Genomic DNA, 111,197 nt, shown 5'->3' with positions numbered 1-111,197 from the left:
TGTTTAAAGAGGGTACGGACAAGAATAAACTTAAACTGCTGACCACGAGAACGTTTAGTGCAGGAGTTGTGGAAGTTCATTATCAGGCCGACCGAACGGAACCATCGGCTGACCAAATCCAGTAAATATGGAAAATCCAGTAAGCCATGAATCTGCTTTTAGTCCTGATGATTTGCCAAAATTCTTCGTCCAAAGAGCAAACGAGGGTAACATTGACGGGCTTGCCGATCTGTATGAATCCAATGCGGTACTCGCTTGCGGAGACGGAAAAGTCATTATTGGAACGGAAGCAATCCGTCGTTTTTATGCTGAACTGCTCACAACCCGACCTCAGTTTACGCGAGGGATACAGGCACCTACGTTGCAAAATGGCGAGTTGGCATTGACTTCGTCACGTCTCAAAAATGGCAACGTAACGGCAGAGGTCGCCCGGCGGCAATCTGACGTAACGTGGCTCTGGGCACTAGATCAGCCTGTTATCAACGCGAAGCCGTAATAGGCTGTTTTTTTCACCCGTTGAATTTACAGACCATGTTAATCAAAACAGGACGTTTTTTAACTGTACTATTTGTCGGTCTTAGTATGGGGCCAGCCATGTGTCATTTGCTCGAAATGCCCGCAAAAATGACTTATGAGGGACCATTTTGGCTAAAACTATTACAGACGCTTTACCCGCCAGCTTTTGGCAGCGTAGGCGCAATCTTTGAGGTCGGTGCGGTTGTTACCAGCATCTTACTTGTGTTTCTTGTACGGCATCGTAAATCAGCCATTAGCTGGACAATTTTGGGTGCCATTTGTATGGTTGCAGTACATGCCTCCTTCTGGATATAGATAGCACCAGTGAACGCAAAAATGAGTGTGATGACACCTGAAACCTTACCTATAGACTGGACTTCATTGCGTAATCAGTGGGAATACACCCATGCTGCCCGTGCTTATCTTCACATTGTAGCTCTTGGTGCTTTAGTGATTTCTATTTTGGTTGAAACCCCAAATGCTATTTTAACCGACAGGAGGCTGTAGCTCGTTGGACAATCGTATGCTACTCACACAGGGTTGTACAACCCACATTACCTTGACGTTTGAGAGACAACTAAAGAAGTGTAACTATGGCGAAATCCGTGTCAGCAAAAATGGGCATTAAAGAAGGTGTTCGTGCCGTATTCATCAATGCACCCACAGAGGCAATTGACGCGATCGAACTGCCAACTATTGATCTTGAAATAAACCTCAGTGGCGATTTTGATTACATTCACCTTTTCGCCAATAGTCAGACAGAGCTTCATGAGAAATTTCCAGCATTGAAAGATCATTTAAAGCAAACGGGTATGCTGTGGGTGTCCTGGCCGAAGGCAAGACAGAACGAAACTGATCTCACGCTGACAAAAGTTATTGAGATAGGCTACGTGTACGGACTTGTTGAAAGTAAAAATCTGAGTGTAAACACCACATGGTCAGCATTGAAGTTTACTCACCCCAAGAAAGACAAAATCTATGCGAACAGTTATGGAAAACTCAAACTGTGAATTGCGCGAGGGGGACAGGCATCTCCGTTGCAAAATGGCGAGTTGGCATTGACTTAGTCTTGTCTCGAAAATGGGAACAGAAGTAAGTATGCCTATTTAATCAATTTGGTTCTGGTAATTCAGTATCAAGACCCTAAGTCAACTCAACGTATGAAAGCATTTCAGATCAACGTCCCCCAGCAAACGCTCGATGACTTGCAGGCGCGATTGGCCAACACCCGCTGGCCCGACGAGGTGGCCGGAGCCAATTGGGAACTCGGCACAAATCCAGCCTATCTCAGGGAATTGGTTCAGTACTGGCAGCACGGTTTCGACTGGCGGAAGCAGGAGTCCATGCTAAACCAGTTTGCCCATTTCCGCGCCGACGTGGACGGATTTGGGCTGCACCTTATTCACGAGCGCGGTAAGGGCGACAACCCGATGCCACTCTTGCTGAGTCACGGTTGGCCCGACTCGTTTTATCGGTTCTACAAACTGATTCCCTTGCTAACCGACCCGGCAGCGCACGGCGGACGGGCCGAGGATGCTTTTGATGTGGTCGTGCCGAGTTTGCCGGGCTACGGTTTTTCGGATAAGCTCTCAAAAACAGGGAATTATAACGACTGGACGGCTAATCTGCTGCATAAACTGATGACCCAACTGGGGTATCCGCGCTTTGCCGCGCACGGGGGCGACGTGGGCAGTGGCATCACCGAAGCCCTGGCAATGAACCACGCCGATTCGCTAACAGGTATTCACCTCCTCGACGTACCGTATTGGCACCTGTTCGCCATATCACCCGACGACCTCTCGGAAGTTGAAAAAAAGTACCTCGAAACGGGTCAGCAGTGGCAGATGCAGGAAGGAGCTTATGCCCTGATTCAGGCCACTAAACCGCAAACCCTCGCCTATGGCCTGAACGACTCGCCAACGGGACTGGCAGCCTGGATGCTGGAAAAATTCCAGTCGTGGAGCGATTGCGGGGGTAACGTAGAAAGCCGCTTCACGAAGGACGAACTGCTGACCAATATTATGCTCTATTGGGCTACGGAAACGGTTCACTCTTCATTTATGCCGTATTTCGACGAAGACGAGAAGTCACCGCCAAAACCCGGTAAAATCAATGTACCGACCGGCGTGTCCATTTTTCCCCAAGACATTGTACCGGCCCCCCGCGAATTTGCCGAGCGGTTTTATGATCTTCAACATTGGGTCGAAATGCCGAGCGGAGGCCACTTTGCCGCGCTGGAAGAACCTGAATTACTGGCCGAAGACTTACGGAATTTCTTTCGGCCTTTGCGGGAGAAGCGCTGAAACAAACCACCCCAATGAGCCAATTTCAACACCACGCTGTAGCGATTGATTACCACGTTTCGGGAAGTATACCAGTCGATCCTGAGGCGGTCACACTGCTATTTGTTCATGGGTCATATATTGACCAGACGTATTGGGCAGAGCAGGTCAGCTATTTCAGTCCAAGTTACCAGGTCGTGACGCTGGATCTGCCCGGACAAGGTCAGTCAGGACGAAACCGGACCGACTGGAGCATCGAGGGCTATGGCGATGATGTGGTGGCCCTGATAAAGCAGTTGAGCTTGACCCGCGTGCTCGATGGGTTCGCGACCGACATTGGACTGAGCTTCGACTGGTTGATTGGCAAGTGGAATGTTGTCCCCACTTCGTTTGCGCCGATGCTGAGCGCACCGGCGGGCTATCGACTGACAACGGCCTCGGCGAAGTGGCACGGTGATCGGGGCGGCACAACCACGTTGTTGCCAACTCGGTATACGCCACAGGGCTTTCATATGACGGTAGGCATTGGCGGAGGGGCTTTTCATCACCGATAAATTCAGTGTAAAGCCCGTTGGCTGATCGGACTGCGTTCATCCGGAAACTACCGAACTCCTTACGCTACCGTCCGCCAGGGGGTCAACAACAAAAGTAGTTGGCCTAATTTACCGACTTCGTAGCGGATTCGTTTTGTTTTACGTTACACCAACTGGCTTATTTTACCGGGAACGGGCATGAACGAAGCCGTTGGTGCTCACAGCCGCATAATAAGCACGGGCATCCGGGCATGATTTAAGACATCTTCCGCTACGCTGCCCAAAAGTAGATGAGGTAATCCCTTACGGCCGTGGGTAAACAGCAGGACCAGGTCAGCCTCCACATCATCAGCGTAGCGAATGATGCCCTCGGGAACGGTTTGGGCCGGACGTATGATAAAATCGAATTTGTTTATACCCTTAGCGCGGGCAAACTCATTCACCCAGTCCCGGACCCCCGCCGGGTCGCGGTTGTCGGAGGGGGTTGTCACGAACAGGAACTGGTGCAGGCCTTGTTCGCCCATCTGAAACGGGTAGCGCTGCATCTGCATCAACCGATCGTCGACATCTATAGCACAGACGATATTTTCGGGTTGGAAACGCACAAGGGGATTCTTGACGACCAACACCGGGCAGTGCGCGTAACGGACAATGGCTTCGGCAGTAGAGCCGACCAGCCACTCCTCTAGACCAGACGCCCCCTTCGAGGCCATAACAATCAGATCAGCGGACCGGTCCGTGATGGTATGAACCAGTCCCTGCCCGTTCCTGATCAGCGTCGGGGTGATAGCGACACCGGCGTAAGCCGGATTGTTGGCAAAGCGCTGCAGAATGCTATGGGCATCCTGCTCAATGTCTTCGTAAATCGATAACGTTCGCTCGGTTGTGGTGGTCAGTGCCTCAGCATAAATAGGCTCAGGAAGTGGGTATACGACCGAGTGCATCAAGAGGATTTCAGCCTGATTTTGCCGGGCCAGGCTGACAGCTACCGACAAGGCTATGTCGGTCAGCGGGCTAAGGTCGGTGGGGACCAGGATGGTTTTCATGCGCAGCATTGTTTTAATGACCCGGCAAAGTAATCGGTTCAAACCGACTGGTTGAATGACACTGGCTACCTACGGAACTGATTTCGATCAGGTGAGCAAAATCAGCCATTCGACTGACGCAACTCCGGGCATGTGAGCCGGACCACCTTTACTTTTGGCCCAACACCTAACCCTGCTATTAGCTATGCTACATGACTTATCGCCCGAAGTGACGGATTATCTACTGAGCAGTCAGCTTTATGGTCGCCTTTGCTGTGCCGCCGATGGGCAGGTACTGGTGCTGCCTGTCACCTATCTCTACGACGGGCAGGCCATTTACGGCCAAATCCGTGAGGGTACCAAAACCCGGTTGATGCGGAAGAATCCGACTGTTTGCTTTGAGGTCGATGAACTACGCAGCCCTTCCTGCTGGCAAAGCGTAGTGGTGCAGGGTGTGTATGAAGAGTTGCAGGGCGACGAGCGACTGAACGCCGAGCAGCAGCTTGGACCGGGTCGGGTGGCCCCCCTGAAACTAGTTGCGGCCGACGATACCGACGTTACGGCCCCAGAGCCTATGGTGGTATACCGAATTCGGATAGTCAGCAAAACGGGCCGCAGTGAGACAGTAGAATTGCCAGACATACATCCCGCTTATCAATCCTGAAAACGCCCGACTACTTTGCTGCCATTGCCTACGTGGTAACCTAAGGATTCTCTTTAGTGCAGGTCATTGGCAGTTACCGCTGGCCGACCGTCACCCAATTTGTGTTTTCCCTCGTTCTCGCCGTAGCGGCCATTGTCAACACCCGAGCACTGCTTGATACGCCCTGGTCCTACCAAACCTACGCGGACTACGCCATTCTTCTTTACAGCCGGTTTATTCTCGGCCCTTTCGACACGATCATTCAGCCACTTGTGCTGAGTATTGTCGTCGAGCAGGTCTTCATAGCGGTATCGATGTTCGCGAAAGAATTCTGGTTTGGGGAGGGTTGCTTCTTCGGCTTTATTTTCTGCGTGGTTATTGCCCCACCCGGGCTGGGTGCTGCTTTCCCGGCGACGTTGCTCATGGGTGGGGCTTTCTACCAGCTCTACAAACACGAGAACCGCATGATTGTGGGCGAAGTACTCGGCCAAAGCCACCATCCTCTGGCTTTAGATTGAATCAATAGAATTTACCAGCCACCCGGGATACGCTTCAGTCTCCGACCTGAATTCTATCAGCGTTCCGCCTGACGGGCGTCATGCGTCGTCTCACCCATATGGACCACTTTTGTAGTGTCATTGCACTCCCATCCTCTTATAACCATGACCTTTGAACCAACCGCCCATCTGTTAATCTTCGTATTGCCCATGTCTTTCAGAAAAGGGGAAGTGACCTTTACTGCTGCGTCAACGGGCGAGGACGTGCGGATACCCATCACCGCCAACAAACGACCCCGGCGGGTCATATCGACCGCCCAACTGAGCCGGGGGATATGGCGGGCACTGCTGCACTGGTCCGACGGGCAGCAGCAGTACCAGCAAGAGCAAGAAATTAGTGTTGTTTAAAACCTGAAACCATGAATACGCAACCGTTTTCTACCCGGCAACGACCTGACCACGATACTGGACTACCTAACCAAACACAAAGCCGACCTGATTATGCTGTTGCATAAGCCGCCTAGTCGGCTCCGCACGTTTCTGCTCTAATTAAAACGCGGGAAGCGGCCCGTTTGGCTACCCTACCCGTGCTGGCCGCTGTCTGATCCTCTCATTACCCTTTTAACTGCCCCCGATTCTGTATGAAAAAGATTCTCCTGCTGACCGACTTTTCGGAGGCTTCCCATAACGCACTCCAGTTTGCCCGCTCTTTCTTCAGCGATTCGGTTGTCGACTTTCACCTGTTTTGTGCCGAGTCATTGGAAGCTTATGACCCGGATAGCCCAGCTACCGTCGCCCCAACGACCCGCATGAGTTATGCCGATCAGCTTCACGATGCCGTAACCGGGTTGCGCCGGGAGGCAACCAACGACTGGCATACCTTCCGCTCGTCGGCCTGGCCAGGAAAAGCGCTCGATGTAGTCGGGCAGGCGGTCAACGCGGAGGTGTACGATTTTGTGATCATCGGTCCTCAACCGGACGAAACCGACGAGTTATTTGGCAACAGCGCCATCGACTTGGTTCGTCAGCTCAGGGCCAACGTGTTGGTGGTGCCGGGGTATGCCCGCCCCCGGCCGGTTCATCAGGTCGTGCTGGCGGCTGATTTCGCCCGGTTGAAGAACAGCAAATTACTTGGTCCCCTCAAAGAGTTAGTGACGCTCAAAGGGGCAACTCTCACCCTGCTGAGCATCAACACGCCCAGCAAGGACGTCATTCACCGGGAGCGGGAAGCCCACATCCTGCAATTTCTAAGACCTATTACACCGAACCTGGTTCAAATGCAGTTTCCCAACGCCAAACGGGGCATTGATGCCTACTTAGCCGCGCATCCGGTCGATCTCCTGGTGACGATCCCCAAGTACAACGACCGGACCGAAACGTTAACCAGTAGCCGGGTTACCCGCTTGCGGGCCTTCACCCCGGCCGTACCGCTGCTGACGCTCTACGATGATGGCAGCAGCGATTTGCCCCAACTAATCGAAGACCTGTCGAACGCCGATTGTGCCCTTTGATCGTACCGGCATTCCGGGTCCGGTGCCCCGGCCAATTAACCCCTGCAATCATGTATAAAATTCTGGTACTCTCTTGTCCGAAAATGATTCGGACGTTTAAATGAACGGTTGGTGAGTGGGTAGGCGTGGAGCGAAGAGCCGAGTTGATCGGTAGCACTCAACGGCACTCCAGTATAGGAGTACGGTGGCTGGGTAAACCCTGTGCCTTTTTTTAGTGGAAGACGGCTACTGGATGCCGGCATAGAACAAACGGGTCAGCGCTTATTCGCCAAGGGGCCGCTCAACCTGATCGTTCCGCCTGTAAAGTGGTATACCGACATGGGCAGAGTTGTTACCCTTGCTGAAAACATCATCAGATCCAAGATTTACTATCTGCCAGAAGTAGAACAAACTGACTGTTATTGTATACTTTTAGCAACTATTGTATACTTTTAGCAACAAGTAAGCCAATCAATACCTGTTTGGGTGAAATGTGCACATCGGTCTGAAGGCCTTGGGCTAAACTTGCATGGGCATTAAACAACCCCGAGAAGCTTCCTGACCTGGTGGTTAATGCCTCAACTCGACAACCACCCATGCGGCAGGTCTTCTTTTTTACGTTACCATTTAATTCATTTCCTTATGACGCTTTCTTTACCTTCTTTCAACCGGTTTGGACTGCGGACTCTCAGCCTGCTGTTGCTGCTGCTCTGCGCCAGCCTAGCGACCCAATATTCACTCTTTTCTTAACCCCAAGACGCTATGAAACTAACCGCTTTACTCTTTTTTCTTGGCAGCTGGCTGGGAATGGCTGCTGCCTACGCCCAAACGACGCTTCAGCAGGAGAGCTTCGAAACCAGCGGCGAGGGCAGTCGCTACACCTCTACCACCTTTGACCTGCGCGATGTGCCACAGTCGTCGCGGGCGCAGTACTTTCTGCGCGAAGACAACCCGGTTCAGAGTACCGCCGGCAATCAGACCTTTGGCACCACCGCAGCGCCGTGCAACCCGACCGGGGCGAACGGTACCTTCTTCTGGGCCAGCGAAGGAGCCCGCGGCCAAACCGTGGCAACCCCCGACCGGCCGTCGCAAACCGTGACGCTGAACCCGGTGACCGTGACGGGCTACACCGCCCTGCAAGTGAAGGTGCTGATGGCCGACACGCGCGGCCCCGGCTCGCCGCTGGCAGTTCCGAACTGGGAATCCACCGATTTTATCCGCGTAAAAGCCCGCTTCAACGGCAGCGGGGCTTTTGTCACCATTGGCCAGTTTGTGGGCGACAACGTGACCACGGGGCAGGCAATGGGCAACCTGCGGCAGGACCTCAACCTCAACGGCGCTTCGTCCGACAACACGTCGGCACCCATTGTGGGGTTTGCGATGCAGGACTTCACCTTCAACGTGACCGGTAGCGGCACGACGCTGGAGGTGATGGTGGAAGTGGACCAGATTGGCGGCACCGAGGAATTTGCGTTCGACAACATCCGCGTAGTCGGCACGGCGAGCGCGACGGCACCCCCCGTGCTGGCCGCCATCGAGCCCACCAACCTGACCTATACCGAGGGCCAGGCGTCCCCTATCATTATCAGTAGCGCGCTGACGGTTTCGGACACCGACAGCCCCAACCTGAGCGGGGCCACGGTGAGCATCTCGACCGGTTTCGTGTCGGGGCAGGACCAGTTGCTGTTCACCAATCAGAACGGCATCACCGGCTCTGGCTCCGGCACGGGTGCCATCACCCTTTCGGGCTTAGCTTCAAAGGCGGCTTACCAGGCGGCCCTGCGCTCGGTGCAGTACCAGAACATAGAACTGGTGAATGCTACCGGAGGCACCCGCCTGGTCACGTTCCTCGTTTCGGACGGCACCAACACGTCCAATACCCAGTCGCGCAGCATCGATTTCATCGCCCTGCTCAATGCGCCAGCTGCGCTGCCGTACACCGAGGATTTTGAAACCAACGGCGAAGGCACGCGCTACGCCTCCAACTCCTTTGCCCTTGCCGCCCCCTGCTTCGCCTTCGCACGGGTCACAACGAATCAGTATGCCTGCTCGCCGACTACCTTCGGCAACGTCAGCGGCACGGGGTACTGGTACGGAGAGGGTACGTCCAGTCTCTCCAACCCCAGCGCGGTTGACATTGGCACGCTGGTGCTGGCCCCGGTGAATACCAACAACTACGGCAACCTGCATTTTAACGTGCGGCTAGGCGTAGGTACCGGCGACGCTCCGCCCGTCGTCTTGCAGTGGGAAATCGACGACTACGTAAAATTCTTTTACCGCGTCAACGGGGGCAGCTGGGTGCAGTTTGGGGCTTTCTTCGGGGACGGGCCTGCTAATAATAACTCTGGAAACATACGGCGGGATGCCGACCTGAACGGCGTGGCCGACCCGACCGGCACCCTCCTGACCACGACCCTGCAAAACATTGACTTCACCCTGCCCGCCAGCGTGACCGGGGCCGCAGTGGACTTCATGATAGAAGTGAACAACGACGGGCAGGAGGAGCTGGTCTTTGACCGGATTGTGGTGACGGGGACGGCCTTTCCGACGGTCACTACCGCCGCTGCCAGCAACATCACGACCACCAGCGCGGTGCTGGGCGGCAACGTGACGGCTGACGGCGGGGGCACCCTCACGGAACGCGGCGTGGTATACGTGGTGGGCGCAGGCATCCCCACCACCGGCGATACCAAAGCGCTGGTGGCTACCAGCGGCATCGTGGTCGGCACCGCCTTTTCAGGTACGGTGTCGGGCCTCACACCCGCTACCACCTACTCCGTGCGGGCCTACGCCATCAATAGCGCTGGCACGAGCTATGGCAGTGTGGTGAGCTTCACTACACCCGCGGCGCTGAATGTCTCGGGCGTGATAACAAATGTGGCCTGCTTCGGGGGCAGCAACGGGGCCATCAACCTGACGCCCAGCGGCGGCACGGCCCCTTACAGCTTCAGCTGGGGCGGCGGCGTCACCACCGAGGACCGCACCGGCCTAACCGCCAGCACTTACTCGGTGACCATCACCGACGCCACCAGTACCAGCATCACCCGCAGCTTCACCGTGACGCAGCCATCGGGGGTGGCGGTTACGCCCGCTTCGCAGACGAACATCGCCTGTTTTGGCGGCGCTACCGGGGCGGCGAGCATCAACTTACCCACCGGCGGAGTAGGCGGCTACACCTACGACTGGACGCCGGGCACGCCTACAGGCGACGGCACCCGCAGCGTGAGCGGCTTGAGCGCGGGTACCTACACCGTGACCGTGACCGACGCCAACGGCTGCACGGCTTCGCGCAGTGCCACCATCAGCCAGCCGGCCTCGGCCCTCAACGGCACCACGGTGGTAACGAACGTGAGCTGCTTCAGCGGCAGCAACGGGGCCATTAACCTGACGCCCAGCGGCGGCACGAGTCCCTACACCTTCAGCTGGGGCAGCGGCATCACCACCGAAGACCGCACCGGCCTGGCCGCGGGCACCTACACCGTCACCATCACTGACGCGAACGGCTGCACGGCCTCGCGCACCTACACCGTGACGCAGCCCTCGGCCCTGACCGCGTCAACTTCGCAGACCAACGTCACCACCAACGGCGGGAACGACGGCTCGGCGACCATCAGCGTGAGCGGCGGCACCTCCGGCTACACCTACTCCTGGAGCCCGAACGTGAGCACCATGGCCACGGCCTCCAACCTGAACGCGGGCACCTACACCGTGACCGTGACCGACGCCAACGGCTGCACGCTCGCGCGCACCTTCACCATCACCCAGCCGGCGGCGACGGTGGCGACAGCCGCGCCGGTGGTGACCGCGCCAACCAACAACAGCCGGACCCTTGACCCGAACATCACCTTCACCGGCACGGCCCCGGCCAACAGCCAGGTGTTGCTGTACGTCGCGCAGGGGGGCACCGCCGTCAGCGGGTCACCCTTTAGCGTCACGGCCCAGGCCGACGGTTCGTTCAGCTTCGGGCCGGCGGCCTTGCCGGACGGCGTGTTTACGGTGTACGCCACGGCCCAGGCCGCGGGCTCGTCGGTGAGCGCCAACTCAAACACCAACACCTTCACGGTTGACACGACGCGCCCGACGGTGGTTCTCACCTCGTCGAGCGGGGCCAGCGGCAGCACCAACGTGGCGGCGCCCTTCGCGTTCACGGCCACCTTCTCGGAAGGCGTGTCGGGCTTCGTAGCGGGGGACCTCTCGGTGACCAACGGCACGGTGAGCGGCTTTATCGGCGCTTCCGGCAGCTCGGTCTACACCTTCAACGTGACACCGAACACGCCCGGCACGGTGACCTCGGTGTTTGTGTTCAACAACTCGAACCAGGATCTGGCCGGTAACTTCAACACGGCCTCGAATACCTATTTGCTGACCTCGGCGCCCGTTATCGCGGTGTCCCCGACTACCGTACCATCCGGCACGGCGGCGGCGGCCTACAGCCAAACCCTCACGGCTTCGGGCGGTACGGCTCCCTACACGTTTGCCGTGACGAGCGGGGCGCTGCCGGCCGGCCTCACGCTGACGTCGGGCGGCGTGCTGGCGGGCACGCCCACGGCCAGCGGCACGTTCAACTTCACGGTGACGGCTACCGACGCTTCGACCGGTGCGGGGCCCTACAGCGGGTCGCGTGCTTACTCGCTGACCATTGGCAGCCAGCCCAGCACGGCGGGCCCCGTTATCACGACCCCGGCCAACAATAGCTTCACCAACACGGACGTAACCATCAGCGGCACGGCGCCGGCCAACAGTGCGCTAGTGCTTTACTTGAGCCAGAACGGCAGCGCGCTCCCGCCTCAGTCGTTTACGGCTACGGCTGACGGCACATTCAGCGCTGGTTCGCTGCCCCTACCGGAGGGCACCTACCAGGTTTACGCCACGGCCCAGAGCTCCGGTGCGAGCGTGAGTGCAAACAGTGCCACCATCACCTTCACGGTGGACCAGACGCGCCCCTCAGTGGCCATCAGCTCGACGGCGGGTGCTACCGGTGGCTCGACGGCTACCAGCCCGATTCCTTTCATGGTCACCTTTTCGGAAGCCGTGACGGGCTTTGTGGCGGGTGATCTCACCGTTAGCAATGGCACGGTGTCTGGCCTTTCGGGTAGCGGCACCACCTACACCTTTACCGTGACCCCCATGGCTAACGGGGCGGTCACCGTGGACGTGCCTACCAACGTGGCCCAGGACGCGGCCGGTAACGCCAACACGGCCGCCCCCCAGTTCGCCATCACTTACACGCCGACGTCCACTATCATGGGATTTGGGGCCAGCCCTTCGTCGGTGTGTGTGGGTAGTCCGGTAACGTTCACCGCCACGGTGGCCAACCTCAGTGGCAGCTATAGCTTCACGGTGGGCAACGGTAGTAATGCCGTTGTGGGCACCAGCAGCAATGCGGCTTTCAGTCAAATGCTGTCGGCAGTTGGGTCGGGCCCTCAGAATTTTACCCTAACCGTGAATGCCAGTGACGGGCAGCTAACCACCGCGGTAACGAGTGTGACGGTAAATGCCTTGCCGGTGGCGGGCTTGTCTAACAACGGTCCGCTCTCCTGTACTACCACCAGCGTGACGCTAACCGCTTCGGGCGGGGGCACCTATCGTTTCAGTTCGGGGGGCACCCAGTTCGAAGACAGTAATACGGCCAGTGTGAGCACGGCGGGGTTATATTCGGTGACGGTCACTTCGGCTACTGGTTGCACGGCCACGGCCAGCACCACCGTAACGGGGGACCAGAGTGCGCCAATGGTCAGTCTGACCAACAATGGTCCACTAAGCTGCACCATGAGTACGGTGACACTAATCGCTAACGGAGGAAGTATCTATCAGTTCAGCCTTGGAGCTACTCAGGTGAACGGGGGCAATACGGCTACAGTCAACACGGAGGGGACTTACTCCGTGACTGTCACCAACGGCAACGGCTGTTCGGCCACGGCCTCCACAACAGTGGTAGGCGACCAAAGTGTACCCACGGCCAGCCTAACCAACAACGGGCCTATCTCGTGTTCGACTACAACGGTCACGCTGACCGCCAGTGGGGGAAGCACGTACCGGTTCAGTGCCGGGGCCACTCAGATTGGCAGTGGCAACACGGCTACAGTGAGCAGCGCGGGTATCTACTCGGTAACGGTCGTAGCAACTAATGGCTGTTCGGCTATGGCTTCCACGACGGTAGAGGGCGATGTGAATGTGCCCACGGCCAGCTTGACCAACAATGGACCCATCTCCTGCTCGATGCCCAGCGCAACCTTGACCGCTTCAGGGGGCAGCACGTATCAATTTAGCAGCGGGGCCAGCCAAATCGGTAATGGTTCCACGGCTACGGTGAGTACGGCGGGGGTGTATTCGGTAACGGTCACTTCAACCAACGGCTGTTCAGCGGTGGCCCAGACCACGGTGAGTCAAGATAACACCGCCCCCCTGGCCACCCTATCGGCCACGCCATCGACCACCCTGAGTTGCGCCCAGACCAGTGTCACGCTCACCGCCGGTGGGGGCCAGCGTTATGCCTTTTCGGGTCCGGGACTGGTTTCCCAGGACCCCACCTCGGGCACGGCCGTGGCCAACGCAGCCGGTGTTTACTCGGTGACGGTCACCTCAGCGGGCGGCTGCACAGCCACCCAGACCACCAGCCTGGAGACCAACAACACCCTGGCGGCCCCGGACTTTTTCACCCAATACGGCCAGCCGTACCAAGGTGGTGTGCAGCGCGTGACGGTGGGCCAGAACACAGGTACGGTCACCTTCCAGTTTAGTAACTGCATCGGGGGGACCGTCAACTGGAGCGGTCAGGACGGCAGTAGCGGCACGGGCAACATCGTGGCGATGACCAGCCAGCCGGGCACCTTGACCTACACGGGCACCTGCACACTCAACAGTTGCGTGAGCCCGGCGAGTAGCGTGAGCGTGACGACAACGGCGGCCAACACCCCTCCCGTGGCGACGGCTAACGCCAACCAGACGGCTACGGTGGGAACGGCTTTCTCCTACACAGTCAACGCCTTCACTGACAGTGAGACACCCAACGGTCTCACCTACTCGGCCAGCATTGTGCCCGCCAACGGCTTGGTCTTCGATCCGGCCACGCGCATCATCTCGGGTACGCCGTCGACCTCGGGCGTATCGAGTGTGACAGTGATGGCGACTGACCCGGGCAGTCTGTCGGCCAGTACGACCTTTACCATCACGGTGAGTCCGGCTCCGGTGGTAGTGACTCCGCTGGCACTCACCCTGACCGCTAACCCGATAATGATCTTGACAACAGGCAGCACGAGTCTGTCGGCTACAGTCTCGGGGGGTACCACACCTTACAGCTACGTCTTCAGCGGGCCGGGTACGATCACCCCCAGCGGCAACACGGCCAGTGTCTCGGGCCTGAGTGCAGGGGTGCAAACCTTTACCGTCTTGGTCACTGATGCTACTTCGCCCACCAGCCAGACGAGTACGGGTACGGTGAGTGTGACGGTGAGTGAACCCGCTCCTACCAATACCCCACCGACGACAACCGGCATCGCTAACCAGACGGCTACCGTCAATCAGGCCTTTAGCTTGAACGTGGCCTCCTCATTCAGCGACGCCGAAACGCCCAACACCCTGAGCTACTCGGCCACGGGTCTGCCCGCTGGCCTGAGCTTATCGGGCAGCACCATCAGCGGTACGCCCAGTATGTCGGGCGTGTCGAGTGTAACGGTGACGGCGACGGATCCGGGCAGTTTGTCGGTGAGCACCAGCTTTACCTTCACGGTAAGTCCAGCCTCAATGACCAGCACAGCCCCCTTCGCCATCACAGGCGTAACGACGCTGGATTGCACCCCGGTGGCTAACCGCATCAATGTCAACTTCAACCCCCGCTACGCAGGACTGAACGGGCAACCGATTAGCTTCCAGGTGGTCAATGAGTTGTCGCCCACCACGGCCCCGGGCCCCTACTCGCTGAGTCTGTATGCGGACAATCCGGTCATCCTCCTCAAAGCCACGCAAAGCGGCACGACGGGGGAGGCCACTTTCTCCTACAACTGGCTGGCGGCCTGCAACAGTCTGAGCATGGTAACGCCCAACAACACGCCCCCCACCACGACGGGCATTGCTAACCAGAGCGGGACGGTTAACCAGGGCTTCAGTCTGAACGTGGCTTCCTCGTTCAGCGACGCTGAGACGCCCAACAACCTGAGCTACTCGGCCACGGGTCTGCCAGCGGGTTTGAGTCTGTCGGGCAGCACGATCAGCGGTACGCCCAGCGCATCCGGCGTCAGCACGGTAACGGTGAGGGCCACTGATCCGGGCAGTTTGTCGGTGGCCACCAGCTTCACCTTTACGGTGAGTCCGGCGGCTTCGATGACCAGCACGGCCCCCTTCGCCATCACAGGCGTAACGACGCTGGACTGCACCCCGGTGGCCAACCGCATCAATGTCAACTTCAACCCCCGCTACGCAGGTCTGAACGGGCAGAATATCAGCTTCCAGGTGGTCAACGAGTTGTCGCCCACCACGGCCCCGGGCCCCTACTCGCTGAGTCTGTATGCGGACAACCCGGTCATCCTCCTCAAGGCCACGCAAAGCGGCACGGCGGGTGAGGCCAGTTTCTCCTACAACTGGCTGGCGGCCTGCAACAGTCTGAGCATGGTAACGCCCAACAACACGCCCCCCACCACGACGGGCATTGCTAACCAGAGCGGGACGGTTAACCAGGGCTTCAGTCTGAACGTGGCTTCCTCATTCAGCGATGCCGAAACGCCCAACAACCTGAGCTACTCGGCCACGGGTCTGCCAGCGGGTTTGAGTCTGTCGGGCAGCACGATCAGCGGTACGCCCAGCGCATCCGGCGTCAGCACGGTAACGGTGAGGGCCACTGATCCGGGCAGTTTGTCGGTGGCTACCAGCTTCAGCTTCACGGTGAGTCCGGCGGCTTCGATGACCAGCACGGCCCCCTTCGCCATCACAGGCGTAACGACGCTGAGTTGCCAACCGGTTGGTAATCAAATCAACCTGACCTTCAATCCGCAGTACGCAGGGGCGAATGGTCAGCCAATTAGTTTCTCAGTGGTCAACGAGTTGTCACCCACGACGGCCCCGGGGCCGTACACGTTACGCTTGTACACCGACAACCCGACCATCACCTTGAAGGCGACCCAACAGGGCACGGCGGGCGAGGTTAGCTTTGCCTACAACTGGCTGGCAGCCTGCACCAATGGCAGCGGGGCGCGGCTTGGGGCTGAGCCAGTGTCTGAGCTACAAGTGCGGGTGCTGGGTAACCCGGTGGTGGGCGAGATGGTGGACGTAGAAGTGCGGGGCGGAGCTGGCCAATCCTTGCGGGTGCAAGTAGTGAGCGAACAAGGCTACCGCATCGATGAGCAGGGCGTTGAGCAGGCGGGCAGTGTGGAGCGGTTTACGCTACGGGTGGGCCCATCGGCGGGTGTCTATTTACTGCGGGTCAGTAGCTCTTTGCAAAGTCAAACGCTAAAGCTGCTCAAGAAGTAGATAAAATTCAGTTCGTCAAGCAAGCCCGGCCATGTAGGTCGGGCTTGCTTGTTTATGCTAAGCGGGTGAATGCATGGGTCAATTAAGTTGAATTTAAAAGCCACGTTCAGGTTCGGCTGGCGCGGCTTTTGTTCGGATTGAATGTTTCAGTACAGTCGGTTGGAAAGGGAATAAAAAATCTTCATCCCCCTTTCATATTCGGGACAGCCCCGATTGCAATCGGAGGTCTAAATGAACGATTTTCAGCGGCAGTTGATAGTAGCACAACCCATTCATTGTCAACAGATTAATTAGTCCAGTAAATAGTACCATCTACCCTTTTAATGGGCGATTACAGCCGTTCGAGGTAGGAGGGAAGCGTTTACGAGAATAAACGTTGATGTCACATATGAAAAACGCTACGCAGCATCTACCAGAAGCTTTGTAAGGGCATTTTAATCTACTTCTTGCTTATATAAAGCTGAGCAGTACTGTACGGCGAAAAACACTTGAGTGCGATTCGTTAGTGAGAAAGGCTTTCGGGCCGGGATTCACTGCAAAACAGGTGTAAGCCCCTGTTTGACAACTTGTTTTTCGTGAGGGTGTAAGTCCCTCTCCCCCGATGCAGGGGTAACAGCATCGCCCCTACGGTAGCGACTGGCCATCAATCCGTAAAGCGGGGCGAAAAGTCGGTACAGGTCAATCTACAGACCCCACCCCGGCGAGCATGAGCGTATGGATAACGTAAGTGAAGATGTGACTGAACTGTCGTGATTATTCGACCAGCTAAAGTAGGTTATAAGGCTGGACCAAAGAGGTACAGGATAGGGCCAACCAGTTGTAAGGTTGGAATAACCCAGGGGCGAGCGTTTTCAAGTTACGACTCGATGCATTCCCTCATAAACCCGGCAGCAAGCATCATCCTAACCGCCCGACCAACGAAGAACAGGAACGAAGTAAACCTGTTATGGCTCTGGACAACCTCACCCGCTGTCCAGGAGGTGCCAGCCGGATGCCCTGACAGGAGAAGATTGTCTAAGAAGCCAATGCCCGCCAGAAAGTGGCGGGATATGCCCACGTAGACACGTTAGTTTGGATTGAAGAGCGACAAGTAGCAGTCAAGATGTCTAAAACCAGTAGTGAACATACCGATTCGTGTATCGACCCTACAAAGGTGGAATGGAAGCATACGCCCTGGCCTAAGCTGGAAGGGTATGTCTTCAAGCTGCAAAAGCGAATCTTCAAAGCCGCTCAAAGGGGTGATGACAAAACAGTACGTAATCTCCAGAAAACGCTTTTGCGCTCGCGCTCGGCCAAAACGCTGGCCGTCCGACAGGTCACCCAAGACAATCGGGGCAAGAACACGGCCGGGGTAGATGGCGTCAAATCACTGAAGCCCCCGCAACGACTGGACCTGGTCGATACCTTGCGCTTGACGGGACAGACTATGCCAACTCGCCGGGTATGGATACCCAAAGCGGGGACAACCGAGAAACGTCCATTAGGAATTCCAACCTTAACCGACCGTGCCTTGCAAGCCTTGGTCAAACAGGCGCTGGAACCCGAATGGGAAGCTCGGTTCGAGCTTAACAGTTACGGCTTCCGGCCTGGTCGCTCGGCCCATGATGCCATCCATGCCATTTGGGTGGCTATCAACAAGAAGGCTAAATACGTCTTGGATGCCGACATTGCTAAGTGCTTTGATCGGATCAACCACGACGCGCTGCTGACCAAGATGAACACGTTTCCCGTACTAAGACGACAGGTCAGAAGCTGGCTTAAAGCCGGGTTGATGGAAGGGGGGTACCTGTTTCCGACGACAGAAGGGACGCCACAGGGCGGGGTTATCTCCCCACTGCTGGCTAACATCGCTCTTCATGGCATGGAAACCGCCCTCCATCAGGTTTTTGCTCACGGAACCCTGAAGGTTGGCGACAAACGTAAATGGGTATCAAAGGTGCAACTAATTCGGTACGCCGACGACTTTGTGATTATCCACGAAGATCAAGCAATCGTTGAAGCAGCTAAAATACTCATTACGAACTGGTTGACCCCAATGGGTCTTGAACTTAAAGCCAGTAAGACCCGTCTGGCGCACACCCTCAAGGAAGTAGATGGCACTATCGGATTCGACTTTTTAGGCTTCACAATCCGACAGTTCTGGGCCGGAAAACACCGGACCGGTGTCTGGAAGAAGGGGTTTCCGTTGGGCTTCAAAACGTTTATCACGCCCAGCAAAATGGGAGTCAAACGTCATTACGCTCAGTTGGCTAAGCTTGTGGATGCCCACAAAGGCAAAACACAGGCGGAGTTGATCGAAGCCCTGAACCCGATGATCCGAGGGTGGACCAATTACTACTCACGGGTGGTGAGTAAACGTACATTTACCCGGCTTGGCCACTTACTTTATCAAAAGTTGCGAGCCTGGGCACGTCGTCGGCATCCTAATAAAGCCAACGGCTGGACGACTCACCGGTATTGGTTCATTCGTAAGGGCAAAGGCTGGTGGTTTATGAGCCGTCAGGACAAACGAATACTTCGGATGACCCGTCACGCCGATACGCCCATTGTGCGGCATGTCAAGGTACAGGACAACCGAAGTCCGTTTGATGGCGACTGGGCCTACTGGGGCACTCGTTTGGGTCGGTACTCTGATCTGGGATTGAGTAAAGCAACGCTGCTTAAACGACAGCAAGGGCGATGTACGCACTGTAAGTTATTGTTCCGGTACGGGGATAAGATTGAGACTGACCATATCACCCCACTCGTCAAAGGAGGTGGTAATGGTTACGCCAATCTTCAATTACTACACCGGCATTGTCATCACATCAAGACTGCATCCGACCAACGGGGTGTAGTTGAGCAGGCACAGGCATAACCGCCAAACGACGAGGAGCCGTGTGAGGGGAAACTCTCATGCACGGTTCTGAAGACCAGCCGCCGGGGTGACCCGGCGGCTGAGTTTAATTTTAACAGGCCACTCCTTGATTTTAAACCAACAAAATCTCTTCATATAACGGTAGAATACGAAAGAACGAGTAAAATTACTTAGCTTTAGAAATTCCATTGCCTACTGTAACTCCTTTATGTTTTACTCCTCCTTACGTGTATTCCCTCTTATCCCGTTAATGGATGGTATCATCCAGTTCAACCATTCCCAACGCAATCAAAAAACAAAATTACCTCAATACCCCGTCTGCGATCAGCTTGAGCCTCTGTCAATCAACGATGAGCTGTCTACTAACTCAGGGAACTAGTGAAATATCTAGCTTGGCCGGGTGCGTTGATGTTGCATCGGCGTATCCCCGCTCACTTGTGGCGAGCCGTATCGGCCCGCCTGTTACTTAGCCTGTTACTGGTTCAGGTGCTAACGACCACCTACTCCCAGAATCCACTGCTCGCTGTTTTTCTGCCTGACATACCAGCTGATGGGTTGCTGCTGAACGAGGGGTGGCGATTCCGATCGGGCGACAACCCGATCGGAGCCAGCCCCCAATTAGACGACCGTCAGTGGTCCAACCTCGACCCAACCAAAGACATTCGCGATCTACCGCAACTACAGCGGTCCGGTGTCGGCTGGCTCCGTCTGCACATGACAACGGGTCCAGGTCTGCCGTCTACGATGGTTCATGTGTTTCAGTCGGTCGCGTCGGAGATCTATCTCGATGGGCGATTGCTGTATCGCTTCGGCACGGTCAGCACCATTCCAGAGCGTGTGCAGGCCTACAATCCCAATGCGGCCTTCTATTTACCCCTTCAATCCTCGTCCGAACACCTATTGGCCGTACGCTTTGCCTGTCAACCGGGCCTGGACTACAACACAAAACACCTTCGCTGGGATGCGGCCACCGTTCAGTTCTGGCTGTCCCCGGCAACGGTGCTACCGGCTGTCAGACCGCTGTCCATACAGGCCGTTTACTTGGATACGTTCCGAATTGGCATCGCATTCATCCTCTTCATCCTGCATCTGAGTTTATTTTTCGCATACCGGGTGCAACAGGCCAATCTCTACGCTGCGGGTATGTATCTGCTGTTGAGCGTTACATTTTGGGCAAGGGCCGCCAACAATTTTGCTCATTCGATGAACCTGCGGATGCTTCTCCATTACGGTTCGCTCCTTGACACTTGGGTGCCCGGCATGGCAATTCTTATATTTTATAGCCTGTTCAAATTTCGTATAGGGTGGCTGTTCTGGCTGGCCATTGGCAGCATTGGTCTTCGATTTGTTCCACTACCAACTGATTACCAGTGGCTAAACACTTTTTTTAGCTATTACCTACAATTTGAGATCATCAGGCTTTCTGTCGTGGCTACCCGGCGCGGGCTGCTGGGTGCTCGCATCGTTAGGTTTGGGGCGTTCTGCAACCTGGGTTTGTGGATTACGTTTTCGGTCCTGTCGGTCTTAAGGGTTCCGGTTGGTGGCAACGAATGGCTTTACCATACGCTGTTTGTGGTTTCTTTTCTGTGTTTCCCGCTTACCCTCTCGCTTCGGCTGGCCCTGGAACACGGCTGGGTTAATCGGCAACTGATGGACCGGCTACAGGACGTAGAACATCTGTCGGCCCGGAATCTGGCGCAGCAACGGGAACGGGAGCAACTCCTGGCCCGGCAAAACGAGCAGTTGGAGCAGCAGGTAGTCGAGCGCACCCAGAAACTCAACCAGCAGGCTGACCAACTCCGGGAACTCGACCAGATCAAATCGCGCTTCGTAACCAACCTTACCCACGAATTTCGGACCCCACTCTCACTGATTGTATCGCCGGTGGAAAAGCTGCTTCAGGAAAGCCGATTCGACCGGCCTATGCTGACGATGGTCCACCGCAACGCGAATCAGCTCCTACGGCTCATCAATCAATTGCTGGATTTGTCTAAACTGGAAGGCGATTACATGACCCTCTCCTCCATGCAGGGCAATGTGACTGATTTCATCTGCCATGTTGTGGAATTATTTCAACGATCAGCTGAGCAGAAAGGCGTGATTCTAACGTGTGCACTGGAAAATCTGCCCCCGCAGGAGTTTGTATTCGACCCCGATAAGTGGGAGAAAATTCTGACTAATCTGCTATCGAACTCCCTCAAGTTTACCCCCACCGGTGGTCACGTGACGATTACGGGCACACCCATTTGGGCGAGTGGTGCAATAACTGGAGTGCAGATCCAGTTGGTCGACTCGGGTATTGGGATTACGCCGGAAGCATTGCCTCACATCTTCGACCGGTTCTATCAGGCCGATACGTCGAGTAGGCGCGCCTACGAAGGAACCGGCATTGGCTTAGCGCTGTCCAACGAATTGATCGGCTTGTTGGGCGGCACGATTACCGTGGAAAGTCAACTGAACGTGGGTACTACCTTTCGCCTAACCCTGCCCGTTCAGCCGGTGTCAGCCGCTATCGACGCCCCCACCATCAGCTGGTCGGCGATGGCGCAGCCTGCCCTTGCGCCGCTGGCTGCTCTGGCCCCTGGCCGGGTTATCAATAGGGCCGCTGACGATCAGGCGGCTCCCCGCATTTTAGTTGTGGAAGACAATGACGAGTTGCGGAACTTTCTGGTAGACGAACTGACCCCGTCGTACCACGTCCTCCAGGCAACCGATGGGGTAGCTGGCTGGGAACTAACCCAAGCCAAACTGCCCGATATGGTGTTGACCGATGTGATGATGCCCCGCATGGATGGGTATGAACTGACCCGGCTCATCAAAGGCCATGTCGACACGGATCACATTGCGGTGGTGATGCTGACGGCCAAGTCGGCCCAGCCCAGTCGCATCGAGGGGCTCCAGCAAGGGGCCGATGACTACCTCTCAAAGCCTTTCAGTGTGGAAGAGTTACAGCTACGCTTGCACAACCTGATGAGTCGGCAAGCGAAGTTAGGGGAGCATTATCGCCAGCAATTTGTTTTGCCCGGCGTGGATTCGCCTGCCAGTGACCCATCATCCAGTGTAGATGTTTCAACTGTGTTGCCCGATCCGTTTCTGCTTCGAATATATGCCTTATTAGAGCAACATCTTGACGACCCCACGATCAGTGTCGACTGGTTAGCTGATCAACTGGCCATGAACCGAAAGACGCTTTACCGCAAAGTGCAACATCTCATCCAACTGTCGCCTGCCGACCTGATCCGTCAGTATCGACTGCGGAAAGCAGCCGAGTTGCTAAAGGCGGGCTACAATGTAGCCGAAACGGCTGACCGGGTAGGATTTAATACGCCCTCTCATTTCACTCTTGTTTTCAAAGAGACCTATCAGCAAACGCCCACCGAGTTCATGGCCAGCCGGGTGAAAAACGCCTAGTTCCTCCTTCTCCCTCCTTTTTACGGGCAAAATACCCCCAATCTGACGACATCTGCCCCAAATCTGACAAGGCATTGCCTGGTCACAGGCCACCTTTGATGGATCAAAAGGGTAGCGCGTCTGCACCGCTTTTAGTTTCTATCAACCTCAGTTTGAATAAAATTTTCTTCTTTTTAATTCACCTTCGTTTCACTTGGAAATGAATCGTCGATCAAAACCTGCCCACCACGTTCGGCATTCATGGGTGATGCCCGCTAGCCGTACTCCACCTGACAGAGGCCCCAATGCTTTTCTCCAGCAAATTTATAATCTGCTGGAGCGAAACTTGGGAGATCCCTCGGTCAATGTTAACTGGCTGGCCGATCAATTGGCTATCAATCGAAAAACGCTGTACCGAAAAGTTGAACGGTTTAGTCAACTGACCCCTACTGATCTGATATGTCAGTTCCGACTTCGTAAAGCGGTAGAACTGTTACGTATAGGCTATACCGTAACACAGACGGCTATCTTCATTGGGTTTAAAAGCTCGTCTCATTTTACGACCGTTTTCAAAGAATTCTATCAGCAAACCCCCACCAAATTTATCACCAGTCAGCCTAAAAGAGTCTGAACTGGTCTACATTTCTCTATTGATGAGCGGAATGCCCCCAATCTGACGATATATGCCCCCAATCTGACAGTGACTCTAAGAGCAACGCAAGACCTTTGGCTCGTTCAAACGGGTCTACAGATAGACCTAAAGGTAAGTTTAACCATTCACAACCATAGAAAATTGAAGTTATGGATAATCCTTTAGAAGTTGAAGCCAGGGGTATTTTTGACAAAATTAAAGAAGGGGTAACGGAAGTAGTCAAAAAAGTAGGTGAAGGGGTTACGGACGTAGCCACTAAAATAGCTGGTGGAACTACGAGTGCCGCTGAAGCCGCTGCCGGTGGTCTCGTCAGTGTTGGAAATGCAGCGGCCGATGGCGTTGTGAGCACCGCTAGTACGGTGAGCAACGGGGTAGTCGGTGCTGCGAATAGAGTTAGCGACGGTACAATAATTGCCTGGAAAGCAACGTCAGAAACGGCAAATACGGTAGGCTATTCGTTTGAGGCTACCGGCCTTACCATAGGGCAGGAAATGATGGTTGGGGCGGATGCGGTCGCCAAATATGGACAAATGGGCGTTAACCAAACGTATAAAGGATTGGTCGCAGCTGGAGAATACATTTCCCATCACGCCTGCGATATTGCCTTAGGTAGTTCCCTGTCTGCTGTTTTTGTTGCTTTGTTCGCTGATGGAGAAGCAGAAGTTGCTTTTTCCCCATTAAGTTTCGCGGTAGCTCTATCCAGCAAAGTTGCCATTAAAACGGCATCTAATGGAATAGCGGTAATGATTGTTGAACCCATTTTTGCCATTCCGGGAGTTGCGAGTGCCGTTGGCCACAAGAATGAATTGGAAGCCGTATTAGCGTTTACGATCAACAAAATAGTGTCTGAAGCAGATCCTAAATTAGTTATCGGTACAGCGGGTGCGTTCGTTGCGGCATTGGTGATTGTTCTGGTTACCCAGATAGTTTGCGAAGGTAAAGTTCCGGCAGGCGGCCCTCAGCTTTGGGCGGGTGTACAAAGTCAGATACGTGGTGGTGTGCCTGTTGATGTTGTACCTGCTCCCAAACCCCGCAATTACCTGAGAAGTGGCGGATTCCTGAAAACAGACGAATACCTCGTCTCATCGAATTCAGCCTACTTTATGATCATGCAAGGCGACGGTAATCTTTGCATTTATAAAGGATCAGGTCCCAAAAATAACCACGGATTTGTTTGGGGGTCCGGGGTAACTGCCGAAGGAGGCAAGTTTTTTGTCATCATGCAAAATGACGGCAACTTGGTTGTTTATAAGGGAACAGGTCCTGGCGATAAACGGGGCCACGTGTGGGATTCACAATCGCTGGGTGATGGGAAGTTATTTTATGCCTTGCTCCAGAATGATGGTAATCTGAGCATAAACCGGGGGCTTAGCCGTAAATTAAATGGCGGTATTCTCTGGGGAGTGCCTAACGTAGTAAAGGTAAATTTCGTGACGGTGCTACCCGATGGCACCATCGCCGGCGTCGGCACTGATCAGCAAATCTACACCCGCCCTAACCTGGATAGCAACTGGACCCTGGTGCCCAATGCTTATGGGATCACCAGCCTGGCGGCACTACCCAACGGGCGGTTTGTCGCCACGGGAACAGATAATCAACTTTGGACCCGAGACGGCCTGAGCGGTAACGGAATGCTAGTGCCTAATAGCGGGTCGGTAATCTCCGTAGCAGTGCTTCACGATGGAACAATCGCTGGAGTGGGCACTGACAATCAAATTTATACCCGAGCGACTTTAAATAGCAACTGGGCATTGATACCCAATAGTGGAACCGTAAACAGAATTTCAGTGCCTTCTAACGTATCCGATAACGCCTGTTATGGTATTAGTCTGGACCAGAAAATTTTCCGTAGATCTCTACTGAATACCGCCAACTGGGGGCATCCACTACCCATTGGCGGTGGTGTTACCAGCGTAGCGGTACTGTCCAACGGTAAGGCCTTAGCCACGGGAACCGATGGGCAGCTCTACACCATACCAACCTTAAACCCTAACTGGACCCTAGTACCCAATGCTTATGGAATCACCAGCCTGGCGGCACTACCCAACGGGCGGTTTGTCGCCACGGGAACAGATAATCAACTTTGGACCCGAGACGGCCTGAGCGGTAACGGAAAATTAGTGCCTAATAGCGGGTCGGTAACCAGTGTGATTGTATTACCTGATGGCACCATCGCTGGCATCGGCCTCGATAGCCAGATCTACACCCGTGCCACCTTGAGTAGCAATTGGGTCGGAGTGCCCAATAGCGGGGCAATAACCAGCCTGGCGGTGCTGCGCGATGGCCGGTTTTTAGCCACAGGTACTGACCAACTTCTCTACATCCGCGGTACGATGAACAGTGACTGGGTGCAGGTGCCCAACAGCGGGTCGGTGACCAGCGTGATTGTATTACTCAATGGCATGATCACGGGCATTGGCACTGATAAGCAGGTCTACACGCGTGCTACCTTAACCAGCAACTGGGTATTGGTGCCCAACAGCGGGTCGGTCAATAGTGTGGCGGTGCTGCCAGATGGCCGGATTGCTGGTATCGGCACCAATAACCAGGTCTATACACGTGCCACCTTGAACAACAACTGGACGGTAGTAGCCAATAGTTAATACTGAAAATCATCTATGCCCAGCTGGAATATCCCCCCCTTGTGTCTGGGGTCATTCCAACTGCTGCCACCTTAACCAACCAATTCTTATCCTCGTTTATAAAGATGAAAACGCAAGACCCTATAAAATTTGTTCGAGACCTTGAATTTGAGGATGCTGTAGAGGCCTATCCAATTGAGCGCGGTGGGCAAGTACCCGACATGGCCGAAGGCGTCGAACAATCGTTTCTGAACGCCAAATCGCTGGTATCGTTTGTCTCCGACATCAATGGACAGCGACGGAGTGATGTGCTTAATTCAGTACTGCTGGCCCAACTGGCCGCTAATAAGAAATTCCCGGACGAAAATCAGCTCGTCGACTGGTATAAAGAGTTTGTGCGGGTGCTGAATAATCTGGGCTGGGTTATAGAAGCGGCTGAATTCTCCAGCTTCGAATCAAGTGGTACGGTCTTCGAAGCCGAAAATGCCATTATCAGTATTCTGAGCGCTGCCTTTGGTGGCTCCTTTATGGTAGTCATCACCAAAACGCTTGAGGCCATCAAAGGACTCAGCGACAGTAACGGCAAAATAACTGCCTTCGAGAAAAATACCCATACCCAATCCAAAGGCGCTTTCCAGATCGGTTTGGTCAGAGAAGAAAACGGCACCGTTACCCTACAGATGGGCACATTTCTGCTTACATCGTCAAACGAGATCAGGAAAATACTATTCTTCAAGTCCACCAAAGACAAAACAAAGCTGAACTATTGTTCAAGAACCGGTACACTGAACGAAGAGATATACGCTAAAATTCGGAACCAGGTTCAGGATAAACTGGGCGGGAAAATAACTGATTTTATAACTGAAATTGACCTGTAGTTTCCAGCCATCACCCGACATTAATTAACATACACTCATTGCGGTGAGCATCAAACATCGGCCCGACAAACGAATTTGGACGTAACCCGACCTGAGAAAAAGGTAGATGAGGCTTCGATTCGTACTCAAGCTGAACCCGTTTTTATCAACTCTAACTAATCAGTTCAATGGCTATAGGTTCAGTTTTAACAATTGACTTGAAGGTTTACAACCTCCTTTCCTTCTCGTACGGTTTTACCAAGCAGATCGGCATGGATGGCAAAACGTCCTCTCGGGTCATGGGTGGTGAGATCAACGTTTTAGTCCAAACCTTCAAGGGCGACGACAAGGTTTTGGAGTTGATCTTAGCGCAGAACAAAAATGACATCAAGGGGCAAATCGTTGTAACGGGTCCGGAGGGGGAAGTCCGTACCATCGAATTCGAGAACGCTTCGATCAGCAGCTACAGTGAGTCCTTCAGTGGCGTCGAGGGTACGCAAAGTTTCACCATTTTCGCGAGCAGGATCAAAGCGCAGAAAAGAGAGTTCTCGTCAATACCGAAACAGAGCTCACGGTAGACCCAACAATGCCCTGCATGGGCGTAGCTTGCTCCGTCGATTCATATTCGAGCCGTCTGTACTGTAACAGCACATAAATCACCACCCGTTCACCCTTAATCTGTCATCCAATGGTTTTCTCCAATCTACCCGCTTCTGAGAAGCGGTTTCGCCAAACCGGCAGCGGGGGCGAGTATGTGCTGCGCCCCATTGCCGTTCCGGTTTCCAATGAGTCGCTGACGCTGACGGGTTTACTCTGCACACCCGCCCGCCGGTCGGGCTACTACCACGACACCGTTTATGCCAAAGAACGCATCGTGCTGCACTTCACGGCCGGGGGGCTGATCGGTGATATGAGCACGCTGACCCGACAGGACTACCACGTATCCGTGCCGTTTGTGATTGCCCGCGACGGGACCATCTATCAACTGTACTCGTCCAAATTCTGGTCGGGCAATCTGGGGGGCGCGGCCCTCGGCAACGCCGGTAATGCGCAGGATAAGCGAACTATTGGCATCGAGATTACCAATTACGGACCGCTGACTTCCAAGCCAGGCGGACTAAAAAATATCTACGGCGAAACCTACTGTGCGCTGAATCAGTTGGACGCCTACCAGAAACTACCCGTTCCGTTCCGGGGGGAGTCGTGCTACGCCACTTACACCGACGCCCAGTACGACAGCCTGATTATCCTTTTGCGCTACTTGACGGCTCAGTACGCCATTCCCCGGCAGTTCATCCCCGAACCTAAGCGCTACCTGACGACCCCCGATGTACTCACCTTTAAGGGTATTGTGTCGCACGTCAACTACCGCGCCAGCGGCAAGTGGGACTTGGGTCCGGCGTTCAACTGGGCGCGGGTGGTGACGGGCGTTCAGGCTCCGGCGTTTGTGCCAGCGCAGCACCGGGACATTGAACTGCCCGAAGGACCCGTGTTGCAGTCTGAAGAGGAAATGATTCCGTTGTTGCCCCAACCCAAATCAGCGGCTTCGGAAGACGAACCCTACGATGAATCAGAAGTGGCCCCGGATTCGGTTCCGGTTGCCGGGCCAGAAAGTGAATCGACCCCGCCGGGTAAGGTATACGCCCTGATCGTTGGCATCGATAAGTATGATATCAGTGTCATGCTGCAGGAGAAGGTTCGCTTTCCGGCGCTGCGGGGGTGTGTAAACGATGCACAGGCCATTAAAAACTATCTGGAAACCAGCCAAACGACACCGGTGGATACCGTACTGCTGACGAACGAAGCTGCCAGCAAATCTGCCATCGTCGACGCGTTCCAAACTCATCTCGGCCAGGCCAAAGCGGGCGATGTTGCCTTGTTTTATTTTTCGGGTCATGGCACCCAGGAATGGGCGGATCGAACGGTTTGGACGAGCGAAACAGATGGCCGCTTAGAGTGTCTCGCCTGTTACTACGATGGCCAGACAGCCGACAACTTTCTGCTGGCCGATAAAGAGTTGCGTTACCTGATTGGGCAGCTTACCGCCGGAAAATCAGCCGCCGAACGGCCCCAGATTGTCCTCATCTTTGACTGCTGCCATTCGGGCGACAACACGCGCAACGGCGAACTGATGTCGACCGCTTTTGCTGACGTGGTGGAACGGCGAATACCATTTTCGTTTGAACAGCGGGCGTGGGATCAGTTCATTTTTGGCAAGACCATTGCTGAGGATACCGTCCGGCAACAGGGGGTGGCGGTGGCCCTTCCCGAAGGAACGCACGTGCAGTTCTCGGCCTGCGAATCCGACGAGTCAGCGCTGGAAGTGGGCGGAGAAGGCGTATTTACGAAAACACTGCTGAACGTCCTGCGTCAGGCGGGTGGACCCATCAGTTACTACGCGTTGCGCAGCCGCGTTCGGCAGTATCTGCGCAATGTGTTCGAGCAGCGACCCCGTATCTATGTAGCCAATGCTGACGACGCACTCCTGTACGCTAATTTCCTCAATCAGCCGGGCCAAACTAATGCCGTGACAACGGGCGAAATCGTTTACGTCCCCGCCACCGGTAGTTGGGTAATGAACCGGGGTGCCATTCACGGAGTTACGCCGGAACTGGCGGCTTTCACGGTTACCAACCCCGGTGATCCGTCGGTAACGTACCAGGCTAAGGTCACGGCCGTGCAGGTGGACCACGCCAACCTGACATTTGACGAACCGGCCCCCGCCGACCAGAAAGCCACGTACCAAACCGCGATACCGGGTTTGATGACCCTGCCGATTGCCGTGTGCGTCAACCACCAGGACAGTTCCCCGGCGGAGCAAAAGCAACTGATGGATAGGTTACTGGATCAAACCATCGGTTACGTGGTGCCGCAGGATGATGAATCGCAGGCCGATTACGTGGTGCAGAACCGCGACGGCCGGTACTACCTCACCCTCCCCAACGACCCATTCCGACCCCTGACCCAACCCGTTGATGCGGGTTCGCCAACAACCGCGCTTCAGTTGGCCGATCAGTTGCGGCATCTTTCGCAGTGGGCATTTATGGAAGCGCTGACCAATGCCAGCGCCAACGCGTTGCCTGACAACCTATTGCAGGTTGAGTGCACTCGGTTGAACGAGGATGGTACAGAAGGATCTATTTTAAACCCGGATGGGTCGATCTCCATCGAGTACGGGAAAGGTGGCGATGGCGTATGGCGGTCGGCGTTTCGTATGAAGGTGACGAACCCGACTCCGACCAAACTGTATTGTGCGGTGTTGTATTTAGATACCGAGTTTCAGTCCTTTTTGGGCTTTCTCAACCCAACTACCTATCTGCTAGAACCGGGCAATTCCGTTTATCTGGGTATCAACGGCAAGGACGTCATTAAATCCCGTTTGCCGACCGTGATGCAGGCCTACAACTGGTCGTCGCGGATTGAGCACCTGAAGCTGATCGTGAGTACCGAGGAGTTCGATGTGCAGGCCCTCGCCCTGGCTCCGCTGCCGGAACCACCACTACCGGGTCAGCCCAAAGACGGCTCTGACCGGGGTGGGCTGGAAACCGACGAACGGCCGGTATCGTTGAAGGGCTGGGGTACGCAGCCATACCGCCTTCACCTGATAAACCCGGACTTCAACCGGGTGAACAGTGACCTGCTCAATGCCATGCTCGATGATGAGCAAACGGCAACCTTCGCGCTGGGGCTGTATTTTGACGCCGTTACCGGCCCGGACTGGCAGATTGATTATAAACTCAAGCCGGGCGTAGACGTCGTTGGTGCACAGTCTGCGTCCTTAGATGAACGCGGCTTCATCAGTGGCGTAGGACTGAAACTGGCGAACGCCGTAGCGGGAAAACTGCGCAACCGGCATTACCAGGCCGTTATCAGGCAGTTTCCCGACCGGATTCGCATGGTCTCCGAGGGTGATTCGTGGTTTCAGCACCCGTTGGTAACCGACGTTATTGGCCATTTGGGGCGCGTATACGCCATTCATTGCGTAGCAGAAGCGGGGGATACGCTACGTAACATTCAGCAAATGGGCACCTATTTAGACACCATCGACCGGCTGAAGCCCCAGTTCTTTCTACTCAGCGGGGGCGGCAACGACATCCTCGGCGACCAGTTTCGCACGTACTTGAAAGATGATCCCGACATGAACGGGCCAGCGGGTGAGAACCCCCGCCGTTTTCTGAAAGACGAGTTATTTGCCGAACTCGATTCCCTGCGCGACGTGTACGAGACGGTATTTGGGCTGCTCCGAACAAACCATCCCGATCTGCACATCCTGGTGCATGGCTACGACTACATTATTCCCCTAAGCGTGACCAACAAAGGCTGGCTGGGCCGGTATATGATCGAAAAAGGCATCAACCGGCAGGAAGACCGGCAGGCGGTCATCAGCCTGATTCTGAACGAGTTCAATAGCCGGATGCAGAGTGTAGCGGCTTTATTTCCGAATGTGTCTTACATCAACGCGCTGAACACCGTCCGGCCGCATCAGTGGTACGACGAAATTCACCCCGATGGGGCTGGCTTCCAGCAAGTTGCTATGAAATTCATGACCCGGATCAACCAGGTGCTGGTTGCCACGCCTGCATAATGCGTTGCCTAGTGACAGGTGTAGTAAGGAAGGTTTATTGCTGGTCGGCAAAGGCCAACGATAAACTTTTCTTTTCGCTGAAATTTTCCATCCTCTGATGACTAACAAACCTTCCATCTCCATGAACATACTTATTCGATTTGCCGCATTGCTCTTGTTGGTATTGACAGTCTTCGTTACTTGTAAGCAGACCTCTACCCAAGCCCCGATCCCAACGCCCCCCGTGGTCGTGGCCCCCCAACCCGCACCCACCATTAGCAGTGTCAAGCCTGATACGGGAATGGCTGGTATGGAAATCACCATCACCGGAGCCAATCTAAAAGGAGTTCAGGAAGTTAAGTTCGGCAGTCTGACGGCATTGGTAAAGTCATCTGAGACGGGTAAAGTGGTGGTTGCCTGTCCTGATTTTGGGTCAGTTCAGCGTGTGCCGGTCAGTGTCCAGACGAGTAGCGGCACGGCCACTGGCCAAAATTTTACAGGTGCTCCAGCTCTGGTTATTGAAAAGGAAAGTTGCATACCGGCGGGAATGATTCCTGGTGCATTCATTACGTTGAAAGGGAAAAATTTCAGCAAAGTCACACAAGTTAATTTTTCAAACACGACTGTAGCAAGTAATCAGTTTACTATTAATGATAGTAATGGAATAACGTTAAAAGTACCTGCTAATACGCAGTCAGGGAGGATTTGGATGGTCAATGAATATGGTTCCAGTCAAGGTGTTCAGTTTGACTTACTAACAGGGGGAGATGGTATTACTACGTCGAATATTGCGACTAACGTACCTCAATTAGTCACCAGCGTTATTTCTGATTCTCAGTTTAATCCCAGCTACTTTTATTATTGTATGCCATTCCGGCCGGGAAGCTATTATTCTTCAGGTTTTTCAGGTGGCCAATATATTGCTGAAAAGCTTATAAAAGATGATCGTGCAGTAGTGGCTTTCAAGCAATACTCAACTTCCAGTGACTACCAGATCTACTATGAATCCCTTGAGATTGGTGGGGATAAATGGTACAGTTATAAGGGGTATTTCGATACTGGCATAAATGGGACTCTTAAATTTGATTATCCCGAGATCAAACTTATGTTGGAACGCAACAGCCTAAATACGGGGTACACAGGTTCGGTCATTATTAAAATAAAAAGAGACTTTAGTTCATTGTACCCTGGATATGATCTTACATACGTGGGTAACGTGCTGAAAACTGCTGACAAAGATCTGTTTGATATCGTAGCCTATGAAGTTAAAACCGGGGAAGAAATAAAGCTTTGTAACCAAAAAGGTTGGGTAAATCTTGACAAAGATTTCAAAAGAATTCTTGCTTGCTCTAATTGCAAATAATTTCAAACTCCACCGTCTAAAAATGCTACTTTACAAATTTTTCTACATTAAGCCCAAATGATACTATACACCATCCGCTATTTCACACTGAGTTTTTTGTCAATCCTGGCGTGTTCCGCCCAGTCGCAACAAACACGTAGCCAGAAACTCGACTCATTGTATAATGACCCGTTTTTCTACTCGACCGTGTCGGCCATTATTTTGCCAAAGGGTTTTGTGGAGGTCAATAACTTCGGGAGTTTGTTTACGGCAAATCAACTGTTCACGTCGCAGTTAGTACGCGGAGACCTGAACGCCCGGTTAAACCAGTTTGTCAATATTTTGCAGGTTACATACAGTACATCAGCCAGCAGCCGGTTTAATATTGGCGTCGATCTCCAGTATTCGGTATTACATCTGGCTATCGATCCGGCATCATCACCATTTGAGCTGTTTAGCAACGATTCTGCCTATTTTCGCCAGAAAGCGTTCACCCACGCAGGCGTACATTTTCGCTGGAAACCTTTTCCTCGAAACCGGCGGCTGTTGCTGCAAGGTTCGGTTTACCAGCCGATTGATAAAATTGGCGAAAATCAGACCAGTCTACGAATTCAGGTAGTGCAGGTTTGGGAATTGGGCAGGCGGTTGTTTTTATACACCCAGCCGGGCATAAACTACGCTATTCCCAAAGGAGCTATTGGTGGCAGCCTGGCTATTCCACTCACCGCTTTAATTCAGTTTCAGCTAAAACCCCGGTTAGGTATTTTGGGTATTGTCAGCCACTCTATTGGGCTGGGCAGGAACGCCGATAATGCTTTCAGCCAAACCAGCTGGGGATCACAGGTTGGGGCAGGGGTACAATTTCAACCCTCCCTGCGGCTTGGGTTTACGGGTTTCGTAACCCAATATTTGGCGGGTAAAAGCATTGGTGTATACCGCACGGCGAACGTGGGTGTGCGCGTCATCATTTGATTTATCACGAGAGTTAGTCTAGGGTTTTCCGAGGCAGGCTGTTGGCCGTATCGTGGTTGCGGTTATATCCTGGACGGCCACGCCCGGGCGTAGATAATTTCTGTTTACATCCGGACGTGGCCGTCCAGGATACGACCGCAATCGTTTCCCTTAATTCACAATTTCTATTCCCGATCCAACCTATCATGCTAACGCGTTTGCTGCTGTCTGCTTTCTTGTTGGTAACCGGGCTGCCATTCGTTCCCGCGGCCCCGAAACCGACCAAACGCGCCCTCGTTATTGCCATCGGAGAGTACAGTCCCGGTCGAACGGGGTGGAGTCGCATCAATTCGGCCAACGATGCCCGCATCCTTGAGCCTACCCTGAAAAATCAGGGCTTTTCGGTGCGCATCGTATCCAATCCAACCAAAGCCGAAATTGTCAGTGCGCTGAATATCCTCCGGGAAGAATCGAAACCCGGCGACATTGTTTTAGTCCATATTTCGGCGCATGGCGTGGGCATAACCGATGACAATGGCGATGAATCCGACGGGTTCGATGAGAGTATTGTTCCCATCGACGCGCCCGACGCGTCCAAACTGCCGGCGGGTTACAAAGGCGAAAAACACCTCCGCGACGATCAGCTTGGCGAGTTCCTGACCTCCATCCGCGAACGCCTTGGCCCGCAGGGTGATCTACTCGTGCTGCTCGATGCGTGTCATTCCGGTACCGGCACACGGGGACCGGGTGGCGTGGTTCGGGGCAGTACGGAGCCGCTCCGGTTGCCCGACTTTCCCCAAACGGCTGCGTCGGGAGAGGACCCGAGTGTGTTTTTCGAGCTGCCTTCCGGCTCCGCCTTGTCCAATATTACCGTACTCGCAGCCACGCAGGCTAACCACCTGAACTACGAAAATGCCGTGCAGCAATGTGGTTCGCTGACGTCGGCCTTTTGCTCGGTCGTCAGCGAAGAAAGCAGCAACATAAGCTATAAGGCCCTGTTTGAGCGGGTGCAGAGCAAAATTTCCCTGCTCGACGTATGTTATCTGAGTGGCCAGCATCCCGAATTAGAATCGACTCAATCCAATCGAATGCTGTTTGGCGGGGAAAAAACAGCGGTCAAACAAGCCTTTTCCATCATCAGTCTGAACCCAACCGAGCGCACGGCCCTCCTGAACGGGGGCAAGCTGGCGGGTATCGACGTCGGCACCCGGCTTAAACTATACAGAGCCGGGGATAACCCCGCAACCGCGAAGGTGTTGGATTCAGCGGTTATTGAATCGGCCAGCCCGTTGCAGGCTCAGGTTAGATTTGGGAGCAAACTGCCCATCAAGCGACCAATGGAGGGACTATTTTATGTAAGTCAACGCGTTTTCCGCGATGATACGCTGTTTGTCAACAGTCAGTCGCTGCCACCGACTTTACAGACTACGATTCGACAGTTGCCCGCCCGGATGACCTACCCCGTGGTTTTTCGTACGGTCGGCTATGACGTAGCCGCAACGCTCAGCAAAGAATCTGCCACAAACGTGATTCAATTTGTCTCGGCGAAGAGTGGTTTGCCCTACCCCGACGTGTCGGCTGAACCGGATAAACTACTCAATATTATCGAACAGTTGTATTGGGCAAAAACCCTGCGTCGCGTTACGCTGAAGCAGGACGATATTGACGTTAGCTGGTCGTTTGAACGTCGGCCGAATCCACCTGCGGATACGACCGTCTATTTGCGGACCTGGAAAGGGGAACTAATCGCCCGGCAGGCCAGAACGGGCTATTTCCTGCGTGTGCAAAACCGGGGTAAGGAAGCAATCTGGTACAATGTACTTGACTTCCAGCCGGATGGTGTGTACCGGGTATACTGGCCGATGGCACGAACGCAGGAACAGGGGTATCGGCTGGAACCGGGACAAGTTAGCGAGTTACCTTTTGGATTGGGCAAACCGCATGGTAATGAGGTGTTTAAGTTATTTGCCGCTACGTCTCCTCTCGACCTGCGTCCATTGGTGGGGGGGCAGTCGCGCGGCCCGGCTCATAATGATCCACCCCTGACGCGCTTTCTGAAAAACCGGCTGGCTACCCGGGGACCCACGTACCCGGAAAATACGAAAGAAGGAAAAACAATGGAAATTCATTACGTTATCACTCCTTAAAAGAGAGTAAGCTGGTAAGACAGACTTACCGGGCAATGAAAAGAAAGTCACTGTTTGATTCATCGGAGCCAAACGACCCCATTTTCACATTGGCTTCTACGCGGGCCTGGGCAATCTGCCGTTCCACAAACACCTTCAGTTCGGTAGCGGGCAGAATTTTGTACTCACTCGCGGCCGCTTCGGTTAGTTTTTGGATAAAGTAATTGGCAAACGGGGAGTGCTGTCCTATTTTCCCATCTGGTACGGTCTGCTTGCCACCCGACGACAGGTATTTTCGGGTTTGGGGCTTCAGCTTATCAATAATGTAAGGAGTCTGGCCACCCGCTTCGTCAACCGATGCTTCTACGCCCCTCGTGGGTCCGTCGCCCCGGAATTCGGAGTTGCTTTGCGTTGCAAAATAGCTATCAAACGTGCCACCGTAACAGACATCGAGCGTGAGCAGTACGTGGCGGCAGCGAAGTTTCGACAGCAAATCCTGCAAATAAGCAAATGACAGGTGGTTTGCATACGAATCATCGCCAGACCGGGAGTCTCTCATCACCGCATAGCCCTGCTGTAAGAGCGGATCAAAGTCGCCGTGACCGGCTAAATACACGAATAGCTGATCGTTGGGGCCGAATTTTCGCCCGGCTATTGCCCGTAATTGCCGGATGCAACTGTCTTTTGTCGCCGAGGTAAGTAAGATCGTCGTAAAACCAAACTTTTCGCGGAGGAGCTTCTCAATCGCGCGGGCATCATAAATGGGGTTTACGAGTTTTTTAAACCGCGTGTCGGTAAACGTTTCATTCGCTATGATTAGGGCGTAATCGGTACGGGCCGCAACGGTACTGCTGCCCCGAATCTGATACGAACCGGGTGGACTGGTGGCCTGAATTGTTTGGGCAAAGGCTACAGGGCCATTTATCAAATTCGCAATAATAAATAAGCCGTATAGTCTGATTCGCATGACAAAACCTGCCTGTTTATAAACAACTTGCGGTAAGTTAATCATTTTGGTTTATGGATAGCAGACCTCGTTTTTGTTTTGCGGCTGGTTGTTTGTCAATTCTGTCTCTTGTTCCGGTACGCACGTTTGCGCAAAAAATAGACAACTTGCACCACAACCCATTCGGAACCGATGTTGTCCTTTCCTACGATCTGACAGGTACGTTGCCCAGCCAGCAATTTCTGGTCAAAGCTACCTGCCAGAATGGGCCGCAGGTCATTGAACTGCAAACAACGGAAGGCAACGGTATTGGGCGGGTCCGGGGGGGAGCCGGGCGACAGATCATCTGGCACGTCCTGCGCGATGTTCCGGAGTTAGTCGGGGATAATATCACCTTTACCGTAACGGCCGTAATTCTGTCGGAGCAACGGGATTCGCCAGCCGCCACGACCCCGGTCCCCGTCTCGGTGTCGGACCGCAAAGCCGCACTCTACAACGAGCTTACAGCGCAAACGGATACGTATCTGGAGCAGGTGTACAATGAATGTACGGCGTTTACAACCTTTGGGGAACGTGCCTTTGAGAGCCGTACGGAGTTAGCGCGGATTGATAAACAGGTGACCCGCACCAATGAAGCCTACGAGAAACTGCTACAAAATAAGGAAACGTTTAAGCAGAGAATCCGTAGCTTGTGGGGAAACGAAAAGCTGAATGCGGATGCCGATCTGTTTTTTAGCCGGTCGCTCGATCAAATGCACCGCACCCATTTATTGCCATTCAATGAAACGCTCAAACGGATAAACGACGTTGCCAGTGGCAAACTTAAAACCCGCGAGCGAACGGATCTGATTAAAAGCATCAAAATGGAACTCCAAATCCGCACCTCCATGCTCCTGCAGGAAATAAACTCGGTGAAGGGGGATGCCAAGGGGTTTTACGCGAATCTTTACCAATGAACCGGTTGATGCCTTCTACCCGTCGCCCCTGTTTATGGATACACTTCTCTTCTGCTACGCCAATAATCGGGAGCACCTCCTGAGCGAACTGGGCAATGAGGATAGCGCGATTGACCGGCTGCTCGACCCGCGCAGCAGCAAAAACCAGTTCCAGAAAGTTCGCGATTCGTTTGCCACCACCGACTCCGTGTCGGCCAAGATTCTCACGTACCGGGATACGCTTTGCCTGTTTCATTTCAGTGGCCACGCGGGCAGCACCGTGCTTTTGCTCGAAGACACCGCTGCCCGTGGCGTTGGTATGGCCCAGTTACTGGCCCGCTGCCCCAATCTCCGGCTGGTGTTTCTGAACGGGTGCTCAACCCTGAACCACATCAAATTACTGGCCGAACAGAACGTCAACGCGGCCGTCATCGCCACAATGGCTCCCATTAATGACTCGGTGGCGACTCGCTTTTCGACCGCATTTTATCAGGCCTTAGTCAATCAGTATTCGGTGCAGCAGGCGCTCGATCAGGCCCGACTGAGCATTCAGATCAGCCATTCAGCCGCTATTAAGACCATTAGCCGGGGCGGGTTGGATACGGCGGAGGCCGTGAGTCCCGATCAGTGGTATTTCTATTGCCCCGACGACCAGACCGCCCGCTGGGAACTGCCAACCGGAATGACCACGGACGCCACCGCCTACGTGCCCAACTCCACCCTGCGCCGGTCCCTGTTCGAGACGCTCCGCGCCTGCGACCCAACCCTGACCCAGCTCTTCAAAACCAAACAGTCGCTGCCGACCGATGGCCTGCGCGACTGGCTGCACGAAGAAGAACTCCGCCGGCTTCCCTTTCCCATTTCAGAGTCCCTGCGCAAGCTGCTGTGTCCCCAGATTTCGCCCGAAGGCAAACTCACGCAACCGACCGCCACCCGCGACCGACTAGAAAACTACGTGACGCTGTTCGATGCGTCGGTCGATCTGCTGATGAGTATTCTGCTGGCCCAAACGCGCACCTGGCTTCAGGTCGCCACCGCCCGGCAACGGGATGAGCTGGATACCCAGACTAAGCAACTCCTGCGGGAAACGATAACGTCCGGTTGGGATAGCTGGGGGGCTGCTCAACTGACGAGCACCGTTCAGACGCTGCGCACCTTTTTCAACCAGCAACAGATTTCGCTGTTCATGCCCGAACTGGGTCCCTGGCTGGATCGGTTTGGTACCGATGCCAGCCTGTCCGACACGCTCACGTTTATGTTCACGCTCAAAGCCCGGCTTGACCAGCCCAACGGCGTGGGCAGTGTGACTTCCCTGTGTCAGCTTGGCGAAGAACACCTGAGTGCGTGGCTGAATGCGGCCGGATGCTGGGCGTCGTACCGGCTCGAATCGTTCAAAAACATCCGGGCCGTGCGGCTCTATCAGCAGCCGCCCCAGTACCGCCACGAGATGGTCGTGCTCCGAACCAGCCAGAGCTACCGCAGCGATGAGACCTATTTTCAGGAAATTCAACTCGCCGACCTCTGGGATTGCCAGTCGGTGCTGCTGGTCAAAATCGAGCGCCGATTGTCCGAAAGCGGGCCGGTCGAGACGCTCGTTCCCGACGGCTTCCTGAACTTGGCTCCTTTTGTGATCGACCGGAATGTGTTTCTCAAAAGCGACAATACCGTTTTTGATCTCTATAGTTTCCACACCCATAAGTCGGGACAATTACGGTATCGGCACGTCAGCCGCCCGAACGATTTGCTGCTGACCATCGGCCCCGACGACAGTGATCTGCTGGGGAAGCAGGATTTTAGCCTCCTGCGCGGACAGGTTGGTTCACTGCGTTCCCTGCTGTCCATCGATCCCGACGACTTGCCGCTGTCGGTCACGCCGTTCACCAGCGACATTGACATCGACGCCTTATCCCGCATCTGACCCCGCCCCATGCTTGCTCCCTCCCCCGTCAAAAGCCCCTTTAAGTTCTTAGATGCGTACACCGCTCAGGACAAAGACCGTTTTTTCGGTCGGGAGCTGGAGCAGCAGCGGCTTGTCGAACTCCTGTTTCGCTCCCGGCTGATGCTGGTGTACGGGCAGTCGGGTACGGGTAAGTCCAGTTTAGTGCAGTGCGGGCTGACCAACGTGATGTCGACGTCGGATTATTTTCCGGTGTTCATCCGCCGACGGACTAATCTGCTGACGTCCATCCAAACCGCCGTGGGCAGCCTGCTCGACAGACCCGACGATACGGACGTGCCGGACTTAGTGGCCCAGCTATCGCGCTACGTCATGCGCCCCGTTTACCTGATCTTCGACCAGTTTGAGGAATTGTTCATCAGCGGTGACCAAGCCGAGCAAACCGCTTTTTTCGACCTGCTCAGGGCGCTGTATGAATCATCGGCTTCGGTGAAACTGCTGCTGGTGATGCGGGAAGATTACATCGCTTACCTGTATCCTTACGAAGACAGTTTACCTAATTTGTTCGATTTCCGGTTGCGCTTAGAGCCGATGAGCGAAAAAAATCTCCAGGCGGTCATCGTCGGAACGTGCCGGGCAGCGGACATTCAACTCGACGACGAGGAGCAGACGGTTCAGCTCATTATCGACAATAACAAAAGCCCTAAGAACCCTTTCCAACTCCCGTATCTACAGGTGTATCTGGACCGGCTCTGGCGCACGGTGCGGGCCGATCAATCGACCTACGAAACGGCTCCGGTCGTGTTCGATTCGGCGTTGGTACACGGGGTTGGCAAGATCGAAGACGTACTGACGCAGTTTGTGGACGATCAGGTTGGGGAGATCGGCGCTCAGTTTTCGGAGGACGAGCGCCCGGTCGTGAAGGGCCTACTGGAAGCGCTCGTCACCTACGAAGGCACCCGGCGCGAATGCAGCATAGCGACCTTAGCGACCGAAAACGGCTATTCACCTGACCTAATCCGTCAGGCTGGCACGGCTTTAGAGGCTTCCCGTATTCTGCAATGCGAAGACTGGGTGTATGAACTGGCCCACGACAGTTTAGCCAAAGTAATCGACAAGGGCCGCTCAACCGAGCAGCGGCAACTGAACGACATTCTGAAACGGCTGAACGAAGCCTGGCGAGAATACACCAGCAATAACAAAGCCAGTGATCTGCTGTTGCCGGGGCGTCGGTTAGCCGAAATTCAACTCTACGAAACGGCCCTTCAGACCGAACTTAGCCGCACTAACGCCGATGCTACAGCCATCCGGCAGTTTGTGGCCGATAGTGGCGCGTTTCTCGAAAAAGAGCGGCAGGCTGAACTCGACGAGCAACGCAAAAAGAACAACCGCCTTCGGCTGACCATCGCCGGTGTATCGGTGTTGCTCGTGCTGGCTATTATCGCCATGATATTTGCCATTCAGCAGCAAAAAATGGCGAAACTGGCCGAAGAAAGTGCGTATAAAGCTGCTTCTGAGGCACGAGAAGCAGCCCAACGGGCGCAGGCGGCCCTGAATTTAGTGACCCTTCAGCGGGCGAGTGCCGCTCAGTCAACGGGTTTGCGCTACATTGACTACCAAGAACCAGAACTGGCCCTTGCTTCCTTTCTCACGGCCGATACGTTACTTCGTGGGCTTTCTGACAAACCCAATTTTCCGGGTAACAGTGCTGGGTCAGTAGAAACGTTTCGGCGATTAAAAGAGCAGTTGCCCCGCCATATCGACCAATCCCGGACTCAACTCACGATCCCACAGAAATGAACCGCTTCGCCCTATTTATCGGCTGTTGGCTACTCCGGCTCACCGCACCGGCCCAGCCCTGCCCGCAGTACGCCCGGTTGATGCGAGAAGGCAATGGATTTATGCGGGCGCAGCAGTACCAAAACGCTCTGAACAAATTCAACGCGGCCAAACTGTGCCTGCCCGACAGTTCGTATGGTGTCGACAAACGCATTGGTGCCGTATTTGCCGCCATCGAAAACAAAAAGAACGAAGCGATACGACAGAGAAAGCGGGCTGACAGCGCGAAAGAAACTGCCCAACAAGCACAAAAGGCAGCTAACGAAGCCGCCTTACGTGCCCAATCGCTCTATTGGGCCAGCGAAAGCGATAAATTACTGCCTACCCAGGCCGTTCGCCTGCTCGAACAGGCAGGTCGGTTCAATCTGCAGGCCCAACCCGTCTATGAGCGGATCTTCAAACGGTTTAACGAAAGTGATTCTTTACTACTGAACAGGCTTGATTTACGGCATCGGGGTTTGGTTACGTCAGCGGTGTTTTCACCTGATGGTAGCCGGACGCTGACGGCTTCCAGCGATAGTACGGTCAAGGTTTGGCACCAGAATGGAACGCTGCTGCTGACACTTCATACACTGGGTATAGTGACATCAGCGGTGCTTTCGCCTGATGGAAACTGGATACTGACCGTTTCTGATACTACGGCAAAGGTCTGGGATCTGGCAGGAAAGCCGCTCCTGACACTCCCTCATCGGGGGGTAGTCAGATCAGCCATGTTCTCCCCCGATGGAAGCCGGATTTTGACCGTTTCCGATGACCGGGAGATTACCGTCTGGAACCGGAGCGGGAAACTGATGTTCACACTGCCAATACCGGATTATATCAACTCAGCGGTGTTCTCGCCCGATGGGAGTCAAATTCTTACCCGTTCGGGAACCAAGCTATTCATAGTCCGGAATCTGGAAGGGAAGCCGCTGCTGACACTTCCTATTCCAGATTCAGTGTACTCAGCGGTGTTCTCGCCCGATGGAAACCGGCTACTAACGGCTTCTGTCGACAATACGGCAAAGGTCTGGAATCTGGCGGGAAAGCGGCTCCTGACACTCCCTCATCAGCTTGCGGTTAACTCAGCAGTGTTCTCGCCCGATGGAAGCCGAATCCTGACTGGGTCTGACGATGAAAAGATCAGGGTCTGGAATCTGGAGGGAAAACCGCAAGGAGAACTATTCATTCCGGGTGCGGCCTACCCAGCGATACTTTCGCCCGATGGCAGCCGGATTCTGACCGTTTTAACGGATAATACGGTAAAAGTCTGGAATCTGGAAGGAAGGCTATTACTGACACTCGCTCACCGGAATGAAGTCAACTCAGCCCTATTCTCCCCCGACGGAAATCAGATCCTCACCGTTTCGGACGATAAGACGGTCAGGGTCTGGGACCTGAGGGAAAACTGGTCACGAATGCGGTTTAACCGGGAGGCCGTAACTTCAGTAGCCTTCTCGCCCGATGGGAGCCGGATTATTACCACTTCCGTAACGTATGGAGATAGCACGGCGAAGGTCTGGAATCTGGAGGGAAAGCGGCTCCAGACAATCTCCCTTCCGGGTATTGTCTACTCAGCGGTGTTCTCCCCCGATGGAAACCGGATGCTGACTACGTCTAGTGATAGTACGGTTAGAATCTGGGACCGGAACGGAAAACCACTATTCACACTGCCTGTGCCGGACTTAGTGTACTCAGCGGTATTCTCCCCCGATGGCAGCCGGATTCTTACCCGTTCTCATGGCGGCATAGCTACGGTCTGGAGTCAGAACGGAAAGCCGTTACACACACTTCCTGAGAGTGCTGTCACGTCAGCGGTGTTTTCGCCCGATGGGAGCCGGATACTGACTACGTTCAAAGAGGTAAGCCGACTGCCGACTACTCCGTTAGATGTTACGGCCAAGGTCTGGGACCGTGACGGGAAACTACTATCGACACTTTCTCACCCGAGTATAGTCTCTTCAGCGGTGTTCTCCCCCGACGGGAGCCGGATGCTGACTACGTCCAGTGATTATACAGACAGGGGTGGCATTGGTGGGGTTACGATCTGGAACCGGAACGGAAAGTGGCTTTCTGCCTTCGCTGTTCCGGGTTTGGTCAGTTCGGCGGTGTTCTCGCCCGATGGGAGTCAGATTCTGACCGTTTCTAATAACCGGGAGGTTACCGTTTGGGATCGGAACGGGAAGTCACTCTACACACTACCAATCCGGGGGTTTGTTTCCTTAGCGGTGTTCTCCCCCGATGGGAACTGGATTCTCACCAATTTCAGTAAAATGCTCTGGCTGACGCCGGAAGGGGCCTTGAACTGGCTACGAAACAACAGTGAAAAGGTGGCGCCATTATCGGATGATTTAAAAAGGGAGTATGACGTACCAATTAAATAGGCCAGTTACTATTTTATTGGAAGCTCTAAATTGACTTATAATACATTCATTTTTCGGTGCAGTTTACTGAATGTCTTGTCCTGATTTTATTCGGAGGTTTTCGTGAACGATTTTAATAGCGGCTTATCTTAAACTAAATTGTTCATTTACAATTGATTAATAATCCAGCAAGTAGTATTGATTACCCTTTTATTGACAGAAAACGGCCGGTTGAGTAGGAGGGGAGTGTAGGGTAATAAACAGGTACATCATGTAAGAAAAATGTTAGGCAACATCCACCCGATGATTGCCGAGGTCCTTCCTCTTGCTCAAACTGAAACAGCAGATTACTTATAAACTCCTTATTTGTAACCTTGCACGCCTTGACAAAACCGGACAATCGAGGCCGAAACTGTCCGAAATCGTACAGCCACCAATAGCTATATAGCTCTTCAGAGCGCTTGGGAGCCGTTTTTTAACTGTGGTATAATAGTTGAGCCTTACCAAGTCAGCGGGTAAATAATTGACCACTATGCTCCGAAACTATTTCAAAGTCGCCGTCCGCAATCTGACCCGAAACAAAGTTTTTTCGGTCATTAACCTGCTGGGCCTGTCCACGGGCATCACCGTCTGCCTGATGATTTTCCTGTTCATCAGCAATGAGTTCAGCGTTGACAATTTTCACAAAAATGGGAAGAGCATCTACCGCGTCATGCGGGGTATTGAGCTAAATGAGGGCAAAGAGACCGCTGTCGCTTACCTATCGGGCCCGTATGCGCCTGCGCTGTTAAACGATTTTAGGGGGCAAATCACTCAGGCGGTACGGGTAAATCCTACCGATGCCTTAGTAACAACCCAGGACAAATCGTTTCACGAACGAAAAATCATTGACGTTGACCCTGCATTTTTCACGTTCTTCTCGTTCCCATTGCTCAAAGGCAATCCGGCTACGGTGTTGACGGAACCGGCGAGTGTCGTGCTCACCGAGTCGACGGCCCGGAAGTACTTTGGTAGTATCGACAACGCCCTGGGTAAGATCGTCGAAGTGGATAAAAATCTACCCCTAAAGGTCACGGGTATTGCGCAGGATGTGCCTACTAACTCCCACCTGGATTTTGATCTGGTGATACCGCTGGAAAACTACAAAGACCGGAGCTACATGACCCGCTGGATCAATAACGGCATTTACACCTACGTGCAGCTTGCCCCAACGGTCAGCGAAGCACAGGTTGAGCGCAATTTCCCTCGCTTCATGGATAAACACATGGGGCTTATCATGAAGCAAGCTGGCTTTAATTTTACCTTATCGCTCACGCCGTTGCGCGACATTTATTTTGAACAAGGACCCTTCGATCAGGCCAAACATGGCGATAAAGGGGTGGTTTATATTTTTCTGTCGATTGCCATCCTCATTCTGCTGGTGGCCTGCATCAATTTCATGAACCTGTCGACGGTTCGGGCAGTGGAGCGATCGAAAGAAATTGGCGTTCGGAAAGTACTGGGGGCCATTAAAGGGCACTTGGTGTGGCAGTTCATTGGCGAGTCGATCCTGCTGACAGCCCTCTCGTGCGTACTCTCGGTGGGCTTACTGGCGTTGATTTCACCCTTCTACAAACAACTGCTGGGCTACCCGTTGAACCTGTCGGTCTATGCCTTGCCGATTGTGCTGTTTCTGATCGGAATTATGGTGGTAGTGGGTTTTTTGTCGGGCAGTTATCCGGCATTTGTACTGGCCGCTTTTTCGCCCATCCAGGCACTGAAAGGTAAATTACGGCTGGGCAAAGGCGGTATCTCGTTAAGGAAGGTGTTGGTGGTGGTACAGTTCAGTATTTCGATTTTGCTCATGCTCGGAACCGCCATCGGTACCCAGCAGATGAGCTACCTTAAAAACAAACAGCTTGGGTATAACAAAGAGCAAACGGTAATAATACCCATCGACAACGAGGACATCTATACCTTCATCCTGAACCATAAACCAGAGCTGCAGGCCCAGAGCCGGGTGGCGGCCGTTTCGATGATGTCGGGCGAGCCGGGTGGCTTTTTTGATGGGCAAATGTTTGACGTCGAAGCGCACCCCAGCCGATGGAAAGCCCGAACGGAGTTTGCCGATTTCGATTATGTGAAAACCCTGGGCCTGAAACTGATTGCGGGTCGGGATCTTTCTGGCGAGTACCCCACCGACACGGCTCAGGCTGCCCTGATTAATCGAACGGCTGCTGCCCGGCTGGGCTGGACGCCGGAAGAAGCCATCGGCAAGTGGCTGAAAAACACCATACGGGATAGCACGAACCGGACCATCATTGGTGTGGTCGAGGATTTCAATTTCCTGTCGCTGAAAGAAGCTATCGAGCCATTGGTGATTGCGCCCAACCCCGACGACCGACGCGCGGCTTTGATTAGGTTAAGCCCCGGTAACCTGACCGCTGCGGTTGAGACTATCCGGCAGTTGTACGCCAAAACGCGACCGGCTTACCCCTTTGAGTACCACTTTTTAGACCAGCAGTTCGACCAGATGTACCAGGCCGATCTACGTCAGCAAACGATTCTGAGTGTGTTTGCGGGCTTAGCCATTTTTATTGCTTGTCTGGGTTTGTTTGGTTTGGCCTCTTTCTCAGCCCAGCAGCGCACCAAAGAAATCGGGGTTCGCAAAGTATTGGGCGCATCGGTAGGCAGTATTGTGAACCTACTTTCCAGTGATTTCCTGAAACCGGTAGGCATTTCCATTCTGATCGCCAGCCCAATCGCCTGGTATGTCATGAATCAGTGGCTGCAAAATTTTGCGTATCGGGTCGACATCGAGTGGTGGGTCTTTGCGGGGGCGGGGCTGTTGGCGGTAGCGATTGCGCTGCTGACGGTGAGCTTCCAAAGTGTAAAGGCCGCCCTAATGAACCCCGTGAAGTCGTTAAGATCAGAATAAACCCTCAACTGCCATGTTCAGAAACTATCTCAACATCGCGCTACGGACGCTGGTGCGTAACCGCAGTTTTACTGCCCTGAATGTGCTGGGGTTGAGCGTGGGCGTGGCATCCGCGCTGCTCTTGTTCATGGCTGTGCGCTATGAGTTGAGCTTTGACCAGTTTCATACCGACAGCGACCGCATTTACCGCGTAGTGCGCAAACAAGTTAATGCCAACGGCAACGAAGACTTCACGCGGGGCAACCCGCTGCCGGTAACGGCTGCGCTGAAAACCGACATCCCGCAGTTTGAGGCCATTGTGCCGGTCTATGCTACACTGAGCCCGCAGATTACAGTGCTCGGCAGCAAGCCCCACACCCGCAATTTTACAAACAAGTTTATCGAGCAACACCAGGGGTTTCTGGCCGGGCCGGAGTTCTTTCGGCTATTCAACTTTCACTGGTTGGTGGGCCAGCCCACCGTGTTGTCCCAACCGAACGTAGTGGTGCTGTCGGAGCAATACGCCAAAAAGTATTTCGGCGACGCCAACCTGGCCGTAGGTCGTTTTCTGCGCATCAATAACAAATTCACCATGCGGGTTGGGGGCATCTTGGCCGACCTGCCCCAAAACACGAGTTTCCCGTTGAATATCGTGATTTCCTACGAGACCAAACGCCGTGATTTCACGGGTTCCTTTGGCGTGACATCTTTCGACGATTGGTATAGTTCCAGCAGCAACGATCAGCTATTTGTGCGCCTACCCGCTCATTTTACCGCCGCCCAAGCCGACGTGCTACTCTCAACATTCTCGCGCAAACACTACAATGGGCTACGCGAGAAAAGAGTGCACTTCCTCAGCCCGCTGGCCGATGTGCACCACGACGAGCGGTTCGGCGGGATTACGGCTGAAGTACTGCCCGTACCGCGTCAGCGTCTGTGGAATATGGTGCTGGTGGGCGTCGTGATTTTGCTAATGGCCTGTATCAATTTCATCAACATCGCGTCGGCGATGGCTACCAGGCGAGCGAAGGAAGTGGGGATACGAAAAGTGATGGGCAGCAAAAAAAGCCAGTTGATTGGCCAGTTTTTGCTGGAAACGGGACTGATCGTAAGTGTTGCCGTGGGGTTGGGCGTGGGCATGGCCTACGCAGCCCTACCGCTGATGAGCCAACTGTTTAGCCTGCCCGCCGACCCATCGATCTACTTCCAGCCGGGCGTAGCACTGGGCCTGCTCGGTCTGCTGGTGATGCTTACGGCGCTGGCGGGGTTGTATCCGGCGCTCATTCTCTCGTCGTTCTCGCCGTTGGCCGTGTTTCGCAACCGCGTAGCATCGGGCTGGATGCGGGGAATCACGCTGCGGCAGGGCCTGATTGTGGTGCAATTCACGGCCGCGCTGGTGCTCATTATCAGCATGATAATCAATTTTCGGCAGATGGATTTCCTGAGCCGCATGAAACTCGGCTTTCAGAAAGAAGGTGTTTTCTATTTCGCTATGGATCCCGAATACGGGCAGCGGAACACTACGTTACGAAACGAACTGATCCGCATTCCGGGCGTAAGCAGCGTTACGTTTTCGTCGGATTTGCCGTCGTCGGACAGCAAATGGCAAAGCACTTTCGCCTTCACCAATTTATCGAAAGACGAAGATTTTACGGTATCCATAAAAATGACCGACGGCGATTACTGCAAGACCTTCGGCATTGCGTTGGTGGCTGGCGCGTCGTACACTACCAACGACACCGTGCTGAAGTTTGTGGTAAACGAAACGCTGCTCAAAAAGCTGAACATCCGCAACCCGGCGTCGGTTATCGGTCGGAAGTTGCGCATCGGTGGAGAGTCTCCCGCCGAGATTATAGGCGTGGTGAAAGATTTTCACACTAACTCGGCCCTGGAGGGGGGCATCCAACCGCTGCTCATGATGCCTGAAAAGAAGTTCTTCTTAGCGGGGAGCGTCATGATACGTTCGCAAAACCTGACACAGACCACCGAACAGATCAAAGCGACCTATGCTAAAGTGTTTCCCGAAGTAGCGTTTTTGAGTAAATTCTACGGCGAGACCCTCGCTAACTATTATGAAGCCGAGCAGCAGATGGGCCTGCTCTACCGCGTTTTTTCCGGGCTAACCATTTTCATTGCCTGCCTCGGCTTGTTCGGGCTAATGGCTTTCACGGCCGAGCAACGGACCAAAGAAATCGGGGTTCGCAAAGTGCTGGGGGCTAGCATTGCCAGCATTGTAGCCCTATTATCCAAAGACTTCCTAAAGCTGGTAGGTGTTGCCATTGTCGTTGCCTCCCCCATCGCCTGGTACGTCATGAATCACTGGTTGCAGGGCTTTGCTTACAAGATCAACATCGAATGGTGGATGTTTGCTATAGCGGGCTTGTTAGCGGTAGGCATTGCCCTACTGACGGTGAGTGTCCAGAGCGTAAAAGCGGCCCTGATGAACCCGGTGAAAAGTTTGCGAAGTGAGTAATAAGATGATTTACGATATACACCTATCAGAATGAATAAGCTCAAATGGCGCGGATTTCTGAGTGAGTGATTATTTCGATACAATCGGTTGAAATGGGAATAGAATATAGTTTCACTCCCCATTTACACTTTGTCTTGTCCTAAAATCGCTCGATTGTGCGGGTACCATTGAATACCCAGGACAACTGGAGTAGGCAGGCTGGTGCTTTCTACTTACCTTGTTTTGGCTTCAGAAACAAGCTCATCAACCTATATTGGTACACGTTAGTCCTTACTGAAATCTGGGCTGGAATGGATAAGGCCTCTTACCGAGGCACTTGTTGAATTCACTGGTGATCTTCTCAAGAGAATCCCGTATAGAAAAATCCTGATTCATCAATCCATTCACTGAAGTCAGTTTCGCCTTAAAACTTGATAAAACGATGGGAAAGCCAACAGCCGTCTTACCAATCGTCAATGCGCATGCCGCTGGCATTGACATCGGCTCCCGTACTCACTGGGTAGCCGTCGACCAAAACAAAGAAAACGTCCAATCCTTTGGCGTTTACACCCAGGACCACCAGTATCTGATTGACCATCTGCGGCAGCATGGCATTACGTCGGTCGCCATGGAAAGCACCGGCAGTTACTGGCAAACCCTGTTTAACGCTTTACAGAGAGCTGGATTTGAGGTGTTATTAGTGGGCGGTAGTCAGACTAAAAACGTCCAGGGCCGCAAAACCGATGTCATTGATTGTTTGTGGATTCAAAGGCTCCACTCTTTGGGCTTGTTGTCGGGTAGTTTTTTGCTGAGTGATACACTCCAGGAGCTTCGTACATATTACTACCATCGCCAGCACCTAATTGAACAGTTAGCAACTTATACCCACAAAATGCAGAAAGCGCTGCGGCTGATGAATATTCGCCTGGACGTAGCGATTCGCGACATCACAGGCAAGTCCGGCCTGACCATCATCGAAGCGATTCTGAGTGGCAACCGCGATCCGCATGAGTTAGCCTCGTTAGTGGACGTCCGGGTGAAGAAGTCCAAGGAGGAAATCACTCAATCGCTGCAGGGCTGGTGGCGACATGAACAATTGTTTGAATTAGGAGCCGCCCTAAATTTTTATAAGCTCTATCAGAAAGCGCTTCTGGAGTGTGACGGGGTCATCGAAGAGGCCTTACGACGCTCTGTGCCTCAGGAATCTGTTTCGAAATCAGCCGAACCCCTCCAACCTGCAACTCGAAAGAAAACGAACAAGCACACGCCTACCTTCGACGTCTCGCAGATTGCGCTGACTTATTTTCAAACAGACTTGTTAGCCATATCCGGGATGGGTCATAGTACGGTTCTATGCTTACTAACCACGTTAGGCAAGGACATTCATAAGTTTGCCACCGCCAAAAGCTTTGCCAGTTGGCTGCGGTTAGTACCCAACAATAAAATCAGTGGTGGACGTGTCATTAGCCATCGTACCCCCTCGGGCAAATCTTTCATCGCTACGGCTTTACGACAGGCGGCTAACACAATTGGCAATCAAACCAATCATGAGCTGAGTGGTTTCTTCAAGCGCATTGCCTATAAGAAAGGCCGAGTCGCTGCCATTACCGCTACGGCCCGAAAGCTGGCGATGATTATTTGGAACATGATTACCAAAAGGGAGCCTTACAAAAAAGCCCAGGTTAAAGACACGGCTCAGAAAACGAGAGAAGCCGGTTTACGGCAAGTGCAACGGCGTTTAAAGGCTCTTGATTTGAGTCAAGATGAGTTAATAAGGCTATTTGCAAGTCACTCCATGTCAATTACTTAATTGATTGTTGTATAGAAATAAGTTGACCATCACCACAAGCCGATGGACCACTTATTTTTGCTGCGTACTCAGGCGCATGAGCTCAAGATGCGTCAGATGGTTGAAGAGATCAACCTGGGCCGCCTGACGATCGATCAGGCCATGGCCAAATACAATGTTCTTACCCGGCATACGGTTAGAAAGTGGCTGGATCGAGTTCGTCTCGAAGACAAACAGCGTACCCAAGCCATGTCCCAAGCCGCTAAACAACCACCCCCAACGATCGTCGAGCAGATGGCCCACAAAGCCGACGAGTTAGCCGGCCAAGTCAAGCAATTACAGCATGAGTTAGAGCAGTCTCAACTCCAGGTACTCTACTACACCACCGTCATCCGGGTTGCCGAGCAGGAGCTGGGCATCGCAATCGAAAAAAAGTCCGATACCAAGCAATCCAACTCCTTCGAGTGAGCCATCCTCATGTTCGTATCCGGCGAATTGAGGGGTTGTTTGGTTTTAGTCGTCAGGCGTTCTATCAGCATACGAACCGCCTGATAACCGGGGAAGAGCGCGATCAACAGGTGTTAGCTTTGGTTGAGCAGGTCCGCCAGGATCACCCACGCATCGGGGGCAAGAAGCTCTATGAGCTGATCAAAGAAGAGCTGTTGAAAAGGGAAATAAAAATGGGCCGCGATGCTTTGTTTGATCTACTGGCGGTTAATCATCTATTAATCAGGAAGCGAAAGCGTAAGATGATCACCACTTTTTCAAGACATCGGTTTCGCAAGTACCCTAACTTGATTAAAGAGTTGGTCATCTTGAGACCTAATCAAGTGTGGGTGGCCGACATCACGTACTGGTTGACCGAAGCGGGATATTTGTACATCTCCTTGTTAACCGACGCCTACTCGCGTCGGATTATGGGCTTTGCCGTAGCGGACAGTTTAGCGGCCGTTCATTGTCGGCGGGCGCTGGAAATGGCACTTAAGCAGATTACCAAACGGATGGGTCGAAATCTGATTCACCACAGTGATCGAGGCATTCAATACTGTTGTGATGAGTATACTCAGGCAGTCGATGCTTATCACATCCGGATCAGCATGACCGAGAACTCCGATCCGTTGGAGAACTCGATTGCTGAGCGCATTAACGGCATTCTCAAGCAGGAGTATTTGAGTCATCAACCGGTCCGAAGCTTGGAGGAAGCGTATATACTACTGGAGAAAGGGGTGTTTCTCTACAATTACAAGCGACCGCACCTAAGTTGCAATATGCTCAGTCCCCATGCGGCTCACAGTAGCCATGGTCCCCTGGAACGACGCTGGAAGAACTATTACAAACCGCCCGCATCAGAGGAGCCGAAATAGCTTAAATTCGGACTAAGCATAAAAGGGTAAACGTATAGCCGGACTAACTCAAAACGGTCAACTTATTTTAGGACGATACAACTTTGGTAAGTCTAGATTGCAATCGGAGGTTTTTCTGAACGGTAGCCGGGAAGGGGGAAGTGGCCGAAAACACGACTTTTGGCGTTCAATAAAACCGTCCAGTTTAGTCGTTCACGATATTGGAGCACATCCAGAATTTTCTGAACTATGTAGTCTATTTTAGCGAACCAATTTCATTCAATACATTTGCTTACAAATTTATCTGTCAATACCGACCTGTTTCCAATAAATAGGGACACCTCAAAGCTTGCGCGCTTACTGTCGCAGATGAGTGGCTAATTGACTAATTCGTTGTCTCCTTCGCTATATTTTCTTCAGGGTGTGGAGATTCATATTCAGTAGCCCCTAAGTTAGCTTGATCTGATTCGGCTACTTTTTCAGTATTGGTCGATTGGTCCGTCGAAACGAATGGTTCATATAGTAAGCTGACCAACTCATTATGGTCATCGGTCAATCTCGACTGCTCTTTCTGCTTCCATTGTTGGAAAACCTGCCACTCCTCAAAAGCTATCAACACGGCAACTGGCTTACCTTGACGGGTAATCACGGAGGGCTGTTGGCCATAGACTGCTTTATTGATTAAATCAGATAACTGGACACGGGCTTCCTGGGCCGATACTTTATGCAATTGAACCATTTTCATAAACTGCGCTAATCAATACATTTGTACATTGTGACAAATCTATACAATCATTATTAAACATACAGATGTTAGAATTCGTATGATCTGTATTTTGCGTAATTTTCAATAGAATCGTACTATCTGTAACAACCTTACATTACATACTTTTTATACATTTTGTACAGAACTCTTGGTATTATTGAATTTTACATTTCTTAAACGCACGTTTGTAAAATGTAAAATCAGAGTATATTTACTTCACATCATCCATATTGCACCGTGGAACACTCATCGAGACTCAAACAGTACGTTGCCTACTTCCGGGTCTCGACCCAGCGACAGGGTGCCAGTGGTCTTGGACTAAGCGCCCAGCGTACGAGTGTTAATTCATACATTCATAACAAGGGAGAGATCATTGCTGAGTACACCGACGTTGAGTCGGGCAAGAAGAATAACCGGCCGGAACTACTCAGGGCAATCGCCTGCTGTAAGGAGAGGGGAGGGGTACTGCTTATTGCCAAGCTCGACCGGCTGACTCGTAATGTGGCCTTCATCTTTACCCTGCGTGATTCGGGAGCCGAGTTTGTGTGCGCTGACATGCCGGAGGCCAATACACTTACCATTGGTGTGATGGCTACCATGGCTCAGCACGAACGGGAAGTCATTGGTGATCGAACCCGTAAGGCTCTTGCTGAAAAGAAACGGGCTGGATTTACTCTTGGTAAACCAGAGAATTTAACAGAAGTCGCTGTTCAAAAGGGTTTGGAAGTACGACAGTATAATGCCCGTAGTCATGAGAATAATCGAAGAGCAGTAGCCTTGGTCAAATCGCTCCGGGGGGCTGGCCAGAGTTGGAGTGACGTGGCCAGAACGCTTAATGAGCACGGGTTTCTTACCCGACGTGGCAAATCATTTCAGGCAGTTCAGGTCCAGCGAATTATAGAACTGTACAAATAATAATTCCCATGTACTCGCAATTCGATTTTTTACAATGATAGCTTATTTTACAGAACAACATTAAAAATATTTTCATGAAAACAATACCATTTTACATCAAGAAAATAGAACTTAAGAATGTTGAAACATTTGTTAATAGTACTGAATTAAAGCTTACGAAACCCGATGGAACTATTTCGCAGTGGACTTTAATCCTTGGTGATAATGGTATTGGCAAATCTAATCTGCTACGGTTCATTGCTTGGATGAAACCGCAATTGCCATATGATGCATCTGATACTAATGGCTTAAAACCAGCCCCAATGATTAACGATGAAGAAAATGAAGTTTTAGAGCGTTTGGTTCATAGAAGTTTAGGGGAGACGCAGACGGCTACAGCAAAAGCATTGTTCGTGGCAAATCATCAACTGAATGAAAAAGCTACTTCATCTGTAAGCAAATGTGAAACAGAAATAACTATTGAACTTAATGATTTAGGTAAATTAAAAGATGTTGAAACTAATTTAAAAGCTTACGAGAATGGGGTGTTTTATACAGAAGAAGTGCTAATATACGCTTATGGTGCATCAAGGCAATTAGGTAAGTTGAATTTAAATAATCCTAAACTTCTTGATACAATACCAAACTTTATTCAAGAAAAAACGGAACTTTATGATGTAGAAGAAATTCTTCACACCTTACACTACGCTTCTTTAGGCTCTAAGGATAAGATTGAAAGAAAAAAGTATAAATCATTTATAAAGCGCGTAAAACAGATGCTAGTGGCGCTGCTGCCCGATTTTGAACATATAAAGGATATTGAAATAAATCCACCTAAGATATTAAGTCACAATTCGGAGGGGGGCTTTGTCATAAACACGAAACACGGACAGAAAATACCATATGGGGACTTTAGTCTTGGGTATAAAACGGTAACTGCTTGGACCGTAGATTTGGCATGGCGGCTATTTAATAAGCATCACGCCGAATCTGAGAACCCGTTAGAAGAGCCAGCTATAGTATTGATTGATGAGATTGACCTTCACTTACATCCTCGGTGGCAGAAGGATATTATGGCGAATTTATCTAAGCATTTTCCCAACATTCAATTTATTGCCACAGCCCACAGTCCGCTTATGGTGCAAGCAGCTGTTCGCTCCAACCATGCTGTTTTGAAATTTGAGGAAGGTAGTGTAAGAATTGAAAACGAGCCTGAGGGCATTGACGGGTGGCGAGTAGACCAAATTCTAACAAGTGATTTTTTTGGCTTAAAGTCTTCACGCGGGAAGGCGTATGAGGAACTGGTGGCGCAACGAGAACATTTGTTAGCTAAGAAAAAATTAGCGGAGAAAGATGAGGCTGCCCTAAAGGTAATTAATTCAAAGTTATCAAAGTTGCCAACTGGAGAAACACCTGAAGAGATCGATAATAGAAAAGAACTTTCTAAATTAGTTCAGAAACTTAAAAACAAAAGTATAGATTGAGACTATGAGACGAATAGACAAGTCAATAGTACCACCCCATAATCTCTTTAAGGCTGGTCACTCAGAAAACACTCATAATCAACAAGAATATGATTTTTCACCACAAAAGTACAATGAAAACGGAGAAAGTTTTGATATAAAAAAGACAATATATGGAAATAAAATTATTAAACAGGCTTTAAAAGAAGAACAGTATTTAAAATGCTGCTACTGTGAAAAACATCAAGGTGATGAGCCTGGAGCTGTCGAGCATTATCGACCTAAAGGTGGTTATCACTCTACAAGAGATGAAAAATTAAAAAAACCGGGTTACTATTGGTTAGGCTATGAATGGACAAATTTATACTTTGTTTGTTGTCGATGCAATACAACTAAAGGAAATCTTTTTCCTTTAGTTGATGAAAGTACAAGAGCAAAATCGCATCATTACGACATAAATCTTGAAACTCCTTATTTAATTGATCCAGGCGGGGCCAAAGATCCACGAGCACATATAGTCTTCGAAAATCATTTGATTAGAGGTGTAACTGAGTTTGGAAAGATAACTATTAAAATCTGTAATTTAGATAGACGTGATTTAGATGATATGAGACTTGAATTAATTAGTAACATTGACGAAAAATTGGCAGATATAGAAACATGTATTAGCCAAGATGACCTCAGCTTTGTAAGGGCTAAGAATTTTATTGGCGACTGTCAGAAGCCTGCTGCTCAGTTTTCAGCAACAGCAATTGATTATTTACGTCAGTATTCAGATTATTTGAGTCGATATGGTATTCAAGTAAATTGACAACAAGCGATTTTCCCTCCTTCGTTAAATCAGAAATCTGATCAAAATTATTTAACGAATCAAGTTCGCTTCCAGTACGTTCTATACGATCTACTAAAAATTCTTTTACTTCATTGGAACAATTATGGGCGGTAGCGAAGGCAACATAAAAGTCATGAACAGCTTTAAAAACATATATACCGTGTAATATTCCTCGGGCGGGCCGGTCTTCGTCGCGCCACGGGGAGTAATAAAGGTTGTTGCTCTTCGGGCGTATCAATTCTATCACATTCTCCAGCAGGGTTAACTGAAGGTGCATGGCTTCGTGCAGGATAGACTCCGCAACTCGCAGTGACGAAAGCAGTGAAGCATCTTCACAAACCGAGACAAAAATGGAGAATGGAATCTTGGGGTGGCTGTAGCTGGTATCTATTTCGGCATCATCCTGTCGCAAGACTTGTAACGTCTTAACTAGCTTGCCAATGCTGGCGGCTACCGGTTTCACTCGTTGGAGCAGCGATAGTGCTTGTAGAAGCTTATCTACCACGTGTTTTGATTCGAGCTCAGTTGCAGACAAGGGATCAAGACCGTGTTCGTCGTAAAAACTTTGTAGACGCTGGAAATCAGGGATTTCAACAATGATCTTTTCTACTCCGGCAACAGATAACTGTTTTTGATTGCAAGCAGTAGGTCTGAAATTACTTAAGCAATTAGCTATGCTGTAGGTATCAGTATTGATACCGGTTTCCTTAGTCAGCCTATTCCAGCCGTCCTGTGCCAGAATAGCAGCTAACGTCGGCTCACAAATAACGAATGGCTCATTCTTAAGGTAGGCTAATCCGTGAGCACGTGCATTCATGGCTGTTCTGACTGTTTAAAGGTATATACCAGCGTGTAGCGGGAGAAATTATACACCGTGGAAACTGCGTGGTTTGATCTATTAGAGATCTCGAACCCAAATGCTGAATTACTCACCGGAAGGATAATGTCGCTCACATCTTCCGCATTAGCAGAATTAAACAGGAGCAAGTACCCCCCGTTATCCTCAATCCAGTTGGCATTAATTTGCACTAATAATCGATGACTTTCCTCTTTGCCAATAAAATCATTGTGCACTCCTATGCGCTGTCCGTCGGTAAGCTTATGCACCGTGGCACCTGCTAATTCTAAACCACTAACCTCAAAAGTCGCTTCTATTTGCTCCTTGACCGCTCTGACCAGCCCGTCTTCAATCAAATAGCGTAAATTAGACGGAAGCGTAATATGTAACAGGCTAAATTCGTACTGCTCATAAAATTCTGTTCGGGTCAACTCCCAGATGGTGGTGCTTGACAACCAATTATATATGTCTTTCTCAAGCGCTGGGGAGAAAACCTGCTTAGCGCAAAAGTGCGGAAAAGGGCGTTGTTCAATTATAGTATCTGAGAAATCGATCACCTTAGCAGTATGCATGGTCTAAGCTATAGGCACTGAGTAGTTGACGCATGTGGCCAATCAAATAGAGTTGGTCTGAACAGTATACAGAAGCATTGTTGAAGCCGCTCTGGCCGTGCCAGCGGTGTAAAATCATACCGCCACCGCAGACGTTCAGTTCCGCACAGGCGAGACATTTCTTGCTGGTTGGCTTCTGCATCTGTCGGTACTGGTCAAACTCAACCGAATGCAGGAAATCAATCAAATTGGTTTCCTTAACATTGATCGGTTGCAAAAACTTATCGGCACCATTGAAAGAGCTTTTTAGCGTATCATTTTTCATGAGCCCACCATCGGTGTCAATAATTAGAATCCCGAAATCAGTGACCCCTAACCCTTCTTTGGAAACACTTCCTCCCAAGAGTACTTTCAGCATGTCATCGAGAACCCGGATCGGTAGCGGATCGACATCGTTCATGTAGCTATTCAGCAAGCCAACCATCCACTTACCATACTCCAAAGATTGCACGGCCGCTTTACCGACTGGCAAAGCGGTATGGTTACCATCTTTGTAGAGAAAATCAACGCTGGGCGCACCCATCGTTTTGAAGAAATTATAGATCTCCGCTGGGTCAGTAGCCGGGTCGATTACTGCCAACAGGCCCGCGTTAAGAAAAGTGGCTTCCGGGTGCGACTGTAGCGTAGCTATCCCTGTAATGACTTGGTCAAACGTTCCAGAGCTGCCATGGGTGACTCTAAACCGGTCATGAACGTGCGCTGGCCCGTCAAGGCTGACGGCTACGCTTACCTGGTGCAGGGCACAGATGTTCAAAATTTCTTCTGTGATAAGTATACCGTTCGTCTGAATACTGATTGGATAGCGAGGGGGTAGAACAATCCGCAGTTGTTTTAGTAAATCGCTCAACCTGCCTGCGCCTAACAATAGGGGCTCACCACCATGCAACACGACACTAAAGCAATCCCGCTGGTGTAAGGCCAATGACGCCAGGGATGAGCAGACTGCCTGTACGGTTTCCGCCGTCATGAACTTAGACTGCCGGGACCAGTTGTCGTCTCCCATGTTGTATACATAGCAGTACGTGCAGTTTATATTACAGCGGCTCGCTACCTTAATCAGCACCGTATCAAGGATAGGCCTAACGTCTTTACTATCGGCCACGGTTATGCCGGTTGTGAGTCCGGTTGTAAGCCAGAATGTTAGGCTGCGCTTCGGTTCTCACTTCCCGAATGAGCCGTTCCAAGAGCGAATTAGGAGCCTTTTTGGCTTCAATAACAAGGGATTCTGGTTCTTTTAAACCGTTCTCTTGCTGTAAGCCATTATTCAATGAGTCAATCTGGTCCATAACAAGTCTATCAGGCTATAAAGGTATAGAAAAATAGAGTTAAAATTTATTATATATAAATGATTGACTATTAAGTACTTATTTTGTAATACAGTTTTCGTAAACTAAACTGAGCTATGGAGCTGGCGGTTCGAAACGGTAGCTGAAAATCGAATAAATGATTGAAAACGAATAGTTTATGATAGTAAAAATTTAAGAGGTATTTAAGATGAGCTTCCCCATCCTATCCTAAAAATAGATGTCATTCTTTAGGATAGGACGGGAAGGGATGCTGTTCTTTAAATTTTTGCCTATCTGTTAAAGTTATCCTAATCGAATATAAATCATCGCTGTTTGTTTAGGGGCAGCGGAGCCGCGAGGCCCACGCGATCTACGGCCTGGAAACCACCAGTCTTGGTGAATTTCATGTTGTGGTTGAAGTTGCGCATTGAATCAGACGGGTCCAAAGTGATAAAATTGAGTTCAGTCAGGGTAGCTCGGGGCATTGCGGCCGATACAATAACCTGGCTTTCTACCTGGCCGTTGATGGGGTTCAACTGTTTCGCTAAGGCATGGACAACGACCTGGCTGACGGGCAAAAGAGCTTGCACTTCGCGGGCCACCCGCAGCAAGCAACCGCATACGTAGTCTTGGTAGAGCTCGTTGAATTTACTAACAGGCAACGCCTTACGGGAGAGCTTCCCGCTGGCAAGCTGGCTAACGACAAAATCGGGAATAACGTCCATGCTATTTACGTGTACATCAACTTCGATGTGGTCAGCGGTAAAGGTGTATTCAAGCCGTGACTCCAGGTGAGTGTTACCTTCAAAAGGCGCAAAAATCTCCAACACCTGTGCATATACATCGGAATCTCTATTCAGCACCTGGCGAGTGAGGTCCTGCCGGTCCTGCCACTCGTTAAATTGGCTGGTGTATTTGGCCTGATGCTCAACGGTGATCTGGTAGTCGCGCTGACGGGCAACAACGATGGCCTCTTCCAGGCGCTGAATTTTACGGGCCCCTAATCTGAAGAGCCGGTCGAAGAAATTAGGTTGGTAAGTATCTAAAGAGACTTGAGCACGCTGCTCCTCTTGGGTACTCAGTAAGGGTAAACTTGGAGGAGACTCCTGCTGCATTGCCGACCAGTCAAGCCGATCACTGCGATCGTAATGAACGGATTTAATGACGCTGATATACTCGTCATAATCGCGTACAGCTTGGGCTGCACTGGTTATTGCCTGCTCCTTTTGCAATTGCTTGAATTGTTGCGTGGCAACCCGGGCTCGTCGCTGCTGGTCGCGCTCGATGCGCCGGGTAGTGGCGGCAAACGAGCGGACGGCTCCTTTCCAACTCATAGATTAATAAGGATTAAGGTTGATCGGATAGAAAGGTAGTTTATAGCTCCTGCTCTTCCGCTTCTAATTCAGTAGGAATGTTTTCTAACTGGAATTTCTCCCACTCAGCCCGGTAACGTGTGTCGTTGCTCAGGGCTTGCTCAACGGCCAGGCTTTCGCGGTATTGGCGGGCTACTGCCGAAAGAGTCCATTTCGTGTCGATCCCTAAACGCTCAATTTCTGATTTAATCTGGGATAGATCTACGCGGAAAAATTCTTTACGCGGGTTGACCTTGTTAATCTGATTATTTAGGAAGTGGCGGTGCAAGTCGCGCTCCAGGGCTGGAGCATCGTTGCTGAAGAGCAGCGCGTGGACGTCAAACTCAAAGGGTACTGAAGCATCGCCCAGTTCGCGCACACGGTCGAGAGGTTCCAGACGGCGGGTCATGCCGATTTTGTAGACGTGTTCGCCAAAAGAGCCAATATTAGAGATAATATAGACGTGGCCGGACTTGGTTTGTTGGGCCATTGAGAGGGCGCGCTGATTTTTCTCTTGGGCCACCCGTAATCTATCTTCTAATTCACGAAGCTGATCGTTAAAGGCCGACTGCTGCTCGGCCGAGGCTTTAGCCGCTTGTTGCTGTATTCTATCGATAGCTTTCTGGATCGTATCTTCTTGCTTGGCCGCATCGCGCTGGGCTTTTTCAAAGTCGCGACGGGCCTTCTCTTCCTCTCGAATCTGTTCTTTAATGAGCCGCTGCTCTTCGCGCTCTTTCAACTTCAACTCATGAAGGACGGTAGCCCAGCGCAATTCTTCCAGACGGGACTGTAAATACTCCGGGGTGATGCGGGCATCTTTAAATGGCTTACCCAGGTTGTTAACCAAAGCGTATGCATCCTTGATTTGCTGACTCAGCGTACCATAATTATCATGCTTGACACTGGCCAGCACGGTATCCACTTTACCATTGAAGGCGTCGGTAATAAAGTTTACGGCACTGGTACTACGTACTACCTCGACATAATCACACTTAGCGGCTACCCGAGTACTCATCATCAACCTTGTCCGCTCACGAGCCCGCTTTAGTTCCTCGCCCGCTTGCGTGTGGCCGAATTCGTCGGCCAGTTCATCCAGTAAGACATACGATGGAATCAGGTACTGGTCGCCATAACCGTCAATGACATTTTTGAGCGCTTGAATCGTTTTCTCAAGGCCAGCTGCATTACGGGCGGCCGCCAGGGCCTCACCAGCAATTTCTTCGCCCCGTTGATTAGCCATGCTAACGATGCGGGCGGCTTCCTTAGTGGCATCGAGCAGTACGCCATCGGCTTGTGTTTGCAGAACGCGGGCTCTAACGCCCGCTTGATCGCGGATATCTTTGCTTTCCGCGCGGGATTGTTTGAGTTCGTTAGCTGCGGCCGCGCGTAGATCGCCAGCCTCGTGCTGAGCACGGGCGAGAACGGTAGCTGCTTCACTCTCCGCTTGGGTACGTACCTGAGTGGCATATTGCTCAGCGTCCAAAATGGGTTGGTACTGGCTGAGTTGGTCGACTTCACCCTGCAACTGCGCTTCCCGGGTGGCTGCGGCAAGGATTTGTTGATCAATTGCATTCTGGGCTAAAGTCAACTCCTGCTCTTTGGACTTGATTTTAGTAGTTTGGACCAGGAGAAAAATTAGGGCGACAACTAATGACAGGAGTAGAAATAGGGTCATAGAAGGGCAAGAGTAAGAAATTCAAACTTACCTAAATAAAAGCAACCATTAGAAATGATCAATTCGGCGGACACAAATTTTAGCTTGTATCAAGCGAGAAATTCGCTTTTGCAAGTGCGTTAATGTCAGACGCTCTAAAATAGTTCGTTCACGGTTCCTTAAAGACACCATACAGACGTATATAAAGTTGTGCAAACAATTTTTCGACGACACCAAATTCTGGGACTTCTACTAACTGTAACGGTCTGAGTATACTGCTTGGACTAAACTTGTACAAGACGGACTGATCCGACATAGGGTGATTACATGTATATGCAGTTGGGAGAACAATCTGATCGAAGAAAGGCGCGACTTAATCTTGAAACTGTCGCATTTAGTTTGCGGAGTGTCGCATTTAGTTTGCGTATGTCGCATTTAGTATCGTGAATCACACCATACATGCCGTTCGTCCATTTTTTCGACCACCAATCTACTAATTATCGATTTTTTATTAAAGTACCTTGCATTGCATAGTACCTTATTGTACCTTTGATCTATGTAATTTACGAAACTGGCTACACCAATGAATATAGAAAACGCTCAGGTGCAGATGCGAAAGGGCATTTTGGAGTTCTGCATCCTGCACATCATATCGCGGGGCGAAATTTACGCGTCCGATATGCTCGATGAACTCACCTCCGCCCGCATTATGGTGGTGGAAGGGACCCTTTACCCGTTACTTACCCGGCTCAAAAATGCGGGTCTGCTCGATTATAAGTGGGTAGAGTCCACGTCAGGGCCACCGCGTAAGTATTACATCCTGACCGATTTAGGGCGCAATTCGCTCGAATCGCTGACCGAAACGTGGCAGGAACTGGCCGAATCGGTCAACCAGATCATCGGCCGGACGGAGCAGCACCGCAAACCGGCCAACGGCACGAATGCGCCCATGACCATGCCCGACCAAACCAGTTCTTCCCCTAACGCTTAACCGAGACTATTTCTATCTAAGACCATGAAAAAGACAATCAGCATCAACATCAGTGGGGTCATTTTCCACATTGAAGAAGACGGCTACGATAAACTCAAAAGTTACCTGACGACCGTCCAGCAGTATTTTTCGACTTACGAAGACAGTCAGGAGATCGTAACGGACATTGAAAACCGCATTGCCGAAAAACTTCTTGCCAAACTCAAATCCGCCGACCGGCAGGCCGTTTCCCTCGAAGACGTTAACGAACTCATTGCCGCCATGGGAACCGTGGCCGACTTTGAGGCCGTGGAAGAAGAGGAAGTGTTAGTAACCAGTGGAGGACGCAACTCGGCACCGGGGTCAGGTAACGCCCGGCCCGGTGGCCAGCAAACGGGTTCTACGACCGGTGCTTACAGTTCTGCCCAAAGCGGCAACACAGGCACGTATACCGGTCCGCGTAAACTGGTTCGGGATTTGCGCCGGAAAACCCTCGGGGGCGTGGCGGCTGGTCTGGCGCATTACTTTAATATGGACGTGGTTTGGGTACGCCTGATTTTCGTTGCCCTGGTAGTTGGTTTGCCCGCGTTAATGGGTGCTTCCAACAGTAACTCCGGCGATTTCTTCGGTGGACTTAGTGGCTTCACGGTCATCATCTACATCGCTATGTGGATTGCCCTGCCCGGCGTGGGGACGATTGAGGAAGACAAGACGATCAAAAAGTTTTTCCGTAACCCCGAAGACAAAGTGCTCGGGGGCGTCGCGTCGGGTATTGCGGCTTACTTCGGCATCGACACAGGCGTCGTCCGGCTGCTATTCGTGCTCGGCATCGTATTCTTCGGCGTCGGATTCCTGCTCTACATCGTGCTCTGGATGATTGCGCCCCCGGCTAATACGCTCACCGAAAAAATGGAAATGCAGGGTCGCCCAATCACCCTCTCAAACATCGAGAGCAGCATTAAGCAGAACCTGAACATCAACGAAGCGCCCAACAACGAAAGCGGCCTGACGCGGGTACTGCTGTTTCCCTTCCGGGCCATTGCCACCATCATTGGTGGGCTTGGCAGTGCGCTGGGGCCGCTGCTGAACGGTGTGGTGGCCGTTATCCGGGTGTTTGCCGGTATCCTGCTGCTGGTGCTCGCCTTCGCCGGGATGGTGGCCTGTTTAGCGTTCCTGGGCGCGGCCATTGGGTTAGAATCGGGCATGAACTTCGGCGATGGTGACTTTCCGGCCCAACTGTTCCGGTCTGACATTACGATGCCGATGATCGTGTCGGGTTTTGCGGTGGGCATTATTCCGGCCTTCGGACTGGCAATTTTAGGGGTTATGCTCATCACGACGCGCAGCGTTATCAGCAGCCGCACGGCACTGACCCTGGCGGGCGTGTGGTTGGTCAGTATGCTGGTGTTTGGCGGAACGGCCACGCCCCTCATCAATAGTTTCCAGCGGAAAGGCGTTGTTGACGAGACCAAAGTGCTGCGGGTGGCTGGTACGCCAACGTTCGACCTGGTCGACATCGACAGCGAATACAACACTGGAGCGGACCTGGAACTGGAAGGCTACGAAGGAACGGATCTTAATTTAGTTCAGCGGTTTGAAGCGCAGGGCCGCAACCGGGCCGACGCCCAGGCCAATGCCCGTACGATTCAATACCGGTACGTGCAGCGGGATTCGGTGATTCGGTTCGACAACAGTATCGAGTTAGCGCCGAAAGCCCGTTTCCGAATGCAGGATCTGGAGATGAACCTGAAGATTCCCTACGAAAAACCGTTTCGCATGACGCCCGCCTTCGCCCGCTACATTCGCAATCGGTTTGGTGAGAAAGAAATCGACCGGATGCAGGCCAGCCTCTGGAAGTTCACCCAGGCAGACGGCCTCGTGTGCATCAACTTCCCCCGCGAACGGGAACGCGACGCCGACAGCGAAGATAACGACGTGACCGACCTCACCGACGACGTGCAGAGTGCCGTAGCGGGTGAACTGGGTGAAGATTTTGACGAGATGGGCGACCACACCCGGCAGTTCAACGCCAGCAATTTCTCGAAGGTCGACGTGTCGGGGGCATTCGTGGTTCGTTTCCGCAAGGGCGATACGTATAAAGTCGTGGCCGATGGTCGCGAAGAGGATTTAGACGAGGTGAAGGTGGACGTTGACGGTAACACGCTGGAAGTGTCGATGGAAAACAACCGCCTGTTCGACTGGAGCGACCGCAAACGCATTGGCCTGACCATCACCGTTCCCGCCATCAATGAACTGAAGATGTCGGGCGCATCAAAGGCTAGTTTAACCGGCTTCGGCTCGTTCAACGACCTCAATATTGACATGAGCGGAGCCTGCCGGACGGTGTTCGATGGGGACGTCAAAAAACTGACCATCGGCCTGTCGGGCGCATCGAACGTCATTCTGCGGGGCCACGCGACTCAGTTAGACGCCGACCTGACCGGAGCCAGCAAAATTGAAGCAACCGGCTTAGCCGTCGACCGCGCCGAGGTCGATGCCAGCGGAGCCAGCCACGCCGACATGGGTCAGGTCGGCACACTCGACTCTGAAACATCGGGAGCTAGCAAGGTAACGCGGCAATAGTTAAATGGTTAATGCATAATGGGTAACGAATAATGTACAATGTGACCACTGGCACCATTGTACATTATTCGTTACCCATTATGCATTAAGACTCCTATTGTTTCGGTACGGAAGCGGCCACGTCCGGCACCGTAATCTTCTCGATCTGTAGCTGACGGCACTGGGCGTTAAAGCGGCCAATATCATCCTGAATCAGCCGGTTCATGTCAGTTTTTAGTGGTTGCCAGGTGGTGTTGAGTTCGGCTAAGCGTGCGGTTTGCCCGGTCGTGACGTAGGGCATGTTCACGTCTAATTCGCCCTTCAGAAACATATAATCGGCGCTCAGCTTGTTCTCGAAATTAATAACGTCGTCGTTGGACTGCGACTTGGGCTGAATCACTTTCTCTTCCCATACCTTTATCCGTTTGGCTACCGCCCGGCCCGAGTCGGCCACGGCTTTCAGGTTGGGTTTATCGTCAATGAGATCGACCAGTGCGTTGATTTGTTGCTGAGCTTTGCGCATCCGGTTCACACCCTGATGAATCTCCTTAACCCCGTCTTCGATGGCGATGAGCGTTTTCTGCTGCTGCTCGTAGTCGGCTGCTGACGCGTTGAGCCGGGGATCGGGTAGGATTTTGAACGCTACAGTTTTCGCCTGTTTGCCCAGCTTCACCTGCGCCTGATAAGTACCCGGAGCCACTTTGCGGCCGCTGTAATTGCCTTCGATAAACACCTTTTCGATAGAGGGCAGCGTTTCGGTGCGCATGTTCCACACGAACCGGTTCAGGCCGGGCTTCATCGTCAGCGTCGGCTCCGGCGATGGGCCACCGGGAAACTGGACAAACTTCTTGTCTTTCTTACTGCTAAACATGCGAAGCACCGCGCCCTGCTCCGACCGGATTTCCAGCGAAAGCGTTGCGCTGGTATCTACTTTAGCGGGCAATTGGTAATAAATCACCACGCCAGTAGCGGGATTAGTGCCTGCAAAACCGCTACGGCCGGGGCTGCTGCCGGACTCTTCGTCATCGTCGTCCTGAACGACTTTGTCCAGCGCACTGCTCCCCGATACGCGGTAGGTAGCCTCCGGTTTGTAGACCAGCAAACTGTCTTTGCTAACTTTCTCGCTGTACTGCCGAATCGGCCCCAGATCGTCTAAGATCCAGAACGCCCGCCCGGACGTAGCCGCGATCAGGTCGCCCTGATGCACTTTGAGGTCGGTGATGGGACTGAGGGGCAGATTCAGTTGCCAGGGTCGCCAGTTGGTGCCGCCGTTGTAGGAAATATACAGTCCCGTTTCAGTTCCGGCGTACAGCAGGTCTTTGCGGTCGGGGTCTTCGCGAACCGTTCGGGTATAAGCACCGTAGGGGATACCCTGCGTAATTTTTGTCCAGGTTTTGCCGTAGTTGGTGGTTTTGTAAATGGCCGGGGTAAAATCGTTGAATTTGTAACGGGTGGTGGCGATGTAGGCCGTGGCTTTGTCGTGGGGCGATACTTCGATAGAATTAATCAGCGTTTCGCCCAAACCCGCCGGGGTCACGTTGGTCCAGGTCGTGCCGCCGTCGCGGGTGAGGTGGACTAAGCCATCGTCGCTGCCCGTCCAGAGAAGGCCTTTTTCGGTCGGGGATTCGAGCGCGTAGCTGATGGTGGCGTAATTCTCTCCGCCCGCGCCTTCGTTGGTGTACGGCGCACCGCCCCAGCCCAACCGGGTGGAGTCGTGGCGCGTCAGGTCGGGGGAGACAGGCAACCAGTTTCGGCCCATATCGGTGGTTTTGAACAGGCGGTTTCCGGCGTGGTAATACGCGTTCGGCTCGTGTTTCGACCAGATGATGGGCGCGTTCCAATTGAAGCGGTATTTCATCGTTTTGGCCTGCTGCGCTAAGTACTGAATCGGCGCGACCATGATGCCCTTACCCTCATGCGTTTGCTGATCGAGCACTTCAATGGTGCCTTGATAACTGCCGCCCAGCACGTAGCGCGGGTCGTCGGGGTTGAAGGCTAAAAACGCGCTTTCGCCCCCCGCCGACGCCCGCCAGTCTTTATCCGTGATGCCGCTGCCATCGGTGGTCCGGCTGGTAATCATCACCGAGGTGTTGTCCTGCTGTCCGCCGTAGATATTGTACGGAAAGCGGTTGTCGGCATTAATGCGGTAAAACTGCGCCGTGGGCTGGTTATTTTCCGACGACCACGACTTGCCCCCGTTGAAGGTTACGGTGCCCCCGCCGTCGTTGAGCAGAAACAGGTTTTTATTGTTCGCCGGGTTGATCCACAAATGATGATGATCGCCGTGCGAGCCGGTGATAGGCGTGAACGTTTTCCCCCCGTCGATAGATTTGAGCATCGAGGTATTCAGTACGTACACGATGTTTTCATCGACCGGATCGGCGAAGATTTCGATGTAATACCAGGCCCGCTGCACCGTGCGGTGGTCTTTGCTGACCCGGTTCCAGCTTTTGCCCGCGTCGTCGGACAGAAAGACCCCGCCTTTTTCGGCTTTCGTATCGGACTCGATCACGGCGTAAACCCGGTTGGGATTCGCGCGGGACACCGAAATGCCCATTTTACCTAATTCCGTGGGTAATCCTTTAGTCAGCTTCGTCCAGGTTTCGCCCGCGTCGGTCGATTTGTAGAGACCACTGCCTTTGCCCCCGCTCTGCACCTGCCAGGGGAGCCGCCGGTGCTCCCACATCGACGCGTAGAGGATACGCGGGTTGGTCATATCCATACTCAGGTCGTTGCAGCCCGTGTTCTCGTCCACGTACAATACCTTCTTCCACGACTTACCGCCATCGGTGGTTTTATAAACGCCCCGCTCCGCCGATGGGCCATGCAACGCACCCTGCGCGGCCACGAAGACCACATCGGCGTTTTGCGGATGCACCCGCACGGCGGCAATGTGCCGGGTGAGGTCGAGACCCAGGTGTTGCCACGTTTTGCCCGCATCGGTCGATTTGTAGACGCCATCGCCGTGGGAGGTCATCACCCCCCGTGGCGCGTGTTCGCCCATGCCCGCGTACACCACCGCCGGGTCCGCGTCGCAAATGCCAATGGCCCCCACCGACGACGTTTTCAACTGACCATCGGAGACGTTTTTCCAGGTCATGCCCGCGTCGTCCGTTTTCCAGATACCGCCACCCACCGTACCCATGTAGTACAGTTGGGGATCGGTCGTCACTCCGGTTCCCGCGACGGACCGGCCACCCCGGTACGGTCCGATGCTTCGCCATTTGACGGGTTTGAAATATGGGTCATCGTTGACCGCTCCTTCGGCGATGGACGTGGATACCGCTTTGGCTATTTTTTGCCGCTGTGCCAGTAACGGGTTGATTGATAGAAGGAAACAAAGAAGAAGTAGGGCGTTTCGCATAGGTAGCCAGTTGTTCAGTTCGATCTGGCTAAGATAGTGCAAATCAGGGTTTGGGCGGCTTAGTTAGGCTATAACAGGAATCGATAATCGACGTGTCCTGGTGGATAAAGCTAATATGGCGGACTAACCATAGCCACAACTACCGTCACACACAATTTGACAGGCAGGGTGGTTGAAATTTCCTACATTAGCGGCTGATGGACTAAGGATTCGTTGCATATAGCCTATTCGAAAAGGCACGAGATTCTTTAAAATTAGATGTCATGCACGAAGAAACGTTTCTTAAGATTCGCCTGTATTTTACAGGAGCAATGATGATTTCTATATGGTTACTATTAATTTGGGACTATCATCATGGAGGTGTACCAAGCCATCATATTTTGCAGCGTAAAGACATGCCTGAATTTTCTAATTGGTGGGGAGGACTTTTACTCCCATTGCTCACATGGTTTCTATTATATCGGATTCAAAAGAGAATCATCAATCCCAAGAATGGAAACTCAAGAGCTTCAAAGTTTTCTTTGAATATACTTTATGCATTTATTATTGCTCTATGTTTTGGAATACTGCTTTCTGTGTTTTTTACTTTCGGCTATACTGAAATGCCATTATACATGCTTACTGGGCTTCTCCTGCTTGCACTTTTCTTGCCAATTTATCGGGCAGAGTGCTTCCTTGGCTGTGTCATTGGTATGACCTTTACATTTGGTGGAGTTCTTCCAATTGGAATAGTAGCGCTATTGACTTTAATAGGTATGGTACTATACCTGCTTGTTAGGCCTGGAATAATTTTTTTCACATCAAGATTTGCAAATTTAGTCTCCTCAATTAAGCACAAATAAGACAGACAATAAAAATAAGAAGTAAGGTTGATGATGTAACAGTATAAAAATAAATTAGCCAATAGTTTGCTAAACCGTTTCAATTCGGTAGCTGACCGTCAGTCACGGTCAGCTTTCTTGAGTCAGCCGTTGAAAGTCTACTGGTACAAAATAAAATCAACTCATTGAAATAACGTTAACGCCTAACCGTCACCCGTAAGAATGTGGCGGGTATAGACGTGGTGTTATCGGTGGTGCTTTTGTTTTGACTGGTAAACAAGGCTTCCAATTCGTGCTGCAACTCCGACGCCTTACCGTTCTTTTCGGCGGCTTCAAACGCGTTCATGGTGGGGCCGTAGTAGTTTTTGAACGTGTTGAGGAGTTCCGACGGTGGATACGGGGCGTCAAACGTGAACGTCTCCCTACTAAAGGATATAGCTTCTTTTGCCACGCCCGCCTGCCCAAACCGGTCGATAACGTGGTCCTCGACACCCCACAACATTGGGCTAACGAAACCCTCCGGCGGGGGCGGTGTGTAGGCCGAACTGATCTTTAATATTTGCGCAACTAAAGTAGGATCGCCCGGTATCCAGTTGCCCATCACGATTCGGCCGCCCGGCCGGGTAACCCGAACCATTTCTTTGGCTACCTCGACCGGTTTTGGGGCGAACATGGCACCGAAGATACTCACAACCAGATCAAATGTCTGATCCTGCAGCTCGTGCAAATTGGTGGCATCACCCTCCTGGAAAGTACAATTGGTCAGCCCTTCCGCTTTCGCCCGGCTGTTTCCCGCGTCAACAAGATTCCGGGCGATATCGACCCCTAAAACGGTAGCACCGAGTTTGGCTTCCGGTATCGCGGTGGTGCCATCGCCACAACCGAGATCAAGCACGTTAAGACCGTTAGTGACTTCTAATTTGGCAACCAATGCCGCACCGCTTTCGCGCATGGTTTCGGCGATGCGAGTGAAATCGCCCTTCTCCCACAATGCTTTATTTGGATTCATCCTATTTCGTTTTTATGATCGCAATGGTAGAAACGATTTTTCGCTTTATTGCTACACTACTGTGTTAACGGTATGAATCTAAACGACCATTGTACAGAACAGTACGCCCATTAATCCTACTTGCTATGTTAGAACTGGTCATTGATGCCCGGTCCGCGTCCATCGGTAATGGATTTGCCGTGAAACGGATTCTGCCCTACCGGCTCCGTCGGATGCTGGGCCCTTTTATTTTTATGGACCACGGGGGACCGGTGAGCAAAACGCCCGACGAACTGGGCCAGATGGACGTACTGCCGCATCCGCACATTGGCCTCTCCACGGTGAGCTACCTCTTCGATGGGCAGGTGACCCATCGCGACAGTTTGGGTGTGCAACAGATTATCCGGCCCGGCGAGGTTAACTGGATGACGGCGGGGCGGGGAATTGCCCATTCCGAGCGGTTCGAGGACCCGAAGTTGCTCGCGGGTAATACCTTTGAAATGATTCAGACCTGGGTAGCCCTGCCCGAATCGGCCGAAGAAAATGCCCCGACTTTTACCAATTATCAGCCCGACAAGTTGCCCATTTTTACCGATACCGGTGTCTGGATGCGACTGATCGCCGGGCAAGCCTATGGCCTGACAAACGGCGTAGCTACGCATTCTCCGCTGTTCTATGCCCACGTCGTGCTGCAACCCGGTGCCCGGTTTGGTCCGCCACGGGGTTTTCCCGAACGGGGAGCTTATGTAGCTAAAGGCAGCGTGGAGGTGAACGGCCATACCTACGGCGTCGGTCAGTTGCTGGTCTTAAGTGCGGGCGTCGACCCGGTGCTGACCGCCAAAGAAACCTCTACGCTCATGCTGCTGGGTGGCGAACCGCTGGGTCAACGCTATATCTGGTGGAATTTCGTGTCGTCGAGCCGCGAACGCATTGAGCAGGCTAAAGCCGATTGGCAGTCAGGCCGCATTCCTCTACCGCCCAACGACAACGCCGAGTTTGTTCCTCTGCCGCCCGACGACCGTTCGCGCCCGGCCGGTTCAGGGGTCAACCCTTCGCCCCAGCCCTTGTCGTAGCGCTAACCGGTTGCCAACCGGAACCGGTTAGCGCAGTAACGGAGCCAGTCGTTCACCAATCAGTTCGATGGACTCCATGATCTTGTCGTGTGGCAGCGTGGCCACATCCATCTGAAACGTCACCCGCGCGATGCCGCCCAGCGCGTCGCTGTGCCGCCTGATTTTCGCGGCCACGTCTTCGGGGCTACCCACCAGCAGGGCACCCAGCGGGCCGGTTTGGGCGTCGAAGTGAGCGCGGGTTACGGGGGAGCCACCGCGTTCGCGGGAACGGGCGGTGAAGGTTTGGGCGTAGCCGGGATAGAAAGACTCGATGGCTTCGTCGGTCGTCGGTGCCACGTAGCCCAACGAGTGCAGACCCACCCGCAACTGGTCGGGTGGGTGCCCGGCCCGGCGACCGGCCTCGCGGTAGAGGTCGATCAGGGGCCGGAAACGATGCGTATCCCCACCAATGATCGCCACCATCAGCGGCAGTCCCAGCGTACCCGCCCGCGCAAACGACTGTGGCGTACCGCCCACGCCCAGCCAGATGGGCAGCGGCTGTTGCAACGGCCGGGGATAGATTCCCTGACCCGTGAGCGCGGGGCGAAACGTACCCGACCAATGCACTTTTTCGTTCGCCCGGATGTCGAGCAGCAGACCAAGCTTTTCGGTAAATAACGGGTCGTAATCGTTCAGGTCGAACCCAAACAGGGGGAAGGCTTCAATGGATGAGCCACGCCCCACCACCATCTCGGCCCGGCCTTGCGAAATCAGATCGAGGGTGGCAAACTGCTGAAATACCCGCACGGGGTCGGCCGCCGACAGCACCGTGACGGCACTGGTCAGGCGGATTCGCTGGGTTCGGGCTGCTGCGGCAGCCAAGATAACGGCGGGTGCCGAGTCGAGGTATTCGATCCGGTGGTGTTCGCCAATGCCGAAAACGTCCAGCCCAACCTGATCGGCTCGCTCAATCCGGTCGAGCAGCCCGCGCATGGCCTCCGCGCCGGTGATGGGTGTTCCCGTACCGGCTCCCAGCAAGTGCGATGCAAAACTGTCAATGCCAACTTCCATCGTGTGTTTCTATATGTTTGGCCCTACACCGCCAGTTGTGTTATCCATTCCTAACATCGCCAGTAGCCTTCTCAACCGGCCTTAGACAACCAGATTTGGCCGCGTAATCGGGTCCGGGTAGCGCGTATCTTCCCCGGCAAACGCGTTGCCGCCAGACGGGAGCGGTGCTACACCCAATCCGTTGAATACCGTTGGAACTTGGTTGGGTCACACGCGTCACTTAACCTGCTCCGCCCGTTCACTCACTTTTGCTTCGGCAATGGCTACCTCCTGCTCCTGCTGCCGGTTGTCGCGCTCGAAGACATCCATCAGCACAATGAAATAGGAGAGGAGCAATGGCCCCATAACTAAGCCCAGGATACCGAAGATGGGAACGCCCAGCACAATGCCCGCCAGCGTAACGAGCGGGTGAATGTCGCCCATGCGCTTGGCCAGCGCAATCCGCAGCAAATTGTCGATGTTGATAATGACGACGGCACCCACAACCAGAATGCCAATGCCCTGCCCTGTATTACCCTGCGAGAGTTGAATTAGCCCGGCCGGAACCCACACCAATGGCGTTCCAAGCACGGGAATAAAGGCGGTAAAAAAGGCGATAACCCCCCAGAACGGCGCGTCGGGCACGCCGAAGATCCACAACGTAAGGCCGGTTAGAACACCCTGCACCAAGCACACCAGCGCTTGCCCGAGCACGTTGGCGTTGACGTTGTTCTTGAGCGATTCGCCCAGTTCGCGTTGCGTGTCACGCTTGAAGGGCAGGTACTTTTGCAGTCCTTTCTGAAATCCTTCCTGCTGGGTGAACATGAAGTAAAACGTGAAAAACATCAGCCCAATGATGACGATGAAGTCGAGCGCCCCGCCCGCTAATGACGGCAGCAAGCGGCTGGCGAACCCCGCCCCCTGCTGGGCAATGGAACGGATATTCTGCGGGCTGGTGATCTGAAAGCCAGTTAAATCTTCCCCTTTTTTAATCAGATTCAGAATGTCGTCGGTGTTCTGGCTGTAGTGCTGAATGCGTCCGGCGAGCAGCAAACTCAGCGTCAGAAAAGGCATGACGATGACGACTAAGGCAAAAACGATCAGCAGCGAGGTGACGAGTGCCGGGTTCCAGTTGCGTTTATGGACTAAGTTGGTAAACCAGGGCCTGAAAATGACGTAGAGAATGCCCGCGCCCAAAAACGCCGATGCGTAGCCGCGCAGACCGGCAATGATGAAGCCGGCAATGATGATTAAGCTTGTGATGAGCAGAACCCGCTGTTGCTTGGGAGTGTAGATGGTTGCCATAGGTAGAAAAGTTGTTCAGTTATTCGGTTGAGTAGCCGCAATGGTTCGTAAACACCCCAACGCCCTCGAATTGTTTAACCGGAACCCCTAACATTCCGTTGCGCTCAGGGCCAGCCCGGCTTCCGACGTTTCCTTGTATTTGGTTGACATGTCGCGGCCGGTGGCTTTCATTACCCGGATGACGGCGTCGAGCGATATTTTCTGGAATGAAGCCGCCCCCGACGTGGCCAGCAAAAAGGCGTTGTAGGCTTTAACGGCCCCCATGGCGTTGCGCTCGATGCACGGAATCTGAACATAACCACCAATGGGGTCGCAGGTCATGCCGAGGTGGTGTTCGATACCGATCTCAGCGGCAGCTTCGATGGCGCCAATGTTTCCGTTGGCGCAGCGCGTCAGGAAAGCCGCGCCCATGGCCGACGCTGTGCCAACTTCGCCCATGCAGCCCATCTCGGCTCCCGAAATGCTGGCGTTGTGCTTCACTAAAAACCCAATCATGGCAGCCGCCAGCATCCCCGCCCGGAGCGTGGCCCGGTCGTGGTGAAAATGGTGTTTGGCTAAGTAGGTCAGGCCCGGAATTACCCCCGACGCGCCCGATGTTGGGGCCGTCACAACAATGCCCCCGGCTGCATTTTCTTCCGAAGCCGCTAAGCAATATGCATTCAGAAAAATCAGAAAACTGTCCGAAGACTGACTCATACCCTTTGCCTGCCGGAACAGAATCGGTGCCTTGCGACTCAGTTTGATGGAGCCGGGCAGGACGCCGGTTTGCCGCAATCCCCGCCGAACGGCCTTGTGCATAAAGTCCAGTAACTGATCGATTCGGGCGTTTACGTCGGCGCGACTCCGGCCGGTCAGGGCCATCTCGTTCGCCATCATCAGCGCGTCGAGCGTCAGGTTGTGGGTCGTTAGCTGCGTTTTTAGTTCGGTCATGGTGCTGTACGGGTACGGCACAGAAACCGATGGACCGTCGGTTAATTCCCCTTTACGGATGATGAACCCACCCCCGATGGAGTAATATTCCTGCTCAGTTAGGGTCTGTTCGCCCGATGTTAACCGCAGTACCATCGTGTTGGCGTAGGGCGAGTCGTAGCGCTTTCGCTCGAAATGAATGTGCTGCGACCCAACATCAATTGGTTCGGCACCAACCGGAACCGTGTATACGACAGCCGGGTCTTTGAGCAAACGCAGCAGGGCGACCGGGTCGGTTGTTTCGGGTTGCCAGCCCAGCAGCCCGGCTACTACGGCGCGGTCGGTGCCGTGGCCCTTCCCCGTTGCGCTGAGTGAGCCATACAGGTGAACATGAAGGGCATTGGCCCGGTGCTGCACGTCGGTGGGCAGTTGAGCAAGCCGTTCCCGAAAGTCGAACGCGGCTTTCATCGGCCCGATGGTGTGCGAACTGCTCGGCCCCGGCCCAACCTTAAACAGGTCGAAGACGGAGGTGGTAATGGGCGTGGAGGTCATACTATTAGCTGTTCACGTCTAAGCCCCGGATTTGCGCCAGATACTCAGTGGGTAGTAGTACTCGCTGCATCACCGAGCGCAGGTTGAGCGCGTTCAGCACGTTGTACAACCCGATGGAATAGGCCAACAGCGGCTTTTTGGGGAGACCCAGTAATCGGCTCACCTGCTCCGGCACCAGAATGGCCTGCGCCTGCCGCAGCAGATCATACCGCCAGGTCCCCAACTGCTCACGGTATCGCTGAAACAGCTTATCCGTAAATTCACTGCGCACTAAATCTCGGTTGAGGTGAGCCTGCCGGTCGGCCTTCCAGTTGGTGTAATTGACTGGTAGATCGGACAGGTTTAACCCCGTACCTACTTCCCGAAAATGAAGAAACAGGTCGTCTTGTTCGGCTTCGGCAAGTGGGCGGTGCAGGAGTTGGTAGGCTCGTTCTGAATAGTCAATGAGCATGTAGAGCACGTCGCGGTATGCCCAGTCTGGAATCTGACGACCCCGCTTCTGTTCGACCCCGCCGTGAATGGCGTTAATTTGGCTGATGGCCTGCCGGGCCTGCGCGTCGGTTGACAGAATGATTTTTTGAGCGTACTGAACGGTCGAAAACAACCGCGCAATGGGATCGGCGGGTAGTTTGCCCGTAAAAAATAACCAGTCTACCGCCCGGTTAAGGGCAAATTCAGCCGCAGCACCGCCAAAAATCAGGAGAATGACATCCGCGTCGCCCCAAATCTGACGGACGATGGAGCCGGGCGGCACAAAATACGTTGGGGTAGCTGGCGTATTAGCAGTAGCGTTCATAACGCTAAGACAACGAATTCGACCCGTCGGTTCTTTCGTTTATTCTCTTCAGAATCATTGGGAGCCGCCGGGCGCTTGTGGCCGTAGCCGTTCGGCCGCAGCCGACTTTCAACAATGCCGTTGCGGATCAGGTAGTTGCGAATGATTTTAGCCCGGTTCTCCGACAGGGCCTGATTCAGTTGCCGGTCGCCCACGTTGTCGGTATGCCCCGCAATTTCAATCACTAAACCGGGCGTTGTAATCAGGGTTTTGGCCAGCTTGTCTAACTGCGGATACGATTCGGGCCGCAGGACGTAACTGCTCTGATCGAAGTAGACGTTATCCAGCCGAATCGACCGATTGACGGCTAAATCTCTGAACACGCTGTCAGCCGCTACCGCTGGTTTAGATTCTGATAGTTTGGGTTGTTGTTTTTCCAGCCGCACAATGTATTCATAGTCGGCGCACGTATCGCACGAGACCACCATCAGCTCTTCTGCTTCAAAATAACCCGGTACAGTGGCCACCACGTTGAGCGTATCGGTACGGGTCAGCACAAAATCGAACGACTTGCCGGGCTGGCTTTTACCCGTAAATTTCTTCTTAGCCAACAGCGCCTGAATAGAAAATTGAGCCGGTAACTCGGCCGACGTTCCGTCGTCAACGGCTTTGATGGAAAAGACCGTGCGGGTTGGTTTTTCGGACAACGAAGTCTGGCCGAACGCGCCGAATAGAGTAAGCAGACTAAGGAGTAGTGTCAGGACAGAACGCATGGCGGGTGGTGCAGTAAAAATGGGTTACTGCTTTGTCCACAAATAAAGTGCCGAATCTATCTTGTACGCTAATCTTGCTCATAAGCTACTCATTCTAAGGAGCATGACCCAGCATTTGCTGTACCCGTTCCGCTACCGTCGCCACCGAAATGTCGTTGAGGCAAGCCAGATCGCCCCGCCAGCAGGGGAGGTTGCCAAACACCGAGCAGGGTCGGCAGGTCAGCACGTCAGTTGGGACTTGTACAATTGCTTCCGGGCCTTGTCCCCACGGTCCAAAACCGGCATCGGTATGTGTAGCGCCCCAAATCGACACCACCGGTACGCCACTTAAAGCTGCGAGGTGCATATTGCCCGAATCCATGCAGAGCATCCCGGTCAACCGGCGAATGAGCGCCAGTTCGGCTGCTAATGACAATTGTCCCGCTACGATAATAACCTGTGGGAACCGTTTCCGCAGGGTTTCGAGTCGGGCAATCTCCACCGAACCACCCCCAAACAGGAAAACGCGTACGGGCTGGTCGGTGTAGAGTTGCTCCAATAGCGGCCCGAACCGCTCAAAGGGCCACATCTTCTGGACGTGCTGCGCGAACGGCGCGATGCCCAGCCACGGCTCACCGATGGGCAGACGCTGGCGTTCCAGATAGGCGGCTAACTCCATTTCGGCTGCGGGTGTTGGGACAAATGAGAACGACGTGGGCCATCCAGCCGGGGATGGTTGAACGGCGAAACCGGCTGTCCTGAACAGCGTTGCGTATCGTTCGATGCTGTGGGGCAGGGGACGCCGGATTTTGCCGTCTTTCCGGGTGAGTAATTTTTTGTCGACGCGCCCCTTGTCGAGCGTCACCGAGGAGACGCCCGCCATGCGGAACAGCCGCTTCAGCACCGCCGAGCGCAGGTTCTCATTCGCATCGATAATTAGATCGAACGAATTCATTTTTCGGAGATCCTGGAACAGTCTGAACAAACCGGCGAGTCCTTTGTGCCGCCCGCTCACCTCCGCCCTAACAACGCTCACGTTAGGGAACTGCGCGAAGAAAACGGCGAACTTAGGGCGCGTCACCAGCGTAACCTGTACATCGGGATAGCGATCCGTAAATGCCTGCACGACCGGAGCCAGCAGCGCCACGTCGCCCATCGCCGAGAAGCGAAGCAGGAGCAAATGCTTCATGCTTCGGATGAATTTGTATTGACTCGGCGGCTTCCTATGCTTGTGTGCATACGTGTTGGAGTATTTCGGTGTTTTAGCTGTGCTGGTAACTAATCACGCACACACGTAAAAACATAAACACAAAAAGTCAGGACTGGTTTCCGGCTGGATGGTCCCCAGCCGGATGGCCATACAGAACCGGGTTGAGGGTGGGGTCATTGTACATCTTCATTTGTCGGTAGACTTTCATGTAGCGGTCGCCGGTGCGGATGTCTTCGAGCAATTCGTCGAAACACTGGGCCAAGTCACCCTCCTGTTCGAGCAGTACGGCTAATTTTTGTTCCGCTTTCTGGCGGTGCTCGGCGGGTGCGTCGGCCCGCTCGGTCTGTTCGCGAAAGTGGTAAAGTTTGAGTTGCAGAATCGACATCCGGTCCAGTAGCCACGCGGGAGTTTCGGAGTTCAGACGCGCACCGGGTTTTGGCGATATAGGGCGGAACTGATCAAAAAACCAGCCGTCGATGTGCTCAACCGTATCGGTCCGGTCCTGATTCGACTGGTCGATGCGCCGTTTGATAGCCACCAGTTCATCAGGCCGGATGGTGGGGCTGCGGATAAGGTCTTCGAGGTGCCACTGCACCGTGTCGATCCAGTTCTTTTGGTACAGCAGAAACCGAATATCGTCTTTAGCAAATGGATTGTCGACGGGCGTATCGACGTGGTCGGCGCGGTGGTAGTCCTGGATGCTCTGGCGGAACAGATCGTTGGCAATGGTTGCGTTCATGGGCAGTTAGTCAGCCGCAAAGATACGCACGTTGACGGTTTTGCCGGAACGGTGTATCGTTACGCCACCTTGCACGTTACGCCGTTCATGGCTTCCAGCGCCCGCATGAGCGAGTTAACAGGCGAGACTTTCAGCGTTCGCGACTGTAAACTGATGTCGATGCGTTCGTCGTGATCCACCACGTGCAGGTGCAGGGTGCAGGTGCCCGGATGCGCGTTGACGAGGTCGTTAATTTTGCTGATTAACTGGGCGTTCAGCACGTCGAGGGTGAGTGATACGCGGAGTTCTTTGCACATCTTTTCGCGCATCTCGTTCAGTAGCCGGATCGCTGCGGGCTTGAACTCCAGTTGGTCGGAGTTCCACTTGTTCTGGGTTTTGCCCGTGATGTGCAGAAAACGGCCTACGTCGACAAACTGTCCCAGCCGCACGAAATCGTCGCCGAACAAGGCTAATTCGACCGAGGTATTGTAATCCTCCAGTTTGAAGATACAGAAGGGATTACCTGTTTTGGTGATCCTGGTTTGCATAGCCGACACGATTCCGGCCACCTTGATTTCGGGCGTTTTGGTTTCGTACAGCTTGTCCAACGTGCAGTTGCAGAAGCCTTCCATTTCGAGTTTGAATTCGTCTAAGGGGTGACCGGTGATGTAAAAACCCACCACGTCTTTCTCGAATTTCAGCTTCTCGATCTGATTCCATTCCGGCACAATGGGGGCTCTGGGCCGCGCCAGCATGGGTTCGCCACCCGTCAAACTCCCGAACAGCGACTGCTGGGCGGCTGCTTTCTCGGCGTGGTAGTTGTTAGCGTACCGAATGACTTTATCCATGAAGGTCGACGTGTCACCGTCGGCCAGCTCGAAATACTGCGCCCGGTGGTACTCATCGATACTGTCGAAAGCACCGGCGTAGGCCAGCGATTCAAACGTTTTCTTGTTCACCGTCCGCAGGTTTACCCGGATGGCGAACTCGAAAATGTCTTTGAACGGGCCGCCCGCCCGGCGTTCTTCGATGATCGCGTCCACGGCCGCGTCGCCTGCGCCTTTGATACCGCCCATTCCAAACCGAATTTCTCCCTTCTGATTGACGCCAAAAAACCGTTCCGACTCGTTCACGTCCGGCCCCAGCACGGCTAAGTTGAGGTTTTTACATTCCTCCATGAAGAACGTAATCTTGTCGATGGTGCCGAGGCAGCTTGTCAGCACGGCCGCCATATATTCGGAGGTATAGTGCGTCTTGAGCCAGGCCGTTTGGTAAGCCACGAACGCGTAGCAGGTCGAGTGCGATTTGTTGAAGGCGTAGGCGGCAAACGCTTCCCAGTCGGTCCAGACTTTTTCGCAGATTTTGGCGGGCAGTTTGTTGGCGGCCGTGCCCTCCATAAACTTGCCTTTCATCTTGTCCAGCGTGGCTTTGTCTTTCTTGCCCATCGCCTTCCGTAGCACGTCGGCATCGCCTTTGGTGAAGTTGGCGAGCTTCTGCGAGAGCAGCATTAACTGTTCCTGATACACCGTAATGCCGTAAGTATCAGCTAAGTACTCTTCCATTTCGGGCAGGTCGTACTTCACTTCTTCACGGCCGTGTTTGCGGTTGATGTAGTTCGGAATGTAGGCAATGGGGCCGGGGCGGTAGAGGGCGTTCATGGCAATGAGGTCACCGAAGCGGTCGGGCTTCAGGTCTTTCATGTGCTTTTTCATGCCGTCGGATTCAAACTGGAAAATGGCGTTGGTTTCGCCCCGCTGAAACAATTCGTAGCTCTTCGCGTCGTCCAGCGGAATGTCGTCAATGGCAATATCCAGGTCGTGATTTTGCTTAATCAGACGCAGGCATTCCTTGATGATCGTGAGGTTGCGCAGTCCCAGAAAGTCCATCTTGATAACGCCCGCGTCCTCGATAACTTTACCTTCGTACTGCGTGATAATCAGGGCCGTATCTTTGGAGGTTGATACGGGTACAATGTCGGATAAATCGCTGGGGGCGATGATAATTCCGGCCGCGTGCAGGCCCGTGTTGCGAACCGTACCTTCGAGTTTGCGGGCCTGCTTAAGCACCGCCGACACTTTCTCGTAATCCACGATGCGCATGGCCGCAGCCGCGCTCCGGTCGCCCGATTCGAGCGCCCGCATCCGCTTCACGTTTTCTAATTCGTCCGGCTGAATCACGTTCGACAGCCCACCAGGTCCGTCGAGTGGGTCCTCAAAGATGCGCTTCAGCGTCATGTTGTACGTCGGCTTGTCGGGTACGAGCTTCACAATGGCGTTGGCGTCGGGCAGGGGCAGGTCCAGCACGCGGGCCACGTCCTTGATCGACGATTTCGACGCCATCGTGCCATACGTGACAATGGCAGCTACCTGCTGTTTGCCGTATTTCTGCACCACGTAGTCGATCACCTTTTGCCGACCCGCATCGTCAAAGTCGGTGTCAATATCGGGCATCGACTTCCGGTCGGGGTTCAGGAACCGCTCGAACAGCAGGTCGTACTTGATGGGGTCGATGTTGGTGATGCCCGTGCAGTAGGCCACCACCGAACCGGCCGCCGACCCGCGCCCCGGCCCGATCATCACACCCAAATCGCGCCCGGCCTGAATAAAGTCCGACACGATGAGAAAGTACCCGGCGAACCCCATTGTCCGGATAGTAAACAACTCAAAATCAATACGTTCCTGAACGTTTGGCAGAATATCGACGTACCGTTTTTTAGCCCCTTCGTAGGTCAGGTGACGCAGGTATTCCCACTGGTTGAGCACATCGTCCGTATGCTGCTGAAACTCCGTCGGAATCGGGAAGTTGGGCAGCATGATGTCGCGCTTCAGCTTCAGCGTCTCCACCTTGCCAACGATCTCGTTGGTGTTGTCGATGGCTTCGGGCAGGTCATGGAACAGCGTCGTCATCTCCTGCGTGTTCTTGAAATAGAACTGATCGCTGAAGAAGGCAAAGCGGGTATTTTTGGGCATCACGTCGTCGTCGCTGAAGTCTTTCATCGACGGCGTACTCTGCTTTTCGTTTGTATTCACGCACAGCAGAATGTCGTGTGCCACCCAGTCGTCCTGATCGACGTAGTGCGAATCGTTCGACGCGATGATCTTAACGTTGTACTTCCGGGCGAACTTAATCAGGATCTCGTTGGCCTTGATCTGATCGGGAATTTCGTGACGTTGCAGTTCGACGTAATAATCCTCGCCGAAGCGGTCGAGCCACCATTTGAACTCAATCTCGCCCGCTTCCTCACCTTTTTTGAGAATCGTTTTCGGCACGCTGGCTCCAATGCAGCAGGTCGACGCAATCAGCCCTTCCTTATACTGGTCGATCATGGCTTTCGTCACGCGGGGGTACTTGCCATACAACCCCTCCATGTAGCCCAGCGAGCACAGTTTCGACAGGTTTTTATAGCCCGTTGCGTTCTTGGCCAGTAGCAACTGGTGGTAGCGAACGTCCTTGACTTCCTTGGTAAATTGCTTCTTGTGGTGGTCTTCCACGACATAAAACTCACAGCCGACAATGGGTTTAATGCCCTGTTTGCTGGCTTCAGCTACGAACTCGAATACCCCGAACATATTGCCGTGATCGGTAATGGCCACGGCGGGCATGTTGTCGGCTTTGGCCTTCTTAACTAACTTTTTAATGTCGGCTTGCCCATCGAGCAGCGAGTATTGGGTGTGGCAGTGGAGGTGTGAGAATTGCATAGGTTGACCAGATTTCATCGTAAATTTGATGAAAAACCGCGTAACCTGATGGCCTACCCAAACTTTACGCTGGCAAAAGTTTACCGCCAATTTCAACTTAAAGAAAAGCGCGAACGGTTATTCCCTGACGTAGAACACGTTGCCTTGAGCGACTGGCTAAAGCGATCTCTGGAAATCGCGGCCCGGTCAGTGATGTTGACCGAGAAGGCGAAGTCAGAGCGAATCGTGTCGCCGATTCTATTCGAGTTTAAGGAACGTCATCAGGATCTGTTTGAAGTATATTCAGGCTACAACCTGAACGTCGACCCTGACAACGACCTCAACGGCGAGTGCGATTTCCTGATCAGTTTTCAGAGTTCGTACGTCGTGCAGGCTCCCGTTTTCTCACTGGTCGAAGCCGAAAATGACAACATCGAAGTAGGACTTGGGCAGTGCGTGGCGCAGATGCTCGGTGCCCGGCTGTATAATCTGAAGGAAGACCGCGCTGTTCCAGTCATTTATGGGTGCGTGACGACGGGCAAAGACTGGCAGTTTCTGACCCTTCGCGAGCAGTTGGTAACGATTGACACACAGCAGTACTACCTCAATCAACCCGGTGAACTACTCGGCATTTTCGACTGGATGGTGGGGCAGTTGGCCGGTGATGCTCAGCGGACATTGGCTTCGTAATCCAGCGTCGTCATATCAACGTCCCAAAAGGCGGTGGGGAGAGGTTGGGACGATTGGTCATACTTGTTCAGAGACAGCCACCAATTGACGCGCTTTTTTTAAGACTTCTTGGGTTTCAAGCAGTTTTTGAATCGTCTTGTCTAAATCCAGTGTACCATCGGTTTTTGGCAGAAAGACACCATCTGCCTTTTTTGCGATAGTCATAGTCTTGCCAATCTTCGCGTGTTTGGCAGTTGACTCTTCATCAAGTTTCAGTAGTATGCCTGACCAGGTCGATCTAACCTCTTGAGCTTTTGTTTTCCAGTTTTCAGCTTTGTATATCTCGTCAGAGAAGCCAATTTTGTAACACAATCTATCACCTTCTAACTGTAAATAACTCCAGTAGTCACCTTGAGCAGACACTTCAAAATTCCACCAAAATCCAAAGAAGCCGCCCGACGCGTTAGCTACGTAACCCCAGTTTGCTTTATCATCTGTTTCGCTGAATTGCTCGTACAAGCGCATGAAGAGACCACGCCTATCATTGTCATTCCACGCAAACTCTCCGTCAGTTACCGTCAAATTCTTGGTCAGAAACTGACTTACAACCAATTCCATTCTTTCCAAATGCGTTAGAAAGTCAGCGTAGATGGCATTACTTACTGTTTTGTTGCCTTCGCGCAAAAGATCCAAGAAATCCTTACGTAAATATGTTTTGTATTGACCTACATCGAATTTCGATTGGTAGCCAGTTTTGAAATAAATAGGTATGATCTGCTCACTTGAATAACTCTTTGTGGCATTGTCGTAGTACCTTTCTAACTGTCCCGAGTGGTGATCAGTATGAGTCTTATCTTCAACTAAGATAGCCAACTGATCGGGATAGCCTTTGTTAACTTCAATCAAGATGTCCAGCTTTTCAACCTGTCGCCGAACGTTAACGGTTTTGACATTTGCTTGATCGTAATCATGTTTCACTTTGCGGATCATGGAAACAATGAACTCACGCGCTATTTGGTGCAAGTGCGGGTCAGCAGCTTGAAACTTTGGGTCTGCCCATGCGGCTAGCCAGCAGATGAACGCATCTTGTGATAGCTCACTGGTTGCATAAGAGAATAAATTGGGTCGGCCTTGATTTTCCATCGTTGTGTGTCTTGCAATTAGACGCTTAGTTGTCACCGACTCAAAAAATACGCTCGAAACGCCGTCATTTCGCGTTCTTCAACTTCAATGTATTTCCCGAATAGTCTGTCGCCCACCTGCGTCCGTAGGGCTGAGATGCCCGCGTCGATCAGCCGTAGTCCCCGGTCGGTGAGAAATACGTTGTCGTAGCGTTCGCCGGATTGATCGGAAGGGCGTAGAATATCACGATGCACGAATCCGGCCTGATGCAGTTGACGTAGTTCGTCCTCGAAAACGTCCAGGAGAAGTTCGCGTTTGCTTATCTCCAAGCTGCGGAAATCAAGGGGATACAACCGCTCCATGATGAGCATGTCCCAGTCGTGTTCGTCGTCGTAGTCGAGTCGGATGAAGCGCACCAACAAGTCATTGATGCCATTGGCCACTTTTAGCTTTTCGGCCTCAGATCCTATATCAGAGCGCGTATCTCCTCTGAAAACCTTAGCGACTTCCGTGTTGGATAGCGCAACTACCAAATTGTTAGCGCCGTAAGACAGTTGGTTGGGATAGCGGTCAGCCATTATGTCTTGCGCTTCTTTTTGCGGGCTGATGGAAACAGTACGTTGTTCAGAATGAGCCGGTAGCCGGGCGAATGGGGGTGCAGGTTCAGGTCGGTGGGGATGCGCCAGTTGCCGCCCCCACGGGTGCCTTCGGGGTCGTGGCCGCCGTAAAAAGTCCACTGCCCCCGGCCCAGTTCGCCGTAGATGTAGCGGTCTGAGGTTTTGCCCTCGCCCATGACCAGCGCACTCGGCTTAACGGCCGTTTTACGAAATGCGGTCGTCTGCCCAAAAAACTCTTTAATAATCGGTTCGTGGTTCTGCGTCAGCATCGCCGGAATGACGTCCCATTTGGCCGAGAAATTGAACAGCTCAAAGAAACCGGCGGGTTGGTCGTAGCCCCGGCCCCCCGATGAGTTGATATCCGAAAACGTCGAGAAACCCCGGTAGCCATTGTCGCCTTCGAGCGTGAAATTCTCGAACGCCATTGTCTTGCCAAAATCAAGTTTCGACTGCGCGTCCGAGTCCGCACCGTCGCCGTCGTAGCTGCTGCCCACAATGTCAACGCCCTCGGCAGCCAGCGCAATATCGAGGGTTTCGGCGGCCGAGCACATAGCGAACAGATAACCCCCGCCCGCACAGAACGCTTTGATGCCTTTGGCCACGCCTAACTTCATCTGCGAAACTTTTGCATAGCCGTACTTTTTGGCAATGTCCTCCTGCACCTTGATGTCGGCTGCGGTTTGACGGTGCAGGTTGCGGCCAAACTGACCCGTGAAGTCTTCGTGGTGCAGGTGAAGCCAGTCGTACTTGGGCAACTCGCCTTTCAGCACTTCCTCGTCATACACGATCTCATAGGGAATTTCGGCGTAGGTGAGCACCAGCAGCACGGCGTCGGTGTTTTCAAATTCGGCCGGGCTGACTTTCACGGGTGAATACACGATGATTTTGGCGGCCTTCTGGAGCGTCACCACGTCCATATTCAAGTCAGGGTCGGCTAATTGCTGCCTGAGCGACGCGGCTCTGGAATCGGTCAGCGGCTCGAACGAAACGCCCCGAACGCGACACTCCTTCTCGAACGCCGGGGTATGTTTAATCATGAATGAGCCGCCCCGGTAGTTAAGAAGCCAGTCAACGTCTTCCCCGTCTTTCAACACGGCGTAGGCGATACCGTAGGCTTTCAGGTGATTAGCCTGCTGATTATCCATCGGAATAAGAATAGTCCCTGCCTGAGCCTGTCCGGCCCGGCTGATGATGACCCAAAATAGAGCCAGAAACAGGAGTAATCGCTTCATCGTAGTACGAGTTTTTGCCTGACTGTCAAACCAGTAAAGGTTCTGTTCACCTCAACCTAACCCCGCTCCGATTGTTTCGCCTGATTTTTGACAACATGGTTGACGCGCCTGATGCTGGGCTGAGTCAAAAGCGTTGTTATGTCCAGGGTATACTGTTTTATGAACAGGCGACCAACTGACGCCCCTTCGGTAACTACCTTAGTGAGGTATGCCGGTTGTATGCAGCCATTCGGCCGGACGGGGGCGGATCTGACCTCCGCTGGCCGGTCACAAAAAAAGCCCTCCGATTGCTCAGAGGGCTTTTAATACGTTTATAGCGTTGTCGGTATTTTTACCGGCAGTTGTGCCTTAGCTGAAATTACCGGGCGCTATCCGACATCATCGTCGAAGCTGAATCGGTAGCCATCGTCGAATCCGTAGCCATCATCGACGACGAATCGCTCATCGTGGTGGTGGTTTCGGTGGTCGTCTCAGTCGATTCGGATTTCTTCGAACAAGCGGTCGTCAGGGCGATCATGGCCATGAAAAAGAAGGCGGTTTTCGTGATTGCTTTCATAGTTTTGGGATGTTTTTGTTTAAGTGAGATTAATGGAACAATGTCAACGTTAATACCCGATAGGGAAGAAGGTAACCCAACAAATTTTAACTTTTTTTTGGGTTACGTCCGCAACGTTTTTGGTATTAAGTAATGACCCAATGTAATGAAGGAAAGTAAGCGGGCCTTGTTGACCGATCATGAGTTGCTGATGGGCCTGGCCGATGGTTCCGATGATGCACTATCGCAATTGTACCGTCGTTATTTTCCAATGGTGCTGCGTTTTGTGACGAGTAACAGCGGTAGTGAAGACGAAGCCAAGGACATTTATCAGGAAACGCTGATTGTGCTGTATGAAAAGGTTCGCAGTGGATCGTTTGAATTGCAATGCCAGCTTAAGACATACGTGTACTCGGTTAGTCGCCGACTCTGGCTCAAACAGTTAACGCACAAAAGCCGGTTCATGGTCAGCGACACCGAGACGCCCGCTACCGATTCGGCCGCAGTTGGGCAGATGAGCAATGACCTGACGGACCATGAAGAACGCGACCGGCAATTCGATCTGATGGCTGACTCGCTCAACCGGCTCGGTGAGCCTTGCCGGACGTTGCTGGAGGATTTTTACATTCGGCATTTGAGTATGCAGGGTATCACCGAAAAGTTCGGTTATACCAATGCCGATAACGCTAAGACGCAGAAGTATAAATGCCTGATGCGGCTGAAGCGGTTGTTTTTTGCAGAATATAAAGCGTAAAGGAGTTGTATAGTCATAAAGTTGACTGGTCCCGAGCACAAAGACAGTACAACTGATTTAACTACACCCAAAAAGGATGGAAGCGAACGACGATCAATCTATTAACCAGGCGTTGACAGCCTACGGGGAGCGAATTCGTTTCCGGCGCAAACTGGCGGTCATTCAGAGTCAGGTCGACATGGATGCCGTGCGGCAGGAAGCGGATCAGTATCAGTCCGATATGGAGCAGACGGGGCAGATCCGTTCCCTCTGGCGTACGTACCGCACCACACTTGCTGTTGCCGCATCGGTGGCCGTGATTACTACCTTTGGCTCCATTTTCCTGTACCGCTCCTACGTGCAGGGACATCGTCAGCAGGAACAGCAGTACAGCCAGCTAAGTAAGGAGATTCAGGCCGTTAAGTCTTCGCAGAAAAGGCTCATTAGCGACATCACCGGTCGTGGTCGGGCGTTGAATGCCAACCCGGCGCAAGTATCGGGTTCGGGTTTTATGCTCACCCCCGACGGTTACTTCGTGACCAACAATCACATTGTCCGGGATGCCGACTCGGTCTACATTCAGAGTGCCAGGGGGGAGGTGTACAAAGCCCGTCTCGTTCACGCGGATCAGGTTCATGATCTGGCCATTTTACAACTGTGTGACGACAGTGCATTTCGCTCCATGCCGCCGGTTCCGTATAATTTCGACGCCCGAACGTCGGACCTCGGCGAACGGGTGTTTACCCTCGGCTACCCACGTGAAGAGATTGTGTATGGTGAAGGTTACCTCAGTTCGGGAACGGGCTACCGGGGTGACTCGATAGCCTATCAGGTGGCAATCAGCGTAAATCCCGGCAATTCGGGAGGCCCACTCCTCGACGAGAAAGGAAACGTAATTGGCATCATCAGCGGAAAGCAAACGACATCGGAAGGGGTTAGTTTTGCGGTTAAAACCAATTACCTGCTCCAGGCGATCAACGGTATTCCCGCCGATTCACTGAAAGGTCAGCCCTTGCGGTTAAGTCACAAAAACATGCTGGCTAACCTGCCTCGTAAGCAGCAGATCAAGCGCATGCAGGAGTACGTGTATCAAGTGAAGGTGTTCAAGCACAAGTGATTGCAAGCGCCTTACTAACTCAGCCGCAAACAATTCCATCCGTTGCGTGTTTACCACCCGAAACATTCAAACACTCAACTATCATGAAAAAGTTAATGACATTGGCGGCTGCGCTGGCTTTCACTATCGGCGTAACGATTGCACAGGATACTAAAGAGAACGTTAAGGAAACTACTCGTCAGGCAGGCCAAACCGCTGATGCCGCCGCCGACAAGGTAGGTCGCGAGACGAATAAGGCAACCCGGAAAGTGTCAAATGCAGCCGAAAATACGGCTGATGACGTGAAAGATGGTACTAAGCGGGCAGGTCGTAAAGTTTCGAGAGCCGCGAAAAACACCCAAGAAGATGTTAAAGATGGTACGAACCGGTCGCTGGACAAGACAGATCGGAAGTTGAAAAAAGCCGAACGTAAGCTCGATAACTCAAAATAGACGTCGACTCGTTGCCGTCAGATAGTTGGTGCCACTGTTCACAACAGTGGCACTTTTTGGTTTATACGTTACCGCTGTCGAACCCAACGGCGTTGCAGTCGGTTTTTATTCACAAATAACCTCAACTCATCTTGGCTCATATGCATTCGACTATCCCAGTCCTGCTTTTCGGTATCGCCCGCGACCTGACGGGTCAGACCACCGTTTCTATCCCCTTTACCGAAGGAGTCAGTGTTAGCGATTTGCTGAGTCAATTGCACGAACGCTACCCTGCGCTGACCGGCATTCGGTCATTACTAATCGCTGTCAATGGGGAGTATGCCGAATCGGAGCAGCTTCTCACCGATAGAGACGAAATCGCTGTTATTCCACCCGTTAGCGGAGGGTAAAATAAGTAGTCAGTTGGTGAGTCGGTAAGTGAAACCGGTATCAGCATTGACTAACTCGCCAACAGATCAACTGACTAACTGATTGACTGCATTATGATTGCTCTTACTACAGACCCGATTGACGTTGCTTCGGCCCTAACGCATCTTCAGTCGGCGAAGGCGGGTGCCATTGACTTTTTTCTCGGCGTTGTTCGCGATAACACCCAGGACCGCCCCGTTGATCGACTCGATTATGAAGCGTATGACCGGATGGCCCTCAGCGAAATGCAGAAGGTTGTGGCCGATGCTACTGCCCGCTGGCCCGTTTTGCGCTGCGTGGTTATCCACCGGACCGGAACGTTACGCATCGGTGAGATTGCCGTTCTGATCGGCGTTGCTACTGCCCACCGGGCCGACGCCTTCGACGCCTGTCGATACATCATTGACACGATCAAACAGACTGTGCCCATCTGGAAAAAGGAAATTTTCACCGATGGCGAAGTGTGGGTAAACGCGCATCCGTAAGCTAATGAAAAATGGTTAATGTATGATGAACAATGAAGGTCACCACAACTTCATTGTTCGTCATACATTAACCACTTTTCATTACTTCAAGAGGTACGTCCCCACAATTGGGTAGTGATCGGAGTATTTTACCTGATTGATTGTCTCAAAATTGAGAATGGTTAAATTCGGGTCGTAGAATTGGTGGTCGATTCGGATAAAACCCGGCAGGCGGTTGTAGGTAAAGCCAAAGCCCCGCCCCGCATCTTCAAAACTGCTGGGTAAAGCCCGGCGCATTTGCTCGTAAACAACGCTGTATGGCGTGTCGTTGTGATCGCCGGTGACGATTACGGGGAACTCACTCTCCCGAACGTGCCGCAAGACCCGCTGAACCTGCGCCCGCCGTTCGACAAAGCCAAACCGTAAGGCGCTCAGCACTCCGTGGGTCTCTTGCTTAACACCAGTTATTTCATCCTGACTCAGTACCCGGCCCACCCGGATGCCCATCGACTGAAGGTGGACGTTGATGACCCGAACCGTATCGTTACCCACTTTGATGTTGGCCCAGACGATTCCGTTTGCGCCGTCGAATGGTTCACGCCCGGAGTGAATAATGGGATAGATTGAGAAAATAGCCGCGCCAGCGGGTCCCCCCCGGCTGTTAGCCACCTCAGGATGCAGCAGTACCGAATAGCGGTATCCTGCCTGACGAAACCGGCGAATTACGTCGTAGTCGGCAATTTCGGTTGAGGTGTGAAGCTCCTGAATGCATTTAATTGGAGCGTCATAGCGCAGTACGTAGTTGATGGTTCGCCGAACGCGGGGCGAACTGCCGTAGTGCTGCCAATAATTTTCCAAACCAAATGACAGGACATTGTAGCTAAAAACTTTCAGCGGTATGCTCCCCTGTAATCGTTCATCGGGGTTATGCCAGGTGAACGTACGCGAACCCAGTAAGACAACACCAAGCAGCAGCGTCGTCGCCGATAGCCAGCTCCGCCAGGGACGCGATACCAGCCAGAGTAATACCAGTACTATATTCAGCAGCCACGCAACCGGTATGGTAATTGTAATCATACCTGCCAACCAGTGTTCAGTGGGTAGTTTATAAACCAGCCAGTAACCCAACAGCGTGTAGACAACCAGTACTAAGTTGACTGACCACAACAACGACCGAAAAAAGAAAGAAATCAACTGGCCAATTCGTGCCCGTATCGCCATACCGTTGTCATCGAGCGGGAAAGACGCCCCGTTCCGGGCCAAAACTAAGGCATAATGGCTGGAAAGCCCGCATCGGGTTCAGTAGGCGAGCTTGCGATGAGACAGGAATGTATTATCTTTGTGGTACGAAAACTGTATGGCGTTGCTGAAAAAAGGGAGTCGAACTCCCTTTTTTGTTTTCCCGGCCTCATGGACGATAAAGCACAACTTACTGAATGGCTTCAGCCGTATTTGAACAATGATCAACTGTATATTGTTGATCTTCAAATAGTTGGACGGCAGGGTGGTCGAATTAAAGTCACTATTCTGTTAGACAGCGATACGGGTATTACTATTGAGGAATGTGCCCAAATCAGTCGTCGGTTGGGTAGTCAGATGGATGAGTTGAATTTTTTTGGCGAATTCCCATTTACGCTCGAAATTTCGTCGCCGGGCGTCGATTTTCCACTGACATTCAAGCGGCAGTACGTCCGCAATGTTGGTCGTCAGTTAACGGTTACGCTGGTGGATGGGGGAACTCGCAAAGGTCGTCTGGAAACGGTGGCTGAAGATCATATTGTACTCGATATTCAACCGGAGAAAACATCGAAGACCAAAAAGAAGAAAGAAGCCTTGCTGACTGCTGAAGTCCCGGTTGGCCCTACGCCAATCTCCTTCGCGCAGATTAAGAAAGCCTCCGTAGACGTAGTATTCAAATAAGTTTGCGACCTCATGTTTTCAGTTGATTCATGGCGGTGCGCTGTAACACCAACAACCAATGAGCCCAGCACTAAAGCCCGACCCTAAAACGACAACCAGTGCCTTACTGATTGAATCGTTTGCCGATTTTGCCCGGTCGAAAAATATTGACCGGCCAACCATGATTGCTATTCTGGAGGAAGTCTTCCGGACAATGATTCGTAAAAAATACAGCACCGACGAAAATTTCGATGTTATCATCAACGCCGAAAGCGGTGATCTGGAGATGTGGCGGACGCGCGAAATTGTGGACGACGATTCGGAAGATATCTGGGACTACGATAAAATTCCCCTTGCCGAAGCCCGGAAAATTCAGGACGACTTCGAGGTAGGCGAGCAAGTGGCTGAGGAAGTTAAGCTGGACGACTTTGGCCGTCGGGTGGTGCAAACCGCCCGCCAGACGCTGATCCAGAAGATAAAGGACATGGAGAAAGAACTCCTTTATCAAAAATATAAAGACCAGGTTGGCGATCTGGTTTCGGCCGAAGTTTACCAGTTGCTCAAGCACGAAATCATTCTGGTCGATACGGAGAATAACGAGTTGAGCATTCCCCGCACGGAGCAGATTCCGAAAGACCGGTATCGGAAAGGTGAGTCGATAAAAGCCGTAATCAGCCGCGTCGAGATGGTCAACGGTACGCCTAAAATCGTACTGTCGCGCACATCGCCCGTATTTTTAGAGCGTTTGTTTGAGATTGAAGTGCCGGAAATATACGACGGTCTGATTTCGATTCGCAGGATCGTTCGGGAGCCGGGCGAGCGGGCCAAAGTAGCCGTTGAATCCTATGATGACCGCATTGACCCCGTTGGTGCATGCGTAGGCATGAAAGGATCACGGATTCACGGTATTGTTCGGGAGTTGGGCAACGAGAACATCGACGTTATCAACTACACCGAAAATCTGGAGTTGCTCATCAGCCGTGCTCTCAGCCCGGCTAAGGTGAGTTCGATGACAATCGACCACGAAGCCAAGCGCGTATCGGTGTTTCTTAAACCCGATCAGGTGTCGCTGGCAATTGGAAAGGGTGGCCAGAACATTAAACTCGCCGGTCGGTTAGTTGACATGGAAATTGACGTGTTCCGCGACAATGAAGGTCAGGAAGATGATGAAGACGTTGACCTGATGGAGTTCTCCGATGAAATTGATTCGTGGATGATTCAGGAACTGCGGAAGGTGGGTCTCGACACGGCCAAGAGTGTGCTGGCGCTCAGCAAAGAAGAACTTGTTCGGCGCACCGATCTCGAAGAAGATACGGTAGAAGAAGTGCTGAACATACTGAAGCAGGAGTTTGAGTGATACTGAATGAAAATCGGGGCCGCCCGTGCGGTAAAATGGATAATGCTATCAATCGCAAATCATTATCCATTTTACATTATTCATTATCCATTCAATTAGTGAGGGATTTTTATTGCTGCGAGTGTTGTTCATCCTATATCAACAACCAGTAGATTTGCCGATTATAGATCGAACATATGGCAGAAGATAAGTCAATGCGCCTAAGCCAAGTGGCAAAAATCCTCAACAAAGGGCTTTCCTCTGTTGCGGGTAGTCTGTCTGCCAAAGGGTTTAAGGTTGAAGTTAACCCTAATACCAAAATCAGTACCGAACAACTGGAGGTATTAGCGAAGGAGTATAAATCTACGGAACTCCTGAACGGAGCTCGCCGGGCTGAACCCTCAGTTGCAGTTGCCGAGCCACCGCGTCGTCAGGAGGAGGATGTCGTGATGTACCGTCGTGATGACGCCAGACGTCCAATTGTCGATACTAAACCGGAGGCCCCCCGTACGGAAACGGCGCGGACAGACGCCCCAGCCCCGGTCAATCCAAAACCAGCTCCGCAGACGGCTCCCACCGGCCTGCCGGGCCTGACGGTTTTGGGTAAAATTGATTTGAACCCTAAACCGGCTCCACAACCCGTTCCGGTAGCGAAAGCGCCGGTTCCGCAGGATGTGAAGCCAGCCGAGGTTTCCCCAACGGAGCCACCAAAGCCCGCTGTCGTGCAGCCCCCCCGGTCAGAAGGTCACACGACCCCTGATGTGGTAGGTTCGCCCAGCCGGCCAGAAATCCCGGTCAACCGAAACGACACGCCTGTTAGTCCGGTGGAGGTTCCCAAACCAATGCCGCCCATTGAGGCTAAACCGGTTCAGGCCGATTTGCCCAAAGCAGACATACCGAAACCGGAAACACCAAAGCCGGTCGTAGCTGGGCCGCCTGTTACTCCCGCACCGGTTGTGGCTACTCAGCCCACAGTACGTCAGGAGACACCTTCTACTCCAGCACCTAAACCGGCTGCACCAGTAGTCGATCAGCCCGTTGCACCCAGGTTGGAGCACAACAGCGTTGACCCTAAGCCGGTGGCTGAAGCGGTCCCTCAATCCCCGGCGGAGCCAGCCGAGCCGACTGTTGAATCGGTAACGATTCGGGCAGCGGGTAGCCACCAGTTAGGTGGGCTGAAAATACTTGGTAAAATTGAACTGCCTGTCAACAACCCACGTCAGGGTAATGGGGGCGGCAGTAACGCCGATAAAAAGAAACGCAAACGCATTCGGGGTGGTCGTGAGGGCGCCGTGGGCAGTACCAACCAACCGGCTCAGGGTGGTAACGGACAACCGCAGGGTCAGGGTTCTGCAAACCCCCGTGGGCCACGCGATGGCCAGGGTGACCGTGGTCCCGTTAACCGGGTTCAGGGCGACCGGCCAGCGGGCGACCGCAATCAAACCGGCGGTCAGCGCGATGTGAACCGATCCGCTGGTGCGGGGCAAACTCCTCCCGGTAACGGTAACGCGAATGCAACCCCAATCAATCGTCCTGCCGGTACCGGCGCGGCTGGCACTAATGCCAACCGGGGCGGCACGGGTAACTCGGCCAATAACCGCTCAGGCGGTGGAAACCGACCGGGCGGTGGCACCGGCACTGGTAATACCAATGCTAACCGGGGTGGTAGCAGCGCCAACCGGGGTGGTCGCCGGGAAACACCCACGCAGGCCGACGTTAAAAAATCGATTCAGCAGACAAATGCCCGCATGTCGGGTAATACGCCCAACCGGGGTGCCGACCGTCGACGCGACCGCCGGAGTCAGCGGGAAGAGGACCGCCGGTTGATGACCGAGCAGGAAGAGCTCGAATCGAAAATACTCAAAGTGACCGAGTTTGTATCGGCGAACGATTTGGCGTCGCTGATGGACGTATCCATCAACGAGGTAATTTCGGTTTGTTTAAACCTGGGTATGTTCGTTTCGATCAACCAGCGATTAGACGCCGAAGCGATCACGGTTATTGCCGACGAATTTGGCTACGATGTTCAGTTTATATCGGCCGAAGACGAGACCGAAGCGGGTATTGACGTTGTGGCCGATGAGCCGGATGAATTACAGCACCGTGCTCCGATTGTCACGATCATGGGTCACGTTGACCACGGCAAAACGTCGCTGCTCGACTACATTCGCCGGGCCAAAGTGGCGGCTGGCGAAGCGGGTGGTATCACGCAGCACATTGGTGCCTACAGCGTGAAAACTAATGACAACCGGATGATTACGTTCCTCGATACACCGGGTCACGAAGCTTTTACGGCCATGCGTGCCCGTGGGGCAAAAGTCACCGACGTCGTTATTATCGTGATTGCGGCCGACGACAGCATCATGCCCCAGACCCGCGAAGCCATCAACCACGCGCAGGTGGCGGGTGTTCCCATCGTGTTTGCCTTCTCGAAAGTAGATAAGGCAGGAGCAGACGCTGAGAAAATCCGGCAGGAACTGGCCTCCATGAACATGCTCGTTGAAGAGTGGGGGGGTAAGTACCAGGCGCAGGAAATCTCGTCGAAGTCGGGTATGGGTGTTGACGATCTGCTCGAAAAAGTGCTTCTCGAAGCCGAGTTAATGGAACTGAAGGCTAACCCGGATCGCCGGGCGCTGGGGACTGTTATCGAAGCCTCGCTCGACAAAGGCCGGGGCTACGTATCGACCGTTCTGGTTGAGAATGGCACCCTGCGCCAGGGCGATATTATGCTCGTTGGTGCGCACTACGGTCGCATCCGGGCCATGACCAATGACCGGGGCGAACGCATTAAAGAAGCGGGCCCGGCCCAGCCCGTGCAGATTCTGGGCTTGCCGGGTGCTCCGCAGGCGGGGGACAAGTTCAACGTGATGGAAACGGAGCGCGAAGCTCGCGAAATTGCGAATAAACGGGAACAGTTGCTGCGTGAGCAGACACTTCGGACCCGCAAGCACATCACGCTTGAAGAAATCGGTCGCCGGAAGGCAATCGGTACCTTTAAAGAATTGAACGTGATTGTGAAAGGTGACGTGGACGGTTCGGTTGAAGCCCTGTCAGATTCGCTGCTACAGCTATCGACGGAAGAGATTCAGGTGAATATCATTCACAAAGCCGTTGGACAGATCTCGGAATCGGACGTATTGCTGGCGTCAGCTTCGGATGCCGTTGTTGTTGGTTTCCAGGTACGGCCGTCGGCGAGTGCCCGGAAACTGGCCGATCAGGAGCAAATCGAACTCCGGTTCTACTCAATCATCTACGACGCGATTAATGAAATCAAGGACGCCATGGAAGGCCTGCTGGCCCCAACTGTGGAAGAAGTGATTGTTGGTAACGTTGAGGTGCGGGATGTGTTCAAAATCACTAAAGTTGGTACGGTGGCCGGTTGCTACGTAACCGAGGGTAACCTCAAACGGAACAATAAAATCCGGATTATCCGTGACTTTATTGTCATTCATACTGGCGAAATCAGTGCGCTGAAACGCTTTAAAGACGATGTTAGCGAGGTGAAGTTTGGCTACGAATGTGGATTGAGCATCAAGAACTTCAACGATATTGAAGTGGGCGACGTTATTGAAAGCTTCGAGTTGAAAGAAGTGAAGCGGACGCTTTAATAAGTAAATAATTCAGCGGTTTAGCGTCCTTGAATCAGAAATGTAAGGCCCCAATCAGACAAACTGATTGGGGCCTTTTTTGTATCTTAGCAGGTAAATGAATACTGAATGAAACTTCTTACCATCAGCGATTTACACGGCAGAACTGTGTGGAAAGACGTCGATTTCTCAAGTTACGACCGCGTTATTTTCCTGGGCGACTACACGGATAGTTTCGTTTTTGATGATAATGCCATCCTGACTAATCTTAGCGAAATCATTCAGCATAAACGCCGGGAGCCAAGCAAATTTGTCTTGCTTATTGGCAATCATGACGCCCAGTATCTGCACTTTCCGTACTACCGATGTTCCGGCTTTCGTGCGTGGTCGCAACCAACCTTGAGTGCCTTATTTACCGAACACGAACACCTGTTTCAGATCGCTCATCAGGAAGGACTTTATCTGTTCACGCACGCGGGCGTAAGTCGTCAATGGTTTGCCCGGTTGCTTGCCAAAACACAGCCCGATGAGCATCCTGTTACGCCTGCCGTCAACGTAGCTAACCTACTCAACGACGTGCATCGGCAGTCACTCCGGTTCAGGAACCTCTTGTTTGAAGTCGGGCCAAAACGGGGTGGTATGGACTCGTTCAGCGGGCCGGTTTGGGCCGACCGAGATGAAACCCGTACCGACTTTTTGCCGGGCTTTCATCAGATTGTTGGTCACACGCCCATCGACGACATTACCACCTACGGCGACGAATCCGGCTCGATTACGTATACCGATGTGCTGGAAAAACAGAAGCGATTTTACGAAATCATAATCCCTGATTAACTTCGACGCCGGAGAGAAACCAAAGACCTGCGCCGGGTCGTTAGTAAAGCACGTACGTTCGTCGAAATCCCCTGAATGAATTTCCTGTATCCCTCATTTCTGTTTGGTTTGCTGGCCATATCAGTGCCAATTACCATTCACTTATTCAATTTTCGCCGGACGCGCCGGGTGTTTTTCACGAACGTGGCGCTGCTGCGTACTGTACAAACCGAAACCAAATCGTTTCGTCGGCTGAAGCACTGGCTCATTCTGGCGTGCCGGTGCCTTTTTCTGGCGTGTCTGGTCTTGGCTTTTGCGCAGCCATTCATTCCAAGCAAAAACAAATTAGGGCTGTCGAGGCAGGGTGTTACGAGCTTTTACGTCGACAACTCGTATAGTATGCAGAACGAGCGAAATGAAAAACGCTACCTCGATGTGGCTACCAGTAAACTGGATGAGCTGCTGACGCTGTTTCGTAATGCTACGTCGCTGCAACTGCTTACCAACGATTTTTCGGCGGCTGAGCAACAGGCAGGCACGTCGGAATCGGTTCGTGACCGCGTAACCGCCGTCCGGTTCGCCCACACACCCCGGACCCTCGAAACGGTTTACCGGCGGCAGCGCAACTTGCTCAGTTCACTCAATCCGGGTGGACGAAATCAGCTTTTCTGGTTTTCAGACTTTCAGAAAAGTACCGTCGGCGACTTATCCCGGCTTAAAATAGATACTACTGACCGGCTGTTTATTGTGCCGCTGGAAGCGCAGCCTACCCGCAACATTTACGTCGATTCGGTCTGGCTTAGCACGCCGTTCATTCGCGAAATGCAAAACAACAGCCTGAACGTCAGGCTAACCAACGGTGGACGTGAGAACGTCAAAAACCTTCCCGTCAGATTGTATCTGGATGATGCACAAACGTCCACGGCGTCGGCAACAATTCCGCCCGGCGGTTCGTCCGGGGCCACCGTGTCGCTCAACTTTAACGTTACCACTAAGGGCTACCACCGGGGCCGGATCGTATTTGAGGATTTTCCGATAACGTTCGATAATCAATATTTCTTTGTGATCGAAGCGTCGCCCGCTGTTCGGGTATTGCACTTGTTTGGCCAGAAGTCGCCGACGGATTATGTGCAGACGGTGTACGCTAACGACAGCTTGTTTGTTCGGCGGAGCTTCAACGCCCAAAACTTTGATGTTGGGCAGTTAAAGGAAACAGACCTGATTGTGCTGGAGGGTGTTAGCCAGATAAACGGCACGTTGCGGACCGAACTGGAACGCTTTGTTCGTCAGGGCGGTAGTTTGACGGTTATTCCCCCTGTCAATCCTGACCTGGCCTCCTACGGCCCATTTCTAAATGCGCTGGGCGTGGGTGGTCTACAGACGATTCCCCAAACCGCTGGCACCGCGCCCTCGCCCGTCCCCGTTGCCGACCCCGACCGGCGTAACCCTTTCTTCAGCGATGTATTCCAGCAGAGTTACCAGTCGGAGTCGCTCAACATGCCATCGGCCGCGCCGGTTTGGCGCTGGAACGCAGGTGATCGACTGTTGACGCTACGCGACGGTAGCCCAATGCTGACGCAGTCGCGAACGGGTGGTGGTAGGGGTGCGCCGGGCCGGGTATATGTGCTGGCAAGTCCACTGGCGAGTGAGTATGGTAACCTGGCCGAACACGCGCTGTTTGTGCCGGTCATGTATAAAATGGCCGCCCTGAGCATTCGGGCGCAACGCGCGGCCTACTCCTTCGACGACAACCTGATAACGGTGCCGGTGAATGACCCGTCGGAGAGGGCCGTGTATAAATTGAAGCGGGGTAAATTGGAAATTATTCCCGTACAGCGGATTGTGAACAACCAGTTGCTGCTCGAAATACCCAAAAGTAACGAGTTGGCCGCCGGGCAGGAAGTCGAAGCAGGCTACTACGAATTACAAAACGGGCAAGGCAAAACCGAGCGGCTGCTGGCGTTTAATCATGGTAACCAGGAATCGGCGATGGATTTTTATTCGGCCGACGAGCTGCGCCGGGCCTTTGCCAGCCAATCCAATGTGGAAGTTTTTGACAGCGTTCAGGACGGTGATTTTGTGCAGGTGCTGGAGCAGGAAAATTTAGGCAGAAGTTTATGGAAATACTTCCTGCTGGCCGCATTGGCGTTTCTACTGCTGGAAGCTGTATTGGTCCGGTTTATGAAGGGATAACCGGCCGGATGGTGCCAGGCCTGCTCTGACTAACTACGAAACGAACGGCTACCGGACCAGAACTACCCGGCTTTGTGACTCGTCTGGGGTTTGCACCGTCAGCGTGTAGTGACCGGCGGGTAGTCCGTGCAGATTGAAAGTTCGGGTGTGGCTGCCAGGTGCAAGACTGCGTTCGCCCAATGTCCTGACCCGCTGACCAGTCAGGTTGGTCAACTGTAGCGTCGTAGAACCCGTTTTTGCAGTCGTAAAATCAACAGTCAGTGCGTCCGTTGCTGGGTTGGGATAAACGCGCAATGAACGCTGTACTGGTTCTGCCACGGCCGTGACGACAAGCGTCGTTGACTCTACCGTTTTCAGAATCCGGTTGTCAGGGTCGACAACAACCCCCGTTACAGGTCCCCGCGTAGGCAGCGTAAATGTCTGGTCGGCTCGGTCGTTCAGCACCGTAACGGTTGTATCGCCCGTTGCCGACTGCACCCGAATTTGCACGGGCATTGTGAACGACGTCGGATTAGAAGCAACGGTATTGCGTTGCTCCAGCCGAACCGTTGCGGTGTTGGCGGATGCACCACCCGTAACCGATGTCCGGTACGTTGGGTACCCTTCGCCATAAATCCACTGCCTGAAGAAATTACTTAAGTCTTGTCCGGATACTTGCTGGGCTACGGCCTGAAAATCTTCCGTTACGGCTGTGCCATAGGCCACGGCTGGGCTGGCGGTATACGCACGCAGAATGCGGAAAAACGTACTATCGCCCACCACGCCCCGGAGCATGTGCAGTACCGTAGCGCCCTTAGCATACGTGCGGTCGCTGTTGAAGATCGTGTTCACGTTCGATATATCCTGGACGTAGAGACTGCCCCGCGCATTCCGGGCACGGTTCAGAAAACCGCTCATGGTGATGGTGTAACCGGCCGGGCCATTGGCAGCTTCATTATACACCGCTTCGGCATAGGATGCGAACCCCTCATTGAGCCAGATGTTCTGCCAGTCGCGGCAGGTAATTTTGTCGCCAAACCACTGGTGCGCCAGTTCGTGCGCAATGAGGCCGGTGCTCCAGGCACCCATCGACGAAATGGTTTGATGCTCCATACCCCCGCCCCAGCCAAACTGCGCATGGCCGTACTTTTCGCGCAGGAATGGGTACGGCCCAAACCGGTCTGAGAAGATGCGCAGCATGTCGGTCGTGCGGTCGAGGTTGGCGCGGATGCCCGGTAATGTTTCGGGGTAGACGTAGTGCGTAACGGGCATGGTGCGACCGCCGTAGGCAAAGGGCGTATCGTACTGCTCGTAGTTCGACATCGCTACCGAGATCAGGTAGTGCGCGATTGGGTAGCTGTTACGCCACTGGTAGGTACGGGAGTTGAGGTTGCCGGTCGTGCTGACGAGTACGCCGTTTGAGACCGAAACAAACTGCGCCGGGGCTGTAATGCTGACCGCCGACGAGTCGGCTTTGTCGGCGGGACTATCCTTGCAGGGAAACCAGTCGCTGGCTCCGTAGGGTTCGCTCAAACTCCAGATCACGGGTGCGTTGGCTGGCCCGTGCGTTGAAAAGGCAAAACTGCCAAACCCGCTCTGACTGGCCGGATTGCCCTGATAATGGACCGTCAGCGTCAAGGCCTGTCCGGTGCTGAGTGGCTGCGGGGGCGTGATGCTGACGCGGTCCGTTATCCGCACAAACGTCAGCCGTTGCCCGGCACTCGTGACCGAATCAACGGTTAATTGAGGTTTAACATCAAGAAAAAAAGCATTAAGATTGGCAACTCTGCTCTTGAGTGCAATCGTTGCAGCTCCGCGCAGGTAGTTAGGCGTGTGGGTCAGGCGCAGGTCGAGACCATAGTACGTAACGTCGATGGTGGTGTCGCCGGTATACGCTAACCGTGCTCTTGGATTCGCTGCCAGGCGACCCATGGCGCGTACCTTACCCTCCTGACATAGTTGCCCACCATCGGTATCCAACTGGGCATTGGCCCACAAAGGCAACAGGACAAAACACAGGTAAAGAAATTTCATAACGTCTACGTATGGACTTATGCACCAACATAATCAGCAGGCACCAAATCAAGATTTCTGGGTGGTTTTGCCCGTAGTGACCCCTACTCAATAACGGCTTAACCAGATCATTCGCGTGTGGGTAGGAAACTTCATCATAAACTCGTCAATCACTACTCATCCACATTGCCGGAGCGTAGTAGTTTTGGTAATTCGCTTTCGTTCTCCGCTTTGGCCTTCAAGGCGTCCAACTGCCGCTGTTCGGCTTCGGGCAGTTGCAGTTGCCAGCCCATCGAACTGGCCAATTGATACATCATGTATTGAATCTGATTGTTAGCGATTTTGGGCAGATCACTCTGCATGGCCCGCTCGTTCATCGCCTGCTTGGCTTCGTCAAGAATTTGGGTGTAGTCTTCCCCGCTGAAATGGTTGAGATACCCTGCCTGAATATCGTAGAATTTGTAATCGGTGTCGATAGACAGCACTTCTGGCTCCGGGAACGCTTCGATAATAAGCGTTTTCTCGCCGGTTGACGGTGCCCGGAAGCGCACTTTGGCAAAGTCGAACCCTACCAGCACTTTCGATTTGGCGATGACCATCGCCTTTTTAGGATCGTTGAGGACATACAGGATTTTTTTCTGATCCTGATAGTTATAGATCTCCGAAAAATAGCCCTCTGCCATCACAACCTTGAACACTTTTTCAATACGCTCCAGTAGGATAACCGAGTCGCGCCGAACGTCGGTTAGGCCAGAACGCTTGCGCAGTGTATTGGCCAATGCCACGCCCCCGCCCGCACCGACGAGGAGAAGTAAAACCGTCGTTAGAAAATCCATAGTGAGTTAAATGTATAACGAACCGCGCGGGCGGCCCCGAATGGATAATGCACAATGAGTAAGGGCGAAACTGTCCCATTATCCATTGTGCATTATCCATTACAAACTACTTCGCGTAAGCCACGGCCCGCATTTCCCGAATCACGGTCACTTTGATTTGGCCGGGGTACTGCATTTCTTTCTCAATTTTTTGTGAAATTTCGTAGGAGAGCGTGCCCGCCCGGTCGTCTGATACGTGATCGGCGTCGACCATAATGCGTAGTTCGCGACCGGCCTGAATGGCGTAGCACTTCGTTACGCCGGGAAAACTGCCCGCCAGTTCTTCGAGTTCTTTCAGCCGCCGGATGTATGACTCCATCATTTCGCGACGGGCACCCGGCCGTGACCCCGACACTGCATCGCAGACCTGCACAATGGGCGAGATCATGCTGGTCATCTCAATTTCGTCGTGGTGAGCACCAATGGCGTTGATGACTTCGGGATTTTCCTTATATTTCTTGGCCAGTTCCATGCCCAGAATGGCGTGGGGCAGTTCGGCCTCTTCGGGCCATACCTTGCCGATGTCGTGGAGCAGACCGGCCCGTTTGGCCAACTTGGCATTCAGACCCAGTTCAGCGGCCATCGTCGCGCAGAGTTTGGCTACCTCACGGGAGTGCTGTAGCAGGTTCTGACCATACGACGACCGGAACCGCATCCGTCCAATCATTTTAATGAGTTCGGGATGCAGGCCGTGAATGCCGAGGTCGATAACGGTCCGTTCGCCAATCTCAACGATTTCATCCTCAATATTTTTGCGGGTTTTGGCCACAATCTCTTCAATGCGGGCCGGGTGAATGCGGCCATCCTGCACCAGACGGTGCAAACTCAGCCGGGCAATTTCGCGTCGAACGGGGTCAAAGCCTGAAATGATAATGGCTTCAGGCGTGTCGTCCACGATGATTTCGACCCCGGTGGCGGCTTCGAGCGCCCGAATATTACGGCCTTCACGACCGATCACTTTACCCTTTACATCGTCGGATTCGATGTTAAAGACCGACACACAGTTTTCGATGGCGTGTTCGGTAGCTGTCCGCTGAATGGTTTCGATAACGATCTTTTTCGCTTCTTTCGTCGCTGTCAGCTTAGACTCTTCAATAATATTTTTGATGTAGGACGAAGCCCGTGTTTCGGCTTCGGCTTTGAGGTTATCAACGAGCTGCTCACGCGCTTCGTCGGCCGAGAGACCCGCAATTTTTTCGAGCTGCGCCACTTGTTCGGCCAGCATTCGGTCGGCATCTTGCTGCCGCCGGTCAACATCCTCTTTGCGTTTGGTGAGGGCGTCGATTTGCTGGGCGAGACCGTTCTTTTGCTGCCCGATCTCGTTTTTCAGTTGATTCAGTTCGTTTTCACGGACCTTCTGCTGGTCAGCCTGTAAATTCAGTTGCTGTTCGCGCTGTTTAAGCTTACTCTCATTTTGAAGGAGGGCGTTTCGTTTTTGGCCGGTTGCCTCTTCAAATTCCGTTTTTAATTTTAAGGATTCTTCTTTAGCTTCCAGAATGCGATTTTTCTTGATGGTTTCAGCCTGTAACTCTGCATTTTTCAGAATCATAGCCGCTTTTTCTTCCGCTTCCTGATCGTGTTTAGCACGAGCACCCGCCATCATCTGACGGCCAATTAGTATGCCAATGCCGCCCCCAACGAGGGCCGCAAGAATAAGGTACCAAACTTGAGTGTCCATTGGACTATATCGTTAAGGTTGAACAAATAAATCATCAACCTGCCTCGATACGAGTGCTTAAGAACACAACTCGGGGTATTGTGGGGTGAGCGCCCCGCCGTTTGTTTATGTCGTACTGACCGGCGTGACGACCTGGTCTAACTGAGTTATTTTGTCAAACACCATCTGTTGTAATCGCTGTACCTGTCGGTCTGCTTGGAGCTTCGCTACTAAGCAAGTAAAGGCAACCTTGGCTAAAGCCTCCTGTGTGTCGCTATTGCCCATACCCTTGAACCGATCAAATTCTCCCTGAATCAGTTTAACGGCTTCACGCACGATGGCTTCTGACTCCGGTTCCACAAATAGTTTGTAGTGCCGGTCAGCAATCTTTACGCGAATAGGCAGTTCTTCCATCACTACGGTCGGCTCAGGCAGGATTTTAATCCCGGAGCCTATTTGGGTTTTATGACAAACTACTCAAATGAGCAATACACCGTTCCAGTTCCCGAATGTATTCGTCGAGTTGTTGTTTTAATTCGGCATTCGCATCTGTGCCAGACAGATTGTTACTTACAATCTTAACAAAATCTTTCGACTTTGCCGCCATTTTTTCTGAATCGCTCTGTTTTTTCTCCAACTCTTTCAACTGAACTTCCAACGTCCTGTTTTTTTGACGCAGTTCTTTATTCACATTCTGCAACTCCTCAACGCGCTTTCTGTTGCTTTCAGATGTGCTTCTTAGTGCCTTGATTTTTCGTTCAAGTTGTTGAAAAGCACCGAAAAGCTCGTTTTCATTAATCACGGTAGCGAATGGTTTTTTGGCAGTAACTCAGTGAAAAAGCAATTGCAATCAATTCAGGTACGGATGCCGGATAGCTGTGTACTACTTTCGAATTACCGCGCCTAATTCCCGTTCAAAAGCAGCCATCAGGCGTTGCATGGTTTTGTCGATGGTGGCGTCGTTCAGCGTCTGGGTTGGGTCCTGAAGGGTGAAACTCACCGAATAGGATTTCTTACCCGCCCCAAGCTGCTCACCCTCGTACACATCGAAGGTGTTAACCGAACGTAGTAACTTTCGTTCTGTTTGGTGGGCCAGCCGATTAATCTGCTCAAACGTGATTCCCTGCTCTAATACCAGCGACAGATCGCGACGAACATCCGGAAAGCGGGAGACTTCCTCATACCGAACTTTGCCGCCCGCTGCCTTCATTAGCGTAGCCCAGTCGAAATCGGCGTAAAAAACCGGTTGCTTCAAATCGACTAACTTCGTGAGCGTTGTTTTTACCAGGCCCAAGCTGACTAATGGTTTTTTACTAACCACGTATGTGAGGCCGTACTGAAACAAAGTAGTGTCGGCGGGCTGCGTCTCAAACGCCTTGACCCGAAACAAATTCAGTACGCGCTGAACGGCCGCTGCCAAATCGTGGTACCCAATTGGCTGGCTTTTCTGTAACCAGCTTTCGGCTTGTTGATCGCCCGAAATGGTCATACTCAGCCGCATCCGCTCAACGTACTTCGTGGTGCCGTTTTCACGAACTGCCTTATGGTAAACATTGCCAAATTCAAACAGCTTGAGGTCTTTTTGCCGTCGGTTCAGGTTATACACCAGCGTTTCTAAACTGGAGAACAGCAGCGTCTGCCGCATCACCGACAGTTCATCGCTGAGCGGGTTGAGCAGCGTAACGTCGGCACCGGGCAGGCTGGTCCGGATGGCATTGTGGTAGGCCGGTCGGGTGAGCGAGAGCGTCAGAATTTCGTGGAAACCAGTAGCCGCCATAAGCTGCCCCACGCGGCTTTGCCACTGGTCGGGGTCAATTTTTGGAAACTCCGAGAGCGAGTCGGCCGCCAGAACTGCCGAAAGAGGTACGTTGTCTAAGCCGTAAATCCTAAGAATTTCTTCGATCACGTCGGCTTCGCGCGTCACGTCGACCCGGTAAGGCGGCACTAAGGCAATAAAACCGACTTCATCATTAATGTCATGGCCTTCGCTCTGGGCGCTGGCAGACAAAATGTCCAGCCGATCCAGAATAGCGTGAATCTCCTGCCGGTCTATTTTAATGCCAATCAGCCGGTCGATGTTCCGGTAGCGGACCGGCACCCGGAAAAAATCGCTGATGGATTGGTAAGCGTCCGACTCAACTGCTATTCTCTCGGAGCTAATGACGCCCCCGGCTACTTCTTTAATAAGCATGGCCGCTCGCATCAGTGCCGGAATCGGCATTCTGGGATCGGTGCCGCGCTCGAACCGGAACGACGCGTCGGTTTTTAGGCCGTGGTGCTGCGCCGTTTTACGGACGGACATCGGCGAGAAGTAGGCCGATTCCAGAAAAATGCGCGTTGTCTGCGCCGTTACGCCGGAGTTTTGCCCGCCAAATACTCCCGCAATACACATCGGCTTTTCGGCATCGCAAATCATCAGGTCCGTTGCCGTCAACTTACGGGCCACGCCGTCGAGCGTCACAAAGGGCGTTCCTTCGGGCAGGGTCTTAACGATGACTTGATTCGGTCCGTCGCCACGGCCCGTGATTTTGTCGGCATCGAACGCGTGGAGCGGCTGGCCGAGGTCGTGGCAAACGAAGTTGGTAACGTCCACGATGTTATTGATCGGTTTTAGGCCGATACTCAGCAGCCGTTGTTTCAGCCAGTCGGGCGACTCGCCAACCGTCAGACCGCTCAGGGTCAGGCCAGAGTAAAATGGGCAGGCCTCAGGATCCTCCACCCGTACGTCGGGCGTCAGGTCGTGGTTGTCAACGGCAAATTCTTTGGTTGTCGCCCCCAAATGCCGCCTTGGCCGGTTCAGCACCGCCTGCAAATCGCGGGCGACACCGAGGTGCGAGGCCGCGTCGATGCGGTTGGGCGTCAGGCCAATGCTGATGCGGTAGTCCGATTCGCGGTTGAAATACTGAGCGGCCGGGGTGCCGTTGGGAAGGTCAGTTGTGAGTACCATAATCCCGTCATGGGAGGTGCCCAGCCCGATCTCGTCTTCGGCACAGATCATGCCTTCGGACGCTGCCCCACGAATTTTGGCCTTCTTGATAACAAAGCTTTCTCCCGAAGTAGGGTGCAGGGTGGCCCCTACGAGCGCTATCACTACTTTCTGCCCGGCGGCCACGTTGGGTGCTCCGCAAACAATGGACAATGGCTGCCCGGTGCCAGCATCAACCGTGGTCAGGCTTAGTTTGTCGGCGTCGGGGTGTTTGGTGCACGTTAAAACTTCGCCGATAACGACACCCTCCAGTCCGTCCGCTGCAACTGGCTCGCCCGATGGGCTAATCTTTTCTATGTGTTCAACTTCCAAACCCGTTCCGGTCAGTAATTTGCCAACTTCTTCGGGCGATTCGGGTAACTCAATGAACTCCTGTAACCATTTATAAGAAACTTCCATACGGCCGCATAACGAATAAATGCTACAAAGATATGGGAAAGCCTGCCTGTACCAGTAACCCACGATTGAAATCGTGGGCTGATACTGATACATACGGGCTGATAGCCGTCTTCAGCTCACAGCTATCAGCCTATGCCCGCACGGGCGGCCCCGTTCAGTCGTGGGTATCCGTGTAGCGTTCTCCTGCTTTGATGGCTACGGGGAGGGTGTTTTCGGCGGGGGGCAGGGGACAGGCGTAATTGGGATTGTAGGCGCAGTAGGGATTGTACGCTTTGTTGAAATCGAGAACGGCGCGGTTGTCTACCATATCCGCCAGTTCGAGTTCGAGGTAGCGGCCACCACCGTACGTTTCTTTGCCCGACGTTGGGTCGCGGAATAGGATCGAGTAGGTGTCGCCCAATTTAACAATCAGTAATCGGCAGGCTTCTCCGCTCAGTTCAAAAACCGCGTGGGCAAATTTATCATACACCTCTTCGCTGCCGTCGCTCATGCGAACAACGAGCTTCTGGGTTTTGTCGGCGAAGGGTTCGAGCCGGGCGGTGACCCGATAGGAGAGATCGGGTCTGAAGTAGCGAAGACCCGCGAAGTCGGCTTTGTTGGGCAGGGGTGATTCGGCGCTGGTGCGAAAGAAGCGGTCTTTTTTGCTGCGGGCAGAATCGACCTCCTGGCGGTACGTTTCCGGGTTAGCCACCGCACTCAAACCATCCGTCGAGGTCGTATTTCCCCCATCGAAGAAGGCGTAATAAAGCAAAAACAACACCAGCAGAAGCAGACCGCCCAGTAAAAATTTATTTCTTAACATAAGCATAAAATTAACTTGCAACCGTCCAAACCAAGAGCGTTGTCTAAAAAAACGGTGTGAAAAAGACGCGCGAAACCGATGAGCTATCACTCATTACGGGGTGAGGTCTCACTAAGCGGTTTAGCCAATTAATTGATTTACACTATATTTGGCCGGTTAACACCGAACTGTCAGCCTGTTAAAGTAACCCCCACCCGACCAAATGGCGAAACTGTACGAATTAGAAACGTTTTCATCGGACAAAGGCAGTCTGACCGTTTTTGAAAACATCATCCCCGGTACTATACAGCGAATTTTCTACATTTATCAGGCTGGGTCGAACCCCAGAGCGGGCCATCGGCACTACCAGGCCTGGAACGCGCTGATCTGCCTGAGTGGCAGTTGCCGGGTCTACAGCGATAACGGCCAGAAAGAAGAAACGTTTCAATTGTCCAGTCCACGACAGTGTTTAGTGTTGGAACCTGAAGACTGGCATACGATGGATAAATTCTCGGAGGATGCCATCCTGCTGGTCGTCTCGAACGAGTTATACGACAAACACGACTACATCTACGAACCGTATTCCCGGCATCAGCGGCCCGACGTATCGCGGTCCGACGTATCGGTGATGGCCGACTCGGAATGATCCCCTTTCTGGACCTGAAGCGCATCAACGACACCCATCAGGAGGGCATTCGGGCGGCAACGGAGCGGGTTTTACAATCGGGCTGGTACATCTTAGGGCAGGAGGGCGTGGCGTTTGAGCAGGCGTTTGCCCGGTATTGTGGAACCCGTCACTGCATTGGTGTCGCCAACGGGCTGGACGCGCTGACGCTGGTGCTGAACGCCTGGACGTTTGCGCCCGGCAGCGAAGTTATCGTTCCCTCGAATACCTACATCGCGTCGGTGCTGAGCGTGACACGGGCTGGGTTGGTACCCGTTTTTGTTGAGCCTGACCCCCGCACCTACCTGCTCGACTCCACCCGCATCGAAGCCGCCATAAGCACTCGTACGAAGGCTATTCTGCCCGTTCACCTCTACGGTCGATGCTGCGACATGGTTGCCATCAACACGGTGGCGCAGCGCCATAACCTGATGGTGCTGGAAGATGCCGCTCAGGCGCATGGCGCGTTGCATGGCGGCCATTGGGCGGGCAATCTGGGCAACGCGGCCGGGTGGAGTTTTTATCCCAGCAAGAATTTAGGTGCATTGGGCGATGCCGGTGCTATTACGACAAACGACGATGCGCTTGCCGACCGGCTTCGGGCCTTGCGAAATTACGGGTCAGCCCAGAAGTACATCAATGACTATGTCGGGCACAACAGCCGTCTGGACGAATTGCAGGCGGCCATTCTGTCGGCCAAATTACCGTGGTTAGATGCTGAAAATAACCGACGCCGTGCGCTGGCGCGGCTGTACTTAACTGGCATCACAAACCCCGCTATAAGCTTGCCCCCGGCCGATCAGACCGATCAGGATGTCTGGCACTTGTTCGTCGTGAGGCACCCCCGGCGCAATGCCTTTCGGGCGTACCTGCGCGAACGGGGTATCAGTACGGACGTTCATTACCCAATCTCACCCCATCACCAGCGGGCCTATGCTCCGTATGCGCATTTGTCATTACCCATTTCGGAGCAGTTGCACCGCGAAGTCGTTAGCCTGCCACTCAACCCAACGCTGACCGATGACGAGGTGACGTATATCATTGACGTGATAAATCAATACGACTCATCAACTGACTGACTGCCCTACCATGCAACTCTCCGTCGTCATACCGGTTTACAACAGCGAGCAGACCATCGGTCCGCTGGTGGAGCGGCTACAGGTGTGTCTGCGTGGCCGGTCGTTTGAGATCCTGCTCGTTAACGACGGGAGCAGGGACCGGTCGGAGCAGGTTTGCCAGCGGTTAGCTGATGCACACGCTAGTGTTCAGTTCATATCGCTACGCCGAAATTTCGGCGAGTTCAACGCCGTGCTATGTGGTCTCTCGCACACGCAGGCAGACTACGTGGTGATCATCGACGACGATTTTCAGAACCCGCCCGAGTCAATTCTGACCCTGCTGGAAACGGCCGAAACCGGGCAATTCGACGTAGTCTACAGCCGGTATGCCGCCAAAAGGCATCACTGGTTTCGCAATGGGGGCAGTTGGCTCGTCAACGCGCTGACGACCTATTCGCTCGGTAAACCACGCACGTTATATTTATCGAGCTTCAAACTCATCCAGCGCGACGTAGTGGACGAAATTACCCGGTACACCGGGCCGTATCCGTACATCGACGGGCTGATTTTTCGGGTTACGCGCAACATTGGCAGCGTGGAAGTGCCCCACAACGCCCGCACCGAAGGCCGGTCGAACTATACGCTCCGCAAACTCATTGCCCTGTTCCTGAACGTATTCATCGGCTATTCGCTCTGGCCGATCCGGGTTTTTACGGTAGTGGGCGCTTGTCTGTTTGCCGTAGGGCTGCTGGCTGGGCTGGGTTTGCTGATTGGCGGGCTGGTGAGGGCGTTCGTCGTGCCGGGCTGGGGGCTGGTGTTGTGGGCCATCGGAACGGGACTGGGTTTGCAATTGCTGTTTCTGGGCGTGCTGGGCGAGTACCTCGGTAAATTATTTATGGCGCACAGTGGTTTGCCACCGTATGTGGAAAAAGGAAAGCGTTTATGATTGGTCGTTTCGATGAGTACGAAAAAATGTTCCGGCTCGAAGGGCAATTGTGGTGGTACCGCATCCTGCATGAG

The 111,197-nt window shown here is 52.9% G+C and carries 83 protein-coding genes (1 of these 83 only partly in view); 51 read left to right on the top strand and 32 right to left on the bottom strand.

Annotated elements, in window-relative coordinates; genetic code table 11:
- Window positions 1–127 precede the first annotated feature (127 nt).
- The 5 genes from ACYVHB_RS24355 to ACYVHB_RS24335 all read left to right on the top strand — a co-directional run bounded on the left by ACYVHB_RS24355 (window position 128) and on the right by ACYVHB_RS24335 (window position 3,352).
- Window positions 128–496: a YybH family protein gene (locus tag ACYVHB_RS24355; protein WP_461054420.1), complete on the top strand. Its 369-nt coding sequence runs from the start codon at window positions 128–130 to the stop codon at window positions 494–496.
- Between the two features lie 365 nt (window positions 497–861).
- Window positions 862–1,023: a hypothetical protein gene (locus ACYVHB_RS24350; RefSeq protein ID WP_461054419.1), complete on the top strand. Its 162-nt coding sequence runs from the start codon at window positions 862–864 to the stop codon at window positions 1,021–1,023.
- An 86-nt stretch (window positions 1,024–1,109) separates the two neighbouring features.
- Entirely contained in the window at window positions 1,110–1,526 is a 417-nt protein-coding gene (locus tag ACYVHB_RS24345; protein WP_461054418.1) for a hypothetical protein, read from the top strand.
- A gap of 150 nt (window positions 1,527–1,676) precedes the next feature.
- Window positions 1,677–2,819 carry an epoxide hydrolase family protein gene (locus tag ACYVHB_RS24340; RefSeq protein WP_461054417.1) on the top strand — a complete coding sequence of 381 codons (1,143 nt, stop codon included), beginning with the start codon at window positions 1,677–1,679 and terminating at the stop codon, window positions 2,817–2,819.
- A gap of 14 nt (window positions 2,820–2,833) precedes the next feature.
- Window positions 2,834–3,352, top strand: a complete 519-nt coding sequence (locus ACYVHB_RS24335) for an alpha/beta fold hydrolase (RefSeq protein WP_461054416.1) — start codon at window positions 2,834–2,836, stop codon at window positions 3,350–3,352.
- A 197-nt stretch (window positions 3,353–3,549) separates the two neighbouring features.
- Here the strand turns inward: ACYVHB_RS24335 and ACYVHB_RS24330 are convergent, their stop codons facing one another.
- Entirely contained in the window at window positions 3,550–4,377 is an 828-nt protein-coding gene (locus ACYVHB_RS24330; protein WP_461054415.1) for a universal stress protein, read from the bottom strand.
- A 184-nt stretch (window positions 4,378–4,561) separates the two neighbouring features.
- On the opposite strand from ACYVHB_RS24330, the gene ACYVHB_RS24325 reads away from it, so the two are divergent.
- From ACYVHB_RS24325 to ACYVHB_RS24305, 5 genes are all read left to right on the top strand, one after another.
- Window positions 4,562–5,020 (top strand): pyridoxamine 5'-phosphate oxidase family protein, encoded by a 459-nt coding sequence (locus ACYVHB_RS24325; RefSeq protein ID WP_461054414.1) that lies wholly within the window; start codon window positions 4,562–4,564, stop codon window positions 5,018–5,020.
- Between the two features lie 101 nt (window positions 5,021–5,121).
- Window positions 5,122–5,517 carry a hypothetical protein gene (locus tag ACYVHB_RS24320; RefSeq protein ID WP_461054413.1) on the top strand — a complete coding sequence of 132 codons (396 nt, stop codon included), beginning with the start codon at window positions 5,122–5,124 and terminating at the stop codon, window positions 5,515–5,517.
- A 144-nt stretch (window positions 5,518–5,661) separates the two neighbouring features.
- Entirely contained in the window at window positions 5,662–5,904 is a 243-nt protein-coding gene (locus ACYVHB_RS24315) for a hypothetical protein (protein WP_461054412.1), read from the top strand.
- Between the two features lie 233 nt (window positions 5,905–6,137).
- On the top strand, window positions 6,138–7,007 hold the full coding sequence (locus ACYVHB_RS24310) for a universal stress protein (protein WP_461054411.1): 870 nt from the start codon (window positions 6,138–6,140) through the stop codon (window positions 7,005–7,007).
- A gap of 741 nt (window positions 7,008–7,748) precedes the next feature.
- Entirely contained in the window at window positions 7,749–16,448 is an 8,700-nt protein-coding gene (locus ACYVHB_RS24305; protein WP_461054410.1) for a putative Ig domain-containing protein, read from the top strand.
- Window positions 16,449–17,304: 856 nt separating this feature from the next.
- On the opposite strand, the gene ACYVHB_RS24300 is transcribed toward ACYVHB_RS24305, so the two are convergent.
- Window positions 17,305–17,505: a hypothetical protein gene (locus tag ACYVHB_RS24300; protein WP_461054409.1), complete on the bottom strand. Its 201-nt coding sequence runs from the start codon at window positions 17,503–17,505 to the stop codon at window positions 17,305–17,307.
- A 45-nt stretch (window positions 17,506–17,550) separates the two neighbouring features.
- Here ACYVHB_RS24300 and ltrA point away from each other — a divergent pair, with 45 nt between their 5' ends.
- From ltrA to ACYVHB_RS24250, 10 genes are all read left to right on the top strand, one after another.
- Window positions 17,551–19,305, top strand: a complete 1,755-nt coding sequence (gene ltrA, locus ACYVHB_RS24295; RefSeq protein WP_461054408.1) for a group II intron reverse transcriptase/maturase — start codon at window positions 17,551–17,553, stop codon at window positions 19,303–19,305.
- Between the two features lie 378 nt (window positions 19,306–19,683).
- Window positions 19,684–22,716, top strand: a complete 3,033-nt coding sequence (locus ACYVHB_RS24290; RefSeq protein WP_461054407.1) for a hybrid sensor histidine kinase/response regulator transcription factor — start codon at window positions 19,684–19,686, stop codon at window positions 22,714–22,716.
- 199 nt (window positions 22,717–22,915) lie between these two features.
- Window positions 22,916–23,326: a helix-turn-helix transcriptional regulator gene (locus ACYVHB_RS24285; RefSeq protein ID WP_461054406.1), complete on the top strand. Its 411-nt coding sequence runs from the start codon at window positions 22,916–22,918 to the stop codon at window positions 23,324–23,326.
- Window positions 23,327–23,496: 170 nt separating this feature from the next.
- Complete coding sequence (locus ACYVHB_RS24280) at window positions 23,497–25,950, top strand: tectonin domain-containing protein (protein ID WP_461054405.1); 2,454 nt, start codon at window positions 23,497–23,499, stop codon at window positions 25,948–25,950.
- A gap of 104 nt (window positions 25,951–26,054) precedes the next feature.
- Window positions 26,055–26,807: a hypothetical protein gene (locus ACYVHB_RS24275; protein WP_461054404.1), complete on the top strand. Its 753-nt coding sequence runs from the start codon at window positions 26,055–26,057 to the stop codon at window positions 26,805–26,807.
- A 167-nt stretch (window positions 26,808–26,974) separates the two neighbouring features.
- On the top strand, window positions 26,975–27,364 hold the full coding sequence (gene tssD / locus ACYVHB_RS24270; protein WP_461054403.1) for a type VI secretion system tube protein TssD: 390 nt from the start codon (window positions 26,975–26,977) through the stop codon (window positions 27,362–27,364).
- Window positions 27,365–27,474: 110 nt separating this feature from the next.
- Window positions 27,475–31,371, top strand: a complete 3,897-nt coding sequence (locus ACYVHB_RS24265; protein ID WP_461054402.1) for a caspase family protein — start codon at window positions 27,475–27,477, stop codon at window positions 31,369–31,371.
- Window positions 31,372–31,492: 121 nt separating this feature from the next.
- A complete protein-coding gene (locus ACYVHB_RS24260) occupies window positions 31,493–32,713 on the top strand; it encodes a hypothetical protein (protein ID WP_461054401.1) in 1,221 nt (406 codons plus the stop codon).
- A 57-nt stretch (window positions 32,714–32,770) separates the two neighbouring features.
- Window positions 32,771–33,664, top strand: a complete 894-nt coding sequence (locus tag ACYVHB_RS24255; RefSeq protein ID WP_461054400.1) for a hypothetical protein — start codon at window positions 32,771–32,773, stop codon at window positions 33,662–33,664.
- Between the two features lie 185 nt (window positions 33,665–33,849).
- Entirely contained in the window at window positions 33,850–35,790 is a 1,941-nt protein-coding gene (locus ACYVHB_RS24250) for a caspase family protein (RefSeq protein ID WP_461054399.1), read from the top strand.
- 25 nt (window positions 35,791–35,815) lie between these two features.
- Here the strand turns inward: ACYVHB_RS24250 and ACYVHB_RS24245 are convergent, their stop codons facing one another.
- Window positions 35,816–36,736: a caspase family protein gene (locus ACYVHB_RS24245; protein ID WP_461054398.1), complete on the bottom strand. Its 921-nt coding sequence runs from the start codon at window positions 36,734–36,736 to the stop codon at window positions 35,816–35,818.
- Between the two features lie 53 nt (window positions 36,737–36,789).
- Between ACYVHB_RS24245 and ACYVHB_RS24240 the strand changes: the two genes are divergently transcribed.
- From ACYVHB_RS24240 to ACYVHB_RS24200, 9 genes are all read left to right on the top strand, one after another.
- The gene (locus tag ACYVHB_RS24240; RefSeq protein ID WP_461054397.1) at window positions 36,790–37,671 is read left to right on the top strand and encodes a hypothetical protein; all 882 of its coding nucleotides are present in this window, start codon (window positions 36,790–36,792) and stop codon (window positions 37,669–37,671) included.
- A gap of 34 nt (window positions 37,672–37,705) precedes the next feature.
- Window positions 37,706–39,568, top strand: a complete 1,863-nt coding sequence (locus ACYVHB_RS24235; RefSeq protein WP_461054396.1) for a CHAT domain-containing protein — start codon at window positions 37,706–37,708, stop codon at window positions 39,566–39,568.
- A gap of 9 nt (window positions 39,569–39,577) precedes the next feature.
- Entirely contained in the window at window positions 39,578–41,347 is a 1,770-nt protein-coding gene (locus ACYVHB_RS24230; RefSeq protein ID WP_461054395.1) for an nSTAND1 domain-containing NTPase, read from the top strand.
- Entirely contained in the window at window positions 41,344–43,749 is a 2,406-nt protein-coding gene (locus ACYVHB_RS24225; protein WP_461054394.1) for an eIF2A-related protein, read from the top strand. Before ACYVHB_RS24230 ends, ACYVHB_RS24225 begins: the two co-directional genes overlap by 4 nt.
- Before the next feature lie 511 nt (window positions 43,750–44,260).
- Window positions 44,261–46,645: an ABC transporter permease gene (locus ACYVHB_RS24220; protein WP_461054393.1), complete on the top strand. Its 2,385-nt coding sequence runs from the start codon at window positions 44,261–44,263 to the stop codon at window positions 46,643–46,645.
- A gap of 13 nt (window positions 46,646–46,658) precedes the next feature.
- Window positions 46,659–49,097, top strand: a complete 2,439-nt coding sequence (locus ACYVHB_RS24215) for an ABC transporter permease (RefSeq protein WP_461054392.1) — start codon at window positions 46,659–46,661, stop codon at window positions 49,095–49,097.
- A 421-nt stretch (window positions 49,098–49,518) separates the two neighbouring features.
- Entirely contained in the window at window positions 49,519–50,886 is a 1,368-nt protein-coding gene (locus tag ACYVHB_RS24210; RefSeq protein WP_461054391.1) for an IS110 family RNA-guided transposase, read from the top strand.
- A gap of 42 nt (window positions 50,887–50,928) precedes the next feature.
- The gene (locus ACYVHB_RS24205) at window positions 50,929–51,333 is read left to right on the top strand and encodes a hypothetical protein (RefSeq protein WP_461054390.1); all 405 of its coding nucleotides are present in this window, start codon (window positions 50,929–50,931) and stop codon (window positions 51,331–51,333) included.
- Window positions 51,330–52,229 carry an IS3 family transposase gene (locus ACYVHB_RS24200; RefSeq protein ID WP_461054389.1) on the top strand — a complete coding sequence of 300 codons (900 nt, stop codon included), beginning with the start codon at window positions 51,330–51,332 and terminating at the stop codon, window positions 52,227–52,229. The genes ACYVHB_RS24205 and ACYVHB_RS24200 overlap by 4 nt, the downstream gene beginning before the upstream one ends.
- 364 nt (window positions 52,230–52,593) lie before the next feature.
- On the opposite strand, the gene ACYVHB_RS24195 is transcribed toward ACYVHB_RS24200, so the two are convergent.
- Entirely contained in the window at window positions 52,594–52,953 is a 360-nt protein-coding gene (locus tag ACYVHB_RS24195) for a type II toxin-antitoxin system Phd/YefM family antitoxin (protein WP_461054388.1), read from the bottom strand.
- Window positions 52,954–53,211: 258 nt separating this feature from the next.
- On the opposite strand from ACYVHB_RS24195, the gene ACYVHB_RS24190 reads away from it, so the two are divergent.
- The 3 genes from ACYVHB_RS24190 to ACYVHB_RS24180 all read left to right on the top strand — a co-directional run bounded on the left by ACYVHB_RS24190 (window position 53,212) and on the right by ACYVHB_RS24180 (window position 56,142).
- Window positions 53,212–53,889, top strand: coding sequence for a recombinase family protein (locus ACYVHB_RS24190; RefSeq protein WP_461054387.1), 678 nt, complete (start codon window positions 53,212–53,214; stop codon window positions 53,887–53,889).
- Window positions 53,890–53,963: 74 nt separating this feature from the next.
- Window positions 53,964–55,352, top strand: coding sequence for an AAA family ATPase (locus ACYVHB_RS24185; RefSeq protein ID WP_461054386.1), 1,389 nt, complete (start codon window positions 53,964–53,966; stop codon window positions 55,350–55,352).
- Window positions 55,353–55,356: 4 nt separating this feature from the next.
- Entirely contained in the window at window positions 55,357–56,142 is a 786-nt protein-coding gene (locus tag ACYVHB_RS24180) for an HNH endonuclease family protein (RefSeq protein WP_461054385.1), read from the top strand.
- On the opposite strand, the gene ACYVHB_RS24175 is transcribed toward ACYVHB_RS24180, so the two are convergent.
- The 6 genes from ACYVHB_RS24175 to ACYVHB_RS24150 form a co-directional block, all read right to left on the bottom strand.
- Window positions 56,036–56,980 carry an aKG-HExxH-type peptide beta-hydroxylase gene (locus tag ACYVHB_RS24175; RefSeq protein WP_461054384.1) on the bottom strand — a complete coding sequence of 315 codons (945 nt, stop codon included), beginning with the start codon at window positions 56,978–56,980 and terminating at the stop codon, window positions 56,036–56,038. The genes ACYVHB_RS24180 and ACYVHB_RS24175 overlap by 107 nt on opposite strands.
- Window positions 56,977–57,573 carry a cyclophane-containing peptide 2OG-Fe(II) oxygenase YhhC gene (gene yhhC, locus ACYVHB_RS24170; protein WP_461054383.1) on the bottom strand — a complete coding sequence of 199 codons (597 nt, stop codon included), beginning with the start codon at window positions 57,571–57,573 and terminating at the stop codon, window positions 56,977–56,979. Before yhhC ends, ACYVHB_RS24175 begins: the two co-directional genes overlap by 4 nt.
- Window positions 57,560–58,675 carry a cyclophane-forming radical SAM/SPASM peptide maturase YhhB gene (yhhB, locus tag ACYVHB_RS24165; protein ID WP_461054422.1) on the bottom strand — a complete coding sequence of 372 codons (1,116 nt, stop codon included), beginning with the start codon at window positions 58,673–58,675 and terminating at the stop codon, window positions 57,560–57,562. Before yhhB ends, yhhC begins: the two co-directional genes overlap by 14 nt.
- 28 nt (window positions 58,676–58,703) lie before the next feature.
- Window positions 58,704–58,898: a YhhA family cyclophane-containing RiPP gene (gene yhhA, locus ACYVHB_RS24160; RefSeq protein WP_461054382.1), complete on the bottom strand. Its 195-nt coding sequence runs from the start codon at window positions 58,896–58,898 to the stop codon at window positions 58,704–58,706.
- Window positions 58,899–59,221: 323 nt separating this feature from the next.
- A complete protein-coding gene (locus tag ACYVHB_RS24155; RefSeq protein WP_461054381.1) occupies window positions 59,222–60,232 on the bottom strand; it encodes a hypothetical protein in 1,011 nt (336 codons plus the stop codon).
- A 40-nt stretch (window positions 60,233–60,272) separates the two neighbouring features.
- Window positions 60,273–61,925 carry a DUF4041 domain-containing protein gene (locus tag ACYVHB_RS24150; RefSeq protein WP_461054380.1) on the bottom strand — a complete coding sequence of 551 codons (1,653 nt, stop codon included), beginning with the start codon at window positions 61,923–61,925 and terminating at the stop codon, window positions 60,273–60,275.
- Window positions 61,926–62,487: 562 nt separating this feature from the next.
- On the opposite strand from ACYVHB_RS24150, the gene ACYVHB_RS24145 reads away from it, so the two are divergent.
- Both ACYVHB_RS24145 and ACYVHB_RS24140 read left to right on the top strand, forming a co-directional pair.
- Window positions 62,488–62,895: a PadR family transcriptional regulator gene (locus tag ACYVHB_RS24145; protein WP_461054379.1), complete on the top strand. Its 408-nt coding sequence runs from the start codon at window positions 62,488–62,490 to the stop codon at window positions 62,893–62,895.
- A 24-nt stretch (window positions 62,896–62,919) separates the two neighbouring features.
- Window positions 62,920–65,457: a GIN domain-containing protein gene (locus ACYVHB_RS24140; RefSeq protein WP_461054378.1), complete on the top strand. Its 2,538-nt coding sequence runs from the start codon at window positions 62,920–62,922 to the stop codon at window positions 65,455–65,457.
- 94 nt (window positions 65,458–65,551) lie between these two features.
- Here the strand turns inward: ACYVHB_RS24140 and ACYVHB_RS24135 are convergent, their stop codons facing one another.
- Complete coding sequence (locus ACYVHB_RS24135) at window positions 65,552–68,800, bottom strand: WD40/YVTN/BNR-like repeat-containing protein (RefSeq protein ID WP_461054377.1); 3,249 nt, start codon at window positions 68,798–68,800, stop codon at window positions 65,552–65,554.
- Window positions 68,801–69,063: 263 nt separating this feature from the next.
- On the opposite strand from ACYVHB_RS24135, the gene ACYVHB_RS24130 reads away from it, so the two are divergent.
- Window positions 69,064–69,642, top strand: coding sequence for a hypothetical protein (locus tag ACYVHB_RS24130; RefSeq protein ID WP_461054376.1), 579 nt, complete (start codon window positions 69,064–69,066; stop codon window positions 69,640–69,642).
- A 175-nt stretch (window positions 69,643–69,817) separates the two neighbouring features.
- Here ACYVHB_RS24130 and ACYVHB_RS24125 read toward each other — a convergent pair whose 3' ends face one another.
- Complete coding sequence (locus ACYVHB_RS24125; protein ID WP_461054375.1) at window positions 69,818–70,630, bottom strand: class I SAM-dependent methyltransferase; 813 nt, start codon at window positions 70,628–70,630, stop codon at window positions 69,818–69,820.
- A gap of 125 nt (window positions 70,631–70,755) precedes the next feature.
- Between ACYVHB_RS24125 and ACYVHB_RS24120 the strand changes: the two genes are divergently transcribed.
- Window positions 70,756–71,682 carry a pirin family protein gene (locus ACYVHB_RS24120; RefSeq protein WP_461054374.1) on the top strand — a complete coding sequence of 309 codons (927 nt, stop codon included), beginning with the start codon at window positions 70,756–70,758 and terminating at the stop codon, window positions 71,680–71,682.
- A gap of 27 nt (window positions 71,683–71,709) precedes the next feature.
- On the opposite strand, the gene ACYVHB_RS24115 is transcribed toward ACYVHB_RS24120, so the two are convergent.
- The 8 genes from ACYVHB_RS24115 to dnaE form a co-directional block, all read right to left on the bottom strand.
- Window positions 71,710–72,732: an LLM class flavin-dependent oxidoreductase gene (locus ACYVHB_RS24115; protein ID WP_461054373.1), complete on the bottom strand. Its 1,023-nt coding sequence runs from the start codon at window positions 72,730–72,732 to the stop codon at window positions 71,710–71,712.
- Window positions 72,733–72,948: 216 nt separating this feature from the next.
- Window positions 72,949–74,016 (bottom strand): AI-2E family transporter, encoded by a 1,068-nt coding sequence (locus ACYVHB_RS24110; RefSeq protein ID WP_461054372.1) that lies wholly within the window; start codon window positions 74,014–74,016, stop codon window positions 72,949–72,951.
- Between the two features lie 87 nt (window positions 74,017–74,103).
- Complete coding sequence (locus tag ACYVHB_RS24105; protein ID WP_461054371.1) at window positions 74,104–75,477, bottom strand: L-serine ammonia-lyase; 1,374 nt, start codon at window positions 75,475–75,477, stop codon at window positions 74,104–74,106.
- A gap of 4 nt (window positions 75,478–75,481) precedes the next feature.
- Entirely contained in the window at window positions 75,482–76,273 is a 792-nt protein-coding gene (locus tag ACYVHB_RS24100; RefSeq protein ID WP_461054370.1) for an oxygenase MpaB family protein, read from the bottom strand.
- The gene (locus ACYVHB_RS24095; RefSeq protein WP_461054369.1) at window positions 76,270–77,025 is read right to left on the bottom strand and encodes an OmpA family protein; all 756 of its coding nucleotides are present in this window, start codon (window positions 77,023–77,025) and stop codon (window positions 76,270–76,272) included. Before ACYVHB_RS24095 ends, ACYVHB_RS24100 begins: the two co-directional genes overlap by 4 nt.
- Window positions 77,026–77,119: 94 nt before the next feature.
- Entirely contained in the window at window positions 77,120–78,193 is a 1,074-nt protein-coding gene (locus ACYVHB_RS24090) for a glycosyltransferase family 9 protein (RefSeq protein WP_461054368.1), read from the bottom strand.
- 127 nt (window positions 78,194–78,320) lie between these two features.
- Window positions 78,321–78,953 carry a DUF4254 domain-containing protein gene (locus ACYVHB_RS24085; protein ID WP_461054367.1) on the bottom strand — a complete coding sequence of 211 codons (633 nt, stop codon included), beginning with the start codon at window positions 78,951–78,953 and terminating at the stop codon, window positions 78,321–78,323.
- 59 nt (window positions 78,954–79,012) lie between these two features.
- The gene (dnaE, locus tag ACYVHB_RS24080; RefSeq protein ID WP_461054366.1) at window positions 79,013–82,630 is read right to left on the bottom strand and encodes a DNA polymerase III subunit alpha; all 3,618 of its coding nucleotides are present in this window, start codon (window positions 82,628–82,630) and stop codon (window positions 79,013–79,015) included.
- Between the two features lie 48 nt (window positions 82,631–82,678).
- On the opposite strand from dnaE, the gene ACYVHB_RS24075 reads away from it, so the two are divergent.
- Entirely contained in the window at window positions 82,679–83,299 is a 621-nt protein-coding gene (locus tag ACYVHB_RS24075; protein ID WP_461054365.1) for a hypothetical protein, read from the top strand.
- A gap of 57 nt (window positions 83,300–83,356) precedes the next feature.
- Here ACYVHB_RS24075 and ACYVHB_RS24070 read toward each other — a convergent pair whose 3' ends face one another.
- From ACYVHB_RS24070 to ACYVHB_RS24055, 4 genes are all read right to left on the bottom strand, one after another.
- Window positions 83,357–84,421 (bottom strand): PD-(D/E)XK nuclease family protein, encoded by a 1,065-nt coding sequence (locus tag ACYVHB_RS24070; RefSeq protein ID WP_461054364.1) that lies wholly within the window; start codon window positions 84,419–84,421, stop codon window positions 83,357–83,359.
- Between the two features lie 32 nt (window positions 84,422–84,453).
- Window positions 84,454–84,978, bottom strand: a complete 525-nt coding sequence (locus ACYVHB_RS24065; RefSeq protein WP_461054363.1) for a hypothetical protein — start codon at window positions 84,976–84,978, stop codon at window positions 84,454–84,456.
- The gene (locus ACYVHB_RS24060; protein WP_461054362.1) at window positions 84,978–86,249 is read right to left on the bottom strand and encodes an asparagine synthetase B; all 1,272 of its coding nucleotides are present in this window, start codon (window positions 86,247–86,249) and stop codon (window positions 84,978–84,980) included. The genes ACYVHB_RS24065 and ACYVHB_RS24060 overlap by 1 nt, the downstream gene beginning before the upstream one ends.
- Before the next feature lie 358 nt (window positions 86,250–86,607).
- On the bottom strand, window positions 86,608–86,805 hold the full coding sequence (locus tag ACYVHB_RS24055) for a hypothetical protein (protein WP_461054361.1): 198 nt from the start codon (window positions 86,803–86,805) through the stop codon (window positions 86,608–86,610).
- A gap of 145 nt (window positions 86,806–86,950) precedes the next feature.
- On the opposite strand from ACYVHB_RS24055, the gene ACYVHB_RS24050 reads away from it, so the two are divergent.
- The 5 genes from ACYVHB_RS24050 to ACYVHB_RS24030 all read left to right on the top strand — a co-directional run bounded on the left by ACYVHB_RS24050 (window position 86,951) and on the right by ACYVHB_RS24030 (window position 89,958).
- Window positions 86,951–87,538: an RNA polymerase sigma factor gene (locus ACYVHB_RS24050; RefSeq protein WP_461054360.1), complete on the top strand. Its 588-nt coding sequence runs from the start codon at window positions 86,951–86,953 to the stop codon at window positions 87,536–87,538.
- 76 nt (window positions 87,539–87,614) lie between these two features.
- Window positions 87,615–88,634, top strand: coding sequence for a S1C family serine protease (locus ACYVHB_RS24045; protein ID WP_461054359.1), 1,020 nt, complete (start codon window positions 87,615–87,617; stop codon window positions 88,632–88,634).
- Between the two features lie 83 nt (window positions 88,635–88,717).
- A complete protein-coding gene (locus tag ACYVHB_RS24040) occupies window positions 88,718–89,065 on the top strand; it encodes a hypothetical protein (RefSeq protein ID WP_461054358.1) in 348 nt (115 codons plus the stop codon).
- A 140-nt stretch (window positions 89,066–89,205) separates the two neighbouring features.
- Window positions 89,206–89,454 carry a MoaD/ThiS family protein gene (locus ACYVHB_RS24035; protein WP_461054357.1) on the top strand — a complete coding sequence of 83 codons (249 nt, stop codon included), beginning with the start codon at window positions 89,206–89,208 and terminating at the stop codon, window positions 89,452–89,454.
- 93 nt (window positions 89,455–89,547) lie between these two features.
- Complete coding sequence (locus tag ACYVHB_RS24030) at window positions 89,548–89,958, top strand: molybdenum cofactor biosynthesis protein MoaE (RefSeq protein WP_461054356.1); 411 nt, start codon at window positions 89,548–89,550, stop codon at window positions 89,956–89,958.
- A gap of 81 nt (window positions 89,959–90,039) precedes the next feature.
- On the opposite strand, the gene ACYVHB_RS24025 is transcribed toward ACYVHB_RS24030, so the two are convergent.
- On the bottom strand, window positions 90,040–91,014 hold the full coding sequence (locus tag ACYVHB_RS24025; protein WP_461054355.1) for an endonuclease/exonuclease/phosphatase family protein: 975 nt from the start codon (window positions 91,012–91,014) through the stop codon (window positions 90,040–90,042).
- 333 nt (window positions 91,015–91,347) lie between these two features.
- Here ACYVHB_RS24025 and ACYVHB_RS24020 point away from each other — a divergent pair, with 333 nt between their 5' ends.
- The 5 genes from ACYVHB_RS24020 to ACYVHB_RS24000 all read left to right on the top strand — a co-directional run bounded on the left by ACYVHB_RS24020 (window position 91,348) and on the right by ACYVHB_RS24000 (window position 99,765).
- Window positions 91,348–91,857 carry a ribosome maturation factor RimP gene (locus ACYVHB_RS24020; RefSeq protein ID WP_461054354.1) on the top strand — a complete coding sequence of 170 codons (510 nt, stop codon included), beginning with the start codon at window positions 91,348–91,350 and terminating at the stop codon, window positions 91,855–91,857.
- Window positions 91,858–91,915: 58 nt separating this feature from the next.
- Window positions 91,916–93,193 (top strand): transcription termination factor NusA, encoded by a 1,278-nt coding sequence (nusA, locus tag ACYVHB_RS24015; protein WP_461054353.1) that lies wholly within the window; start codon window positions 91,916–91,918, stop codon window positions 93,191–93,193.
- A 176-nt stretch (window positions 93,194–93,369) separates the two neighbouring features.
- Window positions 93,370–96,780 (top strand): translation initiation factor IF-2, encoded by a 3,411-nt coding sequence (gene infB, locus ACYVHB_RS24010; protein ID WP_461054352.1) that lies wholly within the window; start codon window positions 93,370–93,372, stop codon window positions 96,778–96,780.
- Between the two features lie 108 nt (window positions 96,781–96,888).
- Window positions 96,889–97,593, top strand: a complete 705-nt coding sequence (locus ACYVHB_RS24005; protein WP_461054351.1) for a metallophosphoesterase — start codon at window positions 96,889–96,891, stop codon at window positions 97,591–97,593.
- Between the two features lie 75 nt (window positions 97,594–97,668).
- On the top strand, window positions 97,669–99,765 hold the full coding sequence (locus tag ACYVHB_RS24000; protein ID WP_461054350.1) for a BatA domain-containing protein: 2,097 nt from the start codon (window positions 97,669–97,671) through the stop codon (window positions 99,763–99,765).
- 48 nt (window positions 99,766–99,813) lie between these two features.
- Here ACYVHB_RS24000 and ACYVHB_RS23995 read toward each other — a convergent pair whose 3' ends face one another.
- The 7 genes from ACYVHB_RS23995 to ACYVHB_RS23965 form a co-directional block, all read right to left on the bottom strand.
- Window positions 99,814–101,778: a M1 family aminopeptidase gene (locus tag ACYVHB_RS23995; RefSeq protein ID WP_461054349.1), complete on the bottom strand. Its 1,965-nt coding sequence runs from the start codon at window positions 101,776–101,778 to the stop codon at window positions 99,814–99,816.
- Window positions 101,779–101,930: 152 nt separating this feature from the next.
- Window positions 101,931–102,593: a DUF4230 domain-containing protein gene (locus ACYVHB_RS23990; RefSeq protein ID WP_461054348.1), complete on the bottom strand. Its 663-nt coding sequence runs from the start codon at window positions 102,591–102,593 to the stop codon at window positions 101,931–101,933.
- 106 nt (window positions 102,594–102,699) lie between these two features.
- On the bottom strand, window positions 102,700–104,310 hold the full coding sequence (gene rny / locus ACYVHB_RS23985) for a ribonuclease Y (RefSeq protein ID WP_461054347.1): 1,611 nt from the start codon (window positions 104,308–104,310) through the stop codon (window positions 102,700–102,702).
- Window positions 104,311–104,415: 105 nt separating this feature from the next.
- The gene (locus ACYVHB_RS23980) at window positions 104,416–104,703 is read right to left on the bottom strand and encodes a cell division protein ZapA (protein WP_461054346.1); all 288 of its coding nucleotides are present in this window, start codon (window positions 104,701–104,703) and stop codon (window positions 104,416–104,418) included.
- A 49-nt stretch (window positions 104,704–104,752) separates the two neighbouring features.
- Window positions 104,753–105,091 (bottom strand): hypothetical protein, encoded by a 339-nt coding sequence (locus ACYVHB_RS23975; RefSeq protein ID WP_461054345.1) that lies wholly within the window; start codon window positions 105,089–105,091, stop codon window positions 104,753–104,755.
- An 81-nt stretch (window positions 105,092–105,172) separates the two neighbouring features.
- Window positions 105,173–107,674 carry a phenylalanine--tRNA ligase subunit beta gene (gene pheT / locus ACYVHB_RS23970; RefSeq protein WP_461054344.1) on the bottom strand — a complete coding sequence of 834 codons (2,502 nt, stop codon included), beginning with the start codon at window positions 107,672–107,674 and terminating at the stop codon, window positions 105,173–105,175.
- 154 nt (window positions 107,675–107,828) lie between these two features.
- Complete coding sequence (locus tag ACYVHB_RS23965; RefSeq protein WP_461054343.1) at window positions 107,829–108,476, bottom strand: DUF1684 domain-containing protein; 648 nt, start codon at window positions 108,474–108,476, stop codon at window positions 107,829–107,831.
- A 202-nt stretch (window positions 108,477–108,678) separates the two neighbouring features.
- On the opposite strand from ACYVHB_RS23965, the gene ACYVHB_RS23960 reads away from it, so the two are divergent.
- The 4 genes in view from ACYVHB_RS23960 to ACYVHB_RS23945 are tightly spaced (at most 10 nt apart) and all read left to right on the top strand, a layout consistent with a single transcriptional unit that may run on beyond the window.
- Window positions 108,679–109,101, top strand: a complete 423-nt coding sequence (locus ACYVHB_RS23960; protein ID WP_461054342.1) for a sugar 3,4-ketoisomerase — start codon at window positions 108,679–108,681, stop codon at window positions 109,099–109,101.
- Window positions 109,098–110,198 carry a DegT/DnrJ/EryC1/StrS family aminotransferase gene (locus ACYVHB_RS23955; RefSeq protein ID WP_461054341.1) on the top strand — a complete coding sequence of 367 codons (1,101 nt, stop codon included), beginning with the start codon at window positions 109,098–109,100 and terminating at the stop codon, window positions 110,196–110,198. Before ACYVHB_RS23960 ends, ACYVHB_RS23955 begins: the two co-directional genes overlap by 4 nt.
- 10 nt (window positions 110,199–110,208) lie before the next feature.
- Window positions 110,209–111,123 (top strand): glycosyltransferase family 2 protein, encoded by a 915-nt coding sequence (locus tag ACYVHB_RS23950; RefSeq protein ID WP_461054340.1) that lies wholly within the window; start codon window positions 110,209–110,211, stop codon window positions 111,121–111,123.
- Window positions 111,120–111,197 carry the 5' end (the start) of a class I SAM-dependent DNA methyltransferase gene (locus tag ACYVHB_RS23945; protein WP_461054339.1) on the top strand. 711 nt of this gene lie beyond the right edge of the window, so only the first 78 of its 789 coding nucleotides appear in the window; the start codon lies at window positions 111,120–111,122; its stop codon lies off the right edge, out of view. The genes ACYVHB_RS23950 and ACYVHB_RS23945 overlap by 4 nt, the downstream gene beginning before the upstream one ends.

This window comes from Spirosoma arcticum (assembly GCF_054779955.1).
This window is presented reverse-complemented; position numbering and strand designations above follow the sequence as displayed.

Excerpts from the sequence above, each read along its gene's own strand:
- ACYVHB_RS24040 (WP_461054358.1), top strand. The coding sequence starts at position 88,718 with ATGAAAAAGTTAATGACATTGGCGGCTGCGCTGGCTTTCACTATCGGC.
- ACYVHB_RS24120 (WP_461054374.1), top strand. The coding sequence starts at position 70,756 with ATGTTAGAACTGGTCATTGATGCCCGGTCCGCGTCCATCGGTAATGGA.
- ACYVHB_RS23995 (WP_461054349.1), bottom strand. The coding sequence starts at position 101,778 with ATGAAATTTCTTTACCTGTGTTTTGTCCTGTTGCCTTTGTGGGCCAAT.
- ACYVHB_RS23960 (WP_461054342.1), top strand. The coding sequence starts at position 108,679 with ATGGCGAAACTGTACGAATTAGAAACGTTTTCATCGGACAAAGGCAGT.
- ACYVHB_RS24065 (WP_461054363.1), bottom strand. The coding sequence starts at position 84,978 with ATGGCTGACCGCTATCCCAACCAACTGTCTTACGGCGCTAACAATTTG.
- ACYVHB_RS24325 (WP_461054414.1), top strand. The coding sequence starts at position 4,562 with ATGCTACATGACTTATCGCCCGAAGTGACGGATTATCTACTGAGCAGT.
- pheT (WP_461054344.1), bottom strand. The coding sequence starts at position 107,674 with ATGGAAGTTTCTTATAAATGGTTACAGGAGTTCATTGAGTTACCCGAA.
- yhhA (WP_461054382.1), bottom strand. The coding sequence starts at position 58,898 with ATGGACCAGATTGACTCATTGAATAATGGCTTACAGCAAGAGAACGGT.
- ACYVHB_RS24135 (WP_461054377.1), bottom strand. The coding sequence starts at position 68,800 with ATGCGAAACGCCCTACTTCTTCTTTGTTTCCTTCTATCAATCAACCCG.
- ACYVHB_RS23990 (WP_461054348.1), bottom strand. The coding sequence starts at position 102,593 with ATGGATTTTCTAACGACGGTTTTACTTCTCCTCGTCGGTGCGGGCGGG.
- ACYVHB_RS24050 (WP_461054360.1), top strand. The coding sequence starts at position 86,951 with ATGAAGGAAAGTAAGCGGGCCTTGTTGACCGATCATGAGTTGCTGATG.
- ACYVHB_RS24310 (WP_461054411.1), top strand. The coding sequence starts at position 6,138 with ATGAAAAAGATTCTCCTGCTGACCGACTTTTCGGAGGCTTCCCATAAC.
- nusA (WP_461054353.1), top strand. The coding sequence starts at position 91,916 with ATGAGCCCAGCACTAAAGCCCGACCCTAAAACGACAACCAGTGCCTTA.
- ACYVHB_RS24055 (WP_461054361.1), bottom strand. The coding sequence starts at position 86,805 with ATGAAAGCAATCACGAAAACCGCCTTCTTTTTCATGGCCATGATCGCC.
- ACYVHB_RS24155 (WP_461054381.1), bottom strand. The coding sequence starts at position 60,232 with ATGAGTTGGAAAGGAGCCGTCCGCTCGTTTGCCGCCACTACCCGGCGC.
- ACYVHB_RS24140 (WP_461054378.1), top strand. The coding sequence starts at position 62,920 with ATGAAAAAGACAATCAGCATCAACATCAGTGGGGTCATTTTCCACATT.
- ACYVHB_RS24185 (WP_461054386.1), top strand. The coding sequence starts at position 53,964 with ATGAAAACAATACCATTTTACATCAAGAAAATAGAACTTAAGAATGTT.
- ACYVHB_RS24115 (WP_461054373.1), bottom strand. The coding sequence starts at position 72,732 with ATGGAAGTTGGCATTGACAGTTTTGCATCGCACTTGCTGGGAGCCGGT.
- ACYVHB_RS24070 (WP_461054364.1), bottom strand. The coding sequence starts at position 84,421 with ATGGAAAATCAAGGCCGACCCAATTTATTCTCTTATGCAACCAGTGAG.
- tssD (WP_461054403.1), top strand. The coding sequence starts at position 26,975 with ATGGCTATAGGTTCAGTTTTAACAATTGACTTGAAGGTTTACAACCTC.
- ACYVHB_RS23980 (WP_461054346.1), bottom strand. The coding sequence starts at position 104,703 with ATGGAAGAACTGCCTATTCGCGTAAAGATTGCTGACCGGCACTACAAA.
- ACYVHB_RS24285 (WP_461054406.1), top strand. The coding sequence starts at position 22,916 with ATGAATCGTCGATCAAAACCTGCCCACCACGTTCGGCATTCATGGGTG.
- ACYVHB_RS24260 (WP_461054401.1), top strand. The coding sequence starts at position 31,493 with ATGAACATACTTATTCGATTTGCCGCATTGCTCTTGTTGGTATTGACA.
- ACYVHB_RS24280 (WP_461054405.1), top strand. The coding sequence starts at position 23,497 with ATGGATAATCCTTTAGAAGTTGAAGCCAGGGGTATTTTTGACAAAATT.
- ACYVHB_RS24035 (WP_461054357.1), top strand. The coding sequence starts at position 89,206 with ATGCATTCGACTATCCCAGTCCTGCTTTTCGGTATCGCCCGCGACCTG.
- ACYVHB_RS24205 (WP_461054390.1), top strand. The coding sequence starts at position 50,929 with ATGGACCACTTATTTTTGCTGCGTACTCAGGCGCATGAGCTCAAGATG.
- ACYVHB_RS24085 (WP_461054367.1), bottom strand. The coding sequence starts at position 78,953 with ATGAACGCAACCATTGCCAACGATCTGTTCCGCCAGAGCATCCAGGAC.
- ACYVHB_RS24340 (WP_461054417.1), top strand. The coding sequence starts at position 1,677 with ATGAAAGCATTTCAGATCAACGTCCCCCAGCAAACGCTCGATGACTTG.
- ACYVHB_RS24275 (WP_461054404.1), top strand. The coding sequence starts at position 26,055 with ATGAAAACGCAAGACCCTATAAAATTTGTTCGAGACCTTGAATTTGAG.
- ACYVHB_RS24245 (WP_461054398.1), bottom strand. The coding sequence starts at position 36,736 with ATGCGAATCAGACTATACGGCTTATTTATTATTGCGAATTTGATAAAT.
- ACYVHB_RS23955 (WP_461054341.1), top strand. The coding sequence starts at position 109,098 with ATGATCCCCTTTCTGGACCTGAAGCGCATCAACGACACCCATCAGGAG.
- ACYVHB_RS24145 (WP_461054379.1), top strand. The coding sequence starts at position 62,488 with ATGAATATAGAAAACGCTCAGGTGCAGATGCGAAAGGGCATTTTGGAG.
- ACYVHB_RS24030 (WP_461054356.1), top strand. The coding sequence starts at position 89,548 with ATGATTGCTCTTACTACAGACCCGATTGACGTTGCTTCGGCCCTAACG.
- ACYVHB_RS24210 (WP_461054391.1), top strand. The coding sequence starts at position 49,519 with ATGGGAAAGCCAACAGCCGTCTTACCAATCGTCAATGCGCATGCCGCT.
- ACYVHB_RS24100 (WP_461054370.1), bottom strand. The coding sequence starts at position 76,273 with ATGAACGCTACTGCTAATACGCCAGCTACCCCAACGTATTTTGTGCCG.
- ACYVHB_RS24060 (WP_461054362.1), bottom strand. The coding sequence starts at position 86,249 with ATGAAGCGATTACTCCTGTTTCTGGCTCTATTTTGGGTCATCATCAGC.
- ACYVHB_RS24005 (WP_461054351.1), top strand. The coding sequence starts at position 96,889 with ATGAAACTTCTTACCATCAGCGATTTACACGGCAGAACTGTGTGGAAA.
- ACYVHB_RS24095 (WP_461054369.1), bottom strand. The coding sequence starts at position 77,025 with ATGCGTTCTGTCCTGACACTACTCCTTAGTCTGCTTACTCTATTCGGC.
- ACYVHB_RS24250 (WP_461054399.1), top strand. The coding sequence starts at position 33,850 with ATGCTAACGCGTTTGCTGCTGTCTGCTTTCTTGTTGGTAACCGGGCTG.
- ACYVHB_RS24345 (WP_461054418.1), top strand. The coding sequence starts at position 1,110 with ATGGCGAAATCCGTGTCAGCAAAAATGGGCATTAAAGAAGGTGTTCGT.
- ACYVHB_RS24265 (WP_461054402.1), top strand. The coding sequence starts at position 27,475 with ATGGTTTTCTCCAATCTACCCGCTTCTGAGAAGCGGTTTCGCCAAACC.
- ACYVHB_RS24045 (WP_461054359.1), top strand. The coding sequence starts at position 87,615 with ATGGAAGCGAACGACGATCAATCTATTAACCAGGCGTTGACAGCCTAC.
- ACYVHB_RS24175 (WP_461054384.1), bottom strand. The coding sequence starts at position 56,980 with ATGAATGCACGTGCTCACGGATTAGCCTACCTTAAGAATGAGCCATTC.
- ACYVHB_RS24330 (WP_461054415.1), bottom strand. The coding sequence starts at position 4,377 with ATGAAAACCATCCTGGTCCCCACCGACCTTAGCCCGCTGACCGACATA.
- ACYVHB_RS23950 (WP_461054340.1), top strand. The coding sequence starts at position 110,209 with ATGCAACTCTCCGTCGTCATACCGGTTTACAACAGCGAGCAGACCATC.
- ACYVHB_RS24350 (WP_461054419.1), top strand. The coding sequence starts at position 862 with ATGACACCTGAAACCTTACCTATAGACTGGACTTCATTGCGTAATCAG.
- ACYVHB_RS24105 (WP_461054371.1), bottom strand. The coding sequence starts at position 75,477 with ATGACCTCCACGCCCATTACCACCTCCGTCTTCGACCTGTTTAAGGTT.
- rny (WP_461054347.1), bottom strand. The coding sequence starts at position 104,310 with ATGGACACTCAAGTTTGGTACCTTATTCTTGCGGCCCTCGTTGGGGGC.
- ACYVHB_RS24215 (WP_461054392.1), top strand. The coding sequence starts at position 46,659 with ATGTTCAGAAACTATCTCAACATCGCGCTACGGACGCTGGTGCGTAAC.
- ACYVHB_RS24025 (WP_461054355.1), bottom strand. The coding sequence starts at position 91,014 with ATGATTACAATTACCATACCGGTTGCGTGGCTGCTGAATATAGTACTG.
- ACYVHB_RS24180 (WP_461054385.1), top strand. The coding sequence starts at position 55,357 with ATGAGACGAATAGACAAGTCAATAGTACCACCCCATAATCTCTTTAAG.
- ACYVHB_RS24150 (WP_461054380.1), bottom strand. The coding sequence starts at position 61,925 with ATGACCCTATTTCTACTCCTGTCATTAGTTGTCGCCCTAATTTTTCTC.
- ACYVHB_RS23965 (WP_461054343.1), bottom strand. The coding sequence starts at position 108,476 with ATGTTAAGAAATAAATTTTTACTGGGCGGTCTGCTTCTGCTGGTGTTG.
- ACYVHB_RS24335 (WP_461054416.1), top strand. The coding sequence starts at position 2,834 with ATGAGCCAATTTCAACACCACGCTGTAGCGATTGATTACCACGTTTCG.
- ACYVHB_RS24305 (WP_461054410.1), top strand. The coding sequence starts at position 7,749 with ATGAAACTAACCGCTTTACTCTTTTTTCTTGGCAGCTGGCTGGGAATG.
- ACYVHB_RS24110 (WP_461054372.1), bottom strand. The coding sequence starts at position 74,016 with ATGGCAACCATCTACACTCCCAAGCAACAGCGGGTTCTGCTCATCACA.
- ACYVHB_RS24230 (WP_461054395.1), top strand. The coding sequence starts at position 39,578 with ATGCTTGCTCCCTCCCCCGTCAAAAGCCCCTTTAAGTTCTTAGATGCG.
- ACYVHB_RS24130 (WP_461054376.1), top strand. The coding sequence starts at position 69,064 with ATGCACGAAGAAACGTTTCTTAAGATTCGCCTGTATTTTACAGGAGCA.
- ACYVHB_RS24020 (WP_461054354.1), top strand. The coding sequence starts at position 91,348 with ATGGACGATAAAGCACAACTTACTGAATGGCTTCAGCCGTATTTGAAC.
- infB (WP_461054352.1), top strand. The coding sequence starts at position 93,370 with ATGGCAGAAGATAAGTCAATGCGCCTAAGCCAAGTGGCAAAAATCCTC.
- dnaE (WP_461054366.1), bottom strand. The coding sequence starts at position 82,630 with ATGCAATTCTCACACCTCCACTGCCACACCCAATACTCGCTGCTCGAT.
- ACYVHB_RS24240 (WP_461054397.1), top strand. The coding sequence starts at position 36,790 with ATGGATAGCAGACCTCGTTTTTGTTTTGCGGCTGGTTGTTTGTCAATT.
- ACYVHB_RS24125 (WP_461054375.1), bottom strand. The coding sequence starts at position 70,630 with ATGAATCCAAATAAAGCATTGTGGGAGAAGGGCGATTTCACTCGCATC.
- ACYVHB_RS24075 (WP_461054365.1), top strand. The coding sequence starts at position 82,679 with ATGGCCTACCCAAACTTTACGCTGGCAAAAGTTTACCGCCAATTTCAA.
- ACYVHB_RS24090 (WP_461054368.1), bottom strand. The coding sequence starts at position 78,193 with ATGAAGCATTTGCTCCTGCTTCGCTTCTCGGCGATGGGCGACGTGGCG.
- ACYVHB_RS24355 (WP_461054420.1), top strand. The coding sequence starts at position 128 with ATGGAAAATCCAGTAAGCCATGAATCTGCTTTTAGTCCTGATGATTTG.
- ACYVHB_RS24195 (WP_461054388.1), bottom strand. The coding sequence starts at position 52,953 with ATGAAAATGGTTCAATTGCATAAAGTATCGGCCCAGGAAGCCCGTGTC.
- ltrA (WP_461054408.1), top strand. The coding sequence starts at position 17,551 with ATGTCTAAAACCAGTAGTGAACATACCGATTCGTGTATCGACCCTACA.
- ACYVHB_RS24315 (WP_461054412.1), top strand. The coding sequence starts at position 5,662 with ATGACCTTTGAACCAACCGCCCATCTGTTAATCTTCGTATTGCCCATG.
- ACYVHB_RS24000 (WP_461054350.1), top strand. The coding sequence starts at position 97,669 with ATGAATTTCCTGTATCCCTCATTTCTGTTTGGTTTGCTGGCCATATCA.
- ACYVHB_RS24235 (WP_461054396.1), top strand. The coding sequence starts at position 37,706 with ATGGATACACTTCTCTTCTGCTACGCCAATAATCGGGAGCACCTCCTG.
- ACYVHB_RS24225 (WP_461054394.1), top strand. The coding sequence starts at position 41,344 with ATGAACCGCTTCGCCCTATTTATCGGCTGTTGGCTACTCCGGCTCACC.
- yhhC (WP_461054383.1), bottom strand. The coding sequence starts at position 57,573 with ATGCATACTGCTAAGGTGATCGATTTCTCAGATACTATAATTGAACAA.
- ACYVHB_RS24220 (WP_461054393.1), top strand. The coding sequence starts at position 44,261 with ATGCTCCGAAACTATTTCAAAGTCGCCGTCCGCAATCTGACCCGAAAC.
- ACYVHB_RS24255 (WP_461054400.1), top strand. The coding sequence starts at position 32,771 with ATGATACTATACACCATCCGCTATTTCACACTGAGTTTTTTGTCAATC.